105 protein-coding genes, 1 tRNA gene, 1 other RNA gene, 1 pseudogene and 1 riboswitch (1 of these 109 only partly in view) are annotated in these 106760 nt (G+C 71.6%); of the genes and pseudogenes, 64 read left to right on the forward strand and 44 right to left on the reverse strand.

Annotated elements, in window-relative coordinates:
* From AB0F61_RS15950 to AB0F61_RS15965, 4 genes are all read right to left on the reverse strand, one after another.
* Positions 1–383 carry the beginning of a hypothetical protein gene (locus AB0F61_RS15950; protein WP_357809855.1) on the reverse strand. Its footprint begins 634 nt before the window's first position, so the window shows 383 of its 1017 coding nt (coding positions 1–383); it begins with the start codon at positions 381–383; its stop codon lies off the left edge, out of view.
* A gap of 56 nt (positions 384–439) precedes the next feature.
* A riboswitch (cyclic di-AMP (ydaO/yuaA leader) is annotated at positions 440–572 on the reverse strand.
* Between the two features lie 111 nt (positions 573–683).
* Positions 684–1601 (reverse strand): cation diffusion facilitator family transporter, encoded by a 918-nt coding sequence (locus AB0F61_RS15955; protein ID WP_357809597.1) that lies wholly within the window; start codon positions 1599–1601, stop codon positions 684–686.
* 107 nt (positions 1602–1708) lie between these two features.
* Complete coding sequence (locus tag AB0F61_RS15960) at positions 1709–3823, reverse strand: AAA family ATPase (RefSeq protein WP_357809600.1); 2115 nt, start codon at positions 3821–3823, stop codon at positions 1709–1711.
* Positions 3824–3931: 108 nt separating this feature from the next.
* Complete coding sequence (locus AB0F61_RS15965) at positions 3932–4879, reverse strand: alpha/beta hydrolase (protein ID WP_357809604.1); 948 nt, start codon at positions 4877–4879, stop codon at positions 3932–3934.
* Positions 4880–5049: 170 nt separating this feature from the next.
* On the opposite strand from AB0F61_RS15965, the gene AB0F61_RS15970 reads away from it, so the two are divergent.
* The gene (locus AB0F61_RS15970) at positions 5050–5676 is read left to right on the forward strand and encodes a carbonic anhydrase (protein WP_357809607.1); all 627 of its coding nucleotides are present in this window, start codon (positions 5050–5052) and stop codon (positions 5674–5676) included.
* Positions 5677–5883: 207 nt separating this feature from the next.
* Here the strand turns inward: AB0F61_RS15970 and AB0F61_RS15975 are convergent, their stop codons facing one another.
* Positions 5884–6213: a hypothetical protein gene (locus tag AB0F61_RS15975; protein ID WP_030330285.1), complete on the reverse strand. Its 330-nt coding sequence runs from the start codon at positions 6211–6213 to the stop codon at positions 5884–5886.
* 308 nt (positions 6214–6521) lie between these two features.
* On the opposite strand from AB0F61_RS15975, the gene AB0F61_RS15980 reads away from it, so the two are divergent.
* On the forward strand, positions 6522–7013 hold the full coding sequence (locus AB0F61_RS15980) for a DUF3145 domain-containing protein (RefSeq protein WP_112700027.1): 492 nt from the start codon (positions 6522–6524) through the stop codon (positions 7011–7013).
* 88 nt (positions 7014–7101) lie between these two features.
* Positions 7102–8835 carry a glycoside hydrolase family 3 protein gene (locus AB0F61_RS15985; RefSeq protein WP_357809610.1) on the forward strand — a complete coding sequence of 578 codons (1734 nt, stop codon included), beginning with the start codon at positions 7102–7104 and terminating at the stop codon, positions 8833–8835.
* A gap of 4 nt (positions 8836–8839) precedes the next feature.
* Here the strand turns inward: AB0F61_RS15985 and AB0F61_RS15990 are convergent, their stop codons facing one another.
* A complete protein-coding gene (locus tag AB0F61_RS15990) occupies positions 8840–10726 on the reverse strand; it encodes an NAD-binding protein (protein WP_357809613.1) in 1887 nt (628 codons plus the stop codon).
* Positions 10727–10892: 166 nt separating this feature from the next.
* Between AB0F61_RS15990 and AB0F61_RS15995 the strand changes: the two genes are divergently transcribed.
* The gene (locus AB0F61_RS15995; protein WP_357809616.1) at positions 10893–11111 is read left to right on the forward strand and encodes a hypothetical protein; all 219 of its coding nucleotides are present in this window, start codon (positions 10893–10895) and stop codon (positions 11109–11111) included.
* Between the two features lie 79 nt (positions 11112–11190).
* Here the strand turns inward: AB0F61_RS15995 and fabF are convergent, their stop codons facing one another.
* The 7 genes from fabF to AB0F61_RS16030 all read right to left on the reverse strand — a co-directional run bounded on the left by fabF (position 11191) and on the right by AB0F61_RS16030 (position 17868).
* Positions 11191–12417 carry a beta-ketoacyl-ACP synthase II gene (gene fabF, locus AB0F61_RS16000; RefSeq protein WP_357809619.1) on the reverse strand — a complete coding sequence of 409 codons (1227 nt, stop codon included), beginning with the start codon at positions 12415–12417 and terminating at the stop codon, positions 11191–11193.
* Between the two features lie 2 nt (positions 12418–12419).
* Positions 12420–12659 (reverse strand): acyl carrier protein, encoded by a 240-nt coding sequence (locus AB0F61_RS16005; RefSeq protein WP_030330276.1) that lies wholly within the window; start codon positions 12657–12659, stop codon positions 12420–12422.
* An 83-nt stretch (positions 12660–12742) separates the two neighbouring features.
* Positions 12743–13687: a beta-ketoacyl-ACP synthase III gene (locus AB0F61_RS16010; protein ID WP_355028091.1), complete on the reverse strand. Its 945-nt coding sequence runs from the start codon at positions 13685–13687 to the stop codon at positions 12743–12745.
* Positions 13684–14610: an ACP S-malonyltransferase gene (locus AB0F61_RS16015; protein WP_357809622.1), complete on the reverse strand. Its 927-nt coding sequence runs from the start codon at positions 14608–14610 to the stop codon at positions 13684–13686. The genes AB0F61_RS16010 and AB0F61_RS16015 overlap by 4 nt, the downstream gene beginning before the upstream one ends.
* A 78-nt stretch (positions 14611–14688) precedes the next feature.
* A complete protein-coding gene (locus AB0F61_RS16020; protein WP_357809858.1) occupies positions 14689–15981 on the reverse strand; it encodes a helix-turn-helix domain-containing protein in 1293 nt (430 codons plus the stop codon).
* Entirely contained in the window at positions 15959–16666 is a 708-nt protein-coding gene (locus AB0F61_RS16025) for a response regulator transcription factor (RefSeq protein ID WP_357809625.1), read from the reverse strand. The genes AB0F61_RS16020 and AB0F61_RS16025 overlap by 23 nt, the downstream gene beginning before the upstream one ends.
* Positions 16663–17868: a histidine kinase gene (locus tag AB0F61_RS16030; protein ID WP_357809628.1), complete on the reverse strand. Its 1206-nt coding sequence runs from the start codon at positions 17866–17868 to the stop codon at positions 16663–16665. The genes AB0F61_RS16025 and AB0F61_RS16030 overlap by 4 nt, the downstream gene beginning before the upstream one ends.
* Before the next feature lie 120 nt (positions 17869–17988).
* On the opposite strand from AB0F61_RS16030, the gene AB0F61_RS16035 reads away from it, so the two are divergent.
* Both AB0F61_RS16035 and AB0F61_RS16040 read left to right on the forward strand, forming a co-directional pair.
* Entirely contained in the window at positions 17989–18531 is a 543-nt protein-coding gene (locus tag AB0F61_RS16035; protein WP_357809631.1) for a phosphoribosyltransferase family protein, read from the forward strand.
* 212 nt (positions 18532–18743) lie between these two features.
* Entirely contained in the window at positions 18744–19064 is a 321-nt protein-coding gene (locus tag AB0F61_RS16040; RefSeq protein WP_357809634.1) for a hypothetical protein, read from the forward strand.
* A 32-nt stretch (positions 19065–19096) separates the two neighbouring features.
* On the opposite strand, the gene AB0F61_RS16045 is transcribed toward AB0F61_RS16040, so the two are convergent.
* On the reverse strand, positions 19097–19747 hold the full coding sequence (locus tag AB0F61_RS16045; protein WP_357809637.1) for a hypothetical protein: 651 nt from the start codon (positions 19745–19747) through the stop codon (positions 19097–19099).
* Between the two features lie 252 nt (positions 19748–19999).
* Here AB0F61_RS16045 and AB0F61_RS16050 point away from each other — a divergent pair, with 252 nt between their 5' ends.
* Complete coding sequence (locus tag AB0F61_RS16050) at positions 20000–20593, forward strand: copper resistance CopC family protein (RefSeq protein ID WP_357809640.1); 594 nt, start codon at positions 20000–20002, stop codon at positions 20591–20593.
* A gap of 172 nt (positions 20594–20765) precedes the next feature.
* Here AB0F61_RS16050 and gltX read toward each other — a convergent pair whose 3' ends face one another.
* The 3 genes from gltX to AB0F61_RS16065 are packed head-to-tail and all read right to left on the reverse strand — an operon-like array spanning position 20766 to position 24849.
* Entirely contained in the window at positions 20766–22175 is a 1410-nt protein-coding gene (gltX, locus tag AB0F61_RS16055; RefSeq protein WP_357809642.1) for a glutamate--tRNA ligase, read from the reverse strand.
* A gap of 50 nt (positions 22176–22225) precedes the next feature.
* The gene (locus tag AB0F61_RS16060; RefSeq protein WP_357809645.1) at positions 22226–23503 is read right to left on the reverse strand and encodes an MFS transporter; all 1278 of its coding nucleotides are present in this window, start codon (positions 23501–23503) and stop codon (positions 22226–22228) included.
* On the reverse strand, positions 23500–24849 hold the full coding sequence (locus AB0F61_RS16065) for a GH1 family beta-glucosidase (protein WP_357809648.1): 1350 nt from the start codon (positions 24847–24849) through the stop codon (positions 23500–23502). The genes AB0F61_RS16060 and AB0F61_RS16065 overlap by 4 nt, the downstream gene beginning before the upstream one ends.
* Positions 24850–25035: 186 nt before the next feature.
* On the opposite strand from AB0F61_RS16065, the gene AB0F61_RS16070 reads away from it, so the two are divergent.
* Entirely contained in the window at positions 25036–25482 is a 447-nt protein-coding gene (locus AB0F61_RS16070) for an SRPBCC domain-containing protein (RefSeq protein WP_269682909.1), read from the forward strand.
* Positions 25483–25616: 134 nt separating this feature from the next.
* Here AB0F61_RS16070 and aceE read toward each other — a convergent pair whose 3' ends face one another.
* Positions 25617–28355: a pyruvate dehydrogenase (acetyl-transferring), homodimeric type gene (aceE, locus tag AB0F61_RS16075; RefSeq protein ID WP_357809651.1), complete on the reverse strand. Its 2739-nt coding sequence runs from the start codon at positions 28353–28355 to the stop codon at positions 25617–25619.
* 215 nt (positions 28356–28570) lie between these two features.
* Here aceE and AB0F61_RS16080 point away from each other — a divergent pair, with 215 nt between their 5' ends.
* From AB0F61_RS16080 to AB0F61_RS16105, 6 genes are all read left to right on the forward strand, one after another.
* On the forward strand, positions 28571–28975 hold the full coding sequence (locus tag AB0F61_RS16080; RefSeq protein WP_357809654.1) for a YjbQ family protein: 405 nt from the start codon (positions 28571–28573) through the stop codon (positions 28973–28975).
* A 266-nt stretch (positions 28976–29241) separates the two neighbouring features.
* The gene (locus AB0F61_RS16085; RefSeq protein ID WP_357809861.1) at positions 29242–29646 is read left to right on the forward strand and encodes a MarR family winged helix-turn-helix transcriptional regulator; all 405 of its coding nucleotides are present in this window, start codon (positions 29242–29244) and stop codon (positions 29644–29646) included.
* A gap of 51 nt (positions 29647–29697) precedes the next feature.
* Positions 29698–32196, forward strand: coding sequence for a thiamine pyrophosphate-dependent enzyme (locus tag AB0F61_RS16090; RefSeq protein ID WP_357809656.1), 2499 nt, complete (start codon positions 29698–29700; stop codon positions 32194–32196).
* A 112-nt stretch (positions 32197–32308) separates the two neighbouring features.
* Positions 32309–32746: a DUF3052 domain-containing protein gene (locus AB0F61_RS16095; RefSeq protein WP_110565654.1), complete on the forward strand. Its 438-nt coding sequence runs from the start codon at positions 32309–32311 to the stop codon at positions 32744–32746.
* An 86-nt stretch (positions 32747–32832) separates the two neighbouring features.
* Complete coding sequence (locus AB0F61_RS16100) at positions 32833–33297, forward strand: peroxiredoxin (protein WP_357809659.1); 465 nt, start codon at positions 32833–32835, stop codon at positions 33295–33297.
* Between the two features lie 77 nt (positions 33298–33374).
* Positions 33375–33446, forward strand: a tRNA-Val gene (locus AB0F61_RS16105).
* A gap of 220 nt (positions 33447–33666) precedes the next feature.
* On the opposite strand, the gene AB0F61_RS16110 is transcribed toward AB0F61_RS16105, so the two are convergent.
* Positions 33667–34254: a TetR/AcrR family transcriptional regulator gene (locus AB0F61_RS16110; protein ID WP_357809662.1), complete on the reverse strand. Its 588-nt coding sequence runs from the start codon at positions 34252–34254 to the stop codon at positions 33667–33669.
* A gap of 86 nt (positions 34255–34340) precedes the next feature.
* Between AB0F61_RS16110 and AB0F61_RS16115 the strand changes: the two genes are divergently transcribed.
* Together AB0F61_RS16115 and AB0F61_RS16120 are read left to right on the forward strand one after the other, a co-directional pair.
* Positions 34341–34757, forward strand: a complete 417-nt coding sequence (locus AB0F61_RS16115; protein ID WP_357809664.1) for a nuclear transport factor 2 family protein — start codon at positions 34341–34343, stop codon at positions 34755–34757.
* Positions 34754–34957, forward strand: a complete 204-nt coding sequence (locus tag AB0F61_RS16120) for a heavy-metal-associated domain-containing protein (protein WP_357809666.1) — start codon at positions 34754–34756, stop codon at positions 34955–34957. The genes AB0F61_RS16115 and AB0F61_RS16120 overlap by 4 nt, the downstream gene beginning before the upstream one ends.
* Before the next feature lie 51 nt (positions 34958–35008).
* Here AB0F61_RS16120 and AB0F61_RS16125 read toward each other — a convergent pair whose 3' ends face one another.
* Both AB0F61_RS16125 and AB0F61_RS16130 read right to left on the reverse strand, forming a co-directional pair.
* Positions 35009–35464 carry a hypothetical protein gene (locus AB0F61_RS16125; RefSeq protein WP_357809669.1) on the reverse strand — a complete coding sequence of 152 codons (456 nt, stop codon included), beginning with the start codon at positions 35462–35464 and terminating at the stop codon, positions 35009–35011.
* Positions 35465–35648: 184 nt separating this feature from the next.
* Positions 35649–36389 (reverse strand): 3-oxoacyl-ACP reductase family protein, encoded by a 741-nt coding sequence (locus AB0F61_RS16130; RefSeq protein WP_357809672.1) that lies wholly within the window; start codon positions 36387–36389, stop codon positions 35649–35651.
* A 337-nt stretch (positions 36390–36726) separates the two neighbouring features.
* On the opposite strand from AB0F61_RS16130, the gene AB0F61_RS16135 reads away from it, so the two are divergent.
* On the forward strand, positions 36727–37185 hold the full coding sequence (locus AB0F61_RS16135; protein ID WP_357809674.1) for an N-acetyltransferase: 459 nt from the start codon (positions 36727–36729) through the stop codon (positions 37183–37185).
* A gap of 102 nt (positions 37186–37287) precedes the next feature.
* The gene (locus tag AB0F61_RS16140) at positions 37288–38430 is read left to right on the forward strand and encodes a polysaccharide pyruvyl transferase family protein (RefSeq protein WP_357809678.1); all 1143 of its coding nucleotides are present in this window, start codon (positions 37288–37290) and stop codon (positions 38428–38430) included.
* Positions 38431–38438: 8 nt separating this feature from the next.
* Here the strand turns inward: AB0F61_RS16140 and AB0F61_RS16145 are convergent, their stop codons facing one another.
* Entirely contained in the window at positions 38439–38645 is a 207-nt protein-coding gene (locus AB0F61_RS16145; RefSeq protein WP_357809680.1) for a hypothetical protein, read from the reverse strand.
* An 82-nt stretch (positions 38646–38727) separates the two neighbouring features.
* Here AB0F61_RS16145 and AB0F61_RS16150 point away from each other — a divergent pair, with 82 nt between their 5' ends.
* The 3 genes from AB0F61_RS16150 (at position 38728) to AB0F61_RS16160 (ending at position 43716) form a co-directional block, all read left to right on the forward strand.
* Positions 38728–39246 (forward strand): DinB family protein, encoded by a 519-nt coding sequence (locus tag AB0F61_RS16150; RefSeq protein ID WP_357809683.1) that lies wholly within the window; start codon positions 38728–38730, stop codon positions 39244–39246.
* A gap of 226 nt (positions 39247–39472) precedes the next feature.
* The gene (locus AB0F61_RS16155; RefSeq protein ID WP_357809685.1) at positions 39473–42802 is read left to right on the forward strand and encodes a DEAD/DEAH box helicase; all 3330 of its coding nucleotides are present in this window, start codon (positions 39473–39475) and stop codon (positions 42800–42802) included.
* Entirely contained in the window at positions 42799–43716 is a 918-nt protein-coding gene (locus tag AB0F61_RS16160; RefSeq protein ID WP_357809687.1) for an SWIM zinc finger family protein, read from the forward strand. The genes AB0F61_RS16155 and AB0F61_RS16160 overlap by 4 nt, the downstream gene beginning before the upstream one ends.
* Before the next feature lie 4 nt (positions 43717–43720).
* On the opposite strand, the gene AB0F61_RS16165 is transcribed toward AB0F61_RS16160, so the two are convergent.
* Complete coding sequence (locus AB0F61_RS16165) at positions 43721–43978, reverse strand: DUF3040 domain-containing protein (protein WP_355028062.1); 258 nt, start codon at positions 43976–43978, stop codon at positions 43721–43723.
* A 431-nt stretch (positions 43979–44409) separates the two neighbouring features.
* On the opposite strand from AB0F61_RS16165, the gene AB0F61_RS16170 reads away from it, so the two are divergent.
* The 5 genes from AB0F61_RS16170 to AB0F61_RS16190 all read left to right on the forward strand — a co-directional run bounded on the left by AB0F61_RS16170 (position 44410) and on the right by AB0F61_RS16190 (position 50703).
* Positions 44410–46512 carry a DUF1800 family protein gene (locus AB0F61_RS16170; protein WP_357809690.1) on the forward strand — a complete coding sequence of 701 codons (2103 nt, stop codon included), beginning with the start codon at positions 44410–44412 and terminating at the stop codon, positions 46510–46512.
* An 8-nt stretch (positions 46513–46520) separates the two neighbouring features.
* Positions 46521–47903, forward strand: a complete 1383-nt coding sequence (locus AB0F61_RS16175) for a DUF1501 domain-containing protein (RefSeq protein WP_357809693.1) — start codon at positions 46521–46523, stop codon at positions 47901–47903.
* A complete protein-coding gene (locus AB0F61_RS16180) occupies positions 47900–49318 on the forward strand; it encodes a ferredoxin reductase family protein (protein ID WP_357809696.1) in 1419 nt (472 codons plus the stop codon). The genes AB0F61_RS16175 and AB0F61_RS16180 overlap by 4 nt, the downstream gene beginning before the upstream one ends.
* 148 nt (positions 49319–49466) lie before the next feature.
* A complete protein-coding gene (locus AB0F61_RS16185; RefSeq protein WP_357809698.1) occupies positions 49467–49931 on the forward strand; it encodes an FMN-binding protein in 465 nt (154 codons plus the stop codon).
* 49 nt (positions 49932–49980) lie between these two features.
* Complete coding sequence (locus tag AB0F61_RS16190) at positions 49981–50703, forward strand: FAD:protein FMN transferase (protein ID WP_357809864.1); 723 nt, start codon at positions 49981–49983, stop codon at positions 50701–50703.
* 263 nt (positions 50704–50966) lie between these two features.
* Here the strand turns inward: AB0F61_RS16190 and AB0F61_RS16195 are convergent, their stop codons facing one another.
* Positions 50967–51638 (reverse strand): bifunctional DNA primase/polymerase, encoded by a 672-nt coding sequence (locus AB0F61_RS16195; protein WP_357809866.1) that lies wholly within the window; start codon positions 51636–51638, stop codon positions 50967–50969.
* Between the two features lie 248 nt (positions 51639–51886).
* Here AB0F61_RS16195 and AB0F61_RS16200 point away from each other — a divergent pair, with 248 nt between their 5' ends.
* The 7 genes from AB0F61_RS16200 (at position 51887) to mctP (ending at position 58580) form a co-directional block, all read left to right on the forward strand.
* Positions 51887–53116 carry a helix-turn-helix domain-containing protein gene (locus AB0F61_RS16200; RefSeq protein WP_357809701.1) on the forward strand — a complete coding sequence of 410 codons (1230 nt, stop codon included), beginning with the start codon at positions 51887–51889 and terminating at the stop codon, positions 53114–53116.
* 16 nt (positions 53117–53132) lie between these two features.
* Positions 53133–53705, forward strand: coding sequence for a flavoprotein (locus tag AB0F61_RS16205; RefSeq protein ID WP_357809703.1), 573 nt, complete (start codon positions 53133–53135; stop codon positions 53703–53705).
* Positions 53706–53788: 83 nt separating this feature from the next.
* Positions 53789–54661, forward strand: a complete 873-nt coding sequence (locus tag AB0F61_RS16210) for a Nif3-like dinuclear metal center hexameric protein (protein ID WP_357809705.1) — start codon at positions 53789–53791, stop codon at positions 54659–54661.
* A complete protein-coding gene (locus AB0F61_RS16215) occupies positions 54651–55388 on the forward strand; it encodes a C4-type zinc ribbon domain-containing protein (RefSeq protein WP_357809708.1) in 738 nt (245 codons plus the stop codon). The genes AB0F61_RS16210 and AB0F61_RS16215 overlap by 11 nt, the downstream gene beginning before the upstream one ends.
* A 3-nt stretch (positions 55389–55391) precedes the next feature.
* A complete protein-coding gene (locus tag AB0F61_RS16220; RefSeq protein WP_357809710.1) occupies positions 55392–56534 on the forward strand; it encodes a bifunctional RNase H/acid phosphatase in 1143 nt (380 codons plus the stop codon).
* A gap of 154 nt (positions 56535–56688) precedes the next feature.
* On the forward strand, positions 56689–56931 hold the full coding sequence (locus AB0F61_RS16225; protein ID WP_357809713.1) for a DUF3311 domain-containing protein: 243 nt from the start codon (positions 56689–56691) through the stop codon (positions 56929–56931).
* Positions 56931–58580, forward strand: a complete 1650-nt coding sequence (gene mctP, locus AB0F61_RS16230; RefSeq protein WP_357809716.1) for a monocarboxylate uptake permease MctP — start codon at positions 56931–56933, stop codon at positions 58578–58580. Before AB0F61_RS16225 ends, mctP begins: the two co-directional genes overlap by 1 nt.
* A gap of 174 nt (positions 58581–58754) precedes the next feature.
* On the opposite strand, the gene AB0F61_RS16235 is transcribed toward mctP, so the two are convergent.
* On the reverse strand, positions 58755–59213 hold the full coding sequence (locus AB0F61_RS16235) for a MarR family transcriptional regulator (protein WP_357809719.1): 459 nt from the start codon (positions 59211–59213) through the stop codon (positions 58755–58757).
* Between the two features lie 54 nt (positions 59214–59267).
* Between AB0F61_RS16235 and AB0F61_RS16240 the strand changes: the two genes are divergently transcribed.
* The gene (locus AB0F61_RS16240; protein ID WP_357809722.1) at positions 59268–60500 is read left to right on the forward strand and encodes an MFS transporter; all 1233 of its coding nucleotides are present in this window, start codon (positions 59268–59270) and stop codon (positions 60498–60500) included.
* Positions 60501–60653: 153 nt separating this feature from the next.
* Here AB0F61_RS16240 and AB0F61_RS16245 read toward each other — a convergent pair whose 3' ends face one another.
* Entirely contained in the window at positions 60654–61415 is a 762-nt protein-coding gene (locus tag AB0F61_RS16245) for a sulfite exporter TauE/SafE family protein (protein WP_357809724.1), read from the reverse strand.
* A gap of 127 nt (positions 61416–61542) precedes the next feature.
* On the opposite strand from AB0F61_RS16245, the gene rnpB reads away from it, so the two are divergent.
* The 5 genes from rnpB (at position 61543) to AB0F61_RS16270 (ending at position 65568) form a co-directional block, all read left to right on the forward strand.
* Positions 61543–61958: RNase P RNA component class A (gene rnpB, locus AB0F61_RS16250), an RNA gene on the forward strand.
* Between the two features lie 155 nt (positions 61959–62113).
* A complete protein-coding gene (locus AB0F61_RS16255; protein WP_357809727.1) occupies positions 62114–62299 on the forward strand; it encodes a hypothetical protein in 186 nt (61 codons plus the stop codon).
* A gap of 253 nt (positions 62300–62552) precedes the next feature.
* Positions 62553–63845 carry an AAA family ATPase gene (locus AB0F61_RS16260; RefSeq protein ID WP_357809729.1) on the forward strand — a complete coding sequence of 431 codons (1293 nt, stop codon included), beginning with the start codon at positions 62553–62555 and terminating at the stop codon, positions 63843–63845.
* Complete coding sequence (locus AB0F61_RS16265) at positions 63845–64699, forward strand: DUF4435 domain-containing protein (RefSeq protein ID WP_357809732.1); 855 nt, start codon at positions 63845–63847, stop codon at positions 64697–64699. Before AB0F61_RS16260 ends, AB0F61_RS16265 begins: the two co-directional genes overlap by 1 nt.
* 230 nt (positions 64700–64929) lie before the next feature.
* A complete protein-coding gene (locus tag AB0F61_RS16270; RefSeq protein ID WP_357809734.1) occupies positions 64930–65568 on the forward strand; it encodes a class I SAM-dependent methyltransferase family protein in 639 nt (212 codons plus the stop codon).
* Positions 65569–65616: 48 nt separating this feature from the next.
* Here the strand turns inward: AB0F61_RS16270 and AB0F61_RS16275 are convergent, their stop codons facing one another.
* On the reverse strand, positions 65617–66291 hold the full coding sequence (locus tag AB0F61_RS16275; protein WP_357809737.1) for a PhzF family phenazine biosynthesis protein: 675 nt from the start codon (positions 66289–66291) through the stop codon (positions 65617–65619).
* A gap of 44 nt (positions 66292–66335) precedes the next feature.
* On the reverse strand, positions 66336–66830 hold the full coding sequence (locus AB0F61_RS16280) for a nuclear transport factor 2 family protein (protein WP_357809740.1): 495 nt from the start codon (positions 66828–66830) through the stop codon (positions 66336–66338).
* 232 nt (positions 66831–67062) lie between these two features.
* Between AB0F61_RS16280 and AB0F61_RS16285 the strand changes: the two genes are divergently transcribed.
* Positions 67063–67458: a hypothetical protein gene (locus tag AB0F61_RS16285; RefSeq protein ID WP_357809743.1), complete on the forward strand. Its 396-nt coding sequence runs from the start codon at positions 67063–67065 to the stop codon at positions 67456–67458.
* A gap of 160 nt (positions 67459–67618) precedes the next feature.
* Here the strand turns inward: AB0F61_RS16285 and AB0F61_RS16290 are convergent, their stop codons facing one another.
* Together AB0F61_RS16290 and AB0F61_RS16295 are read right to left on the reverse strand one after the other, a co-directional pair.
* The gene (locus tag AB0F61_RS16290; protein WP_357809746.1) at positions 67619–67810 is read right to left on the reverse strand and encodes a DUF397 domain-containing protein; all 192 of its coding nucleotides are present in this window, start codon (positions 67808–67810) and stop codon (positions 67619–67621) included.
* Complete coding sequence (locus tag AB0F61_RS16295; protein ID WP_357809749.1) at positions 67797–68603, reverse strand: helix-turn-helix transcriptional regulator; 807 nt, start codon at positions 68601–68603, stop codon at positions 67797–67799. Before AB0F61_RS16295 ends, AB0F61_RS16290 begins: the two co-directional genes overlap by 14 nt.
* A gap of 404 nt (positions 68604–69007) precedes the next feature.
* Between AB0F61_RS16295 and AB0F61_RS16300 the strand changes: the two genes are divergently transcribed.
* The gene (locus AB0F61_RS16300; RefSeq protein ID WP_357809752.1) at positions 69008–69274 is read left to right on the forward strand and encodes a hypothetical protein; all 267 of its coding nucleotides are present in this window, start codon (positions 69008–69010) and stop codon (positions 69272–69274) included.
* Positions 69271–69534, forward strand: coding sequence for a hypothetical protein (locus AB0F61_RS16305; protein WP_357809755.1), 264 nt, complete (start codon positions 69271–69273; stop codon positions 69532–69534). The genes AB0F61_RS16300 and AB0F61_RS16305 overlap by 4 nt, the downstream gene beginning before the upstream one ends.
* Positions 69535–69591: 57 nt before the next feature.
* On the opposite strand, the gene AB0F61_RS16310 is transcribed toward AB0F61_RS16305, so the two are convergent.
* Positions 69592–72387, reverse strand: coding sequence for a TIM-barrel domain-containing protein (locus AB0F61_RS16310; RefSeq protein ID WP_357809758.1), 2796 nt, complete (start codon positions 72385–72387; stop codon positions 69592–69594).
* 233 nt (positions 72388–72620) lie between these two features.
* On the opposite strand from AB0F61_RS16310, the gene AB0F61_RS16315 reads away from it, so the two are divergent.
* A complete protein-coding gene (locus AB0F61_RS16315; RefSeq protein WP_357809761.1) occupies positions 72621–73178 on the forward strand; it encodes a YcxB family protein in 558 nt (185 codons plus the stop codon).
* Between the two features lie 90 nt (positions 73179–73268).
* Entirely contained in the window at positions 73269–73607 is a 339-nt protein-coding gene (locus tag AB0F61_RS16320) for a hypothetical protein (RefSeq protein WP_357809764.1), read from the forward strand.
* Positions 73608–73621: 14 nt separating this feature from the next.
* Here AB0F61_RS16320 and AB0F61_RS16325 read toward each other — a convergent pair whose 3' ends face one another.
* Positions 73622–74548, reverse strand: a complete 927-nt coding sequence (locus AB0F61_RS16325; protein WP_357809767.1) for an expansin EXLX1 family cellulose-binding protein — start codon at positions 74546–74548, stop codon at positions 73622–73624.
* 172 nt (positions 74549–74720) lie between these two features.
* The gene (locus AB0F61_RS16330; RefSeq protein WP_357809769.1) at positions 74721–75314 is read right to left on the reverse strand and encodes a TetR/AcrR family transcriptional regulator; all 594 of its coding nucleotides are present in this window, start codon (positions 75312–75314) and stop codon (positions 74721–74723) included.
* A 122-nt stretch (positions 75315–75436) separates the two neighbouring features.
* Between AB0F61_RS16330 and AB0F61_RS16335 the strand changes: the two genes are divergently transcribed.
* Positions 75437–76270, forward strand: coding sequence for an SDR family oxidoreductase (locus AB0F61_RS16335; RefSeq protein WP_357809772.1), 834 nt, complete (start codon positions 75437–75439; stop codon positions 76268–76270).
* A gap of 42 nt (positions 76271–76312) precedes the next feature.
* On the opposite strand, the gene AB0F61_RS16340 is transcribed toward AB0F61_RS16335, so the two are convergent.
* Complete coding sequence (locus AB0F61_RS16340) at positions 76313–76510, reverse strand: hypothetical protein (protein ID WP_357809775.1); 198 nt, start codon at positions 76508–76510, stop codon at positions 76313–76315.
* 410 nt (positions 76511–76920) lie between these two features.
* Between AB0F61_RS16340 and AB0F61_RS16345 the strand changes: the two genes are divergently transcribed.
* The 3 genes from AB0F61_RS16345 to AB0F61_RS16355 all read left to right on the forward strand — a co-directional run bounded on the left by AB0F61_RS16345 (position 76921) and on the right by AB0F61_RS16355 (position 79748).
* A complete protein-coding gene (locus tag AB0F61_RS16345; RefSeq protein WP_357809778.1) occupies positions 76921–78144 on the forward strand; it encodes an epoxide hydrolase family protein in 1224 nt (407 codons plus the stop codon).
* Entirely contained in the window at positions 78145–79098 is a 954-nt protein-coding gene (locus tag AB0F61_RS16350) for a redoxin family protein (RefSeq protein WP_357809781.1), read from the forward strand. It abuts the gene before it with no gap.
* A gap of 62 nt (positions 79099–79160) precedes the next feature.
* The gene (locus tag AB0F61_RS16355; RefSeq protein ID WP_357809784.1) at positions 79161–79748 is read left to right on the forward strand and encodes a GNAT family N-acetyltransferase; all 588 of its coding nucleotides are present in this window, start codon (positions 79161–79163) and stop codon (positions 79746–79748) included.
* Positions 79749–79802: 54 nt separating this feature from the next.
* Here AB0F61_RS16355 and AB0F61_RS16360 read toward each other — a convergent pair whose 3' ends face one another.
* Positions 79803–80393, reverse strand: coding sequence for a GrpB family protein (locus tag AB0F61_RS16360; protein ID WP_357809787.1), 591 nt, complete (start codon positions 80391–80393; stop codon positions 79803–79805).
* Positions 80394–80536: 143 nt separating this feature from the next.
* On the opposite strand from AB0F61_RS16360, the gene AB0F61_RS16365 reads away from it, so the two are divergent.
* The 3 genes from AB0F61_RS16365 to AB0F61_RS16375 all read left to right on the forward strand — a co-directional run bounded on the left by AB0F61_RS16365 (position 80537) and on the right by AB0F61_RS16375 (position 82782).
* The gene (locus AB0F61_RS16365) at positions 80537–81403 is read left to right on the forward strand and encodes an AraC family transcriptional regulator (RefSeq protein WP_357809789.1); all 867 of its coding nucleotides are present in this window, start codon (positions 80537–80539) and stop codon (positions 81401–81403) included.
* Positions 81404–81511: 108 nt separating this feature from the next.
* Positions 81512–81844, forward strand: coding sequence for a PadR family transcriptional regulator (locus tag AB0F61_RS16370; protein ID WP_357809792.1), 333 nt, complete (start codon positions 81512–81514; stop codon positions 81842–81844).
* Positions 81838–82782, forward strand: a complete 945-nt coding sequence (locus AB0F61_RS16375) for a hypothetical protein (RefSeq protein ID WP_357809794.1) — start codon at positions 81838–81840, stop codon at positions 82780–82782. The genes AB0F61_RS16370 and AB0F61_RS16375 overlap by 7 nt, the downstream gene beginning before the upstream one ends.
* 3 nt (positions 82783–82785) lie before the next feature.
* On the opposite strand, the gene AB0F61_RS16380 is transcribed toward AB0F61_RS16375, so the two are convergent.
* Together AB0F61_RS16380 and AB0F61_RS16385 are read right to left on the reverse strand one after the other, a co-directional pair.
* On the reverse strand, positions 82786–83283 hold the full coding sequence (locus AB0F61_RS16380; protein ID WP_357809797.1) for an NUDIX domain-containing protein: 498 nt from the start codon (positions 83281–83283) through the stop codon (positions 82786–82788).
* Between the two features lie 43 nt (positions 83284–83326).
* A complete protein-coding gene (locus AB0F61_RS16385) occupies positions 83327–84601 on the reverse strand; it encodes a M48 family metallopeptidase (RefSeq protein ID WP_357809799.1) in 1275 nt (424 codons plus the stop codon).
* 166 nt (positions 84602–84767) lie between these two features.
* Here AB0F61_RS16385 and AB0F61_RS16390 point away from each other — a divergent pair, with 166 nt between their 5' ends.
* The 4 genes from AB0F61_RS16390 (at position 84768) to npdG (ending at position 88199) form a co-directional block, all read left to right on the forward strand.
* Positions 84768–84971: a hypothetical protein gene (locus AB0F61_RS16390; protein ID WP_238647524.1), complete on the forward strand. Its 204-nt coding sequence runs from the start codon at positions 84768–84770 to the stop codon at positions 84969–84971.
* Between the two features lie 82 nt (positions 84972–85053).
* A complete protein-coding gene (locus AB0F61_RS16395) occupies positions 85054–85893 on the forward strand; it encodes a histone (RefSeq protein WP_357809802.1) in 840 nt (279 codons plus the stop codon).
* A gap of 86 nt (positions 85894–85979) precedes the next feature.
* Positions 85980–87410: an RNB domain-containing ribonuclease gene (locus AB0F61_RS16400; RefSeq protein ID WP_357809805.1), complete on the forward strand. Its 1431-nt coding sequence runs from the start codon at positions 85980–85982 to the stop codon at positions 87408–87410.
* A gap of 90 nt (positions 87411–87500) precedes the next feature.
* Positions 87501–88199, forward strand: a complete 699-nt coding sequence (gene npdG / locus AB0F61_RS16405; RefSeq protein WP_357809808.1) for an NADPH-dependent F420 reductase — start codon at positions 87501–87503, stop codon at positions 88197–88199.
* Between the two features lie 107 nt (positions 88200–88306).
* Here the strand turns inward: npdG and panB are convergent, their stop codons facing one another.
* Both panB and AB0F61_RS16415 read right to left on the reverse strand, forming a co-directional pair.
* Positions 88307–89152, reverse strand: coding sequence for a 3-methyl-2-oxobutanoate hydroxymethyltransferase (panB, locus tag AB0F61_RS16410; RefSeq protein ID WP_357809811.1), 846 nt, complete (start codon positions 89150–89152; stop codon positions 88307–88309).
* A gap of 160 nt (positions 89153–89312) precedes the next feature.
* Entirely contained in the window at positions 89313–91070 is a 1758-nt protein-coding gene (locus AB0F61_RS16415; RefSeq protein ID WP_357809814.1) for an NAD+ synthase, read from the reverse strand.
* Between the two features lie 236 nt (positions 91071–91306).
* Between AB0F61_RS16415 and glnA the strand changes: the two genes are divergently transcribed.
* The 3 genes from glnA to AB0F61_RS16430 all read left to right on the forward strand — a co-directional run bounded on the left by glnA (position 91307) and on the right by AB0F61_RS16430 (position 93982).
* Positions 91307–92656 carry a type I glutamate--ammonia ligase gene (gene glnA, locus AB0F61_RS16420; protein ID WP_357809817.1) on the forward strand — a complete coding sequence of 450 codons (1350 nt, stop codon included), beginning with the start codon at positions 91307–91309 and terminating at the stop codon, positions 92654–92656.
* A gap of 114 nt (positions 92657–92770) precedes the next feature.
* A complete protein-coding gene (locus AB0F61_RS16425; RefSeq protein WP_357809819.1) occupies positions 92771–93463 on the forward strand; it encodes a WYL domain-containing protein in 693 nt (230 codons plus the stop codon).
* Between the two features lie 147 nt (positions 93464–93610).
* Positions 93611–93982 carry a VOC family protein gene (locus tag AB0F61_RS16430; RefSeq protein WP_357809821.1) on the forward strand — a complete coding sequence of 124 codons (372 nt, stop codon included), beginning with the start codon at positions 93611–93613 and terminating at the stop codon, positions 93980–93982.
* A 156-nt stretch (positions 93983–94138) separates the two neighbouring features.
* Here the strand turns inward: AB0F61_RS16430 and AB0F61_RS16435 are convergent, their stop codons facing one another.
* Positions 94139–94627 (reverse strand): hypothetical protein, encoded by a 489-nt coding sequence (locus tag AB0F61_RS16435; protein ID WP_357809823.1) that lies wholly within the window; start codon positions 94625–94627, stop codon positions 94139–94141.
* A gap of 187 nt (positions 94628–94814) precedes the next feature.
* On the opposite strand from AB0F61_RS16435, the gene AB0F61_RS16440 reads away from it, so the two are divergent.
* Positions 94815–95711 (forward strand): virginiamycin B lyase, encoded by an 897-nt coding sequence (locus AB0F61_RS16440; protein ID WP_357809826.1) that lies wholly within the window; start codon positions 94815–94817, stop codon positions 95709–95711.
* Positions 95712–95779: 68 nt separating this feature from the next.
* On the opposite strand, the gene AB0F61_RS16445 is transcribed toward AB0F61_RS16440, so the two are convergent.
* Entirely contained in the window at positions 95780–96715 is a 936-nt protein-coding gene (locus tag AB0F61_RS16445; protein ID WP_357809829.1) for an LD-carboxypeptidase, read from the reverse strand.
* Between the two features lie 104 nt (positions 96716–96819).
* Here AB0F61_RS16445 and AB0F61_RS16450 point away from each other — a divergent pair, with 104 nt between their 5' ends.
* Together AB0F61_RS16450 and AB0F61_RS16455 are read left to right on the forward strand one after the other, a co-directional pair.
* The gene (locus AB0F61_RS16450) at positions 96820–97587 is read left to right on the forward strand and encodes a type 1 glutamine amidotransferase (protein ID WP_357809832.1); all 768 of its coding nucleotides are present in this window, start codon (positions 96820–96822) and stop codon (positions 97585–97587) included.
* On the forward strand, positions 97587–100607 hold the full coding sequence (locus tag AB0F61_RS16455; RefSeq protein ID WP_357809835.1) for a bifunctional [glutamine synthetase] adenylyltransferase/[glutamine synthetase]-adenylyl-L-tyrosine phosphorylase: 3021 nt from the start codon (positions 97587–97589) through the stop codon (positions 100605–100607). Before AB0F61_RS16450 ends, AB0F61_RS16455 begins: the two co-directional genes overlap by 1 nt.
* A gap of 9 nt (positions 100608–100616) precedes the next feature.
* Here the strand turns inward: AB0F61_RS16455 and AB0F61_RS16460 are convergent, their stop codons facing one another.
* Positions 100617–102269: a hypothetical protein gene (locus AB0F61_RS16460; protein ID WP_357809838.1), complete on the reverse strand. Its 1653-nt coding sequence runs from the start codon at positions 102267–102269 to the stop codon at positions 100617–100619.
* A 44-nt stretch (positions 102270–102313) separates the two neighbouring features.
* Here AB0F61_RS16460 and mptB (AB0F61_RS16465) point away from each other — a divergent pair, with 44 nt between their 5' ends.
* On the forward strand, positions 102314–103714 hold the full coding sequence (gene mptB, locus AB0F61_RS16465) for a polyprenol phosphomannose-dependent alpha 1,6 mannosyltransferase MptB (protein WP_357809841.1): 1401 nt from the start codon (positions 102314–102316) through the stop codon (positions 103712–103714).
* A gap of 14 nt (positions 103715–103728) precedes the next feature.
* Positions 103729–105219 (forward strand): polyprenol phosphomannose-dependent alpha 1,6 mannosyltransferase MptB, encoded by a 1491-nt coding sequence (gene mptB / locus AB0F61_RS16470; protein ID WP_357809844.1) that lies wholly within the window; start codon positions 103729–103731, stop codon positions 105217–105219.
* A 59-nt stretch (positions 105220–105278) separates the two neighbouring features.
* On the opposite strand, the gene AB0F61_RS16475 is transcribed toward mptB (AB0F61_RS16470), so the two are convergent.
* Complete coding sequence (locus tag AB0F61_RS16475; protein WP_357809847.1) at positions 105279–106235, reverse strand: hypothetical protein; 957 nt, start codon at positions 106233–106235, stop codon at positions 105279–105281.
* Entirely contained in the window at positions 106232–106591 is a 360-nt protein-coding gene (locus AB0F61_RS16480) for a helix-turn-helix transcriptional regulator (protein ID WP_357809850.1), read from the reverse strand. Before AB0F61_RS16480 ends, AB0F61_RS16475 begins: the two co-directional genes overlap by 4 nt.
* A gap of 79 nt (positions 106592–106670) precedes the next feature.
* On the opposite strand from AB0F61_RS16480, the pseudogene AB0F61_RS16485 reads away from it, so the two are divergent.
* A pseudogene (locus tag AB0F61_RS16485) lies at positions 106671–106760 on the forward strand (divalent metal cation transporter); the annotation flags it as partial.

Below are 106760 nucleotides of genomic sequence, written 5' to 3' on the forward strand. Positions count from 1 at the left end.
CGGTCCTCGTTGGCGGCCACCGCATCGAGGGCGGCGGCCCGGTCCATGAAGCCCTCCGGGCTGCTGCTGTTGAGCAGCGCCGACACCACGCCGAGCCGGCCGGTGCGGTACGCCACGCCGGCGATCTCGCCGACCTTGCCGCTGCGTTGGTTGAGCTCGACCTCGATGGTCTTCAGTTGGGTGGCGAGCTGCTGCTGCCGCTGCACGGAGGTGTCCAGAGCGCGTTTCGCGTCCAGATAGCCCTTGCTGGCGGCCTCGAGTTGGGCGCGTAGCGAAGGGGTGCCGCCCTCCTCGTCGGAGTCGGGTGCGGCGGCGGCCCGCAGGCCGGTCGGGGGAGCGGCCGAGGCGGTGCCGGCCGGGAGCGCGACGCCGAGGGCGAACATCGCGACGATCAGGGCCGCCAGTCGGGCGGCGGGGGGTCGTGCTGGTGCCACTGCGCATGTCCTTCCGTCAGCCGCCGACCGGGTTAGCTGACGGGTTCGGGACGGAAGATCCCTACCGCTGACGCGGATGCACCCCAGGAACGGTGGTTCCCCGGTTCGCCCGGTTGGGCGATTAGGCGGCGACCGCCACCGGCGCCTGGAGGGCGCCGCCTGGTGGAGGCCGGGACCGAGCCTACCGGTGCCGGTGGGGCAGTTGCAGCCGATGTGACACACGGTGCGTAGGTCGTCACCAGAAAATTGTCACCACTCGATCGAGCCGCAGGCTCCGGAGGCGGCGCCGGGCTCGATCTGCAACGTCGCGTGTTCGATCCGGAAGTCGTCGTGCAGGGCGGTACGCGCCGCGGTGAGCACCGCGCCGACCTCCGCGCCGGGTGCCATGGTCAGGTGCGCGGAGGCCACGTCCATGCCTGAGGTGAGCGTCCAGACGTGCAGGTCGTGCACCTCGACCACCCCGGGGACGGCGGCCAGCCGGTCGTGCACGGCGGTCACCTGGAGATGTTCCGGGGCGGCCTGCACCAGGATGCGGATGGCGGCCCGGGCCAGCCGCCAGGTGCGCGGCAGGATGAACACGCCGATGGCGACGGCGACCAGCGGGTCGGCCCACCACCAGTCGGTGACGGCGATGAGCAGTGCCGCGCCGATCACGCCGACCGAGCCGAGCAGGTCGCCGAGCACCTCCAGGTAGGCACCCTGGAGGTTGATGCTCTCCTTGGCTCCGGCGCGGAGCAGGGCGAAGGCGGCGATGTTGGCGAGCAGGCCGAGCACGGCCACCGCGAGCATCGGGCCGGCGATGACCTCGTGCGGGTCGCCGAAGCGGCGGATCGCCTCGATCACCACGTAGATCGCGACGCCGGAGAGCAGGACGGCGTTGGCGAGCGCGGCGAGCACCTCGAGTCGGTAGAGCCCGAAGGTGCGTTGCGGGTCGGCGGTGGCCCGCCGGGTCGCGGTGATCGCGGCGAGCGCCATCCCGATGCCGAGCACGTCGGTGAACATGTGCCCGGCGTCGGAGAGCAGGGCGAGTGAGCCGGTGTGCAGGGCGGCCACCGCCTCGACCACCATCAGGGTGGCGAGCAGCCCGAACGCCGCCCAGAGTCGCCCCCTGTGCTGGTGTGCGGCATTGGCGACCGACCCATGGTGGTGGTCATGACCTGCGCCCACGAGATCCACCTTCCGCCGCCGGTCGGGGCCCGGTCAAATGTATGTTCACATCGCTATGTATGCAAGTATGGGGTGGGCCGCTGGCCCGCCAGGCGATTTGCCCCGGATCAGCCGGTCGGATCGATGGTGGTGAGTCGCTGCGTGGCCCGGGAGAGCGCCACGTACAGGGTGCGTACCCCCGCACCCGGATCCGCCCGGATCTCGCTCGGCGCGACAAGCACGACCCCGTCGTACTCCATGCCCTTGGCCTCCAGGCTGGTCACGACCTGTAGGCGCGGCGCGTCGAGCGCGTCGAGCCAACCGGCGACCTCGTCGCGGCGGGGGACCGGCGTGATCACCCCGACCGTGCCCTCCACCTCGGCCAGCAGCCCGGCGGCCGCCTTCACGACGGCGGTCTCCAACCCGGTCGCGGGCACCACCAACTCGACCGGGTCGACCCCGGTGGAGCGCACGGCGGTCGGCAGCGGCAGGTCAGGGTAGAGCCGGCGGATCTCCGCCGCCGCCACCGCGAAGATCTCCGAGGAGTTGCGGTAGTTGGTGGTAAGCGTGAAATCGTGCCGCTTGCGCCGACCCAGCGCCTGGTCCCGGGCCCGGTCCAGCTCGTCGGGGTCGCCGGTCCACGCGGTCTGGGCGGGGTCACCGACCACCGTCCAGGAAGCCAACCGGCCACGCCGTCCGACCATCCGCCACTGCATCGGCGAGACGTCCTGTGCCTCGTCCACCACCACGTGCGCGTAATCCCGGTAGTCCTCCGGACGCTCCCGGGCCGCCGCCCGCGCCGCCCGCTGCCGGTCACTGGCGGTGCTCAGCTCGCGTACGCCGCCGGCGAGTTGGAACGGGTCGCGGCGGGCCTTGGCCGGCTGCGGGGGCTTGCCGAGCAGGGCGTCCAACTCGTCGAGCAGCGCGATGTCGGCGATGGTCAACCCGTCGGAGTCCAGGCTCCGGTACGCCGCGCTGAGCAGCCGGATCTCCGCGGTGGAGAGGATCTGGGCGGCGTACCGGCGCAGCCGGTCGGGTCGGGCCAGCCAACCGAGCACGTGCCGAGGGTGCAGCCGGGGCCACCACGCCTTGAGGAACTCCCGGAACTCGGCCCGCTCGGCGATCTCCGCCTCGAAGGTCCGCTGCTCCGGCAGTCGGATGCCCACCTCGCGGGCCTGCGCCCAGAGCGCGGCGAACACCCCGTCGAAGCCGGCCCGGCGCACCTCGTTGCGGCGGGCGCCGCGATGCAGCGCGCGGTCCCGGATCCGGTCCAGTTCGGCCCGGTCCAGCCGCAGCAGCGTGCCCCGGTAGAGCAGCCGCAGCTCACCCGGGCCGCCCGGCACCGCGTCGCGGACCGCGCGTTCCAACACCCGGCGCATCCGCAGCGAGCCCTTCACCGCGGCCACCTCGGGCGGGTCGGTGCGGGTGGCGGTCATCCCCGGAAAGAGGGTGCCAAGCGAGTGCAGGGTGGCGGTGTCCTCACCGAGGGAGGGCAGCACCGAGGCGATGTACTCGACGAAGACCCCCGAGGGGCCGACCACCAGGATGCCGCCGCCGGCGTACCGGCTGCGGTCGGAATAGAGCAGGAACGCCGCCCGGTGCAGGGCGACAGCGGTCTTGCCGGTGCCCGGGCCGCCCGCGACGATCGTCACCCCGGAGCCGGGCGAACGGATCGCCTCGTCCTGCTCCCGTTGGATGGTCGCCACGATGTCCCGCATGCCCCGGCCGGTCGCCTTGGACAGCGTGGCCAGCAGGGCGCCGTCGCCGACGACAGTCATCCCCTCCGGTGCGGCGTTCGGGTCCAGCAGGTCGTCCTCAATCCGGGTGACCCGCTCCGCACGGGACTGGATGGTGCGGCGACGCACCACGTCCAGCGGCTGCGCCGGCGTGGCCTGGTAGAAGGCGGCGGCGGCCGGTGCCCGCCAGTCGACGACAAGGGTGGTGGTGTCCTCGTCCCGGATCCCGAGTCGCCCCACGTGCAGCACCTGCCGGTCACGCAGGTCAAGCCGGCCGAAGACCAGCCCCTCGTACTCGGCGTCCAGGACGTGCCGCCGCTGCGCCGCGTGGAAGACCATCGCGTCCCGCTCGACAAGCGAACCGTACGTGCCCACCCGGGCCATCCGGTAGCCGTCCCGCTCGGCGCGGACCGCCGAGCGCCGCAGTTCGGCCAGTCGGGCGTACACCCGGTCGAGGTGTCGTTGCTCGACGGCAATCTCCTGCTCCAGGCCGGTCTGGTCGGTCAACGCACGCTCCTTCGACTGTCGCCGGCGGGCGGCGGGAACCGCGCAAGCCAACCGCAGAAGGGTACGGCCCCGGGCCGGGCCCTCCGCGCCCGAGGTGCGGCAACGCGCTCAGACACCCGTCCCGGCGGAGGCCGCACCATGGATTCCGGGCGTCGGTTCGGCGAGCACCCGGCGCAGCACGCCGGTCAGCGCGGCGTTCACCTCGTCCGGGCGCTCCAACATCAACATGTGTCCGGCGCCCGGGCAGACGGTCAGCTCGGTGGCCGGCAGGGCCGCGGCGATCGACTCGGCGCACGGCGGCGGGGTGAGCCGGTCCCGGTCGCCGACCAGGGCGGCGGCCGGCAGGTGCGCCAACGCGGCGAGCGTGTCCAGGCGGTGCTGGGTGCCGATGGAGGCACGGAACCCGCCGATCGACCGCAGCGAGGCACGAGCCACCGCAGAGGTCACCAGCCGGATGTCGGCCGGGTCGCAGCGGTCCCCGAAGAGCATCCACCGGATGCTCGGTTGCAGCGCGTTCAGCAGCGTCCGGGGCGTTCGCCACGAGCCGCACCGGGCCAGCACACCGGCGCCTGTCGTCTCGGCCAGCCGGATCAGTCGGGCGATCCGCGGCGAGAGCCCGTAGACGGTGTGGGTGTGCCCCTCGGCGGTCGTCGACACGAAGACCAACCCGGCCGTACGGGCGGCGAAGTGTGCGGGATGGCGGTGGGCGTACTCCATGATCGTCATGCCGCCCATCGAGTGCCCGACCAGGACCACCGGCCCGACCGGCGCCACCGTGTCCAGCACCGCGGCCAGGTCGTCGCCGAGTTGGGCCAGGGTGGCAGTGGGCAACGCCATGCAACTGGACCGGCCGTGCCCCCGCGCGTCGTAGGTGACCACCCGCACCGGCCCGCCGGCCGACGCCGCGGTGAGCGCGTCGACCTGCCGGTGCCAGGCGCGCCCGTCCAACGTCCAGCCATGCAGCAGGATGGCGGTGACCTGGGCGTCCGCTGGCCCGGTCGCCTCGACGTTGAGCCGTACGCCGTCGGGCAGAGCGACCTCGAACCGCTCCGGCATCGCCACCTCCCCAAGGCCGCCCGGCACCACCGGCACCTCCGATACCCGCTGGTAACACCGGCTACCCACCAGGACAGCACGTCAATCGCGCCGCGGCCAACATTCCCGACCCCACCCGTGCTGGCCGGCGGCGGGCCAAGCTGGACGGCATGGGGTCGTCGGGAACGCCCATGGGCGAGACGTCGGGGCAGCGGCGGCAGGCCGGCGGCACTCCTCGCGCCGCGCTTGCCGACCTGCTCGCCGGCAACCGGCGGTTCGTCAGCGGGCAGCCGATCCACGGGCACGACGTCACGGCCGCCGCGGCCGCCGCCTCGGGCGACCAGCAGCCGTACGCCGTGGTGCTCGGCTGCATCGACTCGCGGGTGCCACTGGAGGCGATCTTCGACCAGACCTTCGGCGCGATCTGCGTGATCCGTACCGGTGGGCACGTCCTCGATCGGGCGGTCCGCGGGTCGATCGAGTACGTGGTGGGCCAGCTCGGCGTACCGCTGGTGATGGTCCTCGGCCACGAGCGGTGCGGGGCCGTCGGCGCCACCGTGGAGGCGGTGCGTAGCGGGGAGCGTCCCGGTGGCTCGCTGGCGTACCTGGTGGACGAGATCGCCCCGGCGGTGACCGGGGTGGGGACCGACGACCCGGCGGTGCTGCCGCTCGCGATCCGCCGGCACGTCCGGCGGACGGTCGGCACGCTGCGCCGCGACGACCTGCTCGCCGGGCCGGTCGCCGCCGGACGGGTGGCAGTGGTCGGCGGCCTCTACGACCTGGCCACCGGCGAGGTCGCCCTGCTCGATCCGGCCTGACCCGCCCTCGCCGCGCTCGACCGATCCGCGCTCCGCGCGCATGTCCTCGCTCCGCGCGCATGATCGACTCGGGTTTCGTGATGTCGGGGTGTCCGGCCCGCCGGGACACCCCGGTTTCCGTGAAGTCGAGTGGATCTCGCGCCGGACACGCGAAAGCGCCCGCCGGGACTCCCGGCGGGCGCTCTGCGTGGTGCGGTGAGGGAGGGCTCAGCCCTCGAAGACGCCGGCCGCGACCAAGCGCTTCTCGGTGGCCTCCCAGCCGTCACCCGGGTGGGTGGCAGCCAGGTTGTTGATCTCGGCCCGGATCTTGGCGGCGTGGCCGGCCGCGGCCAGCACGCGGATCTCCTCGACGAAGGCGTCGGAGTCCGTACGCAGGTGCGCGGTCTTGCCGTTGGTCAGGTTCCGCACGTAGGCGTGCTTGCCGCCGTTGAGCGGGATGAGGTACTTGAACTCGCCCAGCACGCTGAGGGCGCCACCCTGGCCAGCCTGGCCGGCCCGGACGGACGCGCGCGCGGTCTTAGAGGTGTTGCTCGCCACGGAGGTACTCCTTGCAAGACGTACGGGAGGACTGGACGTCCGGGGGCTGTGTGCGGACCACACTGCGCTCGGCCCGCGAAGATGTAACGCGGCATAAGCCGCCGGTGGAACTGTACATGACCACGACACCATGCTGGTCGTCGCGGTGTCCTGAGAGGTAACGGGAGCCACCCGTCCGGCTATTCCGGCCGGCGTTTTTTCCGATTCCCTGGCGCACCACCTGCCCCACAAGTCATCATGTGTTGCAGCAACCACCTGGGTGGACGAGGTCGTAGGGGAAGACGCACCTCGCTCTCCGGGAGGTCACCGTGCCAACGCGTGGCGTCGTATACGTCCACTCGACCCCGCTCGCCGTGTGCTCGCACGTCGAGTGGGCGATCGCGCGCGTCCTAGCCGCGCCGGTCAACCTGCAGTGGACGGCTCAGCCCGTCGACCCCGGCGCACGCCGGGCCGAGTGCGGGTGGACCGGTCGTCCGGGGACGGGCGCCGAGCTGGCTGCTGCCCTACGGCAGTGGCCCATGATCCGTTTCGAGGTCACCGAGGAGCCGAGTCCCGGCGCCGACGGCGAGCGGTTCATGTACGTGCCGGCCCGGGGCCTGTTCCGGGCCACCGTCGGCGTGGCCGGCGACATCCAGCTCGGCGAGGACCGGCTACGAGCCCTGATGGTCGCCTCCCGGGCGCCGGAGGCCCTTGCGCACGCCCTGGACAAAGCGCTCGGCACCGCGTGGGACGCCGACCTGGAGCCCTACCGGTACGCCGGCGACGGCGCGCCGGTGACCTTGCTCACCCGCGTCGGCTGACCCGGCCGCCCGGTCCGCTGGCCGTACGCCGTCGGACCGGCCTCGACCGGTAAGGTCAAGTTGCCCCGATAAGGGGGAAGCTGGTGGGATGGGCGGCGTGTCGAATCGCCCGTGGCGCGCCACTGTCGCAGTCGCCGCCCTGACCGCCCTGCTCGTCTCCGGCTGCTCAGGTGGCCCCGAACGGCCCGCGCCGACGACCAGCCCGGTCGGCGCATCCGCCGCCCCGAGCGCCCCCGCCCCGACGCCGTCCAGCGACCCCGCCGCCCGGGCCGCGGCGCTCGTCGCCACGCTCTCCGACGAAGACCTTGTCGGCCAGGTGCTGATGCCGTACGCCTACGGCGACTCGGCGACGAAGGTCTCCGCCGGCTCGGCCGCCGGCAACCAGGCCCTCGCCGGGGTCGACACCCCCGCCGACATGATCACCAAGTACCGGCTGGGTGGCCTGATCCTCGTCGGTTTCAGCGCCGACGACCCGACCAAGGGCAACCAGGAGACCACGAACGTCGACAACCCGAAGCAGGTGCACGAACTCACCAGCGGGCTGCGTGCCGCCGCGGGTCGACTCGCCGCCGGCCCCGCGCCACTGCTGATCGGCACCGACCAGGAGTACGGCGTCGTGACCCGGGTGACCGACGGCGTCACCGTGCTGCCCAGCGCCCTCGCGGCGGGCGCGGCCGGCGACCCGAAGCTGACCGAGGCCGCCTGGCGGGCCGCCGGCGCCGAGCTGGCGGCGATGGGAATCAACGTCGACTTCGCCCCGGTGGCCGACGTGCTGGCCACCCGCAGCACCGTCATCGGCTCCCGCTCCTACGGCGCCGACCCGAAGCAGGCCGCGGCGCAGGTGGGCGGCGCCGTCCGTGGTCTCCAGGCGGAGGGCGTCGCGGCCACCCTGAAGCACTTCCCCGGGCACGGCCACAGCGCCGACGACTCGCACCAGGATCTGCCGGTGCTCACCCAGTCGGCCGCGGCGTTGCAGAGCGGCGCGTGGCCGCCGTTCACCGCCGGCATCGACGCCGGGGCGATGGCGGTGATGTCCGGGCACCTGGACGCGCGCGCGATCGACCCGATGACCCCGGCGACCTTCTCCCACAAACTCCTCACCGACGTGCTGCGCGGTCAGCTCGGCTTCAAGGGCGTGGTGATCACCGACGGGATGAACATGCCGCCCGCGAAGCGCTGGGCTCCCGGCGAGGCGGCGGTCCGGGCACTGAACGCCGGCAACGACCTCATCCTGATGACCCCGAACGTCGGTCAGGCGTACGACGGGCTGCTCGCCGCGCTGCGCGGCGGTTCACTGCCCCGCGCCCGGCTGGTCGAGGCGGTCACCCGGGTGCTGACCATGAAGTTCCGGCTGGCGGAGACCCCGCCCGCGCAGATGTCCACGCTCAACGCCCCGGCTCACCGCGCCGCGGCCGACGCGCTGGCCGCCGCCGCCGTCACCGTGCTGCGCGGCACCTGCGGTGGCCCGGTACGCGGGCCGGTCACCGTCACCTCCTCCGGTGGCCGGGACGGCACCCGGGCCGCGCTCACCGCCGCGCTCACCGCCGCCGGGGTGCCGGTCAAGGCCAGTGGAGGCACGATCGTGCACCTGGTGGGCTACGGCGACGGCGCCAAGGACCTGCGCGCCGACGCCGCGGTCACCGTCGCCATGGACACCCCGTACGTGCTGAGCGGTGCGACGTCACCGACGTTGCTCGCCACGTACTCCTCCAGCCGGGCGTCCATGACCGCGCTGGCCGCCGTGCTGGCCGGCAAGGCCCGGCCGGGAGGCCGTTCCCCGGTGGCCGTGCCCGGCCTGCCCGCCACCACCTGCGCGAGCTGACCGCTCAGCGTCCGCCCTCGGCCGCCGGTTGATCGGTGGGGTCTGTCCCGGAGGGCTCAGGGTGTGGTGGAGCGGTCGCTTCCGGCGGACCAGCCGGGTGGCGCGTTGCCGGTGGGCGCAGCAGCCGTAGTGGCGTCCCGCCGATCGTGGCAGGCGACATCGGCGGCGGGTCGGCGCTGGCCACCGTGCGGGCGAGCAGCGCTGCCAGCCCGGCCCGGGTGGCGACGACAAGCAGCCGGTCGGTACGCACCAGAGGCCGCCGTTGCGGCAGCGACCAGATCGTCTGCCCAGCCCGCCCGGTCCGCATCGCTATCACCCGGGCCTCGCGCGGGCGGCGGCTGACCTGCGGACAGGAGCGGCCTTCCAGATCCGAGCCGGCCCCGACCGGCAACTCGGCCACCAGCAGGACCCGCCGACCCACCGAGATCGTGTCGATCACCTCGCGGCCCATCATGGCCGCGGCGAACGCCGGCGCCGCGAGGTACGAGACGCTGCGCGAGTGGTTGATCCCGAAGGCGCGCTGCACCCGCTGCGCGAACCCCTCGTCGAACAGCCGCAGCACCACCCGCAGAGGAGCCGCCACACCGCCGGTCGCCGTCCTGTGCAGCGATCGCCCGAGCAGTGCGGTCTCCAGGTTTGTCACGTCATCCGCGCAGAGCACCACAAGGGCGCGGCAGGTCGACACGGACGCCGCCCGCAACGTCTCCGGGCTGGTCGCGTCGCCGATGAGGAACGGCACGCCCAGTTCGCGGGCCACCGCCACCCCACGGGCGGTCGGCGCCCGGTCCACCGCCACCACTGTGACACCGAACGAATGCAGTTCCTGCACCACCCGGGTGCCGACGTTGCCCAGCCCGACGACGATCACATGGTCGTCGAGCGGGTCGGTGAGTCGACCGGCCGCGACTGCCAGCCGGGCCCGTACCACCGAATCGACCACCAGCGCGGTCACCGTGGGGACCAGGGCCACGCCGGTGATGACCAGCAGCAGAGCGGTGAGCTTTTCCACCAGCGACCCGGCCGGGTTCGCGTCCGCGCTGCCCAGGGCGGTGAGCAATGTCAGGTAGCCAGCCTGCACCGGGTCCAGGTCCCGGGCCTGCCCGAGCAGGACGCTGCCGGCGGCGAGCAGCGCGGCCGAGGCGCCCAGGGCCCAGCGCAGGCGTCTGCCGAGGACCAGCCGGGCGGTCCGCAGCAGACGGCGGCGAGGTCGGGCCCGGACCGGAGGCCGTCGGCCGTACGCCCGCACCAGCAGCAGATCGGCGGAATCCTCGTCTTCCGGCAGAGTGATCGGCTCGGGGCCGCTGGTGTCGGCAAGCGCGCAGACCACGTCCGTGGTCGCCGGGTCGATCGCGTCCCGGGTCGCCGTGCGCAGCAACTCGTCGTCGGGTAGCCGGAGGAAGGTTGGCGTGTCGTCGCCAAGCGTGGCCGCGACGAACGCGGGCGCGGCGATCTCCGAACCGGACAGAACCGCGCAGTCACCGAGCATGGTGGACACGCCCTCGCCGAGCACCGGGTTGAACAAGCGGACCACGATCCGGACGTCCGGGTCGAACTCCCGAATGATCAACGCGGCGTCCACGTTTGCCACATCGTCGGCACTGACCAGCGCGACCGCCGCCGCAGTCCGTACGCCGACGCGGTCCAGAACCTCGGCGGTCAGCCGGCGGGCCACCACCACCTCGGGACGTGGCCCCGCCGCCTCGGCGTCCGACGCGAGATCGGCGATGTCCGGCGCGTGATTGTCGGTCAACGACGGCAGCAGGACGGTGACCGAGACGCCGTACCGGTCGACCAGTTCGGTGATCAGTCGGCGGGCCAGAGCGTTGTCGCCGCAGACCACGAACCGTTGGCCTGGTTCCGGGTCGATGCCGTCCGCGCTGTCTTCGGGCACGCCCGCATGGTAGCTGTGGTCGACCAGGCAGCCGATCCCCCGCGGATCGGCGTCCGCGGGCACGGTAGTCGCGCTCGGCGTGGCCTCACCCGCCACCACCTGCGCGAGCTGACCGGTCGACCGAAATCGAGTCGCTTCCGCTCGGTCGGGCTGACAACCTCCAGACATGGGAACGGCAGAGGGATTCCGGTACGTCCAACGGGCCGACGGCACGGTCGTGATCACGCACCACGGACGGGCGGCGGGCACCCTGCGTGGCGCCCGCGCTGCGCAGTTCCTCGCCGAGGTCGACGACGACCCGCAGGCGGTGATGGCCCGGTGGACCGGCAACTACCGCCACGGCAACGAACGCACCGCGAAGCAGCACCCCCGCAACCGGGCGTGAACGAAGCGAAGGCCCCTCCTCGTCGCCGGAGCGACAAGAAGGGGCCTTCCCCACGTCCAGGGCGTTGCCGTGCCGCCGCTCAGGGGCGGGCGAAGACGAGCGCCACGTTGTGGCCGCCGAAGCCGAACGCGTTGTTCAACGCGGCGGGGATCTCCATGTGGCGTGCCTTGTGCGCGGCGACATCAAGCGTGAGACCGGGCTCCGGGTCGTCGAGGTTGATCGTCGGAGGGACGACACTGTCGCGGATGGCCAGGATGGTGGCGATCGACTCCAGCGCGCCGGCCGCACCGAGCAGGTGACCGGTCATCGACTTGGTCGCGGACAGCACCGGGTGGTCGCCGAGAGCCTTGTGCAGCCCGCCGATCTCCAGCATGTCACCGACCGGCGTCGAGGTGGCGTGCGCGTTGACGTGCACGATGTCCCGCTTGGCCACGCCCGCGTCCGCGATCGCCTTGGCGATGGCCCGGATGGCGCCCTCGCCCTCGGCGTGCGGCTGCACGATGTCGTACGCGTCGGACGTGATGCCGGCCCCGGCGAGCCGCGCGTACACCCGGGCGCCCCGGGCTGCGGCGTGCTCGGCCCGTTCCAGCACCAGGATGCCGGCGCCCTCACCGAGGACGAAGCCGTCGCGGCCCCGGTCCCACGGGCGGGAGGCGCGCTCCGGCTCGTCGTTGCGGGTCGACATGGCCCGCATCGAGCTGAAACCGGCGATCGGCAGCGGGTGGATGACCGCCTCGGTGCCGCCGGCCACGACCACGTCGGCCCGGCCGGAACGGATGATGTCCAGGCCCAGAGCGATCGCCTCGGCACCGGTGGCGCAGGCGCTGGCCACCGCGTGCACTCCGGCCTTGGCGCCCAGCTCCAGCCCGACCCAGGCGGCCGGACCGTTCGGCATCAGCATCGGGATGGTGTGCGGGGACACCCGCCGCGGCCCGGACGCTTCGAGGATGTCGTCCTGGGCGAGCAGGGTGGTGGCACCGCCGATGCCGGAGCCGACGCTGACGGCCAGCCGCTCCCCGTCGAGGTCGGACCCGGCGAGGCCGGCGTCCGCCCAGGCCTGTTGCGCCGCGATGATCGCGATCGCCTCGGAGCGGTCCAGTCGGCGCAGTCGGACCCGGTCCAGCACCTCGGACGGTTCCACTGCCAACTGGGCGGCGATCCGGACCGGCAGTTGCGCGGCCCACTCCTGGGTGAGGGCACTCACCCCGGAGCGGCCGGCGAGCATGGCGTCCCAGGTCGACGCGACGTCCCCGCCAAGCGGGGTCGTCGCGCCGAGCCCGGTGACGACGACGTCAGGACGACTCATGATCAGGACTGCGCCGCGATGTAGCTGACGGCGTCACCGACGGTCTTGAGGTTCTGCACCTCGTTGTCCGGGATCTTGACGCCGAACTTCTCCTCGGCGGCCACCACGACCTCCACCATGGAGAGCGAGTCGACGTCGAGGTCGTCGGTGAAGGACTTCCCCTCGGCCACGTCGTCCGGGTTCACTCCGGCAACCTCTTCGAGGATCTCGGCGAGGCCGGTGGTGATCTCGTCACGGGTCATTGCGGTTGGTTCCTTTCATCGGGGTTGTCCGACGGACGGCGTCGCCGACCGCCACTCCTCGGCGCGTACGCCGAAGGGGGTCTTCAGGGGCAGCGGACGACCTGACCGGCGTAGGTCAGGCCACCGCCGAAACCGAACAGCAGCACCGGTGCGCCCGAGGGCACCTCCCGGCGCTCGACCAGCTTGGACAGGGCCAGCGGCACGCTCGCGGCGGAGGTGTTGCCGGACTCGACGATGTCCTTCGCGATGATCGCGTTGGGGATGTTGAGCCGCTTGGCGATGCCGTCGATGATCCGGGCGTTGGCCTGGTGCGGCACGAACGCGGCCAGCTCCGACGGGTCGACCCCGGCCCGCTCGCAGGCCTGCAGGGCGAGCGGCGCCAGCTCGGTGGTGGCCCAGCGGAACACCGCCTGCCCCTCCTGCTGGACGTACGGGCGCCAGCCCTCGATGCGGACCGCGTCGCTCTTCTCCGGCACCGAACCCCAGACCACCGGGCCGATCCCGGCCGGCTCGTCGTCGGCGGTGGCGGTGACCACCGCCGCACCGGCGCCGTCGGCGAAGATGATGCAGGTGGAGCGGTCGGTCCAGTCGGTGAAGTCGGACAGCTTCTCCGCGCCGATGACTATCGCGTTGCGCGACGCGCCGGCCCGGATGGCGTGGTCGACGGTGCCCAGCGCGTACGCGAAGCCCGAGCAGGCGGTGTTCAGGTCGTACGCGCCCGGGGCGGTGATGCCCAGCTTGGCGGCGACCCGGCAGGCCACGTTGGGGCTGCGGTCGATCGACGTGCAGGTGGCGACCACGACCAGGTCGATGTCGGCGGCGGTCAGGCCCGAGTTGGCAAGCGCCTTGCCGGCGGCGGCAGCGGCCATGTCGGCCACCGTCTCGGTGTCGGCGATCCGCCGGCTGACGATGCCGACGCGGTCGCGGATCCACTCGTCGTTGGTGTCGACGAGCTGGGCGATGTCGTCGTTGGTCACCACCCGCGAGGGCTGGTAGTGCCCCATCGAGACGATGCGACTGCCAGTCATGAACGACCTCCGATGCGGGCGATCAGGTCCCGTGCGGCCGGCAGGTCGTCCGGGGTGTTCAGGGTGACGATCTCCGGGGCGCCATCGCCCTTGAGTTCCCGCTTGACCAGCCCGGCGAGGGTGCCGGCGGGCGGCAGCTCGATCACGCCGGTGACCCCGAGGTCGGCCAGCGTACGCATGCACAGGTCCCAGCGCACCGGCGCGGTGACCTGGCGGACGAGGCGCCGCACCAACTCCTGGCCGTTGTCGACGGCGGTGCCGTCGAGGTTCGAGAGCAGGGTCCGGGCGGGGTCGGCGGGGGTGATCCCGGCGGCGACCTTGGCGAGCGCGGTCGCGGCCGGGGCCATGTACGGGGTGTGGAAAGCGCCGGCCACCTTGAGCCGGATGACCCGGGTCCGGGCGGGCGGCTCGGCGACGAGTTTGTCGAGCCCGTCCACCGCGCCGGCGGCGACGGTCTGCCCGGCGCCGTTGCGGTTGGCCGCGTACAGCCCGTGCGCCTCGATGGCGGTGAGCACCTCGTCCGGGTCGCCACCCAGCATCGCGGCCATCCCGGTGGGCTCCAGCGCGCAGGCGGCGGCCATCTCCCGGCCGCGTACGCCGGCGAGGGTGATCGCGGCTTCGGGGGTCAGCACACCGGCGAGGGCGGCGGCGCCCAACTCGCCGACGCTGTGCCCGGCGGTGAGCCCGACGGCGTCCAGTGGCAGGTGCTCGGCCGCGAGCAACGCCGCGGCGACCAGCAGCGGCTGCGTGCGGGCAGTGTCCATGATCTCGACCGCGTCGGCGGCGGTGCCCAGGTGCACCAGGTCGACCTCGGCCAACGCCGACCACTCGCGCAGCCGCGCCTCGGTGCCGGTCAGGTCGAGCCAGGGGGTCAGGAAGCCGGGTTTCTGAGAACCCTGGCCGGGGCTAAGTACGGCGAGCACGCCTATGACTCTCCCGGATTCGCGCGGGTAACGCTGTGCCGCCCCCGACCAAACCACACTAGAACGTTTAGAGGTTTCCTACAAAAATCGGCGGGTATCATCCTCATTTTGTGCCGTTTTCCGGGTTGCCGGGGTCATTGTCTGACTCGGTACGGTCGAGGAGAGCGGGACAACCGGATCCAACCGACCCACTGTCAACGCGACCTGAAGTGCGAACGCGTCGCGGGGCGACAGCGGCGAGAAGCCGGTCACCTCGGCGATCCGCCGCAGCCGGTAACGCACCGTGTTCGGATGGACGAACAACGCGCGGGCGGCGCTCTCCAGCGTGCCACCGGCGGCCAGGAAGGCGTCCAGGGTCGCCAGCAACTCGCCGCCGGCGCGCACCAGCGTCGCGTACACGTCGTGGCGCAACCGCCGACGAGCCTCCGCGTCGCCGGCCAGCGCCCGCTCGGGCAACAGATCCGCGGCCGGCACCGGACGGGGAGCGCCGGGCCAGGCCGGCGCCGCCCGGAAACCGGACAGCGCGGCCCGCGCCGACTCGGTCGCCTCGTCCAGGCTCGGCACGGCCGGACCGACCACCACCGGCCCGTCGCCGAACGCGCTGAGCAGCTTGGCGGTGGCGGTGAGCGGGTCCGCCGCGCCGCCCAGCACGATCACCAGGCGGTCGCCGTGCACCCCGCCGATCACCTCCACACCGATCCGGCGGGCCTGCCGGTAGACCACGTGCAGCACCGCGGAGACCTCCCCGCCCGGCGACCGACCGACCGCCACCGCCACCGGCGGCGCGTCCGCCCAGCCGAGCGCGGCGGCCCGGCTGGCCAGCACGTCTGGCGAGTCACCGCGCAACAGCGCGTCGACGAGCAGGGCCTGCAACCGGGCGTCCCACGCGCCGCGTGACTCGGCTGCCCGCGCGTACACCCGGGCGGCGGCGAACGCGATCTCCCGGGAGAAGCGGAGCACCGCTTCGCGTAGCTGCTGCTCCTCACCCTCGGCGGCCAGCTGCGAGACCTGCTCCTCGACCACGTCGATGGTCACCTTGATCAACGCGACGGTCTGCTGGAGGGTGATCGACCGGGCCAGCGCCTGCGGGGCCGCGGCGAAGACCTCGTCCGAGACCTCCTGGGTGCTGTCCGCGGTGCCGCCACCCTCGCTCAGCCACTGCACCAGCGACCGGGCGCCCGCCTGGGCCACCAGCATCACCCAGGATCGCTGGTCGGCCGGCAGCGCCCGGAACCACGGCAGCGTCTCGTCCATCCGGGCCACGCTGGAGGTGGCCAACGCCCCCGCCGAACGCTCGATCCGGCGCAGCGTGGCCGCCAGCTCTCCACCCCCCGGCGTACTCACCGCCCTAGCCTGACACGTCGTGAGCAGGCCAAGGTTGCGGGGGAGTGGGCAGACCCAGCTCCTGGGCCAGGATCGCGGCCTGCACCCGGCTGCGCAGCCCCAGTTTCGCCAGGATCCGGCTCACGTGCGTCTTGGTGGTGCTCTCCGCCAGCGCCAGCCGGTCGGCGATCTGCTGGTTGGACAGGCCCAGGCCGAGGCAGGCCAACACGTCGCGTTCCCGCGGGGTGAGGGTGCCCAGCGCGGTCCGGGTGTCCGCCGACGCGCCGGGCGCGGTGGCCGCGAAGGCCGCGATCAACCGGCGGGTCACCGCGGGGGCGATGAACCCGTCGCCACGCGCCACCGTCCGCACCGCTGCCACCAGGCCTTCGGCGTCGGTGTCCTTGAGCAGGAACCCGGCCGCGCCGGCGCGCAGCGCGCCGAAGACGTACTCGTCGAGGTCGAAGGTGGTGAGCACCAGCACGTCGGCGAGCAGGTCGGTGACGATCGTCCGGGTCGCGGAGATCCCGTCCCGGCGGGGCATGCGGACGTCCAGCACCGCCACGTCCGGGCGCAACTCCCGGCACAGCCGCACCGCCTCGTCGCCGTCGGCCGCCTCGCCCACCACCGCGAGACCGGGGGCGGCGCCCAGGATCAGGACCAGTCCGGCGCGTACCGCCGGCTGGTCGTCGGCAAGCACCACCCGCACGATCGCGTCGTCCGCCGGCCCGGTCACCCGACCTCCCCGGTGGGCAGCGCGGCCCGGACCTGCCAGCGCCCGTCCCGCGGCCCGGCGGTGAACCGCCCGGCCAGCAGCGTGGCCCGCTCCCGCATCCCGATCAGCCCGGCCCCGGCGCCCGGCAACCCGGCCCCGGGCGAGCGCACCGGATTCTCCACCGTCACCACCACCTCCGCCGGCCGGTACGCGATGGTCAGCTCCGCCTCACCCGTGCCGTGCTTGAGCGCGTTGGTGAGCGACTCCTGCACGATCCGGTACGCGGCGAGGTCCACCCCCACCGGCAGCGGGCCCGGGGTGCCGTCGGTGCGCACCCGCACCGCGAGGCCGGCGGCCTGGATCCGCTCGACCAACCCGTCCGCCTCGGCGAGCCGAGCGGTGACCACCTCCGGCAGCGCCGGGCCGTCACCCGCCGGAGCCACCCCGCGACCGGTCGCCGGCTCGCGCAGCAACTCGATCATCTGACGCATCTCCGCCAGGCCCTGCACGCTGCTCTCCCGGATCACCCGCAACGCCGAGGAGACCTGACCCCGATCCAGGCCGGGTACGGACAGCACGGCGGTCGCGTGGATGGCGACCGCGCTGAGGTGGTTGGCGACGACGTCGTGCAACTCCCGCGCCATCCGGGCCCGTTCCGCGCTCACCGCCTGCTGGCGGTCCAACTCGACAAGCCGGGCGGTCTGCTCGGCCCGCGCCCGCTCGGCGGCCGCCTGGTCGCGGTACTGCCGCACGCTGATCCCGGTCAGGACCGGCAGCAGTCCGGCGAGCACCACCAGCACCCCGATGGTGACCCCGCGCCAGTTGTTGAAGGAGGCTACGCCGACGACGGCACCGACCAGGCTCAGTCCGATGGTGACCCGCAGCAGCCACCGCCACAGCCGTGGCGGGCCGTACACGCAGGCGTCGTAGAGCACCTGCGTGTAGACCAGCATCGTGCCCAGTGAGTTGCCGAGCGCGGTGTCCACGACCAGCGCCCCGGTGCCCACGGCCAGGCTGGCGCGTGGGGCGACCCGACGCATGCCCACGGCCACGCACATCACCAGCAGCGGCGGTAGGAACAGCGCCGACGGCACGCCCGTGTTCGGACGGACCTGCGGCTGCCAACCCAGGGCGTAGAGCACCAGGCCGCCGGCCAGCGACGCGGCGGCGAGCGCGAGGTCGCGGCCGACGGTGCCGGATCCGAGCCACGGTGGCGGTCGCATACCGACGATCCCACCACAGCCGCCGACCCCGGGACACCGACCGGAGGAGGAGTCCGACGGCGTCGACATGCGTCGAAAGGGGTACGCGGGGCCGGTCCCGGCCCGGCGATAATGATCATCATGACCGCCCCGGAAACCCTGGCCGCCCTGGCCCGCGAGATCGACGCGGCCTGCCGACTGACCGGCACGTTCGTGCTGCGCTCCGGGCGGACCGCCGACGAGTACTTCGACAAGTACCGCTTCGAGGCCGACCCCCGCCTGCTGGACCGGGTGGCCGCCCACCTCGTGCACCTGGTCCCGACGGGCACCGAGGTGTTGGCCGGGTTGGAGATGGGCGGTATCCCGGTGGTGACCGCGCTCGGCCGGCACACCGGGCTGCCCTGCGCGTTCGTCCGCAAGAACGCGAAGCCGTACGGGACGGCCCGGCTGGCCGAGGGGGCGGACGTGGTCGGACGGCAGGTGCTGGTGGTCGAGGACGTGGTCACCTCCGGCGGGCAGGTGGTCATCTCCACCGGCCAACTACGCGAACTGGGTGCCCGGGTGAAGCACGCCCTCTGCGTCATCGACCGCGTCGAGGGTGGGGCCGAGGCGCTCGCCGCTCACGGCGTGGCGTTGCGGGCGCTCCTGCGCCGGGCCGACCTGGAGGCGCACCGCGTCCGGTGAGCGCCCGCCCGCTCGGGCTGCGGCCTCCGCGTGAACGGCACAAAAAGAAGCTGTGAACTGCGCGAGCGGGTTCCGCGCTCACCGTCGTCTTCGTGAGCTGGCCGGTGCCGACCCCAGGTACGCTGCGCGCGGCCCGTCGGCCCCGGCCAGTACGGTGACAGGGGCACGTCGGGGCAGGACCCGCGGGTGAGGCGAGCGTGAGGAGACCGGGAATGGCGCACGGGGAGGCCGAGCACGGCTGCGCCCAGGGCGAGCCCTGCCGGCCGGGGCACCACGACCCGCAGGTGGCTGGCAAGCACCGTCGGCCGGCCGCCGGCGCGCCGTCGCACCCGGTGGAGCCGCGGCCCGACGACGAGACCGCGCTCCCGCGTCAGCGCTCCGCCGAGGCTTCCGCCTGGGCCGAGCCCGACACGGACGTCCCCGCTGGTTGCCTCAGCGAACTTCCTGGCTGGGCCGGCGCCCACCGGCACGGCCCGGTCCGGCCGCGCCCACGGGCCACCCGCCGGGAGCGCCCGCCCCGCCGCTGGTGCTGAGCCGCCGGCGCCTGGGCGACGGCGGCCAGGAGTCAGCGGGTACGACGGCGGATCAGCAGGGCGATCCCGGCGAGGCCGACCGTGATCGTCAGCATCACCCCGACGTTGAGCAGCAGCAGGCGCTGCAGATCGCCGAGCGCGTCGTCGAGGTCCTTCGCCGGGTCGAGCGTGTCCTCCGGGAGCACCCGTTCGCCACCGCCCGCACCACCGCTGACCGTGTCGAACTGCCGCTCCAACGGCACACCGGCGGTGCGCAGGGTCTCGGACATGCTGAGCCGACCCAGGAACCAACCAGCGCTGATCTTGCGGGCGTCCGGCTGCTTCGCCGGCCGGTAGACCCGCGGGCCGCCAACCGCCCTGGGATACAGGTCGTAGGTCTGCTGCGGCGTCTCACCGGCGAACACCACGACCGTGTACTTCGGACCGAGGTCGGCCGGTTTCGGGCCGGTCGCCATGCCGGTGCGCGCGAGGAAGTTGACCTGGTCGATGACCGCGCCCACGTGGGCGGGTTGCTTGTCCGCGCGTAGCCGCAGGGGCGCGGAGAGCCCTTCGCCGGTGATGTCCACCCCGGCTGGTGCCGGGTTCGGCGCCGCCGAGGCCGGGCCGGCGGTGCCGAGCGACAGCAGCGCCGTCGCGAGCGCGCCCGCCAACACGGCGGCCAACCGCCTCATGTGTCGGACCATCCCGCCTCCTCGCCCCGTTCGATGGATGGCTTCGGTGTGACGCCTGGAGCGGTCTGCCGATGCGACGCCGACCAGAGGGCCGGGCCTACAACTACAGACTCCGCAAAACGTCGATGAGTTGCAGCTTCTGGAACAGTAATTGGAACTATCTGCGATCTCTGCTCGACTAATGAGGAGCCGTTTGATCAGCGGGCGGATCGTACCCTTACGGAGGGGTTCATGGGGGGCAGGGTTACACGTACGGCGCGGGTTGTGCCAGTGGTGCTCGGCGTGGCGTTCGGTGTGTCGTTTCTGGCGCCCGCCGCTCCGGCCGCCGCGCACAACTCGCTGACCGGCAGCAATCCGCGCGACGGTGCCCGAGTGGCGACGGCCCCCGCTCGGATCGAGCTGCGGTTCCTCGCCAAGCCCGCACCGGCTACGACGAAGATCACAATAACGGGACCGGACAATGTGGCCGCTGGCGGCCCACCCGTCTTCGACGGCAGCCGCGTGCGGGTGCCGTTCAAACCCGCCGCCGCGGGGCTCTACATCGTCGGCTACCAACTCGCGTCCAGCGACGGGCACCCGGTGAAGGGCGAGGTGCGGTTCACCCTCACGACCGGGGCCGCCGCCAACCCGTCGGCTGCCGCCGGCACCAGCCCGGCCGGTTCGCCTTCGGCCGTCGGCGCACCCTCCGCCGGGCCCGCGTCGGAGACACCTGGCAGCTTGACGGCCGTCGCTCGGCCGGCGGCGTCGGAGCAGTCCGACTCCGGCGGTCGCTGGTGGGTCTGGGCGCTCGGCGGCCTGCTGCTGCTCGCCGCACTCGCAGCCGGCCTCGTGTTCCGCCGTCGCCGCCGAGTTGGCTGACCCTCTGATACTCACCGCTCCCGGTGAGTCAGGTGTGCGGCTCTGCCTTTGCTCTGCACCCGCGGATGCGACGGCTACGGTCTGCGACCGGTGCCTATTGGGGTGCAGAGCAAAGGCAGGGCGATGGGGAGTTACGCCGGCGACGCGTTCTTGACGCGTCGTGGAGCGACAGTCAGACCAGGCGGAGTCGGGCGGCGCGCATCCGCGTGAGGGTGCGCTCGCGACCGAGCACCTCCAGCGACTCGAACAGCGGCAGGCCCACGGTGCGGCCGGTGACCGCGACCCGCACCGGTGCCTGCGTCTTGCCGAGCTTGAGGCCACGCTCGGCGCCGACCGCCTCCAGCGTCGACTTCAGCGCTTCGGCATCCCACGACCCCAGCGTCTCGAACGCCGCGATGGCGTCGTCGAGCAGCTCCGCCGAGCCGTCCTTCATCGTCTTGGTCCAGGCGGCCTCGTCGACAAGCGGCGAGGCGAGGAACAGGAAGTCGACGTTCGGCACGATCTCGCTGAGCAGCGCGAGCCGGGTCTGGGCCAGCGGTGCGACGGCGGCGAACGCGTCGGCGTCGAACTCCTCCGGCTGCCAGGGCGGCGGCGCGATCGTCCCGGTGCCGGTCAGCCACGGCTGGCAGGCGTCGATGAAGTCGGGCACGGACAGCGCGCGAATGTACTCGCCGTTGAACGCGCGCAGCTTCTTCTCGTCGAAGAAGGCGGGGGAGGGGTTGACCTCCTCGAGCCGGAACTCGTCCTCGATGACCGACCAGGGGACGATCTCCCGGTCGCCCGACGGCGCCCAGCCGAGCAGCATCAGGTAGTTGCGCATCGCGCCGGCGAGGTAGCCCTCGTCGCGGTACGCCTCCAGGGCGACCTTGTCCCGGCGCTTGGAGAGCTTCTGCCGCTTCTCGTTGACCACCACCGGCACGTGCGCCCAGATCGGCGGCTTGACCCCGAGGGCGTCCCAGAGCAACTGCTGCTTGGGCGTGTTGGGCAGGTGCTCCTCGGCCCGGATCACGTGGGTGATCCCCATGGTCATGTCGTCGACGACGTTGGCCAGCAGGAAGACCGGCGAGCCGTCGCCCCGGGCGATGACGAAGTCCTCGATGAGCTTGTTCTCGAAGGTGGGCTCACCGCGGATCAGGTCGACCACCACCGTCGTGCCCTCGTCGGGCGTCCGGAAGCGCAGCGCGTGCCCCGGACCCGGGCCGAGGCCACGGTCGCGGTGGTAGCCGTCGTAGCCCTGGTACTGGGAGCCGGTGCGGGCCTGCACGTCCTCGCGGGTGCAGTCGCAGTAGTAGGCGCGGCCCGAGTCGTAGAGACGAGCGGCGGCGGCCCGGTGCTCACCGGCGTTCTCCGACTGGAAGTACGGGCCCTCGTAACTGCCCCGGGAGATGCCGATCCAGTCCAGCGCGGAGAGGATCCCCTCGGTCCACTCGGGCTTGTTGCGTGCCGCGTCGGTGTCCTCCACGCGCAGCACGAACACCCCGCCCTGCTGCTTGGCGTAGATCCAGTTCTGCAGCGCCGAGCGGGCACCGCCGACGTGGAACATACCGGTCGGGGAGGGGGCGAAGCGCACACGTACCGTCACGTCCCCCAGCCTACGGCGACGGTCGAGCGCATTCCGCCAGGGGCCTCGACTCACGGCACCGAGCGGATCTTCACCACCAGGGCGCTGCCGACCAGGGTGACCACGGCGGTGACCGCGTAGAGCGTGGGGTAACCGCCCAGGTACACCACGAGTGGGGCGGACAGTGCCGGGCCGAGCACCTGCGGCGCGGAGTTGGCGATGTTGATGACGCCGAGGTCCTTGGCCCGGTCGGTGGCCCGGGGCAGCACCTGGGTGATCAACGCGGCGTCCACCGACAGGTACACGCCGTAGCCGGCGCCGAGCAGCAGCGCGGCGACGATCGCCATCGGCCAGACCGGCGCGACCGCGAGCAGCAGCGCCGCCACCGCCATGATCAGCCCCGAGACGATCACGTAGACCTTGCGGCGGCCGGAGCGGTCCGACAGTCGGCCGGCGACCACCGCGGTCAGCATCATGCCGAGCGTGTAGAGCAGGATCAGCACCAGCAGCCCACCCTCGGGGTCGGGGTGGCGCACCCCGTCGGTGAGGAAGTACAGCAGGTAGAGGGTGCCCAGCGCGTTGCCGAGCTGGACCAGGAACCGGGTGATCCAGGCCCAGGCGAAATCCGGGTGCCGCCGCGGGCTGATCCACATCGAGGCGAGCAGCGCCCGGGTGCGCAGCACGGGTCGATGTGTACGCGGCAGCGGCTCGTCGGCAGTGAACAGCGCGAACGGCAGCGACAGCAACAGGATGGCCACCGCGATGGACAGGTAGCCGGCCGCGTTTCCGGTGACCACGGCGGTGACCAGCACCGCGCCGAGCACCAGTCCGAGCGCCTGCGGAATGCCCACCCAACCCGAGACACCGCCGCGCTGCGTGACCGGCACCCGGTCCGGGATGGCCGCGCTGAGGCTGGCCAGCATGGCGTTGAAGCAGACCTGCGCGGCCACCCAGCCGAGGGCCACCCCGAGGATGGTCCGTTGCTGTGCCAGCAGCACCAGGGCTACCGCGCCGAGCAGCGCCCCGCCGGCGGTCCAGACGTGCCGGCGGCCGAACTCACGGCCGGCCACCCGCAGGCAGGTTCGGTCGGAGAGGGCTCCCGCGAGGGGGTTGGCGAGCACCGCGGCCAGAGCGCCGAGGCCGGTGACCACCGCCAGCATGTTCTCCTTGTCGCCGGGCGCGATCTGCTCGATCTGCTGCGGCAGCAGCACCTGGATCGGCGTGAAGAACGCCATCCAGACCCCGAGGTTGGCCGCGAAGATCAGACCGATCCAGCCGCGCCGCACCGGCGCGGTCGGCTCGGCGAGCGCGGCCGGCAGCGACGCCGGCGTCGGGTCGAGGGTGGTCACCGCGCCGACCCGTCCCGGGAGGCCGCGATCACGTCCCGCAACCAGGTGTACGACGACTTCGGCGTACGCGCCTGGGTGGCGTAGTCGACGTGCACCAGCCCGAAGCGCTTGGTGAACCCCTCGGCCCACTCCCAGTTGTCCAGCAACGACCAGACGAAGTACCCGCGTACGTCCACCCCGTCGTCGATGGCGGCCCGCACCGCCCGCAGGTGCCCGTCGAGGTACGCGACGCGCTCCGGATCGGCCACCTGCCCGCCCGCGTCCGGTGCGTCGTCGTACGCGCAGCCGTTCTCGGTGATCTCGATGGGCGGCAGGGCGTCGCCGTAGGTGTCGCGCAGCCAGCCGAGCAGCTCGCGCAGCCCGTCGGGGGCCACCGGCCAGTCGAAGGCGGTCCGCGGGTAGCCGTCCAGCGGCACCAGGTCGAACGGCAGTGGTGAGCCCTCCTCGGCCGCCCGTACCCCGGTGGGGTTGTAGTAGTTGACCCCGAGCACGTCGATCGGCGCGGCGATGGTGTCGAGGTCGCCGGGGTGGACGAGGCCCGGGTCGAAGCCGGGCAGTTCCGGGTAGCCGCGGCCGAGCAGCGGGTCGGTGAAGAGCCGGTTGTGCAGCGCCTCGTACGCGGCCCCGGCGGCCCGGTCGGCGTCGCGGTCACCGAGCACGCGCACCGGTGAGTAGTTGTTGGCGATCGCCACCGGGCTGCTGGTGCGGGCCCGCAGCGCGGCGACCGCGAGCCCGTGCCCGAGCAGTTGGTGGTGGGCGACCGGAAAGGCGTCGAAGAGCAGTGTCCGGCCGGGAGCGTGCTCGCCCATGCCGTACCCGAGGCTCATGTGGATGAACGGCTCGTTCAGGGTGATCCAGAGCCGGACCCGGTCGCCGAGTCGGGCGGCGGTCAGGTCGGCGTACTCGGCGAACCGGGCGGCGGTGTCGCGGTGCAGCCAGCCACCGGCGTCTTCGAGAGGTTGCGGCAGGTCCCAGTGGTAGAGCGTCGCCACCGGGTCGACGCCGGCGGCCAGCAACTCGTCCACCAGTCGGTCGTAGAAGTCGAGGCCGGCCGGGTTGGCCGGGCCGGCGCCGGTGGGCCGCACCCGGGGCCAGGCGATCGAGAACCGGTACGCGTCGACGCCGAGGCCGGCCATCAGCGCGACGTCCTCGGCGTGGCGGTGGTAGTGGTCGCAGGTGACGTCGCCGTTGCTGCCGTCGCTGATCCGTCCGGGGGAGTGCGCGAACGTGTCCCAGATGGACGGACCGCGCCCGTCGGCAGTGGCGGCGCCCTCGATCTGGTGGGCCGAGGTGGAGACGCCCCAGCGGAAGCCAGCGGGGAACTCCGGCATCGGTGCTGTCGACATGCGCCCTCCCGGTCAACGTGAAACGTGCTCGGGACTTTAGGGCGCTCTCCATCGATGCGCCATAGGCCGGCCTGGCGCAATCCGCAATGGTTGATCGGCGTGTTTTTTTCAAACCCGTCCAGGTAAGTCCGATTTAGCGCATAGAGTGCCGATATCGTGTGATGTCCTCACCGGAGGAAGACGGAAATGATCCTCGTTGAACGCAGTGCGCACGTGGCGGCGCCAATTGAAGTGGTCTGGGATGTTGTCCAGCGGGCCGAGCAGTTGCCGGCCTGGCTGGCCGGGGTCCGCGCGGCCGAAGTGCTCTCGGGAGAGGGCTTCGGTCGGCGACAACTGGTCCAGGCGGGGCGCGGCTCGGCGCATGAGGCCGAGGTGATCGCCTACCAGGAGCCGACGCTCATCGGCTGGCGGGAACGGGCCAAGGGCGCCGGTGCTCGTGCGGAGGCGCGCACCGAGATCTACGTCCAGCTCACCACCGACGAGGAGGAGGGCGGGACCATCGTGCGACTCATCGTGGTCCGCTGGCCGGCCGGCCCGGTCAAGGCGGCCCTGCTGCGCCTCGGACTGCGTCGGGTCGGCGCCGACCTGGAGGACTCGCTGGCCCGGCTCACCGACCTGGCCGCCGTCGGCTGACGAGCGCCCATCCTCCCGGCGTCACCCGCGACGGCGGTGGTCCGGATCCCCGCCAGGGACCCCGGACCACCGCCGCTCCGTACACCGAGAAGGGCCCGGCGCGGGTGCGCCGGGCCCTTCTGTCTGGTGCTGGATCAGCTGTCGCCGCCGGTCTCGCCGACCGGGGCGGCGTTGACGTCGTCGATCGCGTACTTCTTGGCGGCCTCGGCCGGTACGCCGGCCGCCACCGCGCCGCTGCGGGCCAACTGCCGCAGCGTGGCCACCACGATCGACTCCGCGTCGACGTGGAAGTGCCGGCGCAGCGCGTGCCGGGTGTCCGACATGCCGAAGCCGTCGGTGCCGAGCGACGTGTAGTCGCCGGGCACCCAGCGGGCGATCAGGTCCGGCACCGCCCGCATCCAGTCGCTGACCGCGACCTTCGGCCCGTCCGCGTCGGCCAGCTTCTGCGCGATGTACGGCACCTTCGCCTCGGCGCCCGGGTTGAGGAGGTTGTACTCCTCGGTCTCCACCGCGTCGCGGCGCAGCTCGGTCCAGGAGGTCACCGACCAGACATCGGCGGCCACCCCCCAGTCCTGGGCGAGCAACTGCTGGGCCTTGAGCGCCCACTGCATGCCGGTGCCCGAGGCGAGCACGTTGGCCTTCGGGCCGTCGACCTGCGGCGCCGGGGAGTAGCGGTAGATGCCCTTGAGCAGGCCCTCCACGTCCACCCCGGCCGGCTCGGCCGGCTGGAGGATCGGCTCGTTGTAGACGGTCAGGTAGTAGAAGACGTTCTCCTGCGCGTCCCCGTACATCCGGTGCAGGCCGTGCTCCATGATGTGCGCGATCTCGAAGGAGAACGCCGGGTCGTACGCGACCACTGCCGGGTTGGTGGCGGCGATCAGCATCGAGTGGCCGTCCTCGTGCTGGAGGCCCTCACCGTTGAGCGTGGTCCGACCCGCGGTGGCGCCGAGCAGGAAGCCCCGCGCCATCTGGTCGGCAGCCGCCCACAGCCCGTCGGCGGTCCGCTGGAACCCGAACATCGAGTAGAAGATGTACATCGGGATCATCGGCTCGTCGTGCGTGGCGTACGACGAACCCGCGGCGGTGAACGAGGCGACCGAGCCGGCCTCGTTGATCCCCTCGTGCAGGATCTGCCCGGTGGTCGACTCCTTGTACGACAGGAACAGCTCCCGGTCGACAGAGGTGTAGCGCTGGCCGTGCGGCGAGTAGATCTTCGCGGTGGGGAAGATCGAGTCGAGGCCGAAGGTGCGGGCCTCGTCCGGGATGATCGGCACCCAGCGCTTGCCGAACTCCTTGTCCTTCATGACGTCCTTGAGCAGGCGGACGAAGGCCATCGTGGTGGCCACCTTCTGCTTGCCCGAGCCGCGCTTGACGTCGGCGAACCGCTCCGGGCCGGGGATGGCCAGGCGCTTGGTGCTGGTCCGCCGGGACGGCAGGTACCCGCCGAGCTGCTCGCGCCGCTCCTTCAGGTACTGGATCTCGTCCGACTTCTCACCCGGGTTGTAGTACGGCGGCAGGTACGGGTTGTCCTCCAGCGCCTTGTCCGGGATGTCCAGGTAGAGGCGGTCGCGGAAGGTCTTCAGATCCTCAAGCGTCAGCTTCTTCATCTGGTGGGTCGCGTTGCGGCCCTCGAAGTGCGAGCCGAGCGTCCAACCCTTGATCGTCTTGGCCAGGATGACGGTGGGCTGACCGGTGTGCTCGGTGGCCGCCTTGTAGGCCGCGTAGAGCTTGCGGTAGTCGTGCCCACCCCGCTTGAGGTTCCAGATCTCGTCGTCGCTCAGCGGGTCGACCATCTTGCGGGTCCGCGCGTCGCGGCCGAAGAAGTGCTCCCGCACGTACGCGCCGGACTCGGCCTTGTAGGTCTGGTAGTCACCGTCGGTCGTGGTGTTCATGAGGTTGACGAGCGCGCCGTCGGTGTCCGCGGCGAGCAGCGGGTCCCACTCGCGGCCCCAGACCACCTTGATGACGTTCCAACCGGCGCCCCGGAAGAACGCCTCCAGCTCCTGCATGACCTTGCCGTTGCCCCGGACCGGGCCGTCCAGCCGCTGGAGGTTGCAGTTGATCACGAAGGTGAGGTTGTCCAACTCCTCGCGGGCGGCCACGCCGATGGCACCGAGCGTCTCCGGCTCGTCCATCTCGCCGTCGCCGAGGAACGCCCAGACGTGCTGCTGCGAGGTGTCCTTGATGCCGCGGTGCTGCAGGTACCTGTTGAACCGGGCCTGGTAGATCGCGTTCAGACCGCCGAGACCCATCGAGACGGTGGGGAACTCCCAGAAGTCCGGCATCAGCCGCGGGTGCGGGTACGACGGCAGCCCACCGCCGGGGTGCGACAACTCCTGGCGGAACCCGTCGAGCTGGTGCTCGCTGAGCCGCCCCTCCAGGAACGCCCGCGCGTACATGCCGGGGGAGGCGTGACCCTGGTAGAAGATGTGGTCGCCGCCGCCGGGGTGGTTCTTGCCCCGGAAGAAGTGGTTGAAGCCCACCTCGTAGAGCGACGCCGAGCTGGCGAAGGTCGAGATGTGCCCGCCGACGCCGATCTCCGGGCGCTGCGCCCGGTGCACCAGCATGGCGGCGTTCCACCGGACGTACGCCCGGATCCGCCGCTCGACGTGCTCGTCACCCGGGAACCACGGTTCGCGCTCCGACGGGATGGTGTTGATGTAGTCGGTGGTGGTCAGGGGCGGAACCCCGACCTGACGCTCACGGGCCCGCTCCAGCAGGCGCAGCATGACGTAGCGGGCGCGTTTGGCACCGCGTTCGTCGATGACACCGTCAAGCGACTCGACCCATTCGCTTGTCTCTTCAGGGTCGATGTCCGGAAGCTGGCTCGGTAGGCCGTCGCTGATCACCGGGCGCTTGCGTTCCGTAGCCACAGGCGTTCCCTCGGTTGTGTGTGGGATAGGTCTCTAGCGCCATCCTGCCCCCTGGTGGCACCCCTCGTCACGTCTAGGTCCCCCGGACGCGATGCTGAACACAGGTACCCGCCGGTAACTTAGGGCGACGGAGGCGTCCGGCCCTTGTCCGGGCTTCCTACCGCGGGTGGCGGTGGCGGCGGCTCCTGACCCGCGCCTGCGGCAGAATGCGACGTATGCGCAGCGACGTGATCACCGTCCAGACCGGGTCCCGCCCGACCGTCCGGGACATCACCGCAGAGGCCCAGCAGTTCGTCTCCAGCGAGGGCGACGGCCTGCTGCACGTCTTCGTGCCGCACGCCACCGCCGGCCTGGCGATCATCGAAACCGGGTCGGGCTCGGACGACGACCTGCTCAGCGCGTTGGACGACCTGCTGCCCACGACAGATCGGTGGCGACACCGGCACGGCTCGCCCGGTCACGGCCGCGACCACGTGCTGCCGGCGTTCGTCCCGCCGTACGCCACGCTGCCGGTGCTCGGCGGACGGCTGGCGCTCGGCACCTGGCAGTCCATCTGCCTGGTCGACACCAACGGCGACAACCCCACCCGCCAGGTCCGCTTCTCCTTCATCCCCGGCTGAGCGTGCCCCGCCCCGCCCCGCCCGGCCCCGCCCCGCACCTGCAAGATCCGCACAACTTCCCCGAAACTGCCGCCTCGGCCGGTGCTGAGGCACCAGTTTCCCTGATGTTGCGCGGATCTTGACGGCCGGCGGGCCGGGGGCGGTGTCCACACGCTGAGCTGGCGGAACGGTGTGCTGCGTACGATGTGGCAGTGACGCAGGACGTGGTCTCCGCAGCGGGTGGACCGGTGGATCGGGCCGGTCTCGCCGACGACGTGGTGCGCCGGATGGCCCAGGTGACCACCGCGCTGCGACACCGACAGGGCGCCGCGTTCGCTCGGTTGGGGCTCACCCCCGCTACGGCCCGGGCGCTGCACGAGCTGGATCCGGACCACCCGCTGCCGGCCCGCGACCTCGCCGAGCGGTTGGGTTGCGACAGGTCGAACGTGACAGTGCTCGTGGACAAGCTGGAGCAGGCCGGGCTGGTTCAGCGCCACACCGACCCGACGGACCGTCGGCAGAAGACGCTCGTGGTGACCGGGGAGGGTCGGGGCGTGCGGGACCGGGTGACCGAGGTGATGTCCGACTCCCGACTCCTGTCCGGGCTCACCGACCGGGAGCTGAGCACCCTTCGTGACCTGGTCCGGAAGGTGTCCGACGGTGACGGTCCGGAGCCCTGCGGGCCGGAGTGAGTCGACAGGCGCCGATCGTGTCCCACTGGGCGACCAGGGCCCCCGTCGGTAATGCTGTCCCACGTGACAACCCCGCAAGACCTCGACGACCGGTTCCGGGAGACGCTGGCGGCGCTGCCCGCCGCGGGGCGGCGGCGTGACCCCGCCGACCCGGTCAACGACGATGCCCCACTGACCGGCGCGCAGGTGCTGGACCTGTTCGACGCCCAGGTGACCAGCCGGCAACTCGACCTGGCCGGCCGGTGGCTGCGCAGCTTCGGGGAGGGTTTCTACACGATCGGCTCGGCCGGGCACGAGGGCAACGCCGCGGTCGCCGCCGCGCTGCGCCCCACCGATCCGGCGCTGCTGCACTACCGCTCCGGCGCCTTCTACTGCCTCCGGGCCGCGCAGGCCGCCGCCGGCGCAGCACCGACCGCCGACCCGAAGCCGCCCGGGTCCGTGCCGCCCGACCCCGAGCGGTTGACCGACCCTGAGTCGCTGATCGACCCCGGGCGGCCGACCGACTCCGAGCCGACCGACCCCGAGCCGACCGACCCCCGGCCCACCGGGTCCGAGCCGCCCATCGGCGGGTTCGCGCCGTACGCGGACGCCGCCCGGGACGTGCTGCGCGGGATGGTCGCCTCCAGCCAGGAGCCGCTCGCCGGCGGCCGGCACAAGGTGTTCGGCCGGGCCGATCTGGCCATCGTGCCGACCACCTCCACCATCGCCTCGCACCTGCCCCGCGCGGTCGGCATGGGACTGGCCGTGGAACGGCTGCGCCGGCTGGACAGCGCCGGGCGGCGTACCGGGGCCGGGGTGCGGGTTGGCAGCGGCGCGGGCGCCGCAACCGCCCCGTGGCCCCCGGACGCGATAGTGGTCTGCTCGTTCGGCGACGCCTCGGTCAACCACGCCAGCGCCACCGCCGCGTTCAACACCGCCGGCTGGTACGACCACGCCGGCCTGCGCATTCCGGTGCTGTTCGTCTGTGAGGACAACGGGCTGGGCATCAGCGTCCGCTCACCTGAGGGCTGGGTCGAGGCGACCCTGCGGGCCAGGCCGGGCATCCGCTACTTCAGCGCGGACGGGGCGGACCCGGTGCAGACGTACGCGGTGGCGGCGGAGGCCGCGACCTGGGTACGCCGTAACCGGCGGCCGGCAGTGCTGCACCTGCGCACGGTACGGCTGATGGGGCACGCCGGGGCGGACGCGGAGTCGGCGTACCGAAGCCCGGCCGAGCTGGCCGAGGACCTGGACCGGGACCCGGTGGTCGCCACCGCGCGGCTGCTCGTCGACGCCGGTGTGGCCACCGGCGAGGAGTTGCTGGCCCGGTACGACGAGACCGGCTGGCAGGTCCGCCGGCTGGCCGAGGAGGTGCTGGGCGAGCCGAAGCTGGCCTCCGCGGCCGACGTGGTGTCGGCGCTGGCGCCCCGCCGTCCGGTGCGGGTGGCGCGGGCGGTTGGCGACGCCGCGGCGCGGGCCAGCGGGCCCGGCGCGGGCGCCCGGGCGGAGGCGTTCGGGGGCAAGCCGCCGGAGCTGGCCGGCCCGATGACCCTGGCGCAGAGCATCAACGCGGCGCTCGCCGACGGGATGCTCGACCACCCGCAGATGGCGATCTTCGGTGAGGACGTGGCCGCCAAGGGTGGCGTGTACGGGGTGACGAAGGGGCTGCGGGACCGTTTCGGGGCGGCCCGGGTCTTCGACACGCTGCTCGACGAGACGTCGGTGTTGGGGCTGGGCCTGGGCGCGGGGTTGGCCGGGATGCTGCCGGTGCCGGAGATCCAGTACCTGGCGTACCTGCACAACGCCGAGGACCAACTGCGCGGCGAGGCGGCCACCATGCAGTTCTTCTCGCGGGGGGCGTTCCGTAACCCGATGGTCGTCCGGGTGGCCGGGCTGGCGTACCAGGAGGGGTTCGGCGGGCACTTCCACAACGACAACTCAGTGGCCGTACTCCGGGATGTGCCGGGTCTGGTGGTCGCGGTGCCGGCACGGCCGGACGACGCCGCGCCGATGCTGCGGACCTGCCTGGCCAGCGCGGCGGTGGACGGCAGCGTCTGCGTGTTCGTGGAGCCGATCGCGCTCTACCACACCCGCGACCTGTACGCCGATGGCGACGGGGAGTGGCTGGCCGGCTATCCGGAGCCGGGTGCGTGGGTTTCCGGGCACGTGCCGATCGGTCGGGCCCGGGTCTACCGGGTCGGTTCGGCCGACGACCTGACCATCATCACCTTCGGTAACGGGGTGCGGATGTCGCTGCGGGCCGCGGCTGTCCTCGCCGAGGAGGGCGTGGGCACCCGGGTGGTGGACCTGCGCTGGCTGGCGCCGCTGCCGGTGGCCGACATCATCCGGGAGTCCTCGGCGACCGGCCGGGTGCTGGTGGTGGACGAGACACGCCGCTCCGGCGGGGTGGGTGAGGGAGTCATCGCCGCCCTGGTCGACGCCGGATATGTGGGAGCCGCGCGGCGCGTGGCGGGAGTTGACTCGTTTGTACCATTAGGTCCGGCAGCACGTCAGGTTCTGGTCTCCGCGGAAGCCATTACCGACGGTGCCCGTACGCTGCTGGCACGGTAAATTCCGTTCCACCCGGTGCGCCACTTGCGCGCGGACGCACAACTGTGTGGACTTTGCCTGACGGCGTCGCACCGACGCCGCGAGCAGGGACGAGATGAGGAGGCACGCGACAGTGAGCGCGACCGCTGGTCAGGCCGCCGACGGGGTACGCAGCCTGGCGGACCGGTTCGGAATCGAACCGGGGATGGTCGTCATGGAGATGGGGTACGACGACGACGTCGACCAGGATCTCCGGGACGCCCTGACCGACCGCTGTGGAGAGCTGGTCGACGAGGACACCGACGAGGTGGTCGACGCGGTGCTTGTCTGGTACCGCGACGGCGACGGTGACCTCTTCGAACTTCTCGTCGATGCCCTCGGCCCGCTGGCCGACAACGGGGTCGTGTGGCTTCTCACCCCGAAGGCGGGGCGTGACGGGCACGTCGAGCCGAGCGAGGTCGCGGAGTCCGCGCCCACCGCCGGCCTTCAGCAGACCTCGACCGTCAACGCCGGCCGGGACTGGAGCGGCGCACGTCTGGTGCTGCGCCGAGGGGCCAAGGCCAAGAAGTAGCCCGCGCCGCTTCGCCGGCCCGGCGGTCCGCACCGTCGGGTGGCAGGCTGGTGCCGTTCCCCCGACTCGACCCGAGGAGAGTACGCATGCCCATCGAGGTTGGTGCCGAGGCGCCGGACTTCGTCCTGAAGGACCAGAACAACCAGGAAGTCCGACTCTCGGACTTTCGGGGCAGGCGCACCGTGCTGCTGGTCTTCTACCCGTTCGCCTTCACCGGCACCTGCCAGGGTGAGCTGTGCGAGGTGCGGGACAACCTCGACGCGTACGTGAACGACGACGTCCAGGTGTTGACGGTCAGTGTCGACTCGGTCTTCAGCCACAAGGTCTGGGCCGACCGGGAGGGCTACCAGTTCCCGATGCTCGCCGACTTCTGGCCGCACGGTGCCGTCGCCCAGGCGTACGGGGTCTTCAACGACGCCGGCGGCTTCGCCAACCGGGGCACCTTCGTCATCGACAAGGCCGGCGTGGTCCGCTTCGCCGAGATGAACGGTCCGGGCGAGGCCCGCGACCAGCAGGGCTGGCGCAAGGCCATCGCCGAAGCGGCCGGCTGACCGGAGTACGCCGTGCGCCGGGGCCGGCGGCGAGCAAGGTAAGCTTGCCAGCCACCGGCCCGCCGCACGGGCGATCCGGGCGCGTAGCTCAGTGGGAGAGCACCCGCCTTACAAGCGGGGGGTCGCAGGTTCGAAACCTGCCGCGCCCACCCTTCAGCACAGGTGTCCAGGCGACGACCGCGAGGTGTGGCTTGACCGCACCCGATAACCTTCGCGGCTATGGGCGCGATCAAGCCGTGGCACCTCGCGATTCTCAGTCTCTGTTGTCTGCTCCCGTCGGCGGCGGCGATCGTCGGTGGAGTCTGGGCCGTACGCCGAAACCGCACCCGGCGCTGAGTCGCGGCACGTGATCGATCGTTTGTCGGCGGGTCAGCTTCCTGCGCTCAGCGTCCGCAGCAGTGTGGTGCGCAGCGCGTCGGCCGCCTCGGTCGGGGACATCCGGCCGGCGTCCACCTCCTCGCCGGCGGCGTGCCCGATCTTGATGGTGACCGTGGCGAGCCACTCGGCCGGGAGTCCCTTGTCGAACTCGCCGCTCGCCTGACCACGCCGGATCACCCGGCTGATCCGGTCGGCGATCGGTGCGTGGCGTTCCTGGTCGGTGTGCGGGCTCACCGGGAGCGACGCTATCTGCTGGACGAGCCCCGGATGCCGCTCCGCGGTCCGGCTGCCGGCCTGGAGGACACGGATCAGCGCCTCGGCGGCTGATCCGGTGTCCGGGTCGGCGGCGTCCATCGCGGCAACCGCCTCCTGGGTGATCCGGTCGACGACTGCTGCCATCAGGTGCTCGCGAGACGGGAAGTGGGCGTAGACGGTCTGCCGGGTCACCCCGGCCGCGCCGGCGATGGCGTCGAGGCTGGCGTCGGGTTGCGCGTCGAGCAGTCGGGCCGCCGCGTCGAGGATCGCGCCGCTGTTGCGGCGGGCGTCGGCGCGGCGGTTGCGGTCCGCTGAACCACTCATCTCTTACACCTTGCCAAAGTTTCTCGATGGTCTATATCTTACGAGCTGTAAAGATTTAGTGTGATCGCGACGCGACGGCGGGTGACATGGGCGTTTTCGACGGCACCGACCCGAAGAAGTTCATCGCCGACTTCTTCACCTCCTTCATGGGCGATCTGGTTCGCGGTGACGAGGACCCGGCGGTGGTCGTCGACCGCTACCACACGCCCGACATTGTGCAACTCGCCGACGGCAACCTGATGGACCGCACCAAGCTCATCGCGCACAGCCGCCCGGCGCGCAAGCACCAGACCGGCGCCCGCTGGGAGGTGCACGAGGCGATGGCGGACGGAGACCGGATCGCCGCCCGCTACACCCTGCACTTCCAGACCTCCAAACGCGAGGGCAGTGTGGACGTGTACTTCTTCGGGCAGTTCGCCGACGACGGGCGGATGCGACGAGCGCACATGCTCACCCGATCCGTGCCCGTCCGGGCCGGCGACCGGCGGCAGGTGTCGACATGACCGTCAGCAGCTACCGCGTGATCGGTATGGCCTGCGGGCACTGTGCGGGCTTCGTCACCGAGGAGATCGAACGGATTCCCGGTGTCACAGCCGTGTCAGTGGACGTCGAAGGCGACACCGCCACGGTGACGAGCGACAGACCTCTCGACATCGCCGAGGTGCGTGCCGCCGTCGAGGAAGCCGGGTACGAACTGCCCTGACGACTGACCGGGGCCTCGTCCCGCCACAGCCCGACGAGATCTCGTCGGGCATCAGCAGCTGCTGCCCAGGTTGAGCCGCAGGGCGTGCATCGCCACCTCTTCGAACGACTTGTCGAACACCTCGACGCTCACCTCGTCGGCGAGGACCTCGACGAGATCCTCGTGGCAGACCACGAGGAAGTGGCGCAGCTGCCGCCACCCCGAGGGTGTCTCCGGGAACGGCACCCGGTTCTGTGCCTCCAGCCGGCTGGGCCACGGCGACCCCTGCACCTCGTAGAACCCGTACTCCCAGTCGGGGTCGTGGAGAGGATGACCGGACAGCGCCTCGTCATTCGGGTAGCCGAAGAGCACCTGGGCGAAACCGGCGAAGGTCGCCATCGCTATTCGGTGCGGCTGCTGGGTAGCGAAGACGAGGCGGCAGCTCCGCTCGTCCGCCAGCAGCAGCTCACCCGACCCGGCGGGCGACGGAATCACGCCCAGGTCCAGCGAGACCGCCCGTGGCTTCACCCGGGGAATTCTATTCGTGTCCACGCGGAATGGACCTGGCCCGTTGCCGCGCCGGATCCTCGTCGCCCTCGTCGCCCCTGCTCCCGGCCCGGTCCCGACGATCGTCGAGCCATTCGGTGATCCGCTTCCGACCGAGGTTGAGGTGGGGCGGCGCCGGAGGGCGCGACGACGCCGCCCGGGTTCCTCAGCTGGTGAAGCCACCGTCCACATTGATCACCGCGCCGGTCACGTAGCCGGCCTCCGGGCTGGCGAGGTGCGCGACGGTGGCGGCGATGTCGGCGGGGCGAGCGTAGCGGCCGACGGCGGTGAATCCGCTGATGGCCGCTGCGTTCGGTCCGTCCGCCGGGTTGGCGTCCGTGTCCGTCGGGCCGGGGTTGACCAGGTTGACGGTGATGTCCCGTGGGCCAAGCTCGCGGGCCAGGCCGCGGGTCAACCCGACCAGGGCGGTCTTGCTCATCGAGTAGAGCGTCAGCCCGGGAAAGACGGCCCGTTCGCCGACGTTGCTGCCGATGCTGATGATCCGTCCGCCTTCGCCCAGGTGCCGCAGCGCCGCCTGCGCGGCGACGTACGGGGCTCGGATGTTCACCGCGATGGTCCGCTCCACCTCCGCCGTGCCCAACTCGTCCATGGCACCGACAAGGAAGACCGCCGCGTTGTTCACCAGGATGTCCAACCGACCCAGTTCGGCGGCCACCCGGTCGACCGCGCCCCGTACGGCGCTCGGGTCGGCACCGTCGGCCTGCACGGCCAGCGCCCGCCGGCCCAGCGCCTCGATCTGCCGCACCACTGTCGCGGCCCGCTCCGCGTCCTGCCGGTAGGTGAGCGCCACGTCGGCGCCGTCCTGGGCCAGGCGCAGGGCGATGCCGGCCCCGATGCCGCGGGAACCACCGGTCACCAGGGCGACCTTGTCGTTCAGTGTCATCATGCAAACGATCATGTGGCCGTGCCGACCTCCCCGTCTGGCGGCAATCGGACCCCCCGCTCCCACCCCCAGGTCCGATACCCGCGCGCGCCACCCCGCCACCCCGCCACCCCGGCCACTTCCAAGATCCGCGCAACTTCAGGGATCCTGCTGCCTCAACGGCCGACGAGGCAGCAACATCACCGAAGTTGCGCGGATCTTGGAGGTGCGCGTCGGCAAGCCGGATCCGGCGGGGTACCGGCGGGCTGGGCGAACCCGGTGGCGTACCTCGATCGGATCTGCTGCACTCTTCACCGGCGACGAGGGAGGGGAGGATTCGGTGGAGTTGACGCTGACACCGATGACGGAGCAGGACCTGGCCCGGTTGCTCCGGACGCTGGAGCAGGGGTACGCCGAGGACCTGGTCGTGAACCGGGGGTTGACCCCGGAGGCGGCCCTGGAACGGTCCGTCACCCAGATCCGGGAGTCGCTGCCGGCGGGCGCGGCGACCGAGGGAACGCTGCTGCGGTTGGGCCGGGTCGACGACACCGAGATCGGTTGGATCTGGGTGTCCCTGCCGACGTCGGCCGCCCCGGGCCAGGCCTGGATCCACAACATCGAGGTGCATCCCGCGCACCGGGGACGCGGGTACGCACGGCGGATGATCCAGCTCATCGAGGTCGAACTCGCCAAGCACAAGGTGCCCGAGCTGGGCCTGAACGTCTTCGGTACGAACGCTGTCGCGATCGGGCTCTACCAGAGCCTGGGCTTCGAGGTCATCTCGCAGCAGATGGCGAAGCCGATCGCCCCGGCGGGCTGAGCCGGCGCGCCGGCCCGGAGCGACCCGGGACGTCCCCCCGGCAGGACTGTTCACCTGCCCAGCGGGAAACCGGCGCGGACCGCACCTGGGGAGGAGCGACGGATGACGCACGGTGCCGGACTGACCATCGGTGTGCTCGGCTCGTACGGTGGGCGAAACCTCGGCGACGAGGCGATCCTCACCGGCCTGCTCGCCGATCTGCGTTCGCAGGAACCCAACGCCCGGATCATCGTGTTCTCCCGTAACCCCGAGCACACCCGTGCCGCCCACCCGGACGTCGAGGCGGTGCCCTGGGAGGGCGTCAGCCGCACCGACTCCGCCCTGGTCCTGGCCCAGCTCGACCTGCTCATCCTGGGCGGCGGCGGCATCCTCTACGACCGGGAGGCCCGCCGCTACCTGCGGGTGGTTCGGGTCGCCCAGGAGCGCGGCCTCCCCCTGATCACGTACGCGGTGGGGGTGGGGCCGCTCAGCGACGGGGTGGACACCGGCATGGTCCGGGAGACGCTCTCCGGCGCGACCCAGGTGACGGTCCGGGATCAGGAGTCCCGGATGGTGCTGGAGGAGGCAGGTCTGCTGAACCCGATAACGGTCACCGCCGACCCGGCGTTCCTCTTGCAACCCGAGGACTTCCCGGCCCACCTGCTCGCCGAGGAGGGTGTGCCGGTCGGTAAGCGGCTGGTCGGGATCAGCGTGCGGGAGCCGGGGCGGGCCGCCGAGCGGCTCGACGTGGACGGCTACCACCGGCTGCTGGCCCAGATCGGTGACTTCCTGGTGCACCGGATCGACGCGTACGTGCTGTTCGTGCCGATGGAACGCGACGACATCCGGCACGCCCACGGGGTGCTCTCGCACATGGTCGCCGCCGATCACGGTCGGATCCTGCACGGCACCTACTCGCCGCAGCAGGTGCTCGGGCTGATGCGCCACTTCGACCTGGCCGTCGGCATGCGCCTGCACTTCCTGATCTTCGCGGCGATGGTCGGCACACCGTTCCTGCCCCTGCCGTACGCCGGCAAGGTCTTCGACCTCGCCCAGCGACTCGGCGTGCCGGCGCTGCGCGGCGTGGAGCGGGAGGTCGAGGGGCCGCTACTGGCCGAGGTCGACCGGCTGTGGGACGAGCGGGAGCAACGCGCGGAGGCCACGGCCCGCCGGGTGGCGGAGGTGTGCGAGCAGGCGCGGGGCACCTCGGAGGTCACCCGTGGGGTGCTGGAGGGCCTACGCACCCAGGCGCTCACCCGGGTCTGAGTGGGCGCTCACACCGCGGGACCGGTCCACCGGTAACGCCACTCGCCTGCCTCCTCGTGGGCGGTCTCCAGCTCGTAGATCTGTGCCTGCGCCAACCCACCCGGGCCGAGGTGATGGTGGGTCAGCGGTGGACGGCCGTTGCTGTCCAGTTCGACGGTGATGGTCTGCCCGTCCGCCGCGCCGCCGACGAGAAGGATCCGCACGGATGAAGCCATGCGCCCATCCTGCCCGTCGTGCCGCCCGCCCGCAGCGGATAGCGGGGCAGCGGGCGACCCGGCCCGTGGCTAGGGTCGGCGGATGGAGCAGACGATCGATCCGACGCTCGGCCCGGTGCTCGCCCGTACCGGCGACGAGCGTGCCGTACTGGACTCGTTTCTCGACTTCCACCGTGCCGTGCTGCTGCGCAAACTGCGCGGTCTCTCCGATGCCGACGCGGGCCGACGGCTGGTGCCCTCGGCGACCACCCTCGCCGGGCTGGTCAAGCACCTGACCCTGGTCGAGCGCAACTGGTTCCCGACCCTGCTGGCTCCCGAGCCCGGCGACGTCTACCTCACCTCGGAGGAGGACGCGGTGGCGAGCTTCACGCTCGGCGACCAGGACACCGTCGCCGGGCTCACCGAGGCGTACGAGCGGGCCTGCGCACGGTCGAGGGCGATCGCGGCCCGCTTCGACCTCGACCACGTGGTGCCGCACCCGCAGCTCGGCGAGGTGTCGCTGCGCTGGATCCTGGTGCACCTGATCGAGGAGACGGCACGGCACGCCGGTCACGCCGACATCCTGCGCGAGTTGACCGACGGCGAGTCCGGCGCGATCTGAGCGGTGTTGGCACCCGCAGCCGCACGACCGACACGGGTTCACTGAAGTCGGGGTGTCCGGTCTGCTCGGATAGCGCGACATCAGTGAACCCGTGTCGATCACGCCGGGGAGCCCGTGACGGCGACGCCGCTGACCTGGGTGGGATGCGCCGGTCCGTCGGTGGGTGCCGACGTCAGCCCGGTGGGGCCGCATATCCTGGGGCGCGGGCGGCGACGAGGGGGAGCAGGTGCTGGTCATCCACGGGCTGTGGAAGCCCTGCGACGGCTCGACCGGCGGCCTCTCCGTCTGGGCCGAGGACAGCGCCGTGCCCCAAACGCCGACCCGTCCCAGCCGGTCGCCCCGGGAACGCCCGCACCCCTTCGCCGCCGGGCACGCCGACCTGGTCGCCGTCCTCGCCCACGCCGCCGAACCGGCCCACCCCGGCACCGCCCTGCTCACCCTGCCCACCCGGGCCGGCGCGCCGACCGACTCGCCCGAGCTGATCCGGACCGCCGTCGCACCCCCGGCCCGCAGCCGGCTCACCCTGGCCGGGTGGCGCGTCCCCGTGCTGGTGTACGCCCCAGACGACGCGCTCTCGCTGCTCCGCGCGCTGGACGACCTCCCGGCGGTGCCCGGGGCCACCCTGCGCCACCTCGCCGAACTGGCCGACTTCGCCGTCGACCTGGTGACCCGTGGCCGCCTCCTCCCCGGCGTCGCCGCGTCGGCGGGGTGTCCCACGCCGGCGGGCGTCGTCGCCGCGGCGGCTGTCACGTCGGCGAGCGGCGCGGTGGCAACCAGGACGCCGGCGATCGCCGCGCCGACGGGCAGTGCCGCGGCAGCCGGTGGCACTGTCGCAGGGGCTTCGTCGGGCGATCCTGCGCAGGTGTCGGCGCGCGCGGTCTGGCGGCCGCTGTTGACCGGCACCGACGCCGCCTGGGCGCGTTCGCTGGCGTTGGCCCTGCCGCCAGCCGCCCGAGCCGCAGTGGAACCCGCCACCCTCAACGCGGCCGGCACCGCCGCCGTGGCCGGTGCTTCGGGCGGGAGTGAGCTGACCGCCGCCGAGGTGGTCGCGGATGCGCTTGACGTGCTCACCGACGCGGCCGCGCGGGTCGCTCTGGCGACCACCACCCTGGCCCGGGGGCTGCGGCCGGGTGGCCCGGCACCGGCCTGGTTGGCGGCGCTCGCCGGCCCGCGGCGTGACTTCACAGTCGATCCCACGGCGCTGGCCACGCTGCGGGCAGAGCTGGACGCCTGGCAGCGGGACGCCGCCGGCGGCCCGGTGCGGGCCAGTTTCCGGCTGGCGGAGCCGGCTCCGGACGAGGTCACCGAACCGATCCTGGCGACCCGACCGGCACCGGCCGAAAGCACGTCAGCACCGATGGCGAGCACACCGGCGTCGGTCGAGGCGACCGGCGGTGGGCGTTGGCGGCTGGAGTTCGGGTTGCAGGCGGCGGACGAACCCGGCCTGCACGTCGACGCCGGGCAGGTCTGGCGGGCACCGCAGACACTCGGCGGCCTGGCCGGCCGGACGACGAGCCCGCAGGAGACACTGCTCGCCGAGCTGGGCCGGGCCAGCCGGCTCTGGCCGGACCTGGACGCCGCGCTGCGTACCGCCGCCCCCGAGGCGATGGACCTCGACGTGGACGGGGCGCACCGGTTCCTCAGCGAGGGCGCCCCGGTGCTGCACGCGGCCGGTTTCGGGGTGCTGCTGCCGTCGTGGTGGCAGCGTCCGTCGGCGCGGCTCGGCGCCCGGTTGCGGGCCCGCAGTCGCACCGCGCCCGGCACGGTGGGTGGCACCGAGGCCGGTGTCGGTCTGGACGCCCTTGTCGACTACCGCTGGGAGATCGCTCTCGGTGACCAGCCGCTGTCCGCCGAGGAGTTGGCGGCGTTGGCCGAGACGAAGACCCCGCTGGTGCGGCTGCGCGGCAGGTGGGTCGAGCTGGACCCGGGGCGGCTCGCCGCAGGTCTGCGTCTGCTCCGCTCGGCAGGCGAGTTGACCGTCGCCGACCTGCTCCGCCTCGGGCTGGCCGACGGCGAGGCGACCGGGGCGCTGCCGGTGCTGGAGGTGACCGCCGACGGGGCGCTCGGCGACCTGCTCGCCGGGGCGGTGGAGCGCCGGCTCACGCCGCTGGACCCGCCGCCGGGTTTCCAGGGGACGCTGCGGCCGTACCAGCAGCGCGGGCTGGCCTGGCTGGCGTTCCTGCGCTCGCTCGGCCTGGGTGGCGTACTCGCCGACGACATGGGGCTGGGCAAGACCGTGCAGTTGCTCGCCCTGCTGGCCGGGGACCCGCCGGAGGCCGGACCGACGCTGCTGGTCTGTCCGATGTCGCTGGTCGGCAACTGGCAGCGGGAGGCGGCACGGTTCACCCCGGGGCTGCGGGTGCACGTACACCATGGGGCGGAGCGGGCGCGGGGGGCGGAGTTCACCGCTGCCGCGCACGGCGCGGACCTGGTTCTCACCACCTACTCGGTGGCTGCCCGCGATGCCGTCGACCTGGCCGGCATCGACTGGCACCGGGTGGTGGTGGACGAGGCGCAGGCGATCAAGAACGCGTCGACCCGGCAGGCCGAGGCGGTCCGCGCGCTGCCCGCCCGGCAGCGGGTGGCGGTGACCGGTACGCCAGTGGAGAACCGGCTCGCCGACCTGTGGTCGATCATGCAGTTCGCCAACCCGGGGCTGTTGGGGCCGGCGGCGACGTTCCGCAAACGGTTCGCCGAGCCGATCGAACGGCACGGCGACGCCGAGGCCGCCGAGCGGCTACGCCGGATCACCGGTCCGTTCGTGTTGCGCCGGCTCAAGACCGACTCGTCGATCATCTCGGATCTGCCGGAGAAGCTCGAGATGGACGTGCTCTGCAACCTCACCGCCGAACAGGCAGCCCTGTACCGGGTGGTGGTCGACGACATGCTGGCCCGGATCGAAACGAGCGACGGCATCGAGCGACGCGGCCTGGTGCTGGCCACCATGACCCGGCTCAAGCAGGTCTGCAACCACCCGGCCCAGTTGCTGCGGGACGGCTCCCCGCTGGAGGGCCGCTCCGGCAAGCTGGCCCGGCTGACCGAGATCATGGAGGAGGTGCTGGCGGCGGGGGAGCGGGCGCTGCTGTTCACCCAGTACGCCGAGTTCGGCGCGATGCTGCGCGGTCACCTGTCGGCGCGGTTCGGTCGGGAGGTGCTGTTCCTGCACGGCGGCCTCGGCAAGGCCGAACGGGACGCGATGGTGCAGCGCTTCCAGTCCGCCGACGGTCCGCCGCTGTTCGTCCTGTCCCTCAAGGCCGGTGGCACCGGGCTCACCCTGACCGCGGCGAACCACGTGGTGCACGTGGACCGGTGGTGGAACCCGGCGGTGGAGGACCAGGCCACCGACCGGGCGTTCCGGATCGGGCAGCGCCGACGGGTGCAGGTCCGCAAGTTCGTCTGCGCCGGGACGGTGGAGGAGAAGGTGGCCGCGATGATCGCGGACAAGCGCAGCCTCGCCCAGCGGGTGGTCGGCACCGGCGAGCAGTGGATCACCGAGCTGTCCACCGGCCAGTTGCGTGACCTGTTCGCCCTGGAGGCCGGGGCGGTGGTGGAGTGAGCCAGCCGAGTACCGACCGGTTCGCCGACTACGGGCGCCCCCGCCGGGTCGACGGGGGCCTGCGGGCGCGCAGCGCCCGGGGGGCGATCGGCCGCTCCTGGTGGTCGCGGCGTTTCCTGGAGGTGCTTGAGTCGTTCGCGCTCGGCACCCGGCTGACCCGTGGGCGGTCCTACGCGCGGGCCGGTCAGGTGCTCACCCTCGACATCGCCCCCGGACGGGTCAGCGCGGTGGTGCAGGGCTCCCGGCCGCAGCCGTACCAGGTGTCCATCGCGCTGGAGCCGTTCCCGGCCGCGCTCTGGTCCCGCATCGAGGCGGAGCTGGCCGGCCAGGCGTTCTTCAGCGCCCGGCTGCTCGCCGGGGACCTCCCCGACGAGCTGGAGGAGCTGTTCGTCGCCGCTGGCGCGCCGCTCTTCCCGGCCGGCGTGGACGAGCTGACCCAGCGGTGCAACTGCCCCGACTTCGCGGTGCCGTGCAAGCATCTCGCGGCAACGTTCTACCTGCTGGCCGAGGCGTTCGACGCGGACCCGTTCGAGCTGCTGCACTGGCGCGGCCGGTCCCGTGCGGAGTTGCTCGACGAGCTGCGCGCCCGGCGGGTCGAGGCCACCGGAGCGGCCCTGCCACCCACACCGACCGGCCCACCGTCCGAACCGGACGGTCGACTGTCGACTGTGGATGGCCTGGCACCCGTCGGCGCGGCCCGCGCGCTCGCCGGCCTGCCGGCAACCCCGCTTGCCGAATCCGCGGACCGGTTCTGGACGCCGGCGGTGCCGCTGCCCGATCGGCCACCCCGACTGGCGACCGGCCCCGACCTTCTGCTGCGCCAGCTCGGAGCGCCAGCGCCGGCCATCGGCGGGCCGGGACTACTCGAACGGTTGCGCCGCGCGTACCGGGCGTTCGGCCCGGCCGACCGGTGAGCCGTCACGTCCACCGGCGGCGGAACCGCCACATGATCGCGGCGTTCGCCACCAGCACCACCGCGCAGATCGCGCCGGTCAACCGACCGGCGAACACGGCTATCGCCGGCAGCGACGCCCACAGCACGATGGTCAACAACATCAGGTAACGGCCCCTGCGGGCCCGAGCCCGGTGGTCCAACCGGGCGAAAAAGGCCGGGTCACTTTCCCGGAGCTGACGGGTGATCTGGTCGAACCTGCGCTGATCCTCTTTGCTGAGCATGGCGCTGCCTTCCCCTCACGCGTTCAGCGGTTCGGCGGCATACCCGCTGCTGCGGCGGCTCACGCTCGCCCGCAGCTGCTACTTTTCCGCCACGCGAGGTCACCTCACGTCCGGCTTACCCAAACCTTAAGTTTGCCTGTGGTGGTGAACGGCGTGGAACGTGTCGCGTATGGCGGGACGGTCCGGTCTGTGCCCGGCTGCCGCGCGTACGCCCTGCTGGGAAGGTCTGCGCCCGACCGTCGCCCGACGCCTGCCCGCGTTGTCGCGCTGAGCGCTGTCTTAAGTGCCCTCGCGAGGGTGTTCAGCCCACCTTGAAGGCACCTGAGCGCTTGGTTACCTTGCCGTAGCAACCCCCTCAGGCAACAGTCGCCGCACCTGCCGCACCTGCCCGGTCGCAGCTTCCGGCGCTCATCAGAAATCGGGATTGGTACATGGCCGACCAGAATGTGCCACCACGTCGACCGCGGGACGACCGCGGCTGGGACGGACGCCAGCACCACAGCGCGGACGGCTACGGCGACCCCAGCACGCCCGCGCCCTACGGGTACGACTCGCCCCACCCCTACCAGGGCGGCTACCCCGCGCAGGCCGACCCGCGCGAGCAGTACGGCGACGCTTACGCCCACGCCGGACAGCCGGCCCCCGGCCCGCGCGGACCGCAGTGGGTCGGCCCGGAGGGTCTCGGCCGGCCGGCGCCGGCGCGACCGGCCGGTGCCGGACTGCCCGCTCTGGACGATGACGACGACTCGGGTCGCAAGGTCGGCCGGCGCAAGGCCATGGTCGCCCTCGGCGGCACCGCTGCCGTCGTCGCCGGTGGCGCGGCGCTCGCCATGACCCCGCAGTTCCGTGGCCTCTTCGGCGACGAGGCGGCGGCGGCTGGCGACGCGACCGGCAGCACGGTGACCGACGGCACCGCGGCGCGGCCCAGCGGACAGCAGCCCAGCACGGTGCGTACCTACACCGAGCAGAACGAGAGCTACATGGGCTCCCGGGCCGGCGAGGCGCTGAAGAAGAACGCGCCGACGACGGGACGGACCCTGTCCGGTCCGGCCGCCGCCGCGGCAGCGACCAAGGTGACAGTCAAGACGGTGCTGGCCAAGGACCCGATCCTGCACCTGGCCCGGCGCGCCACCTTCGGGCCGACGCCCGCCGTGATCGCCGACATCAAGAGCCAGGGCATCGACGCCTGGATCCGCGCCCAGTTGGAGCCGGACAAGATCGAGCCGAGCAAGGCCGAGCTGAAGCTCTCCGAGCTGCCCTCCCTGAAGCTCGACCCACAGCAGTTGCGCGCCCAGCGGGACCAGCTCAACGAGCAGGACGCCCAGCCGGAGCGCGAGATGGTCGACGCCACCATCGCCCGGCAGATCTGGTCCAAGCGCCAACTGTTCGAGGTGATGGTCGACTTCTGGAACGACTTCCTGCACGTCGCCGCCGACTTCGACGGTGGCGAGGCCTACCGCAACTCGTTCGACCAGGAGGTCGTGCGCAAGCACGCGCTGGGCAGCTACCCGGAGATGCTTGTCGCCGCGAACAAGCACCCCGCGCTGCTGATCTACCTGAACCAGAAGGACTCCCGCAAGGACGCGATCAACGAGAACCTCGCCCGGGAGAACCTCGAGCTCTACTCGGTGGGCGTCGACGGTGGTTACGGGGAGACGGACGTCCGGCAGGCGGCGCTGCTGCAAACGGGCCGCGGCCTCGACAAGGACGGCAAGTACGCCTTCAAGCCGGAGCAGCACTACGTCGGCAAGGTGAAGGTCCTCGGCTTCACCCACGCCAACGACTCCCTGGACCCGAAGAAGGCCGACGCGGCCATCGACGCGTACATCGCCTACATCGCGCTGCACCCGTCGACCGCGAAGTACGTCGCGCAGAGCCTGGCGACCCGGTTCGTCTCGGACACCCCGCCGAAGTCCCTCGTGGATCGGCTCGCCAAGACGTACACGACGAACAACGGTCTGATCAAGCCGGTGTTGATGGCGCTGTTCTGCTCCTCCGAGTTCTGGGCCGGCGTGGGCCAGAAGGTGCGCCGGCCGATGGAGTACCTGGTCGCCACGTACCGCACCCTGGGTGTCTCACCCGAGGCGTCGCCGAAGCACAACAACGGCGACAACAAGCGCACCCCGTACGCCCGGGGCCTGCGGCAGATCCACGACAAGCTGCGCGAGCTGGGCCACTACCCGATGGGTCAGCCCACCCCGGACGGCTACCCGGATGTCTACGTCGCCTGGACCTCGGCCGGCACCATGGTCAACGGCTGGAACGAGGCGGGCGAGATCATCGCCGGCTACCGCACCGCCTTCACGTACACGGCGCCGGAGAAGCTGGTCGCCAAGCCGCCGGCCACCGCCGGGGCGTACGTGGACGCGCTCTCCCAGCGGCTGGTGGGTCAGAAGCTGAGCACGCGGGAGAAGAACCTGATCCTCGGTGTGGCCGGTGTGCCGGCGACTGCCAAGGTCGACGCCACGTTCAACGGGGCCATCACCGCCGTCGCGCGGGCGATCCTCGCTTCCCCCCAGCACCACCTCCGGTGAGGCACCCGATGGAGAAGACTGTGTACAACTCTTTCCCCCTGCACCCCGAATGCCCCGACGTGCGACGGCTGGCCGACAACCCGGCCGAGGCGTTGCTGCGCGCGGAGGCGGACATCGTCGCCGCCGAGAGCGCCGCCGAGCGGGACCGCTACCGCACTCTGGAGAACCTGGAGGAGGCCCAGCAGGACGGCCGTGGCGTCACCCGGCGGACCTTCGTCGCCGGTGCCGCGGCCACCGCCACCGCCCTGGCCACCGCCCAGTTCGTCACCACGTCGGCGTCGTTCGCGGCGACCAAGACCGGCACCCTGATCCACGTCTTCCTCTACGGCGGCCTGGACGGGCTGAGCCTGGTCGCGCCGGACAACGACCCAGTGCTCGCCAAGGACCGTCCCGACCTGCTGCTCGGCAACGACTCGCTGGCTCTGGCCCGTGGCTTCAAGCTGACCAGCGCGTTCAAGCCGCTGGAGAAGTGGCTCACGGCCGGTCAGCTCGGCTTCGTCCCGGGCACCTCGGACCCGCGGCTGTCGCGCAGCCACTTCCAGGCCGCGGACGCCTGCAACCTGGGCGGCCTGCCCAACGAGACCGGCGGCCGGGGCTGGCTCGACGGCCTCGTCGACCACCTGGGCAAGGGCACCGCGTTCCGCAGCGTCGGCATCGGCAGCACCCTGCCCCGCTCGCTGGTGGGCACCAACGGCGCGCTGTCGCTCAACAACGTGGGGTCGCTGCGGCTCAACGGCGACCAGAAGTTCCGGGCCGCCACCGAGGCGGCCATCAAGGGGCTCTTCACCGGGATCAACCACCCGGTGGAGGAGGCCGTGCAGGAGGGCATGGGCGCGCTGGCCACCGCCCAGCAGTTGGCCGCCAAGCCGTACGAGCCCGCCGAGGGCGTCAAGTACGAGGGCGTCGGCAACTCGTTCAAGCAGCTCGCCCAGCTCATCAAGGGCGGGGCGAACGTCCGGGTCGCCACCGTCGGGATGGGCGGTTACGACACCCACGAGAACCAGGGCACCGCTGCGGGCGGCCAGTTGCACCGCCGGTTGAACGAGCTGGCAAGCGCGATGGCGGCCTTCTTCACCGACCTCGGCCCGCAGGCCGCCGACGTGACGATCATGGTGTCCAGCGAGTTCGGTCGCCGGATCCGCTCCAACACCGGCGGCACCGACCACGGCCACGGTGGGGTGGTCACCATCCTCTCCGGCAAGAAGCTGGCCGGTTCGCTGCTCGGCGACTGGAACGGTCTGGACAAGCCGGACTCCGGTGACGTGCCGGAGTACAACAACATGTTCAACGTGTACGGCGCGGTGGCCCAGGGCCGGTTCGGGCTCACCAACGCGGAGGTCGAGACGATCTTCCCCCGCCAGAAGTACGCCCCGATGAAGCTGTACGCGTGACGTACCCGCACACCCACGCCGCCGGCCGCCGTACCGGGACCTCGTCCCGGCACGGCGGCCGGTCGGCTGCTCCCGTACCCCCGCAGGTCCCGGACCGGCGCGGACCCGGCGGCCGGCGGCTGCTGGGCCTGCTGCTCCTGGTCGGCCTGCTCGCCAGCGTGCTGCCGTGGTGGTTGGGCACCCCCGCCGGTTCGCTGCGCAGCACCGCGGCCACCGTCACCGCGGCGGGTCGGATCAGCGGTCTGATCGCCGGTTACCTGCTGCTGGTGCAGGTGTTGATGATGAGCCGGCTGCCGGTGCTGGAGCGGTGGATCGGCGGCGAGCAGATCGCCCGCTGGCACCGCGACGTCGGCGCCACCCTGCTGGTCGCCGTGCTGGCGCACCTGTCGCTGATTCTCGTCGGCTACGCGGACCTGCGGAACCAGTCGATCCTGGCCGAGGTCGGCACGCTGCTCGGCGACTACGAGGACATGGTGTCGGCGTTCGTCGCCACCGGCATCATGATGCTGGTCGGCCTCAGCAGCATTCGGGCGATCCGCCGGGCGCTGCCCTACGAGCTGTGGCACCTGCTGCACCTGTCCAGCTACCTGATCCTGCTGCTCGGCTTCGGCCACCAGTTCACCCACGGCGCGCAGTTGTACAAGCCCGGTCCGGTCCGCACCGGTTGGATAGCGCTCTACCTGCTGGTGGTCGCCGCCCTGCTCTGGGGTCGGGTGCTCGCGCCGTTGACGTTCAACCTGCGCTACCGGCTGCGGGTCGCCGACGTGGTCGCCGAAAGCCCCGACACCATCTCCATCTACCTCACCGGTGAGCGGCTCGGCCGGCTGGCGATGCTCGGCGGCCAGTACTTCCGCTGGCGCTTCCTCACCCGGGGTTGCTGGTGGCAGTCGCACCCGTTCTCCGTCTCCGCCGCCGCGAACGGTCGCTGGTTGCGGCTCACCGTCAAGGTCGTCGGCGCGCACACCGCGGACCTGCGCGACCTGACCCCGGGCACCCGGGTCTGGGCCGAAGGCCCGTCGGGCACCTTCACGGCCGCGCACCGGGTCCGCGAGCGGGCCCTGCTGATCGCGGGCGGCAGCGGCATCACGCCGATCCGGGCGATGCTGGAGGAGCTGCCGCCGGGCGCGGCCCTGATCTACCGGGCCCGTACCCCCGCCGACGTGCTGCTCAGCCGCGAGCTGGACTGGCTGGCCCAGGAGCGCGACACCTCGGTCTGGTACGTCATCGGCTCCCGCGACGACCCCGGCCCCCGCCAGTTGATGAGCCCGGACGGGTTGCGGCAACTGGTGCCCGACGTGGCCCGGCGCGACGTCTACCTGTGCGGGCCACCCGGCCTGGTGGAACAGTCGGTCCGCGCGCTGCGCCGCGCCGGCGTGCCCCGACGGCAGATCCACCTGGCCACGTTCGAGTTGTAGGAGAGGCATCCCATGCGTCGCGCGTTGCTCGCGATCACCGGTCTGGCCGCCAGCACCACAGCGCTCGTGGTGTTCAAGGGCTCGCCGGGCACCACCCAGGTCGCCCAGAACCTGCCGACCGCCCAGCCGGTCAACCCCACCCCGCAGGATGTGGACCCAGGCGCCGAGCCGGCCGCCGACCCGGTGGCGGGGGCACCGACACCGTCGGTGGCGCCCCAGCGCGCCGTCGTCGCCCAAACCCAGCAAGAGCACCGCCCGGCCGCCCGGCAGCCCGCGCACCACCACGAAGGCTCCGACCGCGCCACGGACCACCACCAAGGCGCCGCAGCCGACCACGCGGCGGGTCACCGGGCCGGGCGTGGACAACGAGTACGGGTTCGTGCAGGTGCAGATCGTGGTCTCCGGCAACCGCATCGTCGACGCCGTCTCGCTGTCGCTGCCCAGCGGCGGCGAGTCCGACATCCACAGCGGCGACGTCAGCAGCAGGTACGACGGCTCCGGCGGCGAGGTGGTGCAGAAGCAGAGCGCCAACGTCAACACCGTCTCCGGCGCCACCGAGACCAGCAACTCCTACAAGCAGTCGTTGCGGGGCGCGATCGAGGAGGCGTTCTGACGTGCCGGCCGCGATGACCCGACCGGGGCTGTGCCGGGTCGAGCAGATCATGGGTACGGCGATCACCGTCGACCTGGCCGACGACCTGCCGCCGGCGACCCTGCACGAGTTGGCGGACGAGGTCTTCACCTGGATGCGCGAGGTGGACGCCCGGTTCAGCACGTACAAGCCGGACAGCGAGGTGTGCCGCTTCGACCGGGGCGAGGTGCTGCTCTCCGAGGCGTCCGCGGAGCTGCGGTTCGTGCTGGAGGCCTGCGCCGACCTGTGGGGTGCCACCGACGGGTTCTTCGACGCGTACGCCACCGGGCGGCTCGACCCGTCCGGCTTCGTCAAGGGGTGGGCCGCTCAGGTCGCCTCCGACCGCCTGCTCGCCGCCGGTGCCGTGAACCACTGCGTGAACGCCGGCGGTGACGTGCGGGTACGCGGCTTCTCCTCGGCCGGGGCGCCGTGGCGCGTCGGCATCCGGCACCCCTGGGACGCCATGGCGACCTGCCTGGTGCTCACCGGCACCGACCTGGCGGTGGCCACGTCCGGTGTCTACGAGCGGGGCCGGCACGTGCTGGACCCGCGCCGGGGCGCACCGGCCAGCGGGTTGCGCTCGGTGACAGTGGTCGGCACGGACCTCGGTGTGGCCGACGCGTACGCCACCGCCGCCCTCGCCATGGGGGCCACCGGTCTCGGCTGGCTCAACGGCCTCGACGACCACACCCACGCGGTGGTCACCGACGATGCCCGCCAGTACCAATCCGTGGCGCTCCCGTTCACCGACTAGCGGATCGGGCGGTGGGTGCCGGCCGGGCGGGAGCCGGTGGGGCGTGGGCGGCCGGGGCGCGAGCCGGACGGCCGGGTGCCGGCCCACCGGTGGCGTCGGTGGCTGCGGCGGGGCGGTTCGGTGCCGCCGGGATGAGGCGCCCTGTCGTTCGTGGACATCGTTCCCCCGTTCGTGGCGCGCGTTCGCGCCGTCTCCCTGTCAACGAGGACCGGCGCTCCGGCGACGCTGTCGGGCACCTGATGGAATCGCTGGAGGGGCCTGCCTCACATGCCTCGACGGGGCAGTGGCAGGTGACCGGGGAGCAGGTCGGGGGCGAGGGTCACCCCGGCGGCGCGCAGCGCCCCGATCAACGTGTTCTGCACGAGGTACGAATCCGGAAGTTGCCAGCGGGCCTGCTCGGGGGCGACCGCCCAGCGGACCGTGCCCTCCGGCAGCCGGGTGGGCGGCGCGGGGATCCACGAGCCCGGCCCGTGCCGGACCACGTGGAAGCAGTGCTCCAACTCCGGCCGGAGCGGGTCGCCGGGGCGGACCAGGAACATCCACCGCCCGGTGGGGGTGACGAGCACCGGCCCGCGTACGCCGGTGCCGGCCGGGTGGATCTGCACCGCGTCGAGCACGTGCCGGCCCAGGTGGGCGGGCACCTCCAGCACGTCGAAGGCGCGGCCGGTGGGCAGCAGCACCCCGTGTGGGCGGTTCCGCCACCAGGTGGCGACCCGGGCCGGGTCGGCGCTGGCGGCCAACTCCCAGTTCTCCAGGGCGGGGTGGCAGCCCACTGTGGGACAGCCGGCCCGGCCGCAGACGAAGCGGCTGCGGGCCAGACAGGCCCCGGGCGTGACCTCCCACCCGTGTGTGGCGTACCGCATGGCGACCCGGCGCAGCCGGACTCGTTCCAGCGGCGACAGTTCGGCGACGCGCGGTCCGACGTTCCCCCACATGTGTGCCATCTCCCCTCGTCGGGCCCGGCGGTCGCCAGGTCGCATGTCGAGCACCGTCACTGCCGTAACCCACGATCGTTGAGGTTGACGAACGGCTCGTGCAACTTGCACGAAAAGTACGAGGACTGGCTGTACGGCTGACGTACATCGTGTGCGACCAGCGAAAACCTGAAAGTGAACGACAGTCGCCGTACCCGCGGACATCGCCCCGGCTCGATCGGTCGGCGGCGGCAGGGGAGGATGGGCAGATGGACGAGCTACCCATAGGACGGCGAGTGGCTTACTGGCGGGGCCGCCGCAAGATGTCGCAGCAGGTCTTCGCCGACCGGCTGGGCAAGTCCAAGAGCTGGGTGGACAAGGTCGAACGCGGCGTCCGCCGGTTGGACAAGTTCTCCGTCCTCTACGAGATCGCCGACATCCTCCAGGTCGATGTGCAACTCCTCCTGGGCAAGGACCCGGAGCGCCGCACCGACGCGCTGAACTGCATCGACCAGGTCGAGGTGCAGGAGATCCGGGCGGCGCTGGAACGCTACGACTCGATGAGCGCGTACTTCGACGCGGTGCCGTGTCCGCCGCCGCTGGAGGACCTGCGCAAGGCCGTCAACCACGCCTGGCTCACCTACCAGTACGGCCGCTACGGCATGCTCACCCGGGCGCTGCCCAAGCTGCTGCGTGACGCGCAGGCCGCCGACGCCGCCTACGGCGGTGACCGGGCCCCCGAGGCGGCCCACCTGCTCGGGCAGGTCTACCAGATCGCCTCCTCGGTGCTGCGCAAGCTCGGCGAGTGCGAGCTCGCCTGGTTGGCCGCCGACCGGTCGATGGCGGTGGCCCAGCGGGCCGACGACCCGCTGCTGGCCGGCATCGCCACCACCCGGGTCTGCAACGCGCTCGTCGCGATGGGCCGGGCCCGCCCCGCGCTGGAGCTGAACGTCCAGATCGCCAACCGGCTCGCCCCGGGCGGCAGCAACGAGGTCACCCCGGCCCGCCTCTCCGTCTACGGGATGCTGCTGCTCCAGGGTGCGATGGCCGCGTCGCGCATCGGTGACACGGCAAGCGTCGACGACCTGATCAACTGCGCGCAGGAGGCCGCCACGCTGCTCGGCGGCGACCACAACCACTACTGGACGTCGTTCGGCCCGACGAACGTCGAACTGCACCGGGCCGCCGCCGCGGTGGAGCTGGGTGACGGAGGGCGGGCCGTGGAGGTGCACCAACTGCGCATCGCGGAGCACGCCTTCAACGCGCTGCTGCCCGAACGTCGCGCCCACCACCTGCTCGACATCGCCCGCGGGTACGCCCAACTGGGCGACGTGGCGAACGCCGGCGAGATGCTGCTGCTCGGTGACCGACTGGCCCCGTCGGAGGTCCGCTGCCGGCCGATCGCCCACGAGGTGATGTCGGACATCCTTCGTCGCACACGTGGTGCGCCGCCTTCTCCGGTAGCGGAGTTGGCTGAGCACATGGGAGTAGGGGTATGAGCGCGGAGCCGGTTTGATGGCCGGTTCACCACGTCACAGCGGGCACCGGCAGGTGCTCTACGTCATCGCCTGCGGTTCACCGCTGGCCCGGCACGTCGGCCGTCTGGTCGACCTCGCCCAGCAGGATGGTTGGGACGTCTGCGTGGTCACCACGCCGGACGGAGCGAAGTTCGTCGACCAGGCCGCACTTGCTCGGCAGACCGGCCACCCGGTGCGGACGCACTACAAGAATCCCGGTGACCCGGACGTGTTGCCGCCCGCCGACGCCATGATCGTCTGCCCGGCCACCGTCAACACGGTCAACAAGTGGGCGGCCGGGATCGCCGACACCCTGGCGCTCGGGCTGCTGGTCGAGGCGCAGGGCAAGGGCGTCCCCATCGTCGCGGTGCCGTACACGAACGCCGCGATGGCCGCCCACCCCGCGTTCCGTACCGGGGTGGCCCGGCTGGCCGAGTGGGGTGTCACTGTGCTCTTCGGTGACCACGTGATCGCCCTGCATCCGCCCGGCACGGGGGAGCAGCACCTGCACGCCTTCCCGTGGGCGATGCCGCTCACCGCTCTGCACGCCGTTTCCGTGACCGCTGCCTGACGCTCACCAGCGCGGCCTGCCGGCGACGCGGCCGGGCCGGGTGTCACCGCTGGACCGCCCCCGCGCCGGTAAGCTGGCCCGCCGTGAGCACAAGCAGATCCGCCCCCACGGTGACCGACGTGGTGGCCGAGCTGGAACGGCGCTATCCACCGGTCTGGGCCGAGGAATGGGACCGGGTGGGCCTGGTGCTCGGCGAGCCGGCCGCCCCGGTCCGCCGGGTGCTCTGCGTGGTCGACGTGGTGCCCGAGACGGTCGCCGAAGCCCTCGCTGCCGACGCGGACATGATCATCGCGCATCATCCGCTGCTGCTGCGCGGCGTCTCGTCTGTCGCTCCGACGACCTTCAAGGGCCGGATCATCCACCAGTTGATCCGGGCCGGGGTGGCGCTCTACGCGGCGCACACCAACGCCGATGTGGCCGCCCCGGGTGTCTCCGACGCCCTCGCGGCCCGATTCGGGCTGACCGGTCTGCGCCCGCTACAGCGGCCCGCGCCCGGCTCGCCCGCCCACGGCGACGACCGGGGCTTCGGCCGGATCGGGGAGCTGCCGCAGCCGATGACTCTCGCCGAGCTGACCCGGCACGCGGCCGCCGTGCTCCCCGTCACGTCCTGGGGAGTTCGCGCCGCGGGGGATCCCGGGCGTATGGTTCGTACCCTCGCCGTCAGCGGCGGGTCGGGGGACAGCTTCCTCGGCGCCGCGACCGCCGCCGGGGTGGACGCGTTCCTCACCGCCGACCTGCGGCACCACCCGGCCGGCGAGCACCTCGCCGCCGATGGTCCCGCCCTGATCGACGCCGCCCACTGGGCGACCGAACGACCGTGGCTGGACGACCTGGCCGCCCTCCTGCGGGAGGCGCTGGGCGTCGAGACGCTGGTGTCCGACCTGGACACCGATCCGTGGACCGTGCACGCCGCCGCACCCGCTGTGGACGACAAGGAGCCCGACCGTGAAGGCTGACCCCCAGGTGCAGCGCCGCCTGCTCGACCTCCAGGCGATCGACACCAACCTCGCCCAGCTCGCCCACCGTCGGCGGACGCTGCCGGAGCGGGCCGAACTGGAGTCGCTGGCCCGGGAGTTGTCGTCGTTGGAGGATGAGCGGGTCCGCGCCCAGGTGGCCGTCGACGACCTGGACCGGGACATCGCCCGGCTGGAGAAGGACGTCGAGCAGGTCCGCGCCCGCAAGGAGAAGGACGAGAACCGGCTGGCCGCCGGCACCGGCCCGGCCCGCGAGCTGGAGGCGCTCCAGCACGAACTGGTCTCGCTGAACCGGCGCCAGGGCGACCTGGAGGACGCCGAGCTGGAGCTGATGGAACAGCGCGAGACCGCGCAGGGCGTCCTGGACGGCGTGGAGCAGCGGCTGGCCGAGACCCGGGACAAGCGGGCCGCGACCGAGCAGCGCCGCGACGACGCGCTTGCCGAGATCACCAAGGAGGAGGAGTTCAAGCGGGGGGCCCGTCAGCCGCTCGCCGCCGACCTCCCGGCCGACCTGGTCACCCTCTACGACAAGATCCGCGCGGACACCGGGTTGGGTGCCGCGCTGCTCACCGCGGGTCGCTGCGGCGGCTGCCGGCTGGAGCTGTCCGGCGCCGACCTGGCCCGGATCCGCAAGGCCGCCCCGGACGACGTGGTCCGCTGCGAGGACTGCCGGCGGATCATGGTCCGCACCAACGAGTCGGGTCTGTAACTCGTGGCGCCGCGGGTGGTCAGCGTCGAGGCCGACGGCGGTTCCCGGGGCAATCCCGGGCCCGCCGGTTACGGCGCGGTGGTGCGTGACGCGGAGACCGGCGAGGTGCTCGCCGAGCGCTCCGAGTCGCTCGGCACGGCGACGAACAACGTCGCCGAGTACCAGGGGCTGATCGCCGGCCTGACCGCCGCCGCCGAGCTGGGCGCCGCCGAGGTGGACGTCCGGATGGACTCCAAGCTGGTCGTCGAGCAGATGTGCGGCCGGTGGCAGATCAAGCACCCCGGCCTGCGACCCCTCGCCGCCGAGGCGGCCGGGTTGGTGGGCCGGTTCACGGCGGTGCGGTTCGCGTGGATCCCGCGCGAGCAGAACCGGCACGCCGACGCGCTCGCCAACGCCGCCATGGACGCCGCCGCCGGCCGACCCGCGCGGACCCCGACGACTGGACAACCTCCGGCGACGCCCGCGACGGGCAGCGACCCGGCGACCGCGCCGGCCTCGTGGGAGCCACGGCCGACCTTCACCGCCACCCGGCTGATCCTGGTGCGGCACGGCGAAACCGAGTACACCGAGCAGCGGCGCTACTCCGGCCGCGGCGACGTGCCGCTCTCCGCGAAGGGTCGGGACCAGGTCCTGGCCACCGCTGCCCGGGTGGCCGCGCTGGCCCCGTCCGTCGCGGCCGTGCTCAGCTCACCGCTGTCCCGGTGTACGGCCACCGCCGCGGCGATCACCGAAGCGCTCGGCGGGGACGTGCCGGTCCGCACCGAGGACGACCTGATCGAGTGCGACTTCGGCCAGTGGGAGGGGCGGACCTTCGCGGAGGTACGCCAGCAGTGGCCGGGGGAGATGGACGCCTGGCTCGCCTCACCTCGGATCGCCCCGCCGGGCGGGGAGTCCTTCACCCACGTCGCCGAACGCGCGCACCGCGTCATCGCCGGGCTGCTCACCGCGTACCCCGGGGAGACAGTGGTGGTCGTCTCGCACGTCTCGCCGATCAAGCTGGTGCTGCGCGACGCGCTCGCGGCCGGCGACGGGTTCCTGCATCGGCTCTTCCTGGACGCGGCCGGCATCTCGGTGCTCGACATGTGGCCCGACGGCGGCGTCGCCGTCCGCACGGTCAACGACACCGCCCACCTCGCCGCGCTCTGATCACCGCTCGCCGTCTCGTGCGGGCGGCCGTCATTCGGCGCACCGCACTCGCCGCTCGGCGCACGATTCGCCTCTCGGGACGCGTGACGGCCATCACAGGGTCGTAGCCTCCGGCCGTTACATCGAGAGCCTCGACTCCCCGGAGGTGTGTCAGATGGCTGCACCGGAACCGGAGGCGCCCACCACGGCGCCAACCAGGGCGAAGGACCACAGCCCCTGGAACTGGTTGCTCTTCATCCCGATCGTGGTGCCGCTGATCCCGGTCTTCTTCAATGGCGACTCGCCCCGGGTCTTCGGCTTCCCCCGCTTCTACTGGCTGCAACTGGCCTTCATCCTGCTCGGCGTCGGCACCACCACGTTGGTCTACCAGATGACGAAGAAGCGGGGAGGCCGCTGATGTGGCGCGACCATCTCACCGAGATCATCGTCTTCTCGTTCCTCTTCCTGCTGGTGAGCGCGATGGGCTTCGTGGCCGCGCGGTGGCGGGCACCGAAGGACATGGCGCACCTGGACGAGTGGGGGCTGGGTGGGCGCAGCTTCGGCGGCTGGATCACCTGGTTCCTGGTCGGTGGTGACCTCTACACCGCGTACACCTTCGTGGCGGTGCCGGCGCTGATGTTCGGCGCCGGAGCGGCCGGGTTCTTCGCCGTGCCGTACACCATCGTGATCTACCCGATGGTCTTCCTGGTGCTGGTCCGGCTCTGGTCGGTGTCGCACCGGCACGGGTTCGTCACTCCCGCCGACTTCGTCCGCAACCGGTTCGACTCACCGGTGCTGGCCCTGCTGATCGCGATCACCGGCATCGTGGCCACCATGCCGTACATCGCGTTGCAGTTGATCGGCATCGAGGCCGTGCTCAAGACGATGGGGGTCACCGGCGACAACGCGGTGGCCCGGCACCTGCCGATCATCATCGCGTTCGCGATCCTGGCCGCGTACACGTACCAGTCGGGGCTGCGCGCGCCGGCGCTCATCGCGTTCGTCAAGGACAGCCTGATCTACATCGTCATCCTGGTGGCGATCGTCTACCTGCCGTACAAGCTGGGCGGCTGGGGGGACATCTTCGCCGCGGCCGACGCGAAGTTCGACGCCTCACCCAACCCGAACGACGGCATCCTGCTCAACGGCAACAACCAGCTTCAGTACGTGACGTTGGCGCTCGGTTCGGCGTTGGCGCTGTTCCTCTACCCGCACAGCATCACCGGTGTGCTGGCCAGCCGGAACCGCGACGTGATCAAGCGGAACATGTCGGCGCTGCCCGCGTACAGCCTGCTGCTCGGGCTGATCGCGCTGCTCGGCTACATGGCCATCGCGGCGGGGGTGAAGCCGCTGCCCGGGGCGTCGGCCGGCAGCGTGGACAACAACACGATCGTGCCGTTGCTGTTCGACCAGCAGTTCCCGGACTGGTTCGCCGGTGTGGCGTACGCGGCGATCGGCATCGGTGCGCTGGTGCCCGCGGCGATCATGTCGATCGCGGCGGCGAACCTGTTCACCCGCAACATCTACAAGGAGTACCTGAAGCGGGACGCCTCCCCGGCCCAGGAGGCAAACGTCTCGAAGATCACCTCGCTGGTGGTGAAGGTCGGCGCGGTGGCCTGCATCGTGTTCCTCGACCCGCAGTTCTCCATCGACCTCCAGTTGATCGGTGGCGTGATCATCCTGCAGACGCTGCCGGCGGTGGCGTTGGGCCTCTACACCCGCTGGTTCCACCGCACCGGCCTGATCGTCGGCTGGGCGGTCGGCATGGGGCTGGGCATGTGGATGCTCTACCAGGTGGCCAGCCCGACGAGGAAGCACTTCGGTGGCTCGGCGTTCCCGCTGTCCGAGTTCGGGTTCGACACCACGAAGACGATCTACGTCGGGATCGTGGCGGTCCTGGTCAACCTGGCTGTCGCGGCGCTGGTGACGCTGGCGCTGCGGGCCGCCAAGGTGGCGGAGGGGGTCGACGGCACCACGCCCGACGACTACTTCGCCGACGAGGGCGACCCCCGGGTCACCCCGGGCGCCGAGAGCGACGCCGACTCGGCCCGCGAGCCGGTCGCCTGACCGCGGGTACGCCCGGGCGCCGACGTGGGTCGGTGCCCGGGCGTACCTGTGCAGGGGCGGCCATGGTGTCTCTGCCGGACGCTATGGAGCCGATGTCGCAAACGATTCAGACGCCGCAGCGGCACCCGGCGGGGCGGTCGGCGTCGCTGGCGGGTCAGGGGCGTCGCTGGCGGGTCAGCGGCGGCGGTTGCGGTTGACCAGGGCCTGGTTGAGGCGGCCCAGTAGGGCTGCGAGGGTGGAGCGGTCCTCGGTGCTCCAGTCGGCAAGCATGTCGCCGTAGAGCCGGGTACGGGCGGCCTGCACGGCGGCCATCCGTTGCAGGCCGGCAGAGGTGGGGGAGATGACAGTGCCCCGGCCGTCGGACGGGTCCGGGGTGCGGGTGATCAGGCCGTCGCGTTGCAGGGCGGAGACCTGCCGGGTCACCGTCGAGCCGTCCAGGTTGAGTCGGGCGGCGAGCGCGGAGACGTTCTGCGGGCCGGCGTCGGCCAGGTGGCGCAGGATGACGTACGCCGCGCGGTCCAGCACCCGGTGCTCGGCGGTGCCGGTGGCCCGCCGGGTGGCCTCGCCGAAGCGCATCAGCAGGGCCACCTCGGTCTCGATCCGGCCGAGGGTGCTCTCGTCGTCATCGTTCATAGCTGTATGATACAGGATAAGTACCTGTACGATACAGCTAGTTGAGGAGTCGGAGTGGATCGGCGTACCGAACCAAACCGCAGTGCCATCTACGCCACCACACTGGTGGCCTTCCTCGCGATCGCCGGCATCGCCGTCGTCGACCCGATCCTGCCGGCCATCGGCGAGGCCATCGGCGTCACCGCCTGGCAGGTCGAGTTGCTCTTCACCGCGTACATCGCGGTCATGGCCCTTGGCATGATCCCGGCGACGCTGGCCAGCGGCCGGTTCGGCTTCAAGCCGGTGCTCATCACCGGTGTCTCCGTGGTCGGCCTCGCCGCGATCCTCGCCTCGTTCAGCGACAACATCGTGCAACTCTCCGTGCTGCGCGGTGTCTGGGGGCTGGGCAACGCGATGTTCTTCGCCACCGCCATGGTGGTGCTGGTCAACCTGGCCATCGACCGGGAATGGGTGGTCGGCCTCTTCGAAACCGCCCTGGGCCTCGGCTTCGCCGTCGGCCCACTGATCGGCGGCCTGCTCGGCGAGATCAGCTGGCGGCTACCGTTCTTCGTCTGCGGCGTCTTCATGGTCCTCGCCCTCGGCGTGGCCTCCCGCAAACTCCGCGAACCCACCAACCGGCAGGCCCCGGTACGCGTCGGCCAGATCTTCGCCACCTACCGCCGGCCGGCGTTCATCGCCCTCTGCGCGGTGACCGCCGCGTACAACTTCGTGTTCTTCGTGGTGCTCGGCTACACCCCGCTCTTCCTCGGCCTGGACATCATCCCGCTGGGGCTGGCCTTCACCGGCTGGGGCCTCGGCCTGGCCACCGGCATCCTGGTCATCGGCCACCGGCTGGCCCACCGGATCGGTGCCGTGCAGACCGTCGGCGTGGCCATCGCCGGGCTGCTTGTCTGCATGGTCCTCTTCGCCACCTCCAGCAGCACCGCCGAGGCGCTCGTGGTGCTGGTGCTCTCCGGACTCTGCATGGGGCTGGCCAACGCCAACCTCACCGACCTGGCGCTCGGCCTGGGCTCCAGCGACCGACGGGTCGCCACCGGCGCGTTCAACCTGGTCCGCTGGGGCGCCGCCGCGCCGGCACCGATCATCTCCGGCAAGCTCGCCGAACAGTCGCTGGCGCTGCCGTTCTGGGTCGGCTTCGGGGTGCTCGCCGTCGGCGTGCTCGTCTACCTGGCCTTCGCGCACCTGATGGCCGCCGGCTACGGCGAACGGGTCCTCTGGTCCCGCTGGAACCGCGCCGCCGCCGACAGCGAACACGCCCCGGAGGAGCCGGTAGGCGAGGCGTACTAACCGGTCCCGGGTCCCGCGTCCCGGGTCCTGCGCCCCGCGCCCAAGATCCGCGCACTTTCGGGGAAACTGCTGCCTCAGCGCCGGTTGAGGCAGCAGTTTCCCTGATGTTGCGTGGATCTTGGGCGGGCGTTGGGTGTTTGCCGGCGGGCGACGTCAGCTCAGGGCGCGCCAGAGCAGGTACAAACCGATCGTCGTGCCGAAGACCACGATCACCGTCTTGAGCAGCACCGGCGGCAGCCGACGTACCAGCCGGGCGCCCACGTACCCGCCGATCAGGGTGGCCGGCGCGACCACCGCGACGGCCGTCCAGTTGACCGGGCCGAACAGGGCGAACACCACAAGCGTGGTCAACCCCACCAGTGCGGAGAGCAGGTTCTTGATCGCGCTGACCCGCGCCAGGGTCGCGTCCAGCACCAGGGCCAGCCCGGCGACAAGCATCACCCCGAGCGCCGCCCCGAAGTACCCGCCGTACACCGCGCCCAGCGCGACCATCGTCTGCACGGCGACCGTCCGGCGGCGTGGCGACAGGTCCCGGGGGTGACCGACCAGCCGGCGCAGCGGATCCTGGAAGGCCAGGACCGCTGTCGCGCCGAGGACCAGGAACGGTACGACCAGCTCGAACGCGCGGGCCGGAGTGGCCAGCAGCAGTAGAGCGCCGAGAATCGTGCCGACGATCGTGGTGGGCAGCAGCGTGGCCAGGGCGCGCGGGCGCGGCAGGTCCATCCGGCTGCCCGCCACGCTGGCCAGGTAACCGGGAAACACCGCGATGGAGTTGCTGACGTTCGCCGCGACCGGGGGCAACCCGACCGCGATCATCGCTGGAAAGGTGATCAGCGAACCGCCACCGGCCACCGCGTTGACAGTGCCAGCGGCGAGGCCGGCGGCGAGCAGCAGCGCGGCGTGGGAGAGATCCATAGGCCCACGAGGCTAGCCGTCGCCTTGTGAGACGGCTTCGCCGGATCGCCCTTGAGCTGCGCGATCTTGCTGGGGCGGGGCGGCAATACCGGCAGCACGCTCGTCGTTAGGATGAGAGCGCGACGGACGAGTCGACCGGGCGGCCGCGTCGGCGGGCTTCGGCCCGCCGCCGAGGAACGTCCGGACTCCACAGGGCAGGGTGGTTGTTAACGGCAACCCGGGGCGACCCGCGGGACAGTGCCACAGAAAACAGACCGCCGACCCCAACGGGGACGGTAAGGGTGAAACGGTGGGGTAAGAGCCCACCAGCACCCCGGGTGACCGGGGTGGCTCGGTAAACCCCACCCGGAGCAAGGCCAAGCAAGGGCCGTCACCGCAAGATGACGACCCGGCGCAGACGCTTGAGGGCTGCCCGCCCGATGTCTGCGGGTAGGCCGCTGGAGCCTGCCGGCAACGGCAGGCCGAGATGGATGGCCGCCGCCGGCGCAAACCCCTCGGGGTACGCGCCGCGCACAGAATCCGGCGTACAGGTCGACTCGTCCGTCGCCCACCAGCTTAGAGCCCTTGATCAAGGCTCTGAGCTGGTATTTTGTTAAGTGCCGTTGGTTGACCTGACCCGCTGGCTTCCGTAGCGGCCTCCGTGGACCCATCCGTGGATGGGATGAGTGCGTGCCGGAACTGCTGGCGCACGTGGGGAGATGGGTCTGGTCGGGCTCGTCAAGATTGACGGGGAACGGGAGCACAAGCCCTGGACCGTCGTGATCTCGGGCCAGCGGCTCGATGGTGCCTCGATCCGGCTCGACGGCAACAGCCTTGACTACTGCCTGCACCATGCGGTCGCTGCGCTTCGTCCGCACTTCCCAGGCGAACTCCCTCTGGACTGAGCTCTCGCTCCGAGATGGGCGGTGTCCCGGCGGGTCTGTGGCTCACCGCCTCGCACCGCGCGGAACGCGGTGCCTTGCTCTACTACCGGAAGATTTCCCGCAGTGCCCGCCCTGCGGATCGCCTTGCGACTGCTCTTCCATCGTGCGCGCGATGTGTCGGACCTGCGACAGTCCAGAACCGAACTATCCCTTGTGGGCGGACGTCCGGTACGTTGTCGGTTCGGCATGTTACGTGTTCGGAAGGCGATGTTAGGTGCCTCAGCTATTACATTTGAATGTCAAGGGACTTTTTCAGTTCATCGATCATGATATCAGCTTCTCTGCGGATGCGCCCGTAACTATTCTTTCGGGCCCGAATGGTATTGGGAAAACGCATATCTTGCGCCTGATCAAGGCCTTGCTTGACTTGGATTTGCTCCGCGTCGGTGAAATTCCCTTTCAGGCTGCTCACGTGCTTTTCTCGAACAAGAGATCACTCTTATTGGAGAAGGTCGAAGAGGGTGGCCGTCTTTTCTTGCGTGTCTCGGGCAGTGGGCCGCGTGGGGCGCATCTAGGGACAACAAGGGTTCCCGTGACAACCAACCTCGCGAACCTTCCCCCTTGGGTTGTCCGTCTTGATAACGGCCGCTGGTATGACATCAGACCTGCGCAGCCGCGACCGCTTCCGCGTAGTTTCATTCAACGGCAGTTTGGAATTGAAGGCGATCCGTTTGAAGAAGCCTTTGTGGTTCCACCATGGCTCGCCGAAGTTATGCTGGATGGCGAATCTGTATTTATTGACACCAAGCGACTTGACACCCTTGCGCGGACAGAACCGGGCCATCTTGAGCACGCCTCGGAAGTTACCCATAAGTCACGCATTGAAGAGTACATCAGGCAGATCCAAATTCAGGTGTCGGAAGCAAAAACGGCGTCCCTTGCGGCAACTCAATCAGCTGATGAGAGCTTCGCTGCCCGGGTGCTTCAGGGCGCTAGGACGACCGTTAAAGAAAGCTTCCTTAAGGCCCGTTACCAGAAGGTTGCCGAGCAAGCGTCGGAGCTGTATCGCAACGGGCTTTCCGCCGCTGTAGTAGATGTAGACTTCCCTTCTAGTAAAACTAACCCCACGGAGCGACGAGTTCTTGCCGTCTTCCTTGACGACTGGGAGAACAGGCTTTTCCCGCTCCTGCCTGTCAATGAAAAGCTTAAGACTTTGCGTTCAATTGTGATTAACAAATTCATTGGGAAGGACCTTAGGGTCGCTGCTTCCGGTGTACCAACTTTTTTCTCGACGGTTGACGAATCCGAAATTGGGGTTACTTCACTCTCCTCCGGTGAGCAGCACCTTCTTGCATTATTTACCATGCTTTTGTTTTCGACAAAAGAGCGCTCGGTTGTCCTTATTGACGAACCGGAGATTTCGCTACACGCGGCTTGGAAACACGCGTTTCTTCAAGATATTAGCGATGTTGCACGGATCGCGCACCTTCAAGTTGTGATCGCCACCCATTCGAGCGGAATTATCAACGGCCGCTGGGATTTGGTTCAAGAACTCGGAGCGGAGTAATGCCCGATTCTGTTGCCTCTTTAAAGGATCTAGATAGGCCTGCGGACCGGATTCGCCAACATCGTCAGGCGGATAAGCGGCCAGTCATTGTGGTGGAGGGGCCCTCTGATCAGCGTGTACTTGATGAGGCTATGCCGAATGCTTACCCTATTTTCCCTGCGGGGAATCGGAGCGTCGCCCTTTCCACCGCCAAGCAATTGAATGAGTGGGGAATGCGTGCCTTCTGTTGCGTTGTAGACAGAGACTTCGATTCGGAAGTAGCATTAGTCGAAGCTGCGGGCGTGCCGGTACACGCTTACGAGAACGCAGATCTTGAGGCCATGCTATCGAAGACTGACGGACTCCGGCGACTGGTTGAAGAATTGGGGAGTAGTGAGAAATTGCAGAAAATTGGCGGCCTGAGTGCTTTGAGGAAGATCCTTGAAGAGATCGTTGTTCCCCTTTCCAGGTTGCGTTCTGCAAATTCTCAGCAATCATGGGGTCTGCCGTTTGATGACGTTGATTTAGCGTCTAAGATTAGTTTTAGGGATCTGGCTTTCAATCTCCAAGGGTACTGTGCTGCCCTCAGTCAAAAAAGAGGTGGTCGGCCTGCTGCCCGAACCTTAATTCAAGTGGCACAAGGTTCTGATAAGGCAATTCGGCAACTTAGTTGCCCGCGAGGTTCAACGCCCTACTACAGAGGCAAGGATCTGATGGCGGCACTGGGGGTCAGTCTGCGTTCCATTGCCGGGACCTCGGATAAGGCATTAACGGAAGGTGAGCACCTCACTCGGGTGCTCAGGGCTGTAAGTGCGCCGTACGTAGTCCGAACGCCCTGGCTATCGGAATTGCATGCGCTGCTGAATAAGCCTTAGGCGCCTATGCCCATTGATGTCGGCCGGCGGTGACCTGTTCGCCGATGGCGCGTACCTGTGGGGCGACCAGGATTGTTCGGCCACCCGGTGAACCGCTGGCGCACCGCCGACTGCATGGGCATCGGCTGCCCGGCGAGCGAGGCACCTGCTCGGGGTTCGGTCTCACCATCCGTCGTCCACGTCGGCCGCCCGGCGCTGCGGCCCGCCCGACGGATGGCAGCATGCCTTCGGTGGCCGCTGCTACCGACTGGCACGACTGGCACCTGCCCTACAACGACCACACGTCACCACTGTCGCGGAGGCTGCGGCTCGTTCAGCGGCATATCAACGACTGGCTTGACCGACGGTCGGACTCCTCGCTCCGGGTCGTCAGTGTCTGCGCGGGACAGGGGCGTGACCTCATCGGCGTCCTTGCGTCGCGGCCGGACGCTGATCGGGTACGCGCGGAGCTGATCGAGTACGACCCCCGCAACGTGGCCGCCGCCCGGATGGGCATCGCCGCCGCCAAGCTCACCGGGCTCACCGCCACCGAAGCCGACGCGGGTGACTTCACCGCGTACCGGACGGCCGTCCCTGCCGACCTGGTCGTTCTCGCCGGGGTGCTGGGCAACATTAGCGACGAAGACGTGCGGGCAACGATCGACGCCCTGCCCCGGCTGTGCGCACCCGACGCCACAGTGATCTGGACCAGGACCCGCCGCGACCCCGATCTCACCCCGGCGATACGCCGCTGGTTCGCCGCCGCAGGCTTCGCCGAGGAGGCCTTTCACGCACCGTCCGACGTGCTGTTCTCGGTCGGCGTTCACCGGTTCCATGGACAGCCGCAGCAAGCGCCGCCGAGCGGCAGGATCTTCACCTTCGCCAGGTGAGGCTCACCTGGCCGCGCGCCCGGCGTGGGCGCTGCTGCGCCAGCTCACTCAGAGGGACCGGGTTTCCTCGAGGAGGACCCGGCCGCCCACCTCGACGGTGTCGTCCGGACCTGGTCGGGTCAGGATCTGCGATCCCTTGCCCTGCTTGATGTCCAGCGCCCGGCGCAGCTCGGCGGTGAGCACGATCGCGGACGCTCCGGTGGCCTCGTCCTCGACGATGCCGTCGCCCCGGCGGGGAAATCCCCTGGTACGCGCCCGACCGGCGGCCCGGTCCTGCCACGCCCACGCGTACAGCCACCCGTCACCGGGCGGCGGAGCCGGCAGCGCGTCGACCTCCTCGGCTGAGGCGTACTGCTGCATGCGCCGGTCGGGCGCCCACCGCGCGCGACCCCTGATCCAGGTGAACTCGCCGTCCTGCCAGGTTGGCACCGCACCCGCCGGCGGGTGCAGGAGTGCCGGCTCGGCTCGGAGCCGACTCAGCAACCAGGACGTGCCCACCAGAGGGTGCCCGGCAAACGGCAGCCGCACGCTGGGCGTGTGGATGTCGACGACTCCGGTGTCGGCGTCATCGACGAAGACGGTTTCGCTGAAGCCCAACCGCGCGGCCACGGCTTGGCGGTCCTGCCCGGCGGCCACGGCCTGGCCGTCCAGAACAACGCCGAGGTGGTTTCCGTACTGACCGTCGGGACCGCAGAACACCCGAAGTACGTGGAGATCTGGCACAAGCGATGGTATCGACAGCAGGTTTCCGGGGCGTAGGCCCGCCGCTATCGAGGCGCGGCGCGCGGCATGATGTGCCGTTCTCCGGTGTCGGCCATCGAGTGCAACATGCCGGCGGCGAGCGGGATGAGCCGGGCGAGGCCTGGTTGTTTGTTGCGCCGGGCCAGTTCGGGGCCGAGTCTGCTCATCAGCCGGGTCAGCGCCGGTAGGGGGCGAATGAAGAGCGTGATCTCGGTGATCAGGCCGTCCGCGTCCAGGCGGAGGCGCTGCGCTTCACCGAGACGCCGGCCGTCGACCCGGGCCTCGTAGAACAACGCGACGGTACGGCCCTCGGCGACCTGGTCGGTGTAGGTGATGCCGTCGATCGCGGCCAGGGCCACCTCAAGCAGGTCGCGTACCTGTTCGCGGCCCTGGAAGGTGAACTGCTCGGTGATCGGCGAGAGCAGTGTGACGTCGGGGCTGAGAGCGGCGACCGCTGCGGTGGCGTCACCTGCCTCACCGGCGGCACGCCATGCGGCGACGGCGTGGTACGGCTGCTTCACCGGTCCCCCTAACGGATCGTGGCCGGGCTTCGAGGCCGAGCATGACGCTCACCAGGTGGATCTGCGTCTCGGCTGATCCAGCATCACCGTCGATGACCGCGGACGGGTCCCTCCGTCGGACCAACGGCGTCCCCCGGCGGTGTGAGCTGCGCCGACCCCGCGCGTGGCACAACCACAATGGGTACGCTGCCGGGGCTGCCTGAGCACACTGGAGGACGCGGTGAGTTGGGACGTGTTCATCTTCGCCGCCCCACCCCACGCCAGGTCGGTTGACCAGCTTCCGCAGGACTTCGATCCGCTGCCCTTGGGCACCGGACCGCACATCAAACGATGCCTACGGGAGACCTTCCCGGACCTCGATCTCGCGGATCCTGCGTGGGGTCAGTTGGTCGGTCCGACGTGGAGCATCGAGTTCAACATCGGGTCGGACGATCCCGTGGATTCGATCATGTTCCACGTGCGCGGCGGCGGGGACGACGTCCTGGCCGTTGTCGCACGGATCGTCGCCGTGACCGGTGGTCGCGCCCTCGACATCTCGACCGGCGAATTCCTGACCGGCGATTGCCCTCAAACCGCTGGCTGGAACGGCTTCCAGCAGTACCGGGACCAGACCCTCCGTCAGAACTGACGTCTGTCACCGGCCGGTATCGCGGCGGCTACGCGGCACGCCCCGAGATCCACTCGGGTTCCATGAAGTCGGTGCCTCCAGCCCGCAGGACACCGCGACTTCAGGGGAACGGAGTGGATTACCCTGCCTCACACGCGGGGCTGTCGAACGTCGGCCCCGGTTACGGCCGCTCGGACACCTGCGCGATGAACGCGCGCCAGGCTGTCGGACCGAAGGTCAGTGCCGGGCCGGCAGGGTCCTTGCTGTCTCGAACGGCGATGACGTCGCCCAGGTTGTCGGCGACCTCGACGCAGTTGCCCCCGGACGATCCGCTGCGCCGGGACTTGCGCCAGATGGCGTTAGTGAGGTCCATGATGGCTGTGCACTTCCTTCATCAGCTCGTTGGACTGTCGGCGCGGGAGTGCTTCGTTCCTCACGTTCTCCCACCTCGTCTGAAGAGTATGTAGCCCATCTTCGTTGTCGACCACGATCCCGCCCAGCTGATTTTCGAGGTGCCCGACCCAGCTCCCGTCACCGGCCCGCGCCAGCGCGAACGGCCCGGACAACCCGATGTGGAGGCCAGCGCCCGCCGGGATCACGTGGACGTGAACGTGGGGCAGTTCGGCGACGGTGATGAGGTGGGCGACCTGCTCGGCCATGATGCCGGCGTATTCGTCGCCCGCGCGGCGGAGCGTCGATTCATCCAGCACGGCCACCACCTGCGGCGGTGTATCGCCGGTCAGGATTTTGTGTCGGCTCATGCGAGCGCTTACCTGTTGGTCGACTTCCGTCGCGGACATGAGGTCGTTCAGGCGCATCACGACGCGGGCGTAGTTCTCGGTCTGGAGTAGGCCCGGGATCAGTAGTGGCTCGAAGAGACGAAGCTGTCGCGCGCCGCATTCGGCGTCCAGCCACGGCAGGAACCATGACGGCGCGCCGAGTTTCACCACCAGGCGTCCGAACAGCCCGTCGTTGCTGAAGGCGCGGTCCGCCCCGCGGATGAAGTCCATCGTCAGCGCTCGGGTGCCGCTCTCGACGGCGCTGACGTGTGAGGCGCTGAAGCCCGCTGCCCGGCCGAAGGACTCTTGCGTCATCCCGGATGCCCCGCGAGCGCGGCGGATCTCGCTCACGATGAAGTCCGCGAGCGGGCTCGGCACGTCAGCCATTCAACGCTCCTCAATTCGGAGATCGACTACCCGAGGTGCCACACGGCTGGAGCCTGTTCTGCCAGCTCCGGCCCGGACACCTGGAACGCCTTCCGAGCGTAGTGGCCTCCACAGCAGAGTGTCACCAAGCGGCGCGGCTGGTAGGCCCACGAGATCCGGCGGTCGCGTTCGTAGCGGGGCCGCTTCCGGCGGGCGAGCACTCACGGGAGCGGCCCCTTCCCAACGGCACCAAAGGGGGAGACCGTGCCCGACGACAAACCCGAGAAGCCCGCACCGGAACCGGCAAGCCCGTCACCCGGTAACCCGGATGCGCCCTACGAACTGTGGCCGCCCGGGACGATCGTTCCGCCCCCGGGCGCGAACCGCGCTCTCGCGTACCCCTGGGGGTTGCCGTGATCGGGAGGATGACGGCCGGCGACGTCATCCACCTGACCACGGCGGCGAGCGTGCAGTTCCTCCGCCCGATCTTCGTGCGCGTCATCCGCGAGTTGCCCGAGCGGCACACGTACGACGGGTGGGTCTGGATTGAGGGTTATCAACTGAACGCGGCGGGCGACGCGGTCGCGCGGCGCGAGTTGTACGTGATGCGTGCGGGCGTGCGGTTGCAAGCCTTGCCGGTGACACCGGCCAGGCCAGCCAGACGCCGGCGGGGTCCGGTGCGGGTCGGATGACCGCCCGCCTTCGACCGCACCTGCCGATGCGCCCGGCGTGGCTGTGTCGCAACTGCGCCGCGCCCTGGCCGTGTGGCCCGGCTCGGCTCGCCCTCGCTGCCGAGTTCTACGGTCATTCGATAGCGCTGGCGTTCTACCTGGCCGCGTCGTTGCACGAGGCGATCGACGACGCATACGGCCTGGGGCTGCGCCCGGACCTGCCCGCGCTGCACGCCCGGTTCCTCGGCTGGCTGTCGCTGGCGCGACGGTCGCACCGGTAGCAGCGAACGCACCGGCCGGGTGGGGTAGCCCCACCCGGCCGGTGTCGAGCCAGAACTTCAGTGCTTCTTGAACACCGGCATGGTGTCAAGCGTGGTGGTGATGTTCTGCGTGGTGCCGCCCCGGTACGTCTTCCCGGTGAAGATGTCCGTCCAGTTGTCGCCCGGCGGGAACCACACCGACGTCGTGGCGGTGGTGCCCGGCGTCGTCACCGGTGCCACCAGGTAGTCCGGGCCGTAGAGGTACTCGGAACCGGCGGTGGCGTAGGCGGCCTGCTCGTTCGGGTACGCCAGGTACATCGACCGGACGATGGGCGTACCCGTGCGGGTGGCCTCCTTGGCGGCGGCGTAGGTGTACGGCAGCAGCTTCTCCCGCAGGTTCAGGAACTTCTTGGCCGACGCGTTCGCCGCCGGGCCGTACTGCCAGGGCAGCCGGTCGCTGTGGTTGGAGTGCAGGCGGTCGATCGGCTGGAACGTGCCGAACTGGACCCACCGGGCGTAGAGGTCGTCGGGCAGTTTCGTGCTGCCCGGTTCGGTGCCCGGCTCCCGGAGGCCGCCGGTGTGCCCGCCGATGTCGTGGCTGACCGCGGCCAGCCCGGTCGCGGCCGACTCGCCAGGTGTGTAGCCGACCTCCATCTGGAGGGTCTGCCAGTCGGAGGTGGTGTCACCGGTGAAGTGCAGCGTGGTGCGCTTGTCGGCCCACGGTCCGGTGGACACCGGGGTCGGGCTGCCGTAGCCGCCGGCCTGCAACGAGCCGTACGCCCGGGAGAACGCGAAACCGGTCTTGTCGGCGTACTGCTTGTTGATCCACGCGTCCGCGGTCACCCCGGCGAGCGAGGACTTCGTGTTGTCGCAGCACCAGTCCAGCCACCAGAAGTCCGGGCCCTTGCTGTCCTTCGGGACCATCCCGTCGTGGAGTTGCAGGTACGCCTTGAGCTGGTCCGGGTCGCCGAAGTCGAACGCGTAGCAGTCGGGGCCGCCGTTGCAGCCGACCCGCTGAAGCTTGCCCTTCGCGGTGGCCTGCGCCTGCGCGAACTTCGGGTCCGAACCGAGGATGCTCGGGTGGATGTTGATGCCGGTGCGCAGGCCCTGCTTCTTGGCCCAGTCGAAGAACGCCTTCGGGTCGGGGATCCGGGTGGGGTCGATGCTCCAGCCGTTCCACTTGTCCGGCGCCTTGATGTCGGTGTCGAGGACAAGCACATCCATCGGTACGCCCTCGGCCTTGGCCCGGGTCACCAGGTTCTGGAACTCGGTGGCGGTGCGGTCGTAGTACTCGGAGTACCACACCCCGTACGCCCACTCCGGCAGCAGCTTCGTGGGCCCGGTCAGGGTCGACAGGTCCTTGAGGCCATGGGTGAAGTCCTGCCCGTACGCGAAGACGTAGCCGTCCTGTTCGGCGGCGGGCCGGGGCTTGGTGGTGCTCAGGGCCGAGGCCGAGTCGTCGAGCAGGTACCAGCCGTCCTGGTAGAGAAGGCCCGGCGCGGTGAGCGCGGAACCGGTGACGCCGTCCAGGCCCCGGCGGTAGCCGCCCAGGGGCGCGTGCGGGGCGAGCAGCGGGGAGCCCTTGCTCGTGACGGCGACCGTGTCCACGTTGACGTTGCAGCTCGCGTCCGTGGGGCACCCCAGCGTCACGGTGTTGGTGCCGCGGTTGAGGTGGACCGGGACGGAAACGGTGTTCCAGTAGTCCCACCCGCTGGTCGGCGGAAGGGTCGCCGTGACCGGTGCCGCCGTTCCGGCGGTGACCGACATGGTGCGCGCCTGGCTCGGCTGGGCACCGGCCTGGCCGTTGGCGTAGCGGATCTGCACCTGGTAGTCACCAGTGGACGGAACGTCCGTCACGGTGAGCGCGTCCGCGGACGTGGTGCTTTCCAGGCCGGCCAGGAATCCCGTACCGGAAGCGCCGTTGTGGTCGTTCGCGGGCCTCGCGCCGCCGGTCAGCGCGCCGGTCTCGGCCTCTGCCAGCGTGCCGAACCGCAGGGGTTGCGACTGGGGCGGGGTTGGCACCGGGAACGGATCACCCGGGTTGACCACCGCGAGGCTGTCGACGTTCACGTTGCCGGAGTCGTTGGGGCCCCGCACGACGCTGATCTCGTGCCGGCCGGCGGTGAGGTCGACCGGCACGTTTGCCAGGCCCCAGGTGTCCCAGTTCGCGGTGGGCGGCAGCGTCAGCGTGTGGCCGGCGTCGCCGTCGACCTGAACGGTCAGGGTGCGGTCCACGTTCTGGCCGTCGCCGCCGGTGCTGTTGGCGTAGCGGACGGCAAGCTGCTTCGTGCCGGCTTCGGGAGCGTCGAGCGCGAACGTGACCGAGTCGCCGGACGAGGCGAAACCGGCCGCGAAGCCGCGTCCGGTGAATCCCCGGTGGTCGGTGGCGACGCCGGGGCCGTTCAACTGCAGTGATTCGGCCTCGCAGAGCGCGCCGAACGCGCAGGCCGGGGCGGTGTGGCCGGCCCAGGGTTGGCCCTGCACGACCTGCTTGCCGGTCGTGAGCTGCACGGTGAGGTTGTCGGCGGTGAACGCGCCCGAGCCGACCCGGTAGCGCAGTGTCATCGCGCCGGTGTCGATGGTGAGCCAGCCGTGGTCGACGCGCTTCGTGAAACGCGTACGGGGGAAGTCGTCGCGCCCGATGGCGTTGAAGGTGGCGGCGTCGGTGAACCTGCCGTCCTTCTGGTACTCGGTGCGGATCAGGGTCGGGGACAGCACTTCGAAACGTGCGTCGCCCGACCGTACGGCTTCGTCCTGCGCCTGGCGGTGGCTGGCCTGGGCCGGCGCGGACGGAGCGAGTGCCAGCCCCGTGATGAGAATGCCGGCCGTGGCGGCTGCTGTCGCGGTGCGACGGGGTGAGTTCCGATAGAGCAAGATGCGCTCCTCGTCTCATATGGAGGAAATGAGTCGATGACAACGCTGTCACTCGACCGAAACACCTGTCAACGGATCTTGGAGGGTGTCCCTTCTCTCTTTCGCGCACCGCTACCAGCTCAGACGCACGGGCTCCAAGGCCCCGGGGTCTTCGGCGTCTCAGCCGGCGACAGCGTGGGTGACCCGGATTAAAGCTGGATTAGCAAACGACGCCAGGATTAGGCTGCCCTCTTGTGTCATCTGAGCAGGTCACCGTCGACCCGGCCGAACTCACCTACACCCTCAACGAGGAGGACTGGCTCGACGGCTTCGTCGCCCACCGGCGCCGCCTCCGGCGTCCCTGGCTGGTCCCGATACTGATCGTCGCCGCGCTCGTCGGGCTCGTCATCTCGAACGGCTTCCGGGCCATGTCCGCGGTTGACGTCGCAATCCTCGGCACGGCGGCGCTCATCGCCATCGGGTTCGGCCTGCTGCTGTTCCGGTTCCTCATCACCGCCCGCTGGATGTATCGCTGGCAGGTACGCCTGATCATGCGCGGAAACCCCTGGCTGACCGAGCCGATCCGGGCCATCGTCGATGACACCGGGCTACGTCTCACCAGCGCAAGCAGGAGTGAAACGGCCGCCTGGTCGCAATACCTGCGGTACGTCGAGACGGACCGGTCGTTCGTCCTGCGCGCGTCCGAGCGGCTGGGCGCAGCGGTGCTCGTGCTCCCCAAGCGCGGGTTGGTCACGGGCGATCCCGCGCCGCTGCGGGCGTTGCTCGAAACCCACTGTCACCGAAGCGCCTGATCAGCGGACCCGAACGGCGTCGAACCGCCTGCGATGATCTCGTACGTGACTCGACGGCGCACGGACAGACTGGCGAACGCGGTGGGTCTCGTGACGCTCGGCTTCGGTGTGGCCCTGACGGCTCGGCCGCGACGCACTGCGGCAGCCCTCGGGCTGGGAGAGCGCCCGGTGCTGGCCGGAGCGGTCGGCCTGGCTGATCTCGTCGTCGGTTCCGGCGTCCTGTGTGGTCGTCCCCGGTGGCCGTGGATGGCGGCGCGGGCTGCGTTGAATCTCGTGTTGGCCGGTTGCTACGCAGCGGAGGCCAACCGCCCGGACGGCAACGGTCGGGCCCGAGCGGGAGCGATTGCCATGGCGTCCCTCACCGTCGTGGACGCGACGTTGACCCTTGCCCTGGCGAAGCAGCGTGGACAGGAAGACCCTGGCCGCTAGCCACTGCGGCTCGGTCAGCAGCGCGGACGGTCGAGCGGGGCTGCGCCGGCCAGCGCTTCGACTGTCGCCGTCGGCACGGCCGATTCCGTCGGGGTCGGCGAGGGCGCGATGGTGGGGCTTGGTGGGGCCGGGGGTGAGCTGCTGGGCGTGGGGGAGGCGCTGGCGAGGGTGGCCGTGCTGCGTTGGACCTTCTTCGGGGCCATCCGGATGCTGGTGGCGGTCGCCTGGCGTCCGTACACGTCGGTGACCCTGATGCTGTAGGGCCCGGGGCCGAGCCCGTCCTCGACGGTCCAGTAGTTGTCATTCTGGCGGGCCGCCTTGCGGAAGCCGCCGCCCGGCCCCTTCGCCTCGACCGAGCGGAGCGGGTTGCCGTGGTTGCCGACCTGCACCGCGAACCAGTACTGCGAGGCGCCGCTCTTCATCCGGAAGGTGAGGCCGCCGTCGAGCGGAGGGTTCACCACCGCCCGGTACGTCACGGAGACGATGCCCTGCGCCCGGTCGGCGATCCTGGCGAACGCCTCGTCGGAGAGGTCGATCTTGCCAGACCCGCATCCGCCGCACTGGTCCATGACCATGACCCGGACGGTGCCCTTCGGGCCGGTCACGTCCAGATAGCTGCCGCAGGCCGCGGCCCCGGAGTACGTCGACGAGCCGACTGCCACGTAGAGCCGGTCTGCCGGTGGGCCCGGAAAGGAGCAGTTGCCGCCGGAGCGGCCGGCGTCGTAGAAGCTGGCCTTCGCCTTGTGGACGGTGTTTCCCGTCGGGGGCGCGGCGCAGGCCGGGGTGGCGCCGCCCCGGACGGCGAGGGTGATGCCGAGGACGGCCGCCAGGGCGGTGACCCCGGCGCCGGCCAACCAGTGTCTGACCCGCCGACTCATCCGCTGTGTGCCGTTGTTGCTGGCTGGTGTGTCGTTGTCGGGGGCCGTGCCTGGTGCCGTCACGGCGCCTGATGTTGCCGCAGATTGCTGTGGCAGCGCAAAATCGTCTAGCGGACCGTCACGTGTCGCACCGGCGGGGTCGCAGTCCGTTGGTCCACTCGGCTTCGAGAAAGTCCGGGTGTCCTGTGGCCCGGGATGGCACGGTTTCAAGGAAGCCGAGTGGATCAAGCGTTTCTCATGGGCGGGGGCGCAACCCGGTGAGGGCGGTGGCGACGACGAGGTCGGCGTACTCGACGGTGAGCGATCCGCTGCGTTGCAGCCATCGGCTGAACAACGGTCCCCAGATCAGGTCGACCGCCACGTCGAGGTCGATGCCCTCAGCCAGTTGCCCGGCCCGTTGGGCGCTGCGCAGGCGCTGCCGTTTGGCCTCCTTCAGCGGCCCGTCCAGGCGTTCGGCGTAGGCCGCCGCCAGTTCGGGGTCGAGCGCGATCTCGGTGGCCAGGGCGCGCATCGGTTGCTCGTACCGGGGATCGTTCATCTCCTCGACCGTGGCGCGGAGCACCAGGGTCAGGTCGGCGGCCAGGTCGCCGGTGTCCGGCAAAGCCGGCGGCCCACCGTCGGCGGTCTCGCTGAGCAGGAGGAACGCGTCGAAGACGACAGCGCCCTTGGACGGCCACCAGCGGTAGATGGTCTGTTTGCCGACGCCGGCGCGCGCGGCGATGCCCTCGATGCTCACCTTCGCGTACCCGATCTCCTGGAGCAGGTCGAAGGCTGCGGTGAGGATGGCGCGTCGGGAGGTCTCCCTCCGGCGGGCCGTGTTGGGCGTCATGGGGCACCACGGTAACAGTAACGAGACGAACCGTCTCGTCTTGACGGTAGAGACGGAGCGACCTAACCTCTCCCTCATGACGAGACGGACCGTCTCGTCTCGCTTGAAGGATGGAGACCGACATGCGTACCTGGTTCATCACCGGCGCCAGCCGCGGCCTGGGCCGCGCCTTCGCCGACGCGGCGCTCGACCGTGGGGACCGGGTGGTCGCCGCCGCCCGAACCATCGCCCCGGACGACTTCGACGAGCGGCACGCTGACCGGCTGCTGGCCCTGACCCTCGACGTGACCGACCGGGCGGCCGTCTTCGCCGCCGTGGCCGCCGCCGTCGAGCACTTCGGACGGCTCGACATCGTCGTCAACAACGCCGGCACCCTGTCCATGGGAATGGTCGAGGAATTCACCGAGGCGCAGGCGCGAGCCCAGTTCGAGGTCAACCTCTTCGGCGCGCTCTGGGTCAGTCAGGCAGTGCTGCCGCAGTTGCGCGCCCAACGGTCCGGCCACATCGTGCAGATCTCCAGCATCGCCGCGCTCGGTGGTTTTCCGAGCACCGGCCTGTACAGCGCGAGCAAGTTCGCCCTGGAAGGCATGAGTGAAGCCCTGGCAATGGAGGCGGCGGCCTTCGACGTCAAGCTCAGCATCGTGCAGCCGGGCGGTTACTGGACCGACCTCTACACGAATCCGAGCGCCACCACTGCGCTGGAGGCCTACGGGCCGCTGCGCGCCGAACTGGAACGGCAGTGGGCGCAGGGATCGGTCGACAGCGAGCCCCGGCTGGCCGCGGAGGCGCTGCTGCGCCTGGTCGACAGCGACGACCCGCCGCTGCGGCTCCTGCTCGGGAGCATGGTGTACGACCTGGCGTTCGACATCTCCCGCCGACGGATGGAGACCTGGGCGGGCTGGGAGCAGGTCAGCCGGGCCGCCGAGCGCGCCGTTACGGACCCTGGGCGCTCATAACCGGCCCGCCCGGGGCGGGCCACGGGCATTCCACGCCCGCGCTCATTCGCCCCAGTCGAGCTGATGGTCGGGTACGCCGACAGTCCGGCCGTGATCCACGGCGGCCTGTCTTCCCGCGCGGTCACCCTTGGTATAGCGAAAAACGCGACCGGGGAAGACGATGACGTGATCATCGCCGACCTCGAAGTCCGCGTACCAACCCTGATCGCTCACCAGGGCCCCAGCCAACGCCGCTGCCACCTCGTCGGCTGCTTCGTCGGGTGCCTCGAAATCCAGGAAAGTCCAGACAGTCGGCTGCTGAGCCGACGTTGAGTCAGATACGTCATGTCGGCCGACTCGAACAACGTGTAGCGACGGTATGCGCACGTCGGTGCCAACACGCAGACTCTCGGTCAATAGCCGTCCCCGCAACATCGACCGACCTTCTCATGGGGGAAGGCTGCAGGAGAACCCCTCCCGGCCGGTGTGTCGCCCAATGTCCGGAAGGCCGCTGATTAAGTGGCAACTTCGCCAACTATCGCGGTCACTCATCACTAGGCTCCGAGGTATGGCGGCGGCGTGCCCATCTCGAATTGGCACACAAGTCCGGGCAGTGCCTTCACCCCATGATTCCCCTCACGAGGCGCAAACCTAGACGGAGAGGAACACGCATGGCTGTCAAAACCAAGACTCGCCCCGGCACCACGGAGATTCGGCCGTTCTCGGTCGACATTCCGCAGGCGGACCTCGACGACCTGAAACGGCGCATCGCGGCCACCCGTTGGCCGGAAAAGGAAACCGTCGACGACCAGTCGCAGGGCCCCCAGTTGGCGACGATGCAGGCGCTCGCCCGTCGCTGGGAGAAGGACTACGACTGGCGCAGGGTCGAGGCGAGGCTCAACGCCCTGCCGCAGTTCATGACCGAAATCGACGGACTGGACATCCACTTCATCCACGTTCGGTCGAAGCACGAGGATGCCCTGCCGCTCATCGTCACCCACGGATGGCCCGGATCGGTGATCGAGCAGTTGAAGATCATTGGCCCGCTCACCGATCCCACGGCCCATGGCGGGAACGCCTCGGACGCCTTCCACCTGGTGATTCCGTCGATGCCCGGCTATGGCTTCTCCGGCAAGCCAAGCATGCCCGGCTGGGACCCCCAACACATCGCGACCGCCTGGATCGAGTTGATGAAGCGACTCGGCTACTCCCGGTACGTGGCACAGGGGGGCGACTGGGGCGCCCTCATCACGGAGTTGATGGGTGTGCAGGCACCTCCGGAACTGATCGGTATTCACACGAACATGCCGGGCGTGTACCCACCCGCGATCGATGCTCTGCTGCAATCGGGTATCACCGGTGCGAACAGCCCGCTCGACTCACTTCCGTCCAATCTCTCCGACGAGGAGAGGCGCGCCTGTGAGCGGGCAGACTTCTTCTGGAAGCATTCCGGCTACGCCATCGAGATGGGGCGCCCACAGACGCTCACCGGGTTGGCGGATTCGCCCGTCGCGCTGGCGGCGTACATGCTGGACCACGACGCGGCCAGCCTGAAGCTGATCTCCGAGTCCATCGCCGGGCAGCCCCGGGGCATCACGCCAGACGACGTGCTCGACAACGTCACGCTCTACTGGCTGACGAACACCGGAGTCTCCTCGGCCCGTCTGTACGCGGAGAACCAGCTCTCCTTCTTCGCCGTCAAGGGCATCACCATCCCGGTCGCCGTGAGCGTCTTCCCCGACGAGCTGTACGAGGCGCCGCAGAGTTGGGCCGAGCAGGCGTACTCGAACCTCGTCTACTACAACAAGCTCGACGTGGGCGGGCACTTCGCGGCCTGGGAACAGCCGAAGATCTTCTCCGAGGAGCTTCGTACCGCCTTCCGGTCGCTGCGCTAGATGGCCATGTTCGGGCGTGCGCACCTGCCCCCGCTCGACGGGGCGGCCGAGTGGCTCAACTCCGAGCCACTCGGCCCCGCCGACCTGCGTGGGCGGGTCGTCCTGGTCAACTTCTGGACGCTCACCTGCATCAACTGGCTGCGCCAGGAGCCGTACGTCCGGGCCTGGTCGCAGGCCTACCGCGACGACGGGCTTGTCGTCGTCGGGGTGCACACGCCCGAGTTCTCGTTCGAGCACGACGCCGACTGGGTGCGCCGGGCGGTCGCCGCGCGATCGATCGACTACCCGGTGGCGGTCGACAACGACTACGCGATCTGGCGCGCCCTCGACAACCAGTACTGGCCGGCGCTGTACTTCGTCGACACCGACGGGGTGATCCGGGACGAGCACTTCGGTGAGGGGCGCTACGAGCAGTCCGAGCGGGTTCTCCAGCAACTGCTCGGCATCGAGCGCGACCCCGTACCCGTCAACGGGGTCGGCCCGGAGGCGGAGGCCGACTGGGGCAACCTGCGGACGCCCGAGACGTACCTCGGTTTCCGGCGCGGCGAACACTTCGCGTCGCCGAACGGTGCCGCGCTCGACGAGCGCCGCGGCTACGACCTTCCGGCAAGCCTGGACCTCAACCAGTGGGCCCTGGCGGGGGAGTGGACGATCGGGTCGGAGAACGTCGCGCTCGACCAGGCTGGCGGTGGCATCGCCTTCCGGTTCCACGCCCGCGACGCGCATCTCGTGCTGGCCCCCGGGACGGGACGGTCGGTCCCGTTCCGGGTGCTCCTCGACGGCGAGCCGCCCGGCCCGTCCCGGGGTGTCGACGTCGACGCGGACGGCACCGGCGTCCTGGAAGACGGGCGCCTCTACCAGCTCGTCCGCCAGGACGGCGCGGTCCGGGAGCGGACCCTGGAGATCACGTTCGGCGAGCCTGGCGCGGAGGCGTACGCCTTCACCTTCGGCTGAGGCAGATCGGCACTACTCACCGGGTCAGGGTCACTGTGCTTTTCCGGATAGCATTGACCGCTGTGACAACGCCCGAGATCACCATCGCCACCCCAGCGGACCGCTCTGCGGCTGTCGCTTCGCTGGTCGCCGCGTTCGTCAAGGATCCCGTTCTGCGGCACCTGTTCCCCGACGAGGAAACCTATCCGCGCTACGCCGCCACCTTCTTCGGGAACCTCTTCGACAAGCGGGTGCACCGGTCGTCGATCTGGACGATCGGTGGGGGCGCGTCGGTCGCCATCTGGGAGCCACCGGCAGGGCACCCGGCAGACCCGCCGGCCGCCGGGCACGGGTCGCCGGAGGAGGCGGGATACCCCGCCGACGTGCTGGCCCGGGTCCAGGGCTATGAGCAGACCATGCACGACGCCCTGCCGGCCTTCCCGTTCTGGTATCTCGGTGTCCTGGGCACCCACCCCGACAGCGCCGGACGCGGTTGGGGTCGTGCCGTCATGCGGGCCGGGCTGGAGCGTGCCGCCGCCGACGGCCTGCCGGCGATCCTGGAGACCAGCAACCCAGGCAACGTGGAGCTGTACCGCCGGGCCGGCTGGGAGGTGGTGGGCTCCCTGTCCGAGCCCGTGCCCACCTGGATCATGGGGCAGTCGATCCGCTGAGACGTCACGGTTGGCGGTGACTCGCGGCTCGTGACCGTCAGCGACTCGAGGTCGTCAGGCGGCGAAGATGCGCGCGTAGATCTCGTCGATGACGTCGTTCTTCGCCAGGCTGTAGTCACGGGGTCGGTGCGCGGTGTCCCGCGCGAGGCGTCGCTTGGTCGCGGCGTACCGCTTCCGGTCGTGTGGATGCGCGCGCAGCCAGTCGCGGAAGAGCCGGTGCCGGACGGGTTCCGGAGCACCGCGCGGCCAGACGTGCAGGTTGACGTCCTCGGCGGGGCTGAGCAGCATCCGGTGCCCGTGCCACCAGGGCTCCCGCAGGACGAGCCGGTACCCGAGCCGTTCCAGGGCGGGGAGGTAGGTGGCCTCCTCGGCGGTGTCCTCGATGACGAGGTCGACATCGACGACGGGCTTGGCGGCGAGCCCCGGCACCGCCGTCGACCCGACGTGTTCCACACCGATGATCAGATCACCCAGCGCCTCGGTGAGCGACGACCGGACGGCGAGGAACCGCCGCGCCCAGGCCCTGTCGTACTCCTCGATGACGACGGACTCCCACGTCCGTGGCGGCTCGCCCACCAGGCCGGCGTCGACCTGTTCGGGGGTGCCGTGGAAGCGCTGCACGACGTCCTGCGGATACTCGGCCACGTCAACCTCCTGGAGAAGCAAAGTCCGCCAGGCTACGACACGGCGACCGGTGCGGCCGCACCCGACCGATGCGGGCACCGGATGTCGGGTGGGCCACCGGTCCTGCCGCCTAGCGTCGGTGCTCGACAGGGAAGGAGATCCGGGTGCTGGAGCGGCTCAACGAAGCCATGACGTACGTCGAGCGGCACCTCGACCGGCGGATCGAGGTGACCGAGCTGGCGCGGATCGCGCTGACGTCCGAGTACCACTTCCGGCGACTGTTCTCCGCGCTGGCCGGGATGCCGCTGTCGGAGTACATCCGTCGGCGTCGGCTCACCGTCGCGGCGGCGGAGGTGCTGGCGGGGGAGCGGACGTTGCTCGACGTCGCGGTGCGCTACGGCTACGGGTCGACCGAGGCGTTCGCCCGGGCGTTCCACGCCATGCACGGCGTGGGGCCCGGAGAGGCTCGGCGTACGGGGGCGGCGCTGCGCGCCCAACCCCGGATGTCCTTCCGACTCACCCTCGAAGGGAGCGGCAGCATGGATTACCGAATCGTCGGCAAGGACGCGTTCACGCTGGTGGGGCGCAAGGCCCGGGTCCCGCTGGTGCACGAGGGGATGAACCCGGCGATCGTCGCGTTCATCCGGAGCATCGACACGGAGACGACCGGGCGGATCGAGGCGCTCTCCGATCAGGAGCCGGCCGGGATCGTCAATGTCAGCGACAACCTCGCCGACAGCCGGGCGGAGGGCAGTGAGCTGGACTACTGGCACGGGGTGGTGACCGGTGCCGTGCCACCGGAGGACCTGGACGCGTTGCCGGTGCAGGCCGGGACGTGGGCGGTGTTCACCACCTCCGGAGCGTTCCCGCAGGCGGTGCAGCACCTGTGGCGTGACGTGTTCACCCAGTGGTTTCCGTCCAACCCGTACCGCAGCCGGCCGGGACCGGAGATCTCCCGGGTCCGGGTGTCCGCGGACGGCACCGAGGCGGACGCCGAACTGTGGATCCCGGTGGAGCGAATCGCCTCCTGACCCGCGGTGCCGGGTCGGCGGCGGGCCCGGCTCAATGCCTACCCGCGCCGGCCACGGTGGAATCCTGAGGTCCTTCCACCCTATGTAGAGTTCCGATACAGTGGTCGGATGCGGATAACCATTTCGGTAGCGAAGGTGCTCGCGGCGCTGCTCGCCGAACCGGCCGCGCAGCGCTACGGGCTGGACCTGATGCGGTTGACCGGCCTGCCCAGCGGCACGCTCTACCCGGTGCTGCACCGGCTGACAGCCGCTGGCTGGCTGGTCGCCGACTGGGAGCCGATCGACCCGGCCGAGGCCGGTCGGCCGGCCCGTCGCTACTACCGCCTCACCGCCGTGGGGGTGACGGAGGCCCGGCAGGCGCTGGCCGACCTCCGCGCCGCGATCCCCGACGGTCGTCCCTCGTGGGGTGGCACCGAGCCGACCGGTGCGCCGGCGTGGTGACCCGTCGGGCCGCCGAGTTGCTGTTGGCGATGGCCGCGCGCCGGTGGCCGATCGACGTCCGCGAGGACCTCCGCCGCGAGTGGGCCGCCGAGCTGCACGTGCTCGCCGAGACCGGTCGCTGGACGAAAATGCTGGGCTTCGCGCTGAGCCTGGCGGTCAGCCGGGCCGGTGCCCCGGTCGTCGACCGCCGCCTGCTGCGCGGTCGGGTCGGCCGTACCGCGGCGGCGTTGCTGCTGTCCCCGATCGCCTGCGTCGGGATCGTGCTCGTGAGTGCCTACACCCTGTACCCGATCCAGCGTTGGTTGATGTCCCAGACCTGGTCCGACCGCACGCAGAAGCCTCTCTGGACGGCGCTCACCCTCGGGATGGCGCTGCTGCTGGCGATGTTCGCCGCGCGTTGGGCCCGCCACACCGCACTCGACGGTCCGCTGCGCATCGCGCTCGGCGTGGTGCTCCCCGTCGCGGTGGCAGCGGTCCCGTTCGTCTACGTCATCTATCCGGACCGACCGGCGGCTGCCGTACCCGGTCTCCTGCTGTGGCTGCTGGGCCTGACGCTGGCGGTCTGGGCCGCGGCGAGCCTCGCCGCCCGGGGTCGACTCCGCGCGGCCTGGTGGGTGGGCGTCGTCGGCGCCCTTGTGGCGGCCGACCTCGCGGTGATCCTCGCCGTCGTCGACACGGTCCCCGGCGTCAGCGCCGGCCCGCTGTCGCCGGACAACGTCGACGGGATCTCCGCGCCGCTGTGGCTCTTCGTCTCCTGGACGGAGTGGAACTTCGGCCTTCCCCGGCCGGTCCAGTGGGAGATCATCATGATCAGCGAGCGGCTGCTGGTGGAACCGATGCTCTACCTGGCGTGCACGCCGTACGCGCTCGCGTACGCCATCCGGGCGGCGCGGTCCGCGCCCGCCGAGCCGGTCGCCCTCACCCCGACCCCGGCGTGAACCTCAGTCGGGCACGTCGTCCCACGTCGTGCCCGGCTCCAGGTAACCGGCCGACTGGTTGTCGCGCAGGGCGTAGGCGATGACCAGTAGGGCGTGCTTGTCCAACTCGGGCAGCCGGTCCAACGAGAACCACCCCACGGCCAGCGACTCGTCGTCGTTGACCCGGGCGGTGCCGGCCACCACCCGGCACAGGAAGCCCAGGTTCAGGTATTCGCAGTGGTCCCCGTTGGGGTACGTGTGCGGGTGCGAGACGGCGCTGGACATCCGCACCGGAGCGACGTCCAGACCCGTCTCCTCCCGCACCTCGCGGACCAGCGCGGTGGCCGGCTGCTCGCCCGGCTCGACGAACCCGCTGATCACCGACCAGCGCCCGTCGTCGGAACGCTGGCCCAACAGCAGCTCACCAGCGTCGTTGCGGATCACCGCGCTGACGCTGGGCAGCCAGAGCAGGTCGTGGCCGACGTGCTTGCGCATCCCCACGATGTAGTCCGGTATCGCCATCGGGTGATCATGGGCGCGACCCCACGACCAGCCGTCGCGCTTGTCAGCCCGCCCAGGTGACGGTACGGCGGAAACGGTCGTACTCCCTGGACAGCTCCGCGTCGATCCGCTCCATCCGGGCCTCGGTGAGCACCACGGCCGGGTCCTGCCACACGCGTGCGGCGAGCATCTGGCGCCGCAGTCCGGTCGGTGGATGGAAGGCGAACAGCGACGCCTCGTCGCGGACCGACAGTTGCCGCAGCAACGGCAGGCGGTCGGTGTTGGCCGCGCGGGACTCGGCCAGGGCGGAGCGCCACCGGTCCGGGCCGTGCCCCGCCTGGGTCTCCCGGCGTACGGCAAGCGCGATCGACTCGGCCGCGAGCGTGGCGTCAAGCAGGTCGGTCGCGGCGATCGTGCCGGCCACCCGGGCGGAAAGTTCGTCGGCGAGGTACTCGGCACGCTGACTGTCCCGCAAGGCCACCGCCACCAACAGCAGGTACGCGACGAACAGCACCCGGGACACCACCCACTGGAACGCGCGGCCCAGGGCGTCGCCCAGCATCTCCAGCAACCCCGCGCCGACGGTGGTCTGCACCGGCCGGAACAGGTCGGAGGCCGAGGCGAGCATGTCGAACGCGGGCTGGGTGAGCAGGCCCCGGCGCGGGTCACCGTTGACGAAGTGGCCAAGCTCGTGCCCGAGCAGCGCCACCCGACCGCCGGCGGGAAGCGAACCCCACAGGGGGAGCCCGAGACCGAGCACCTTCCGGCGCCGCAGCCCGACCGCGCCGGCGTACGCGTTGATGGCGCCATCGACGCCCACCACGTCCGGCACCGGTGCCCCGATCGCTGTGGACACCTCGTCGATCAGGGCGAACAGCTCCGGGGCCTGGTCGCGGGTGAGCACCTCCAGCTCCGGGTCGAGTTGACCGAACCGGGGCCGCAACGCGATCGCGAGGCAGACCATCGCCACACCCGGCACGATCGCCAGGCTGGGAAACGGGAACGCCACGATCAGCCATCCGCCGACGACCGCGAGCGCGAGCACCGCGGCGACCAGGACCAACGAGGCTGTCGCGGTCAGCGCCCGAGCGACTCCCGATCCGTTGGTGCCCAACGGCCGCCCGACCAACTGGGTGAACTGCCGCCCGGTCGCCCGGAACGCCACCCGGTAGGTCCACCGGTCGACCCAGCTCCAACCGAACTCGCGTCGACGCCGTTGCGGGTCGTAGGCGTCCAGATGCCACTCGCAGCGGGGACACCAGGGCACCGCGTCCCGTACCGATGCCGTCTTCGCCCCACACTCCGGGCACGCCCCGGTGCCGGTCACCGTGTTGATCACGACCGCAGATCATGCCCCAGCCCGCTACCTGCGGGAACTGACTGTTCGTCCTGACCCTATTTCGGCGTTCGGGCCCCACGGGCCCCATGCATATCTACTGTGGAGAGGGTCGGCGACTTGTGCGATCCGGTGGCGGCCTGTCGGTTCGCGGTGCACAGTGATTCCCATGAGCGACAGCGAACGTGGTGGGCAGTTCTACTGGTGCACCCGGCATCACCGGGTCGAGACGGACGCCGACGTGTGTCCGGCGAAGCACGTTCTCGGCCCGTACAACTCGGCGGCCGACGCGGAGAACGCCCTGCAACGTGTGCAGGAGCGGAACGAGGCGTGGGATGCCGAGGACGCTCGTTGGGCCGGGGAGGACAAGTAGGCGGCGCGGGACGGCCCGCGCCGAGGTATTTCGTGCTCCGCGAGGACGCACGCGAGAGTACGTCCCCAAGGAGGGAACCACGATGGCCGAAGCACAGCAGGCCACCACCCGCCCGACCGCCCGACGCACCACCGCGAAGAAGACCGCAGCGGCGGAGCGCAACACGGCCGCGAGCCGGACCACCCCCGTCCGCAAGTCCACCGCGGGTGCGAAGGCGGCGAAGGCCCCGGCGAGGAAGGCCGCCGGCGGCGCGGGACGTGCCCCGGCGAAGAAGACCACCACGGCGGCCACGAAGGCTCCCGCGAAGAAGGCCACGACCAAGGCCACCACGACCGCCAAGAAGGCCCCCGCGAAGAAGACCACCACGCGCTCGACAACTGTCGCGGCGAAGCAGGCCCCGGCGTCCGCGACGCGCAAGACCACCGCCGCCGCGAAGAAGACCACAGGTGCGGCGAAGAAGACCACGAGCACGGCGAAGAAGACCACGGGTACGGCGAAGAAGACCGTGAGCGCCGCGAAGAAGACCACCACCTCGGCGGCGAAGAAGACCACCGCCGCGGCGAAGGCGCCGGCGCGTAAGACCGCGACCAAGGCGTCCGCCGCGAAGAAGACAGCCGCGAAGAGGACGGCGGCGACGAAGACGGCCGCCAAGAAGGCGCCGGCGAAGAAGACCGCCTCGACCGGTCCCAGTGGCGGCGCTCGCAAGGCCCCGGCGAAGAGGGCCCCGGCCGCGAAGGCGACGGGCACGTCGTCGACCACCGCGCGCAAGGCGGCGGCGAAGAAGGCACCGGCGAAGAAGACAGTCGCGGCCAAGGCACCGGCCCGCAAGGTGACCGCCCGCAAGACACCGGCCCGCCCTGCCGCCGCACGCGCCACCGCCCCCCGGAGCCCGCGCAGCGCTGCCCGGAAGGCGACCGGCTGAGCGCCTGTCGATTCCGGCGCGCCGGAGAGAGATATCTCGGCCGGTCACCGGAAGCGGATCACCGGCGGCGCTGTCAGGATTGACCCGTGGTCATCCGACGCGTACTCGCGCCCCGCATCGACTTCGGCGCGCTGCGCCGCGAACTCGGCCTGCCCGGGGAGTTCCCGGCCGACGCCCAACGGGAGGCCGACGAGGCGGCCGGCGCGCCGCCGCGACCGCCCGTCGACCGCACCGACGTACCGTTCGTCACTGTCGACCCGGCCAGCTCGCGTGACCTGGACCAGGCGATGCACCTCAGCCGTCGTCCGGGCGGCGGCTACCGGGTGCGGTACGCCATCGCCGACGTCGCCGCCCACGTCACCCCGGGCGGCGCGCTGGAGGCGGAGACCTGGCGGCGCGGGCAGACCATCTACCTGCCCGACGGGAACGTGCCGCTGCACCCACACACGCTCAGCGAGGGCGCTGCCAGCCTGCTACCCGACGACGACCGGGCCGCGGTGGTGTGGACCATCGACCTGGACGCCGACGGCGGCACCGTGGCCGTCGAACTGGAACGCGCCCTGGTGCGCAGCCGCGCCAAACTCGACTACACGGGGGTGCAGGCGGCAGCCGACGCCGGGCGACTGCCCGAGCCGATCGCACTGCTGCCCGAGATCGGCGACCGGCTGACGGCCCGAGGGTTGCGCCGGGGCGCCATCAACCTGCCCCTGCCCGAGCAGGACGTGGAGCCCGACGGTGACGGCTGGCGGCTGGTGCTGCGGGGGCCGGTGCCGATGGAGGAGCACAACGCCCAGATCTCCCTGTTGACCGGCATGGCCGCCGCCGACATCATGCTGGCCGGCCGGGTCGGCCTGCTGCGGACCATGCCCGCCCCGAAACCGGAGGCGGTGCAGCGGCTGCGCGCCGCCGCCGCGCCGCTGGGCGTGCACTGGCCGGACGGAGTGGGCCCCGGCGAGGTGATCGCCAGCCTGGACGCCGCCCAACCACGCTCCGCCGCCTTCATCGACCAGGCAGCCGAGCTGATGCGCGGCGCGGCGTACACCGCCTTCGACGGCACGCGGCCGGAGCACCCCGAGCACGGGGGCGTGGCCGCCGCGTACGCCCACGTCACGGCGCCGTTGCGGCGCCTGGCCGACCGGTACGCCACGGAGGTCTGCCTGGCCCTGCACGCCGGCCAGCCGGTGCCCGACTGGGCCCGCGCCGCGCTGCCCCGGCTGCCCGAGGTGATGGCCAACACGGACCGGACCGCCTCGGCGGCCACCCGCGGCGCTGTCGAGCTGGCCGAGGCGGTGCTGCTGGCGCACCGGGTGGGCGAGACCTTCGACGCGGCAGTGCTGGACGTCGACGCACCGCCCAACGGCCGGGCCCGCACCCGACCGCCCGGCGGCACCGTCGCGCTGGACGCCCCACCGGTGCGCAGCCGCTGCCTCGGCGACCTGCCGCTCGGCGAACGGGTTCGGGTCCGGTTGGTCACCGCGGACCCGACGGCCCGCACCGTCCTGTTCGAGCTGGCCTGACCCTGGCGGCGCGGCCGTCGGGGGCGGCGGCGGGGATCGTCACAGTGCTCCGTGCTGCTGGCGGGCCGGTCGGTTTGCGAGGATGAGCCCATGGCATACGACGCGAGCACGCTTCCCGACGTGTCCGGGCTGACGGTCGGCATCATCGGTGGCACCGGCGACCAGGGGCGAGGTCTCGCCTACCGGTTCGCGCGGGCCGGGCAGACGGTGCTGATCGGCTCCCGCAACGCTGAGCGGGCCGCCGAGTCCGCAGCCGAGATCGCCGCGCTGCCCGGTGTGCCGGCTACCGGCAGCGTCACGGGCGCGGCCAACGACGAGGTGGCCCGGCGCAGCGACGTGGTGATCATCGCGGTGCCGTGGGACGGGCACGCCGCCACCGTCGCCGCCCTCGCCGAGCCACTGGCCGGCCGGATCGTCGTCGACTGCGTCAACCCGCTCGGCTTCGACAAGCAGGGCCCGTACGCGTTGACCGTGGCCGAGGGCAGCGCCGTGCAGCAGGCCGCGGCGTTGCTGCCCGACTCCCGGGTCTGCTCGGCGTTCAACCACGTCAGTGCCCCGCTGCTGGCCGACCCGGAGGTCGACCGGATCGACCTGGACGTGCTGATCTGCACCGAGGACCGCGAGTTGGTCGACGTGGTCGGCGCGCTCGCCGCCCGGATCCCGGGGATGCGCGGCATCTACGCCGGCCGGTTGCGCAACGCCCACCAGATCGAGGCGTTCACCGCGAACCTGATCGCGATCAACAAGCGCTACAAGGCACACGCGGGCATCCGCGTCACCGACATCTGAGTCGTCTCCGGCGGCGTGCTCCACTCCGGTTTCATGAAAACGCGGTGTCCCTGACCTCGGGACACCGCGTTTTCGGCACATCCGAGTGGATCACGCCGTGAACTGTCCTAGAAGGTGTGCTCCGCTGCCGGGAACTCGCCGCCGCGCACCTCGTCGCCGAAACGGCGGGTGGCGTCGGTGAGGGCGCCGGCCAGGTCCGCGTACCGCTTCACGAAGCGTGGCGCCTTGCCGGTGCGCAACCCGGCCATGTCCTGCCAGACAAGCACCTGCGCGTCGGTGTCCGGGCCCGCGCCGATGCCCACCGTCGGGATCGACAGCTCGTGGGTGATCCGCTTGGACACCTCACCGGGCACCATCTCCAGCACCACCGCGAAAGCGCCCGCCTCGGCCACCGCCCGCGCGTCGGCGAGCACCTCGTCGGCGGTGTCCCCCCGACCCTGCACGCGGTAGCCGCCCAGCGTGTGCTCGCTCTGCGGGGTGAAACCGATGTGCGCCATCACCGGGATGCCGGCACCGACGATCGCGGCGATCTGCGCGGCGCAACGGCGGCCACCCTCCAGCTTCACCGCGTGGCAACCACCCTCCTTCATGAACCGGACGGCGGTGCGCAGCGCCTGCGCCGGCCCCTCCTCGTACGAGCCGAACGGCAGGTCACCGACGATCAGCGCCTGCCGGGTCGAGCGCACCACGGCCCGTACCAGCGGAAGCAGGTCGTCGGCGGTGACCGGCAGGGTCGTCTCGTAACCGAACACGTTGTTCGCGGCCGAGTCGCCGACCAACAGCACCGGCACGCCGGCCTGGTCGAAGATCCCTGCGGTGTACTGGTCGTAGGAGGTCAGCATCGGCCACCGTTCGCCGCGCTCCTTGGCGGCGATCAGGTCACGGGTGCGGACCCGACGGGTGACCGGGCCGCCGTACAGCGCGGTCACCTCGTTCGGAGTGGACTCCACCATCTTCGTCTCCCTTCCTCGAGGCCGCCTGCGCGGTCCCCGGGCTTCCTCGCGATCGTCGCACCGCGAGACGGGCTGACGGCAGGGCCCAGTGCAAGATGTCACTCCACCACCGCGCGGGCCGCCGGGCCGCGCCACCGACCCGGCACCCCAGGGGTACGCCTCAGCCGTGCTCGCGCCACCGGTTGGTGATCGGCAGACGGCGGTCCCGGCCGAACGCCTTCATGGAGATCTTCGTGCCCGGTGCCGACTGGCGTCGCTTGTACTCGGCGGTATCCACCAGCCGCAGCACCTTGTCGACCACCGCCGGGTCGTGGCCCGACTCGACAAGCCCGTCGCGGCCGAGGTCGCCGTCGACGTACCCGATCAGGATCGGGTCCAGCACGTCGTAGTCGGGCAGGCTGTCGCTGTCGAGCTGGCCCGGGCTCAGCTCGGCGCTCGGTGGCTTGCCGATCGAGTTCTCCGGAATCGGGGCGGTCTCACCGCGCCGGTCCGCGTCCCGGTTGCGCCACTTCGCGAGCCGCCAGATCAGCGTCTTCCAGACGTCCTTGACCGGGTTGAAGCCACCCACCGAGTCGCCGTACAGCGTGGAGTAGCCGACCGCCAGCTCACTCTTGTTGCCGGTGGTCAGCACCAGGTGGCCTTCCTGGTTCGACAGCGCCATCAGGATCACGCCACGAACCCGGGCCTGGAGGTTCTCCACGGCCACCCCGGACAGCGACAGGTTGGCCAGGAAACCGTCCACCATCGGCTGGATCGGCTCGACGCGGTAATCCAGGCCGGTGCGCTTGGCCAGATCGGCGGCGTCCTCCCGGGAGTGCTCCGAGGAGTGCTGACTGGGCAGCGACACACCGACCACCCGGTCCGGCCCCAGGGCGTCGACGGCGAGCGCCGCCACCACCGCCGAGTCGATGCCGCCGGAGAGCCCGAGCACCACCGACGGGAACCGGTTCTTGTTCACGTAGTCGCGCAGGCCGAGCACGAGCGCCTGCCACACCTCGGCCTCGTCGGCCACCGGCTCGATCAGCCCGCCGACGGCGGCCGGGCCGGACGGCGTCGGCGGAATGGCGTCAAGCGTGCTGTGCGCGACCCGCATGCCGTCGGCGATGGTCTCCGTGGTGGGCGCCGCGGTGGCGGCCGGTAGCTCGACGTCGTGCACGAGCAGGTGCTCGACGAACTGCGGCGCCCGGGTGAGCAGGTCACCGTCGGCGTTCACGATCATCGAGTCGCCCTCGAAGACCAGCTCGTCCTGGCCGCCGGTCATGTTGACGTACGCGATGGCAGCGCCCGCCTCGGCGGCCCGGCGGCGGACCAGCGGCAGCCGGATGTCGTCCTTGTTCAGCTCGTACGGCGAGCCGTTGATGTTGACCACCAGGCCGACGCCGGCCTGCCGGGCGGCGGCGAACGGCCCGCCGGACTGCCACAGGTCCTCACAGATGGTCAGCGCGACGTCCACGCCGCCGATGCGCACCACGGTCAGCGTGTCGCCGGAGACGAAGTAGCGGTCCTCGTCGAAGACCCCGTAGTTGGGCAGGTGGTGCTTGAAGTAGCGGGCGGCGACGGTGCCCCGGTGCAGCAGCGCGGCGGCGTTGCGGGCACCCCGGCCCGGCTCGGCGTCCCCGCTGACCTGTGGCGGCCCGTCGGCGTCCAGGTAGCCGACCACGACCGGCAGCTCCCCGAGGCCGTCGGCGGCGAGGTCGGCGGCGAGCCGCTCGATGGCGGCCTGGGACGCGGCGACGAAGGAGCGTCGGAAGACCAGGTCCTCGACCGGGTACCCGGTCAACATCATCTCCGGGAAGAGCACCAACTGGGCACCGGCATCGGCGGCCTGGCGTGTCCAGCTGCGGACCAGGTCGGCGTTTCCGGCGATGTCGCCGACGCTCGGGTTGACCTGGGACAGGGCGAGACGCAGGGTGGGCATGTCCTCATCTTGCCCCAGCCTCGACGGGACAATCCCCACCCTCCGGCGAGATGGCCGCCACGCTGCGGCGGGTTGGCCCGTTGGCGGCGGAGTACGTGCCCGCCGAGCGGGAGGCGAGGGGACGGCGGGCGGCAGTTCGCGTAACGTCTGCGTAACCAGGCCCGGGAAGACTGGGCGATCAGGTCGGGTGCAGCCCGACCAAGGCGGACAAAAGAGCGTCGCGAGGGGTTGGGGAAGTGGACCGTCAGCAGGAGTTCGTCCTCCGTACGCTGGAAGAGCGGGACATCCGGTTCGTCCGGCTGTGGTTCACGGACGTGCTGGGCACGCTCAAGAGCGTTTCGGTGGCGCCCGCCGAGTTGGAGGCTGCCTTCGAGGAGGGCATCGGCTTCGACGGCTCGGCGATCGAGGGTTTCGCCCGGGTCTTCGAGTCGGACATGGTGGCCATGCCCGACCCGACGACCTTCCAGGTGTTCCCGTTCGAGGGCGGGGTCAGCGGCGAGAGCGCCCGGATGTTCTGCGACATCCTGCTGCCCGACGGTGGGCCGTCCTGGGCCGACCCCCGGCACGTGCTGCGCCGCGCGCTGTCCAAGGCCGCCGAGAAGGGCTTCACCTTCTACACCCACCCCGAGATCGAGTTCTTCCTGCTGGAGAACGGCCCCCAGGACGGCTCGGTGCCCACCCCGGTGGACACCGGCGGCTACTTCGAGCACACCACCCACGCCGTGGCGCGTGACTTCCGCCGCCAGGGCGTGCTGGCGCTGGAACGAATCGGCATCTCGGTGGAGTTCAGCCACCACGAGGTCGCGCCCGGCCAGCAGGAGATCGACCTGCGCTACGCCGACGCGCTCACCACCGCCGACAACATCATGACCTTCCGGCACGTGGTCAAGGAGGTGGCGCTCTCCACGGGTGTGCAGGCCAGCTTCATGCCGAAGCCGTTCACCGACCAGCCGGGCAGTGGGATGCACACCCACCTGTCGCTGTTCGAGGGGGAGCGCAACGCGTTCCACGACAGCGGCGACCCGATGAAGCTCTCCAAGGTGGCGAAGTCGTTCATCGCCGGCCTCCTGGTGCACGCCCGGGAATACACAGCGGTCACCAACCAGTGGGTCAACTCGTACAAGCGGCTCTTCCCGCAGGCCCTGCCGGACCGGATCACCGAGAGCCCGGCGTACGTCTGCTGGGGTCACCTCAACCGGTCCGCGCTGGTCCGGGTTCCCGCGTACGGCAAGCCGAACTCGGCCCGGGTCGAGGTCCGCTCGTTGGACTCGGCCGCCAACCCGTACCTCGCCTTCGCGGTGCTGCTCGGCGCCGGCCTGAAGGGCATCGAGGAGGGCTACGAGCTGCCGCCGGGCGCCGAGGACGACGTCTGGTCACTGACCAGCGCCGAGCGGCGTGCCATGGGGTACGAGGCGCTGCCGGAGAACCTCGCCGAGGCGATCGACGTGATGGCCGAGTCCGAGCTGGTCGCCGAGGTGCTCGGCGAGCACGTCTTCGACTTCTTCCTGCGCAACAAGCGGGCCGAGTGGGAGCAGTACCGCCGGGAGGTCACCCCGTACGAGCGGCAGCGCTACCTGGCGCTGTAGTCGCGAGGGCTGCGCGGCGGGCGTTCGGGGGCAGCGCCCGCTGGTGGGCGGTCGTCCGCGTCGGCTGTCGGCGCTCGCCGCGGGGCGTCGTACCCCGGCCGTAGCGTGGCCGGCATGAACCGTACGGACCGGCTCTACGCGTTGGTCGAGGAGCTGCGGGCGGTGTCGCCGCGGCCACGCAGCGCGCGGTGGCTGGCCGTCCGCTTCGAGGTGAGCAGCCGGACCATCGAGCGGGACATCGGCGCGCTCCAGGAGGCTGGTGTGCCGATCTGGGCCGAGCCGGGGCGCACCGGCGGCTACGTCCTGGACCGCAGCCGCACCCTGCCGCCGGTCAACCTGACCGCGGCCGAGGCGGTGGCGATGGCCGTCGCGCTGCACCGGCTCGACGGCACGCCGTTCGCCGGGCCGGGCGCCACCGCGCTGCGCAAACTGGTGGCGGTGCTGCCGGCCGCCGACGCCGCCGAGGCGCACCGGCTCGCCGGCCTGGTGCACCTGATCGGCGACGGGCCGGCCACGCCCGTCCCGGCCATCGTCGCCAACGCGGTCGCCGCCCGGCGGGTGCTGCGCATCAGGTACGCCGACCGCGCCGGCGCGGACTCGGTGCGCGACGTCGAACCGCTTGGCTACCTCGGCAACCCCCGCCACTGGTATCTGCTCGCCTGGTGCCGGCTCCGCGACGAACAGCGGTGCTTCCGTACCGACCGGATCCGGAGCGTCCGGGCGCTGCCCGACGTGGTGGTCCGGGAATTCAACCCGACGGATCTGGACATCCCGCACGAACGGGTCCGCCCGCTGAGCCTGGTCTGACACGCATCGCTGGGCGGCCCCCAGCGGCCCGGTCGGGAGAAACCCCGTCGGGTGATCCGGAAACACCGACAGGACGGTGTCGCGGACGACCCCGAGACTGCTCCCGACGGCGGCCGGACGGCCGGCACGCAAACCTGGAGGCAGCAGATGTCAACGACGCCCATCACCTGGTTCGAGATCGGCACGGACCAGCCGGAGGAGGCGGAACGCTTCTACGGAGAGCTGTTCGGCTGGACCTTCGAGGAGCAGGGCTCGGCCAACGGCGGGTCCTACCGGGTGACCGGGGCCGGCGGCGACACCGGAATCGGCGGGGCGATCCGGGCAACCGGCGGGACGTCACCGAACTACGCGGTGTTCTACGCCGAGGTCGCCGACGTGGCGGAGACCTGCCGACGGGCCGAGGCGGCAGGCGGCCGGGTGCTGGTGCCGGTGCGGACGGCCCCGAGCGGGCTCACCCTGGCGCACCTGCTCGACCCGGCCGGCAACCACCTGGGCGTGTTCACGCCCCCGCCGGCCTGACGCCCGTGCGGGCCTGACGCCCCCGCCGGGGGCGGTGATCGACTCGGTTTTCGTGATTCCGGGGTGTCGGACTGTCGTGGACACCGCAGGATCACGGAAGTCGAGTGGATCAAGCCTCGGGGCAGGCCCGGTGTGGCCCGGGCCTGCCCCCAAGGGCTACTTGCCGGGCGTCGCCGCAGGGGCGCCGGGACGGCCGTGACCGCCCGGACCGCCGTGACCGCCCGGACCGCGGTGGCCGGCGGGGCCGGGGAAGACGCCCGCCTCGATGGCCTTGGTGATGGCGTCGGCCTGCTCCTGGGTGAGCTTGCCGTCCTTGACCGCCTGGTCCAGCCGTTGCTTGAGCGCCGCCTGCCGGTCCTCGGCCGACGGGCGCTGTGGCCGATCGGCCGGCCGGTGCTGCTCGCGGACCTTCTCCAGCGCGGCGGTCACCTTGTCGGTGGGCACGCCCAACTCCTTCGCGAGTGCCTCGGCGAACTCGTTCTGCCGGTCGGCCTTCGCTCCGGGAGCCGGGGCGGTGCTGGCGCTCGGTGCCGGCGTCGGGGTGTCCGCGGCGAAGGCGATGGTCGGGGCCGCGATCCCCACGCCGAGGACGCCGGCGGTGGCCAGGCCGGCCAGCAGATGCTTCCGACGGATGGTGCGGGACATGCTGTCCTCCAGAAGGTAGGTGATGCTGCGGTGTCATCGCCGACAGTGACCAGCCTGTCTGGGCGCAACCCGTGGCGAACCTGTCAGCGGCCTGACAATCCTGGTGGGCGGGCGGTCAAATCGGTTGCGTCGTCGCTGGCGGAGCCGTCAGGGTTGGCGACTCACCGACGGAAGGACGTAGCTCGTGATGAGCGTCGAGATTCGGGAGATACCGCTCGTCGAGCCGGGCGCCGGCCCGTACGGCATCACGGCCGGCCCGGACGGCGCGCTGTGGCTGACGCTGGTCCACGGCGGCGGGATCGCCCGCCTGGGGGCCGACGGCGCCGTCCGGACCTACCCGCTGGATCCGCCCGGCGGCCGTCCGTTGATCATCACGGCCGGCCGGGACGACGCCCTCTGGTTCACCCGCTCCGGGGACGACCAGATCGGTCGGATCAGCGTCGACGGCACGCAGCGCACGATCGCCCTGCCGACCGGCACCGGGCCGGGCGGTATCGCCGCCGGCCCCGACGGCGCACTCTGGTACGCCGGGATGACAGCCGACACGATCGGCCGGGTGGACACCGACGGCACGGTCACCGTGTTTCCGCTGCCGGTGAGCGGCGGGTTCGCCTCGATGATCACCGCTGGTGCCGATCACGCCCTCTGGTTCACTCTCCACCGGGCGAACGCGATCGGCCGGATCGACCTCGACGGCACTGTGACACTGCATCCGTTGCCCACCCCGGACGCCGGCCCGGTCGGCATCACGCTCGGCGGCGACGGTGCCGTCTGGTTCGTGGAGATCGCCGCCGGTCAGCTCGGCCGGATCACCCCGGACGGCCGGATCACCGAGTTGCCGCTGCCGGACCGGGCGGCCCGTCCGCACGCGATCGTGGCCGATCCGGCCGGCGGCGTCTGGTTCACCGAGTGGGGTGCCAACCGGATCGGTCACCTCGATCCCACCGGCCGGATCGACGGCTACGACCTGCCCACCCCCGGGGCCGAACCGCACGGCATCGCACTCACCGCCGACGGCATCTGGGCCGCCCTGGAAATCGGCGCGGTAGCCCACCTGACCCCCACCCCGACCCCAGCGGGTTGATCAAGAGGTTCGCGTCAGAATCCCGGCCGAGGATGACGCAAAGCTCTTGATCAACAGGTCGCGGGGCGTTACTGGACGGCGGGGGCCACCGTGAGGGTGTTGGTGTTGGTGTCCAGGGTTGCCGTGGTGCCGAACGGGACCGTCAGCTGGCCGTGGCCGTGGCCGATCGGCAGGCCGCCGAGCACCGGCACGCCCAGGTCGCCCAGGCGTTCGGTGAGCACGTCGACGACAGTGGTGTCCCAACCGTCGCCACAGTCGGTGAACTGCCCGACCGCCACGCCGGCCAACCCGTCCAGCGCCCCGGCCCGACGCAGGTGGGTGAGCATCCGGTCGACCTTGTACGGGGGTTCCTGCACATCCTCGATCAGCAGCACCGCACCGGTCAGGTCGGGCAGGTCCGGGGTGCCGATCGACGCGGCGATCATGCACAGGTTGCCGCCCAGCAGGGTGCCGGTGGCGCGACCCGGGACGCGGACGCCGAAGGTGTCCTCGGTGGGCACCGCGGTGACCGACACCGGCTCGGTCGTCATCAGCGCCGCGTGCAGGGACTCGGCGGACCGCAGCGGGGTCCGCTCGTCCCGCCAGGCCGCCCCCGGGCCGTGCACCCCGGCCAGCCGGGCACCCCGCCACAGTGCGAACTGCAACGCGGTGATGTCCGAGAATCCGGCCACCACCTTCGGGTCGCGGCGGACGGCGGCCATGTCGATGGCGTCCACGATCCGTTGGACGCCGTACCCGCCCCGGGTGCAGATCACCCCGCGTACCTGCGGGTCGGCGAACGCCGCGTTCAGGTCGGCGGCGCGCAGGTCGTCGGTGCCGGCGAGGTAGCCGTGGCGGGCGTACGCGTTCGGTGCCGGCACCGGCCGCAGCCCCCAGCCGGTGAGCAGCTCCATCCCCCGGGCCACCCGCTCCGGCGAGGTCGGCCCGGACGGTGACACCAGCAGCACCGTGTCACCCGGTCGCAGCACGGGCGGGCAGACGGCGGCACTGTCCTCGTTGATCACAATCGCAGAGCCTAGCGACCCCGCCGGATCCCGGACCAATGCCCGGGGCAGGCATCCCGGTGGCGGGGCGTGGCATCCCGCGGCGCACCGGCTAGCCTCGACGGGTGGCAACCGCGCTGGTGATCGAGAACGCCCCGACGGACGACGCGCGCCGGCTGGGTGAGTGGCTGACCGAGGCTGGGCTCACGCTGTGGGTGGTTCGCCCGCACGCTGGCGAGGAGCTCCCCGCCGACCTGGAGGGTTACGCGGCGCTTGTGGTGCTCGGCGGCCACCAGCAGGCGTACCCGCTGCCGGACGGCTCGCCCGGCGCACCGTGGTTCCCCGCCGTGGAGGGCCTGCTGCGTAAGGCGGTGCGGCACCGGGTGCCCACCCTGGCGATCTGCCTGGGCGCACAGTTGCTCGCCACCGCGCACGCCGGGCTGGTCGAGCGCAGCCCGTCCGGGCCGGAGATCGGCCCCGGCGTGGTCGGCCGGCGCGACGCCGCCGAGAACGACCCGTTGTTCCGGTACGTGCCGTTGATCCCGGACGTGCTCCAGTGGCACGCCGACGAGATCACCGAGCTGCCCCGGGGTGCCACCCTGCTGGCCGCGTCCACCCGCTACCCGCACCAGGCGTTCCGGCTCGGTGACCGGGCCTGGGGGTTGCAGTTCCACATCGAGTGCGACGCCGAGATGATCGCCGACTGGGCCACCGACTCCACCCAGCTCGACGAGCTGGGCTACGACCCGGAGCTGGTGGTGGCGGCCTGCGCCTCGGTGCTGGCCGACGTCGAGGAGGTCTGGCAGCCGTTCGCCGCCCGGTTCGCCGCGCTGGCCCTCGGCGAGCTGGAACACAGTACGGTGCGGCGCGGCCTGCCGCTGCTCGGGCACTGATGAGCCGGCCGACCAGGGCGCCGGGCCGGCTCGCCCGGTACGGCTTCGGCACCGCCGAGGGCGACGGCGGCGCGCGCGCCGCGGACCTGCTCGGCCCGGACGGGTTGCGGCTGTGGCGGCCGGTCGAGCAGGAGCCGGCCGACGAGAAGGCCGCGGAGTTGCTCGGCGCGCTGTCCCGGGCCGCCGACCCGGACCTGGCGCTGCGGCAGTTGCACCGCATCGTGGAGGCCGAACGCCGCACGACCGACGGCGCCGACGAGTCGTCGCTGCTCGCGGAGTTGCACACCGACCCTGGGCTGCGGCGGCGACTGGTCGCGGTGCTCGGCGCGTCGGCGGCGCTCGGTGATCACCTGGTGGCCAACCCCGACCACTGCCTGGCGCTGCGGACCGCCCCGGACGGGCTCGCGCCGATCGCCGAGGGTCGGCTGGAACCGACAGGCGGCGGCAACCCGGTGGCGGCGCTGCGGACCGCGTACCGGTTGGCGCTGCTGCGGATCGCGGCGGCCGACCTGACCGCCGGGCGCGGCCTGGAGCAGACCATGGCCGCGCTGTCGGCGCTTGCCGACGCGACGCTTGCCGCGGCGTACGAGATCGCCGTCACCGAGCTGGCGGAGGGCACCGAGCGACCCCGGCTCGCGGTCGTGGCGATGGGCAAGTGCGGTGGCGGCGAGCTGAACTACGTCTCCGATGTGGACGTCATCTTCGTGGCGGCCGAGGACGCCGACCTGCCGGCGGCGACCCTGGTGGCGACCCGGCTGATCCACATCTGCGGGCTCGTCGCCTGGCCGGTGGACGCCGCGCTGCGCCCGGAGGGCAACCGGGGCCCGCTGGTGCGCACCCTCGCCAGCCACCTGGCCTACTACCGCCGGTGGGCGCGCACCTGGGAGTTCCAGGCGCTGCTCAAGGCCCGCCCGGCCGCCGGTGACGTGCCGGCGGCCCAGGAGTGGATCGACCAGCTCGCGCCGCTCGTGTGGCGGGCGGCCGAACGGCCCGAGGCGGTCGAGGACGTGCGCGCCATGCGGCGGCGGATCATCGACAACATTCCCCCGAAGGAGCTGGAACGCGAGATCAAGCGCGGTCCCGGCGGGCTGCGCGACATCGAGTTCGCCGTGCAGTTGCTGCAACTCGTGCACGGTCGCGTCGACGAGACGCTGCGCGAACCCGGGACCATCCCGGCGTTGCGCGCGCTCGTCGCCGGCGGCTACGTCGGTCGGGCCGACGGCGAGGCGCTGCTGCGCGGCTACCGTTTCCTGCGCAGCGTCGAGCACCGGCTTCAACTCCAGGCCCTGCGGCGTACCCACACCGTCCCGAGCGAGCCGGGCGCGCTGCGCTGGCTCGCCGCGGCGCTGGGTTTCACGGCCACGCTGGGGCGCAGCGCCGTGGAGAGCTTCCGGGCCGAGTGGGTCACGCACGCCGCCGAGGTACGCCGACTGCACGCCAAACTGCTCTACCGGCCGCTGCTGGAGTCGGTGGCCCGGGTGCCGGCCGACGGGTTGCGACTCACCCCGGAGGCGGCCCGGCACCGGCTGGAGATCCTCGGCTTCGCCGACCCGGTCGGGGCGCTGCGCCACCTCCAGGCGCTCACCGGCGGGGTGAGTCGCACGGCGGCCATCCAGCGGACACTGCTGCCGGTGCTGCTCAGCGAGTTCGCCGACGCGCCGGAGCCGGACCGGGGGCTGCTCAACTACCGCAAGGTCTCCGACAAGCTGGGCAGCACCCCCTGGTATTTGCGGCTGCTGCGCGACGGCGGCCCGGTGGCCCGGCGGTTGGCCCGGGTCCTCGCCCTGTCCCGGTACGTCGCCGACCTGCTCGCCCGCGACCCGGAGGCGCTGCGGCTGCTGGCCGAGGAGAACGAGCTGGCCCCCCGCCCGCCCGCTGTGCTCCGGGAGGGTTTCCTCGCGGCGGCGGCCCGGCACACCGACCCGGTCGAGGCCACCCGCGCGGTGCGCGCGCTGCGACGCCGGGAACTGGTCCGGGTGGCCTGCGCGGACGTGCTCTGCCGGGCCGGTGCGCTCGCGCCCGCCCCCAGCCGGCCGGACGGCGCGAACCGGCCCGCCGTCGGGCTTGTCGACATCACCGAGGTCGGCACGGCGCTCGCCGACGTCACCGACGCCACGTTGGCCGCCGCGCTGCGCGCCGCCCAGGCCAGTCAGCCGGGGCCACCCGGGCTGCGGTTCGCGGTGATCGGCATGGGACGGCTCGGCGGGTACGAGTCGAACTACCTCTCCGACGCCGACGTGCTCTTCGTCTACGACCCGCCCGCCGGGGCCAGCGAGAGCGACGCGAGCGCCGCGGCGCACGCGATCGCCGAGGAGTTGCGCCGACTGCTTGGCGTACCCGCCCCGGACCCGCCGCTCGGCGTCGACGCCGACCTGCGCCCGGAGGGCCGACAGGGCCCCCTGGTGCGCAGTCTCGCCGCGTACGCGCAGTACTACGCCCGCTGGTCGCGGGTGTGGGAGGCGCAGGCGCTGCTGCGTGCCCGGTTCGTCTGCGGCGACGCCGACCTGGGCGCCGAATTCGAGACGATGATCGACCCGGTGCGGTACCCGGCCGACGGGCTGACCCGTGAGCAGGTCGTGGAGATCCGCCGGATCAAGGCCCGGGTGGAGACCGAGCGGCTGCCTCGCGGCGCCGACCCGGCCACCCACACCAAGTTGGGTCGGGGCGGGCTCGCCGACGTGGAGTGGGCGGTGCAGCTCGTCCAGCTTCGGCACGCCGGCCGGGTCCCGGCGCTGCGCGGCACGCGTACCCTCGATGCCCTCGCGGCGGCCGAGCGGGCCGGCCTCATCGACCCGGCGGACGCCGCGGAGATGGCCGCCGGGTGGTCCCTGGCCGCGCAGGTCCGCAACGCGTTGATGCTGGTCCGGGGTCGGGCCGGCGACCAGCTACCCCGGCACGGGGTGGAGTTGGCCGGGGTGGTCCGGCTGCTCGGGCGCGACGACCCGGGGGAGTTCCTCGACGAGTACCTGCGCACCGGCCGCCGCTCCCGCGCCGCCGCCCAGCGGGTGCTGGAGGCGTAGCGCGGGGCGTCAGCTACCGAGGGTGTACTCGCCGGGGCGGGGCACTGTGACTGTGGTCCAGTCTCCGTCGGCGGTGACCGTGGCGCCGCCGGACGCGACAAGCCACCGGCTGTGCCGGACCCGCACCGCCACCGGGCCGGCGGTGGCGGCCCGGAAGGTCACCGCCGCGCCGTCGGCGCGGATCAGCTCGGCGGGCGCTGCGACAAGCGGCGTCGGGTCGACCACTGCCCAGACACGCCAGTGCGGGCCGGACCAGACCGGCGTCAGGTAGGGCAGGCCGTCCTCGACCAGCTCCGCCTCGGCCCGACCCACCCAGGACAGCGGGGCGTCCGGGAGCGCCACGTACTGCACGGCGTTCTCCGCCAGCCAGGCCCGGTAGCTGCTCGGGGTCAGCGGTGCGCCGGTGCCGGCCGCGCCGGGCACGGTGGTGAAGAACAGCGGGTTGCGGTCGATGTCGGCCTGCCGCAGCCAACCCCGGGCCAGTGGCACCTCACCGAGCCGGGCCGCCTCCCAGTAGTTGCGGGTCGGCGGCACCTCGACCCGGCCGGTGAGCCGTTGACCGGCCAGGAACGTGCGCAGCGGCGCGTGGTAGCTCGGCGCGCTTGTCGGGTCGCCGATGCCGCGCAGGTCGGCGGGGACCGCCGGCGGCTGCCACACGCAGACCGCCACCAGCAGCGCGGTCAGGGCCACGGCGCCGCGCAGCCGAGCCGGCCGCGACCGCCCCGCCGTCTCCGCACCGGCTGTGGCGCTGGTCGGGGCGGCGCCCGTCGGGGTGGCGCGCCCGGCCGACCGGCGGGCCAGCCGGTCGGAGAGCCAGGCGGGCGGGCGGGCGGCGGCGGCCAGCACCGGCAGCGCGAACATCGTCACCAGCCGGGTCGCATTCAACCCCACAGGCGTGTGCACGACGGCAGCCGCGAGCACCCCGACGGCGGAGAGCAGCGCACCGAACCGCACCGGCCGGTACGCCACCAGCGCCGCCACCAGCAGGCTGGTCAGCACCGCGCGCACCGCGTCGGTGCGGCCGATGTTCATCCAGCCGCCGTCGCCGAAGAACAGCGCCGTCGCGGCCAGCGGCACCGCCGCCGCGACCCCGAGCGCCAGACCATCGGCGTACCGGCGGGTCAGTAGCAGCGCGACGCCCGCCAGGCCGACGAACAGGCCGGCCACCGGGCTGGTCGCCGAGGCCAGCAGCGCGGCGACCGCCGCGAGCGCGAGCCGCCCCCGCCCGGCTCGGGGTACGCCCCGAGTCAGCGCGAGCAGCGCCGCCAGCCCGAACGCCACACCCAGGGCGTACGTGACCCGGCCGGAGACGAGGTTGCCGGCCAGCGTGACCACCCCGACCAGGCTGCCCAGCAGCGGTCGGGGCACCTCGCTGCGGACCAGCAGCGCGGCCAGCGCGGCGGCCGACGCCACCAGCGCGAGCACGCCGGTCACCCGTACGCCGAGCAGCGCCATCACCGGCTGGGAGAGCAGGCTGTAGCCGAACTGCTGCACCCCGGCGTACCAGCGCAGGTCGACCGGGGTGGGGCCGTGGGCCGCGAAGAAGTCCGCCCGAGCCACCTGCGCGGCGAGGTCCGACCCCATCAGCGGCAGGGCCAGCCAGAGCGCGCCGAGCACGACTGCGGAACCGGTGGTCACCGCCACCACCCGACTGCGCCGCATGCCCACCTCCGTACCGCGACCACCGTACTGGCAGCATGTCCGGCGTGCCTCACCACCTCGCGCGTTGGACCGGCCTGGCGGGATCGGCGTTGCTCGCCGTCGCCGCGTTCCTCGGCGGCGCCCTGCCCGGCTCCCCCCTGCGTGCCACCCCGGTCAGCATCTGGCAGGGCCCGCACGGCCCGCTGGTCCTCGCCGCCTGGCTGGTCGGCACCGCGTTGCTCGCCTACGCCTGGTGGGCGCTGCGCGACTCCGTGCCGTCGACCCGCTGGGCGTTGACCACAGTCGGGCTCTGGCTGCTGCCGCTGCTCGTCGCACCGCCGCTGGCCAGCCGGGACGTGTACGCGTACGCCTGCCAGGGCGCCAGCTACGCCGCCGGGATCAACCCGTACGAACAGGGCGTGTCCGCACTGCCCTGCCCCTGGCTGGACACCATCTCGTTCATCTGGCGGGACACGCCCGCGCCGTACGGGCCGCTGTTCGTGGTGCTCTCCGGCGCGGTGGTGAAGGCCACCGGCTCACTGACCGGCGCGATCGTGGTGTTCCGGCTGATCGCGGTGGCCGGGGTGGCGTTGACCGCGGTCAGCCTGCCGGTGCTGGCCCGACGTGTCGGCGTACCCGCCGGTCGGGCGATCTGGCTCGCCCTGGGCTGCCCGCTTGTCGCCGTGCACCTGGTCTCCGGCGCGCACAACGACGCCCTGATGGTCGGCCTGCTCGTCGCCGGGCTGGCGGTGGTCGCCTCCCGGCCGGGCCGCCCCGGCCCGCTGCTCGCCGGCGGCGCGCTGCTCGGACTGGCCGCAGCGATCAAGGTGACCGCGCTCGTCGTGGTGCCGTTCGCGGCGCTGGCCGCGATCGTCGGCGGGTACTCGATCCGGGCGCTGATCCGGCACGGCGGGTGGGTGGTCGGGGGCGCGGTCGCCGTCGTGGCCGGGGTGACAGTCGCGGCGGGGCTGGACTTCGGCTGGGTCGGCGGGCTGGCCCGTGGCGGTGACGTGATCGCCTGGACGTCGCCGTCCACCGCGGTCGGGCAGACCGTCGGCTACCTGGCGGCGCTGTTCGGCGCACACCTCGACGCGCTGCCGGTCACCCGGGGGATCGGCATGGCGGTGTTGGCGCTGGTGCTGCTCTGGCTCTGGTGGCGGGCCCGCACCCGGGAGCCGCTGTGGCACGCCGCGGTGGCGCTTGCCGCCACCGTCGCCCTCGCGCCGCTGTTCCACCCCTGGTACTGGATCTGGCCCCTCGCGGTGCTCGCGGCCACCGCCCGGCGGACCGGCTGGTTCACCGTCGTCGCGCTCGTCGCGTCGTTCCTGGTGCTGCCCGACGGCACCGGCCTGCCCCGGTTCACCAAGACCGTCGGGGCGCCGCTGATGACGCTGTTGGTGATCGTGCTGGTCGTCCGGTTGGTACGGTCGGCTCGGGCGGCCCGTCAGCCGGTCGCCGCCGACTGAGGGAAGGTGCGCCGGTGACCGCTCCCGGCCCGCCGCCGCCCGATGCACCGCCGCGGGTGGCAGGCGCCGCCCGGTACGCCGGACTGGCCGGCGCGGCCCTGCTCGCCGTTGCCGCACACCTCGGTGGGGCACTGCCCGACGCCCCGCTCGGTGCGACACCGGAGTCGATCTGGCGGGCCCCGGGCGGCCCGGCGACGCTTGTCTGCTGGCTGGTCGGCACCGTGCTGCTGGTCGGGGCGTGGTGGTCGTTGCGCGGGGGAGCGCCGTCGACCCGCTGGGCGTACGTCACCGCCGGGCTGTGGGCGCTGCCACTGCTCGTCGCGCCGCCGCTGGGCAGCCGGGACGTCTACTCGTACGCCTGCCAGGGCTGGACGTACGCGCACGGCGTCGACCCGTACGCCGTTCCGGTGGCGGCGGCGGGCTGCCCGTGGCTGGACGCGGTGGCACCGATCTGGCGGGACACCCCGGCACCGTACGGGCCGGTGTTCGTGCTGCTCGCGGCGCTCGCGGTGACCCTGGGCGGCGGGCTCACCGGGACCATCGTGGCGCTGCGGTTGTGCGCTGTGGCCGGGCTGCTGCTGGCCGCGTTCTGCCTGCCCGGTCTGGCCCGCGCCGCCGGGGTACCGGCCCGGCGGGCGACCTGGCTGGCGCTGGCCGGCCCGCTGGTCGGGGTGCACCTGGTGGCCGGGGCGCACAACGACGCGGTGATGCTGGGCCTGCTGCTGGCCGGACTCCTGATCGTGGTCCGTCGGCCGGGTCGGCCGTCGGCGTTGCTGGTGGCCGGGGTGCTGCTCGGGTTGGCGGTGACGGTGAAGGCCAGCGCCGTGGTGGTGCTGCCGTTCGCCGCCCTGGCGGCGGTGCGGGGCCGCCCCACCGTCCGGGCGCTGCTGCGCGACGGCGGCTGGCTGGCGGGCGGGGTGCTCGCCGCGCTGCTGGTCACGTCGGCGCTCTCCGGGCTCGGGCTGGGCTGGGTCGGCGGGCTGACCCGCAGCGGGGACTCCGAGCAGTGGACCTCGCCGCCGACGGCGGTCGGCTTCGTGGTCGACTACGCGGGCGCGCTGGCCGGGCGGGACCCGCAGGCGGTGCCGGTGCTCCGGGCGGTGGCGCTGCTGCTGCTCGCCGTGCTGCTGGCGCTGCTCTGGTGGCGAGCCTGGGGGGCGCTGCGCCGGCGCGACGACGCGCCCGACCGGATCGAGGTGTGCCGGGTGGTGCTGCTCGGTACCGGGCTGGCGCTGGCCGCGACGGTGGCCCTCTCCCCGGTCTTCTACCCCTGGTACGCCACCTGGCCCCTCGCTCTGCTCGCGGTCGCCGCCACGCGGACCACCTGGTTCGTGCTGCCGGCGGCGGTCGCGGCGTTCCTCACGTTGCCCGACGGCACCAACCTGGCCCGGTTCGCCAAGGGCCCCGGAGCGGTCGCGATGACCGCGCTGGTGCTTGTCCTGCTCGTCGTGCGCCTGACGCACCGCCCCCGCCTGCCCAGACCGTTCGACCGGGGTCGGTCATGAGGTTGACGGCGCGCTCCGAGATCGAACACACCGCCAACCTCATGATCAACGAGTACCGGTCAGGAGGCGGGGGTGCGTTGGCGGACCCGTCCGGCCAGCGCCACCGCGCCACCGAGCGCCGCCGGGCCGAGCAGCGTCACGGCGGTCGCCGCCACGGCCAGGCCGAACCGGTCGACATTGGGTCCGCCGTGCAGGGCCGTGGGGCCGGCAGCGACCAGGTCGTGCAGACAGAGCAGGCAGATCGGGGTGAGCAGGGTCAGCGCGGCCCACAGCCCCCGACGGTCACCGCGTACCAGTAGCCCGATCGCCAGCAGCAGCGTCACCGCCAACAGGGCCACGCCCACGCCCAGCGGGATCTGGATGCTGGTCCAGCCGTAGTAGTAGTGGTCTTCCCACGGGTACAGCAGCTCCGTCGCGGCAGCGGCGCCGACGGCTGTGAGCGGCTGCGCCAGCCGCACCGGCATCGACAGCCGGTCCGGCAGGGCGAGCGCCACCAGCCCGAGGGCGACCTGGGGCAGCAGGATGAACAGCGGCGGTCGGGGCAGCCCGGCCAGCTCCGCGACGGGCACCACCACGACGGTGAGCAGCAGCGCGAGACCGACGGCCCGTCGCGCCCACCGGGCCGAGCCCACGGCCAGCGCGAGCGCCGGCAGGAGCCACCCCATCCACACCCCGGCACCGAGGGTGGCGACCGGCCCGAGTGCCGGGACACCCCAGTAGGGCGCCGGGGGCCGCAGCTCCAGCACCGACCAGACCGCCGCGAGCGCGGTCGCGGTGAGCAGGGACAGCACCGCCGCGAGGCGTACCCCGGGGAGCAGGCCGGCGGCCCCGGCGGCCCGCAGCCGCTGGCGGACGCCGCCGCGCGCGAGGTCCGCGGCGTCCGCGGGCGACGGCCAGCGCCGGCCCGGGCCGGCCAGGTCGAGGTACGTCCCGACGATCTCCGCGCCGCGGGCCCGCCGGTAGTCGGCGGGGTACGCACGCAGCAGCCACAGGTAACGCCGCTCCAGGTCCTTCATGCCAACCCCCCGGCGGTACGCGGGCCGAGTGGCCGGGTGGAGCGGGCGCGCAGCCGGGCGGTGGCGGCCTCGACGTTGCGGCGCAGCCGCTCGGTCTCGGCGGTGAGCGTCGCGTAGCCCGCGGGGGAGAGGCGGTAGTAGCGGCGTAGCCGGCCGTCCACGATCTCCTCCCGGTCGACCTCGACCAGGCCGGCATCGACCAGCCGGTCGAGTGCGCCGTAGAGGGTGCCCGGCCGGAGGTTGACCCGTTCGTCGGAGAGGCCAGCGACCTCGCGGATCAGCCCGTAGCCGTGCAGCGGCTCACCGGCCAGCGCGGTGAGGATGAGGAACGTCGGTTCCCGCAGGGGAGTGTCCACGGCGACAATATAACGGACGCGATGGTATAACGGAGGGCGATACATCTGGTGGGCGGGGAAACGGAACCGGGCCGGCTCCCCCGGCAACTTCGCCACCAACTCCGCAGCCGGCGCCCGCTACGGCTACCTGCTGGTCTGGGTTGTGGTGGTGGCCAACCTGATGGCGAAG

This window comes from Micromonospora sp. NPDC023888 (genome assembly GCF_040639415.1).
Classification (GTDB): Bacteria; Actinomycetota; Actinomycetes; order Mycobacteriales; family Micromonosporaceae; genus Micromonospora.

Bases quoted from the DNA above. Each gene is read 5' to 3' on its own strand.
- AB0F61_RS16345 (WP_357809778.1), top strand. From the start codon at position 76,921: ATGGCTGTCAAAACCAAGACTCGCCCCGGCACCACGGAGATTCGGCCG.
- AB0F61_RS16030 (WP_357809628.1), bottom strand. From the start codon at position 17,868: ATGCGACCGCCACCGTGGCTCGGATCCGGCACCGTCGGCCGCGACCTC.
- AB0F61_RS16395 (WP_357809802.1), top strand. From the start codon at position 85,054: ATGGCCGAAGCACAGCAGGCCACCACCCGCCCGACCGCCCGACGCACC.
- fabF (WP_357809619.1), bottom strand. From the start codon at position 12,417: ATGAGTCGTCCTGACGTCGTCGTCACCGGGCTCGGCGCGACGACCCCG.
- AB0F61_RS16090 (WP_357809656.1), top strand. From the start codon at position 29,698: ATGCTGTCCCACGTGACAACCCCGCAAGACCTCGACGACCGGTTCCGG.
- AB0F61_RS16455 (WP_357809835.1), top strand. From the start codon at position 97,587: ATGAGCCGGCCGACCAGGGCGCCGGGCCGGCTCGCCCGGTACGGCTTC.
- AB0F61_RS16245 (WP_357809724.1), bottom strand. From the start codon at position 61,415: ATGGATCTCTCCCACGCCGCGCTGCTGCTCGCCGCCGGCCTCGCCGCT.
- AB0F61_RS16120 (WP_357809666.1), top strand. From the start codon at position 34,754: ATGACCGTCAGCAGCTACCGCGTGATCGGTATGGCCTGCGGGCACTGT.
- AB0F61_RS16200 (WP_357809701.1), top strand. From the start codon at position 51,887: ATGGACGAGCTACCCATAGGACGGCGAGTGGCTTACTGGCGGGGCCGC.
- AB0F61_RS16440 (WP_357809826.1), top strand. From the start codon at position 94,815: ATGAGCGTCGAGATTCGGGAGATACCGCTCGTCGAGCCGGGCGCCGGC.
- AB0F61_RS16085 (WP_357809861.1), top strand. From the start codon at position 29,242: ATGGCCCAGGTGACCACCGCGCTGCGACACCGACAGGGCGCCGCGTTC.
- panB (WP_357809811.1), bottom strand. From the start codon at position 89,152: ATGGTGGAGTCCACTCCGAACGAGGTGACCGCGCTGTACGGCGGCCCG.
- AB0F61_RS15985 (WP_357809610.1), top strand. From the start codon at position 7,102: ATGGGCGGCGTGTCGAATCGCCCGTGGCGCGCCACTGTCGCAGTCGCC.
- AB0F61_RS16175 (WP_357809693.1), top strand. From the start codon at position 46,521: ATGGAGAAGACTGTGTACAACTCTTTCCCCCTGCACCCCGAATGCCCC.
- AB0F61_RS16305 (WP_357809755.1), top strand. From the start codon at position 69,271: ATGACCGCCCGCCTTCGACCGCACCTGCCGATGCGCCCGGCGTGGCTG.
- AB0F61_RS16225 (WP_357809713.1), top strand. From the start codon at position 56,689: ATGGCTGCACCGGAACCGGAGGCGCCCACCACGGCGCCAACCAGGGCG.
- AB0F61_RS15970 (WP_357809607.1), top strand. From the start codon at position 5,050: ATGGGCGAGACGTCGGGGCAGCGGCGGCAGGCCGGCGGCACTCCTCGC.
- AB0F61_RS16080 (WP_357809654.1), top strand. From the start codon at position 28,571: ATGCGCAGCGACGTGATCACCGTCCAGACCGGGTCCCGCCCGACCGTC.
- AB0F61_RS15965 (WP_357809604.1), bottom strand. From the start codon at position 4,879: ATGCCGGAGCGGTTCGAGGTCGCTCTGCCCGACGGCGTACGGCTCAAC.
- AB0F61_RS16145 (WP_357809680.1), bottom strand. From the start codon at position 38,645: ATGGCTTCATCCGTGCGGATCCTTCTCGTCGGCGGCGCGGCGGACGGG.
- npdG (WP_357809808.1), top strand. From the start codon at position 87,501: ATGGCATACGACGCGAGCACGCTTCCCGACGTGTCCGGGCTGACGGTC.
- AB0F61_RS16475 (WP_357809847.1), bottom strand. From the start codon at position 106,235: ATGAAGGACCTGGAGCGGCGTTACCTGTGGCTGCTGCGTGCGTACCCC.
- AB0F61_RS16415 (WP_357809814.1), bottom strand. From the start codon at position 91,070: ATGCCCACCCTGCGTCTCGCCCTGTCCCAGGTCAACCCGAGCGTCGGC.
- AB0F61_RS16110 (WP_357809662.1), bottom strand. From the start codon at position 34,254: ATGAGTGGTTCAGCGGACCGCAACCGCCGCGCCGACGCCCGCCGCAAC.
- AB0F61_RS16170 (WP_357809690.1), top strand. From the start codon at position 44,410: ATGGCCGACCAGAATGTGCCACCACGTCGACCGCGGGACGACCGCGGC.
- AB0F61_RS16130 (WP_357809672.1), bottom strand. From the start codon at position 36,389: ATGATGACACTGAACGACAAGGTCGCCCTGGTGACCGGTGGTTCCCGC.
- AB0F61_RS16010 (WP_355028091.1), bottom strand. From the start codon at position 13,687: ATGACTGGCAGTCGCATCGTCTCGATGGGGCACTACCAGCCCTCGCGG.
- AB0F61_RS16300 (WP_357809752.1), top strand. From the start codon at position 69,008: ATGACGGCCGGCGACGTCATCCACCTGACCACGGCGGCGAGCGTGCAG.
- AB0F61_RS16435 (WP_357809823.1), bottom strand. From the start codon at position 94,627: ATGTCCCGCACCATCCGTCGGAAGCATCTGCTGGCCGGCCTGGCCACC.
- AB0F61_RS16390 (WP_238647524.1), top strand. From the start codon at position 84,768: ATGAGCGACAGCGAACGTGGTGGGCAGTTCTACTGGTGCACCCGGCAT.
- AB0F61_RS16380 (WP_357809797.1), bottom strand. From the start codon at position 83,283: ATGGCGATACCGGACTACATCGTGGGGATGCGCAAGCACGTCGGCCAC.
- AB0F61_RS16295 (WP_357809749.1), bottom strand. From the start codon at position 68,603: ATGGCTGACGTGCCGAGCCCGCTCGCGGACTTCATCGTGAGCGAGATC.
- AB0F61_RS16350 (WP_357809781.1), top strand. From the start codon at position 78,145: ATGGCCATGTTCGGGCGTGCGCACCTGCCCCCGCTCGACGGGGCGGCC.
- AB0F61_RS16205 (WP_357809703.1), top strand. From the start codon at position 53,133: ATGGCCGGTTCACCACGTCACAGCGGGCACCGGCAGGTGCTCTACGTC.
- AB0F61_RS16195 (WP_357809866.1), bottom strand. From the start codon at position 51,638: ATGTGGGGGAACGTCGGACCGCGCGTCGCCGAACTGTCGCCGCTGGAA.
- AB0F61_RS16135 (WP_357809674.1), top strand. From the start codon at position 36,727: ATGACGGAGCAGGACCTGGCCCGGTTGCTCCGGACGCTGGAGCAGGGG.
- AB0F61_RS16035 (WP_357809631.1), top strand. From the start codon at position 17,989: ATGACCGCCCCGGAAACCCTGGCCGCCCTGGCCCGCGAGATCGACGCG.
- AB0F61_RS16185 (WP_357809698.1), top strand. From the start codon at position 49,467: ATGTGGACCCAGGCGCCGAGCCGGCCGCCGACCCGGTGGCGGGGGCAC.
- AB0F61_RS16140 (WP_357809678.1), top strand. From the start codon at position 37,288: ATGACGCACGGTGCCGGACTGACCATCGGTGTGCTCGGCTCGTACGGT.
- AB0F61_RS16070 (WP_269682909.1), top strand. From the start codon at position 25,036: ATGATCCTCGTTGAACGCAGTGCGCACGTGGCGGCGCCAATTGAAGTG.
- AB0F61_RS16255 (WP_357809727.1), top strand. From the start codon at position 62,114: ATGGGTCTGGTCGGGCTCGTCAAGATTGACGGGGAACGGGAGCACAAG.
- AB0F61_RS16370 (WP_357809792.1), top strand. From the start codon at position 81,512: ATGCGGATAACCATTTCGGTAGCGAAGGTGCTCGCGGCGCTGCTCGCC.
- AB0F61_RS16150 (WP_357809683.1), top strand. From the start codon at position 38,728: ATGGAGCAGACGATCGATCCGACGCTCGGCCCGGTGCTCGCCCGTACC.
- AB0F61_RS16065 (WP_357809648.1), bottom strand. From the start codon at position 24,849: ATGTCGACAGCACCGATGCCGGAGTTCCCCGCTGGCTTCCGCTGGGGC.
- AB0F61_RS16040 (WP_357809634.1), top strand. From the start codon at position 18,744: ATGGCGCACGGGGAGGCCGAGCACGGCTGCGCCCAGGGCGAGCCCTGC.
- AB0F61_RS16430 (WP_357809821.1), top strand. From the start codon at position 93,611: ATGTCAACGACGCCCATCACCTGGTTCGAGATCGGCACGGACCAGCCG.
- AB0F61_RS15995 (WP_357809616.1), top strand. From the start codon at position 10,893: ATGGGAACGGCAGAGGGATTCCGGTACGTCCAACGGGCCGACGGCACG.
- AB0F61_RS16045 (WP_357809637.1), bottom strand. From the start codon at position 19,747: ATGGTCCGACACATGAGGCGGTTGGCCGCCGTGTTGGCGGGCGCGCTC.
- AB0F61_RS16265 (WP_357809732.1), top strand. From the start codon at position 63,845: ATGCCCGATTCTGTTGCCTCTTTAAAGGATCTAGATAGGCCTGCGGAC.
- AB0F61_RS16100 (WP_357809659.1), top strand. From the start codon at position 32,833: ATGCCCATCGAGGTTGGTGCCGAGGCGCCGGACTTCGTCCTGAAGGAC.
- AB0F61_RS16165 (WP_355028062.1), bottom strand. From the start codon at position 43,978: ATGCTCAGCAAAGAGGATCAGCGCAGGTTCGACCAGATCACCCGTCAG.
- AB0F61_RS16115 (WP_357809664.1), top strand. From the start codon at position 34,341: ATGGGCGTTTTCGACGGCACCGACCCGAAGAAGTTCATCGCCGACTTC.
- mctP (WP_357809716.1), top strand. From the start codon at position 56,931: ATGTGGCGCGACCATCTCACCGAGATCATCGTCTTCTCGTTCCTCTTC.
- AB0F61_RS16005 (WP_030330276.1), bottom strand. From the start codon at position 12,659: ATGACCCGTGACGAGATCACCACCGGCCTCGCCGAGATCCTCGAAGAG.
- AB0F61_RS16425 (WP_357809819.1), top strand. From the start codon at position 92,771: ATGAACCGTACGGACCGGCTCTACGCGTTGGTCGAGGAGCTGCGGGCG.
- AB0F61_RS16290 (WP_357809746.1), bottom strand. From the start codon at position 67,810: ATGGACCTCACTAACGCCATCTGGCGCAAGTCCCGGCGCAGCGGATCG.
- AB0F61_RS16190 (WP_357809864.1), top strand. From the start codon at position 49,981: ATGGGTACGGCGATCACCGTCGACCTGGCCGACGACCTGCCGCCGGCG.
- AB0F61_RS16235 (WP_357809719.1), bottom strand. From the start codon at position 59,213: ATGAACGATGACGACGAGAGCACCCTCGGCCGGATCGAGACCGAGGTG.
- AB0F61_RS16460 (WP_357809838.1), bottom strand. From the start codon at position 102,269: ATGCGGCGCAGTCGGGTGGTGGCGGTGACCACCGGTTCCGCAGTCGTG.
- AB0F61_RS16335 (WP_357809772.1), top strand. From the start codon at position 75,437: ATGCGTACCTGGTTCATCACCGGCGCCAGCCGCGGCCTGGGCCGCGCC.
- AB0F61_RS16330 (WP_357809769.1), bottom strand. From the start codon at position 75,314: ATGACGCCCAACACGGCCCGCCGGAGGGAGACCTCCCGACGCGCCATC.